Source organism: uncultured Sulfitobacter sp. (assembly GCF_947499945.1).
Lineage (GTDB): Bacteria > Pseudomonadota > Alphaproteobacteria > Rhodobacterales > Rhodobacteraceae > Sulfitobacter.
The window spans coordinates 286403-401124 of the sequence record NZ_CANMQD010000001.1; the positions used below are offsets into that span (position 1 = coordinate 286403).

The following is a 114722-nucleotide window of genomic DNA, read 5'->3' on the forward strand; positions in this document are numbered from 1 at the left end:
AAAAATTCAACAACAGCGGTGGTTTGCTCCAGCGACTGCATGCGGCCAATCGCCGCCTGCACCTTCGGGTCAAAGTCCTGAACGCCGATACTGGCGCGGTTCATCCCGTAATCGACCAACGTTCCAAGCAATTCTGGCGAGGCTTCAGTCGGGTCAATTTCGACAGAAAATTCGAAATCAGCAGAGGGCGCAAATGCGTCAAACACTGCATCGAGCAGCTTGCTCATAATACGCGGCGTCAAGATCGTGGGCGTGCCGCCCCCCAAGTGGAGCCTGCCCATCTTGGTCCCCTTGGGAATTTCCTGAATGGCTGCAGCTATTTCCAGCAAAACAATGTCGATATAGGCCTCAACAGGCCGCATCGTTTGCGTGCCTTGCGTGCGGCAGGCACAGAACCAGCACAACCGTTTGCAGAACGGAATGTGGATATAAATCGATACATCCTCCCCCTCTTCAATGCTCGACAACCAGCTCAGCTGGTGCCGGCGCCCGATCCCGTTTTCGAAATGGTTTGCCGGCGGATAACTGGTGTACCGTGGGACTTTAGCATCGAACAGGCCGTGCCGGATAAGGGGTTCTAAATTTTCCATGATATTGTTAGAGTTGAAGTTGTCGCCAACAACTTTGATTCAGATCAAAAATATGAATAAATTGAACATGAATGCAGTTCGCTGCAATGACTGCCCTATACGCCATCGTGCTGTTTGCGCACGCTGTGACGACGATGAGCTGACGCGCCTTGAGAACATGAAATCCTACAAACGCTATGATGCAGGTGAGACGATCATGTGGCGCGGTGAGCCGCTGGAGCATGTAGCCTCTATTGTGGATGGCGTTGCGAGCCTGTCCAAAACGCTTGAGGATGGACGCACGCAGATGGTCGGCCTGCTGCTGCCTTCCGACTTCATTGGACGCCCGGGCCGTAAGGAAGTCGAGTTTGATGTTGTGGCCACCACCGAAGTGACGCTTTGCCGCTTTGAGATCAAACCTTTCGAGCAGTTGGTTATGGACACGCCCCACGTTGCACAGCGCCTGATGGAACTGGCACTGGATGAATTGGACGCCGCGCGTGACTGGATGCTGCTTTTGGGCCGCAAGACCGCCCGCGAGAAGATCGCCACCTTTATCGACATGCTGGCCCAGCGCAAAATTGCGGGTAATCCAGAGTCGGATGGCACCCTCGAGATGCCGATGACCCGCGACCAGATTGCCAACTACCTCGGCCTCACCCTCGAGACTGTCTCGCGTCAGTTCAACGCGCTGAAAAAAGAAGGTGTGATTACTCTGTCAGGACGCAAACAGATCGAAGTCATTGATTTATTGGCCCTTCGCGATGCCACAGGTGACGATTCCGACGGCGGCGTACTTTCATAACTTAAAACCTCCAAACTGGCGGTTTCTTGATTCAGATCAAGGAATCACCCTCCTGTCCCCCCTAGTAAGATGGAGCGAACAGGAGCGTCTATCGGTGCTCTGAGTAATATAGGGGCATCTTATGGACTATGTGAAAATCATCCTCTTGGGGCTGATTACCGTCATTGCTGCAATTGCCAGCAGTTGGGCGCGTGATCTGGCCTATCAGGTACATGCATTGCTGATCATGGTGATCTCTTTTGTGATGTTTATCTACGTGTTGCGAAACACAGGTGAGCCTGCAAAAGCGACAATGGAACATGACGGTATTTATTTCGACGGCGTGATCCGTGCAGGCGTTATCGCCACTGCGTTTTGGGGTATCGCGGGCTTTTTGGTTGGCACATTCATTGCCTTCCAGCTCGCCTTTCCCGAGCTGAACTTTGAATGGGGCCAGCCCTTTACAAACTTCGGACGGCTTCGCCCGCTGCACACAAGTGCGGTGATTTTTGCATTCGGTGGCAACGCCCTGATCGCGACGTCGCTTTATGTGGTGCAACGCACTTCAGGCGTGCGTCTGTGGGGCGGTAACACGGCATGGTTTGTCTTTTGGGGCTACCAGTTGTTCATCGTGCTCGCGGCCACAGGCTACCTTTTGGGTTCCACACAGTCTAAAGAATACGCCGAGCCTGAGTGGTACGTCGATATCTGGCTCACCATTGTTTGGGTCACCTATCTGATCATCTACATGGGCACGATCTTCAAGCGTAAGGAAAAGCACATTTATGTGGCCAACTGGTTCTTCCTCGCCTTCATCGTCACCGTTGCCATGCTGCACGTGGTCAATAACCTGAGCATTCCTGTCAGCATCTGGGGTTCCAAATCCGTGCAAGTCTTCTCTGGCGTGCAGGATGCGATGACACAGTGGTGGTACGGCCACAACGCCGTTGGCTTCTTCCTGACTGCGGGCTTTTTGGGCATGATGTACTATTTTGTGCCAAAACAGGCGGGCCGTCCGGTCTACTCCTACAAGCTGTCGATCATCCACTTCTGGGCGCTGATCTTTCTATACATCTGGGCGGGTCCGCACCACTTGCACTACACTGCCCTGCCCGACTGGGCGGCGACCCTTGGTATGGTCATGTCGATCATCCTGTGGATGCCAAGCTGGGGTGGTATGATCAACGGTCTGATGACGCTGCAAGGCGCGTGGGACAAGTTGCGCACCGATCCGATCATGCGGATGTTTGTTCTGTCCTTGGGTTTCTACGGTATGTCCACATTCGAGGGTCCGATGATGTCGATCCGCGCTGTGAACTCGCTGTCGCATTACACTGACTGGACCATTGGTCACGTACACTCTGGCGCACTTGGCTGGAACGGTATGATCACCTTCGCCTGTATCTACTTCCTGACACCACGCCTCTGGGGCCGCGCACGTATGTATTCCATGTCGGCAATCAACTGGCACTTCTGGTTGGCCACACTTGGCATCGTCTTGTACGCCTCCTCCATGTGGGTCACAGGCATCATGGAAGGTTTGATGTGGCGCGAAGTGGACGATCAAGGCTTCCTTGTGAACTCCTTTGCCGACACCGTATCCGCCAAGTTCCCGATGTATGTGGTTCGCGGTCTGGGTGGGGTTCTTTTCCTCAGTGGCGCCTTGGTGATGGTCTGGAACATGTTCATGACCATCCGCGGGGCCACACCGGCAACAGCAGCCGTCCCCAATGCAACCGCCAACGCAACACCAGCAGAATAAGGAGCGGATCATGACAAAAAATATTGACAAAATACCTGGTCCCGCCGAAGACCCGAAAGTAAGCCAGTTGTCGGACCTCCCTCAGGAGATTCCAAACGAACTGCCCCATCAGTCAGGATTTCTCGACAAGCACGCGATACTCGAGCGCAGCCCTACCTTGCTTCTCGTTTTCTCTTTGCTGGTTGTAAGCATCGGTGGGATCGTCGAAATCGCACCCCTCTTCTGGCTGGAAAATACCATCGAGGATGTAGAGGGCATGCGCCCCTACTCCCCGCTGGAACTGGCCGGACGCGACATCTATGTCCGCGAGGGCTGCTATGTCTGTCACTCCCAGATGATCCGCCCAATGCGCGACGAAGTCGAGCGGTACGGCCACTACTCACTGGCGGCGGAATCGCAGTATGACCACCCGTTCCAGTGGGGGTCAAAACGTACAGGACCCGATCTGGCACGTGTGGGCGGGCGCTACTCTGACGCATGGCATGTTGACCACCTCATGGATCCACAATCTGTTGTTCCCGAAAGCATCATGCCAAAATATGCCTTCCTTGCAGACACCAAGATTGACGGTGAACATATCGGCGATCTTCTCTCGACGCACCGCTTTGTCGGCGTCCCCTACTCGGACGAACAGATCGAGCAGGCGAAATTCGACTTTGAAGTGCAGGCAGACCCCGATGGCGAGTATGACGGGCTTCTGGAACGCTACCCCGGTGCCGCTGTTGCCAACTTCGATGGCCGTTCCGAGCTGACCGAGATGGATGCGCTGATCTCTTACCTGCAAATGTTGGGTACATTGGTCGACTTCTCCACCTTCACCCCAGACGCAAGCCGATAGGAGGCAAAACATGGATACCTATTCCTTCTTACGGCAACTCGCCGACAGCTGGGTTATGCTTGGCATCTTCGGCTTCTTCATCGGCGCCTGCATCTGGGCCTTCCTGCCCAGTCAGGCAAGTGCCCGCGAAGACGCGAGCATGATCCCGATGCGCGACGATGTGATCGTCAAAAAATGCTCAGGCGGATGCGACGATTGTAGCCGCACGTCCAACAAACTTTCGATGAAAGGACTGTCAAATGGCTGATCGCAAGGTTGACAAAGAAACCGGCGTCGAGACCACCGGCCACAGCTGGGACGGCATCGAAGAGCTGAACAACCCCCTGCCGCGCTGGTGGCTGTGGTGTCTCTATCTGACGATGATCTGGGGCTTGGGCTATGTTATTGCCTATCCTGCATGGCCCATGGTCTCGGGCGCTACCGAGGGGGTGTTGGGATGGTCCACACGTGCAAATGTCGCCCGCGATATTGAAGAGCACGAGGCCAAAAACGCACCACTCGTCACGGCCCTTTTGGGCGCAGAGATGGATACCCTTACCGACGATGCCGACCTGAACCGCTATGCTGTTGCACGCGGTGGTGCAGTGTTCCGCGCCCAGTGTTCCCAGTGCCACGGCTCTGGTGCGGCAGGTGCGAAAGGCTATCCCAACTTGCTGGACAATGACTGGCTTTGGGGCGGCGAGATGGCGCAGATTGCCCATACAATCCGCCACGGTATCCGCAATGACACCGACGATGACGCCCGCTATTCCGAGATGCCCGCCTTTGGCGACATACTGGAGCAAGAGGAGATCGCAGCGACAGTTGAATACGTGATCTCCCTGTCGAGCCCGGACCACGACGCAGCACTGGCAACAACAGGTTCCGAACTCTTTGCCGACAACTGCTCCTCGTGTCACGGTGAAGCAGCTATGGGCGACAAGGACATCGGCGCACCCAACCTCACAGATGCCATCTGGCTCTATGGGGGCGACCGCGAGACGCTCACCTATACAATCGTCAACGCCCGCTTTGGCGTGATGCCTGCATGGGGCCAGCGTTTGTCCGAAGAAGACGTCCGCGCAGTCTCGGCATATGTCCATGGATTGGGCGGCGGCGAATAACAGCAGACAAGGCTGCTGGCCCTAACCGGCAGCCTTCAGTCCCGAAACGGCCCTGTTCGCAAACTGTGCTGTTTCGGGATTTTTTTTGACTCAGATCAATACAGCCACCTTGGTTAGCCGCTAAGGTCAGGATGCGAACAGGGAATAATCACATGACTGCCACACCACCCCCGTCCTTATACAAAGCCCAAGAACCGATTTTTCCCCGCAAAGTGACGGGCTTTTTCCGCACGTTCAAATGGTGGATCATGGCTGTCACGCTGGGCATCTACTACCTCACCCCGTGGATCCGCTGGGACCGAGGGGTGAACCTGCCCGATCAGGCTGTTCTGATCGACATGGCGAACCGCCGCTTCTATTTCTTCTGGATCGAAATCTGGAGCCACGAATTCTATTTCGTCGCGGGCCTCCTGATCATGGCGGGCCTCGGCCTGTTCCTGTTCACCTCTGCCCTAGGCCGCGTCTGGTGCGGCTACACCTGCCCCCAGACTGTCTGGACCGATCTGTTCATTCTGGTCGAGCGCTGGATTGAGGGCGACCGCAACGCACGTGTGCGTCTGTGGAAAAGCAAATGGGACCTGCACAAATGGCGCCTGCGCCTGACCAAATGGTTTGTCTGGCTCTGCATCGCAGTGGCTACAGGCGGCGCATGGGTCTTTTATTTTGCTGACGCCCCCACCCTATTGATGAACCTGCTCACGCTTGAGGCGCATCCCGCCGCCTACATCACAATGGGCATCCTGACGGCGACAACATTCCTCTTTGGCGGCTTTGCCCGTGAACAGGTTTGCATCTACGCCTGCCCATGGCCGCGCATTCAGGCCGCCATGATGGACAACGACACTATAACCGTCGCCTACCGCGAATGGCGCGGGGAGCCGCGCGGCAAAGGCAATGTACGCAAACGCGACCGCGCCGCCGCCGAAAAGGCAGCTGCGGAAGCCCAAGCCGCAGGTGGTGATCAAACTGCCCGATATGAGGGCACACCCTATCCAAACAGCCCGATCAAACTCAGCGGTGGTACCGCCACAATCAGCGCCCCCGTAGAGCAAGAGCACGGCGACTGCATCGACTGTATGGCCTGTGTGAACGTTTGCCCCATGGGCATCGACATCCGCGATGGTCAGCAGATGGAATGTATCACCTGTGCGCTCTGCATTGATGCCTGTGATGATGTCATGGACAAAATCGGCAAGCCGCGCGGCCTGATCGACTACATGGCATTGTCCGACGAAGACGCCGAGCGTTCGGGTAAAGCCCCAGCACCACTCTGGCGTCACATTCTGCGCCCGCGCACCATTCTCTACACGGTCATGTGGGCCTCCATCGGTCTGGCGCTTGTCTATGCCCTGTTCATCCGCTCCGATATCGAACTGACGGTCAGCCCCGTGCGCAACCCGACTTACGTGCTGCAATCGGATGGCTCTATCCGCAACATTTATGACGTGCGCCTGCGCAATAAATCGGGCGACGACCGCTTGTTCCATCTCAGCCTCACGAGCGAGGAAATCCTGCGGATTGAACTTGAAGGCCGCGATGGGTTGCTCTCTTTCGAAGTACCTGCCGACAGCACCGTCTTGCAGCGCGTCTATATCACGGCCCGTCCCCAAGATCCGGCGGCAACCCAAAACAGCACGCCACTGCGCCTCTGGGTCGAAGATCTGAGCACTGACATCCGCGCCAGCCAGACAACCATATTCAACGGAAAGGCCGCCCAATGACCGATGTAAAAACTGAGATAAAAGGCGAAATCAAAGGCTGGCATGTCTTTGCAGGCTTCGCCGCAGCGTTTGGCGTCATCATCGCCGTGAACCTCACTCTCGCGTTTCAGGCCGTCAAAACCTTCCCTGGCCTTGAGGTCAAAAACTCCTATGTCGCGAGCCAGACGTTCGATGTGGAGCGCAACGCGCAGCTTGCCCTGAACTGGGATGTTTCGGCCACGCTGGAAAATCACACTCTGTCACTGTTCATCCTTGAAGATGGCAAACCAATCGACGTTGAGGTCGAATCCGCAACCTTCGGACGTGCCACCAATGTCCAGTTTGATGAGACCCCCGATTTCATCTTTGATGGCCGTGCTATGCGTGCCCAAGTGGACGCAGGCACAGGAAACTGGAACTTGCGCCTGCGCTTGCGTGCAAAAGACGGCACTTTGTTCCAGCAACGCATCATCGTGCGAGACGCAAAGTGAGCGGCGCCTGCCCTGCCTGTGCAGGCGTCCCCCTCCCGCAAGATTTTGACAAAGGCGCGAACGAGACAGCGCCCAAACTGCAATACTCCCTGCCCGACATCCACTGCGCCGCATGTATTGGAAAGATCGAGCGCGGCCTGTCTGGCATCAACGGCGTCAGCAATGTCCGCGTGAACCTCTCGCTCAAGCGTTTGTCGGTCAGCGGCACCATGGACCCCGCGCGGATTGAAACCGCTCTGCGCGATCTGGGGTTTGATGCCTATCCGCTTGACCTTGAAGCGCTAAACACCGCCCGCGATACTGTCGGGCGTTCGCTGCTCACCCGCATGGCTGTCGCTGGTTTTGCCATGATGAACGTCATGCTGCTGTCGATCGCCGTGTGGTCCGGTGCCACCGATACCACTCGCGATCTGTTCCACCTCATTTCCGCCGTGATCGCCCTGCCGGTTGTTGCCTATTCCGCCCAACCGTTTTTCCAGAACGCATGGACCGCCCTTCGCGTGGGCCGCCTGAACATGGATGTGCCGATCTCCCTTGCCATTCTGCTTGCCGCTGGCATGTCGCTGTTCGAGACGCTCAATGGCGGCGATCACGCCTATTTTGACGCGGCCCTGTCGCTCACTTTCTTTCTGCTCATTGGCCGCTTTATGGATCACCGCACCCGCAGTGCCGCACGCTCCGCCGCCAAGGAGTTGACAGCACTTGAGGTCCAAACCGCCCAGCGCGTGAGGGATGGCATCACCCAAACGATCCCCGTCTCCCAACTTAGACTTGGCGATATCATCACGGTTCCCACAGGCGCACGCGTGCCTGTTGACGGGGCGCTCGTGTCCGACCATGCCCTGATGGACCGCTCTTTCCTCACGGGCGAATCCGCAGCCGTAGATGTGGCCCAAAACGCGATGCTACAAGCGGGCGAGATCAACGTCGCCGCCCCTCTCACCCTACGCGCTACTGCTGTGGGCGATGATACCACACTGCGCCGCATGGCCAGCATGGTTGAACTGGCCGAAAACAGCCGTAACAAATACACCGCTCTTGCAGACCGCGCTGCACAAATCTATGCCCCAGCCGTCCACCTTCTCGCGCTATTCGCATTTGTCGGTTGGGTCGCATATGATGGCGATATCCGCCACGCCCTCAACGTCGCAATCGCCGTGCTGATCATCACCTGCCCCTGCGCCTTGGGCCTCGCTGTTCCTGCGGTCTCCACTGCCGCCATCAGCCGCCTCTTCTCGCTGGGTTATCTGGTCAAACACGCCACAGCCCTTGAACGTCTCGCGGAAGTCACCCGCGTTGTCTTTGACAAAACCGGCACGCTCTCCACCCCTTCCGTCACCCTGCCGACGCCCTTCTCTGACGATGAACGCGCCATTGCAAAAGCACTGGCACAAGCCTCCCATCATCCGCTCTCGCGCGCTCTTGTGATTGCCACAGGCGATATCGCCCCCGCCATGGTCGAGAATATTGTTGAGACGGTTGGTCAAGGGATCGAAGGCACGCTGAACGGTGAGAAAGTAGCCCTGGGCCGTGGCGCTTGGCTCGGAGCGGATTTTGACGATCTGGGTCTGCGCATCGGTGCGGGACAAGCCCGCCAACTCGGCGCATCAGAGGCCCCCCGCGCAGGTGTCAAAACCGCGCTCAACGGGCTAAGCCAGCCTTGCGAAATCGTCACAGGCGATGCAACAGGTCCCGCCAACGCCTTCGCCGCCCAGCTTGGCCTGCCCGTGCGGGCCGATGTGCGCCCCGATGCGAAACTGGCCTACCTCAATCAACTGGCCCGTGAGGGCGAGTATGTTTTGATGGTCGGGGATGGCCTCAACGATACTGCCGCCCTTGCCGCAGCCCATGCTTCTATCGCACCGGCATCAGCGCTTGATGCCTCGCGCAGCGCGTCCGATGTTGTGATCCTCAAAGACAGCTTTGAGGACATCCCACTGCTGCTGCGCATCGCAGGCATGACCCGCCGCTTAAGCCAGGAAAACTTTGCCATCGCAGCACTCTATAATGCCATCGCCATCCCGATCGCCTTGGCAGGTTACGCCACTCCGCTGGCCGCAGCCTTGGCAATGTCAGCCTCTTCCATTACTGTCTTACTCAATGCCCAACGCATAAGGTTCTCAAAATGAACGTCCTTGTCATTCTTATCCCCGTCTCCTTGATCTTGGGCGCACTCGGGCTTGTTGCCTTCATCTGGACGGTCCGCTCGGACCAGTATGACGATGAGCAAGGCAATGCCGCGCGTATCCTGCTCGACGACGATTAACGCCTAAGCCCTGTCAGTTTAATGAAGCGTTAACCACTCCCCTTTATGTAAAGCGGATGCTCAAAACATGCGCCCTCATCCTGCCTGCCCTGATCCCCTCTTGGCGGTTTTTCCAGACGGTTGAGGCATCGCCGCGCGTCGAGTGGACACTCCTCGCCACTGCGCGGGAAACACCCTCCAAATGGCACCCACTACGCCCCTGCCCTGAGACAGTGACCCCCCTGCAAATGCTCGCACGGTTGTTCTGGAACCCTGCGAGAAACGACGCCCTTTATATCACCTCCTGCGCCGAGCGGATCGCGTTGGGCCTTTGCCCACACAGCGTGGGTGAGATCACGACCCGCATCCTGCGCGACATCACCACCCTCCCTATCCACAGCTGCACCAAACTGATGCAGTTCAGGCTAGTGTTTGTGGCCCACAACGGGACGGAACTGACGCGGGAGACGGTCTTTCTTTCCACCCCTGTCGCCACCCTCAGATGAGCTTGGAACTGGCCCAGCGCTTTACCGAAATCCTGCTCGCCCTCGCATTCTTACAACAAAGCGCCGAGCATATGAGCGGCCCCAACGCCGCCCGCGCCCTGTTTCTTACGCGTGCAGTACTCTGCCTTGCGCTTCTCACAGGTGTTTATTCTGACTGGTCCTTGGTCGCTCTCAGCATCCACAGCATTGCAGTCCTCCACCGGTATAACGGCCCCTATAATGGCGGCAGTGACCGAATGGGCCTGCTGATCCTCTATTGCCTGACGCTGTCGCACTGGCTCCCCGAAGGGCCACTGACGCAAACCGCATTCGCCTATCTGGGCGTGCAGGTGATCCTGTCCTATTTCATCTCCGGCTGGGTCAAAATCCTCAACCCCGCGTGGCGCAGCGGTGCGGCTTTGCGCGATGTCTTTGCCTTCTCGGCCTATCCCGTGGCCGAAAACCTGCGCGCCCTTGCGCCCCATCCCCGCGCCATGCGGACCGCATCATGGGCCGTCATCGGGTTCGAGGTTCTGTTCCCGCTCGCCCTGCTCAACCAGACGCTACTGATCGCGGCCCTCGCCTGCGCCGCTGCTTTCCACATCGCAAATGCCTGCCTCTTTGGCCTGAACCGCTTTGTCTGGTTCTGGCTCGCCGCATACCCGTCAATCCTCTGGCTCCAGTCGCGCCTGATCGCGCCTGCCTGATCTTCTGCTGGCCTCAGAGCAAACACCTGTGCAAAGCTGTGACAAACACCCCTGATCGCGAGAAATGCCAGATGACAAATGATCCCCTGCTCCAACCGTTCCAGCTCAAACATCTGACGCTCAAAAACCGCATTATGACCACCAGCCATGAACCCGCCTATCCCGAGGACGGCATGCCCAAAGACCGCTACCGCGCTTATCACGCGGAGCGCGCTAAGGCGGGCGTCGCCCTTGCCATGACCGCAGGCTCGGCGGCCGTGTCCCGCGACAGCCCGCCTGTGTTCAACAACATCCTCGCCTACCGCGACGAGGTGGTGCCATGGATCCAGAACCTCACCGATGCCTGCCACGAGCACGGCTGCGCCACGATGATCCAGCTGACGCATCTGGGCCGCCGCACCACTTGGAACAAGGGCGACTGGCTGCCTTCCGTCTCGTCGTCAAAACACCGCGAACCCGCCCACCGCGCCTTCCCCAAACTGATCGAAGATTGGGACATCGACCGCATCATCACCGACTTCGCCGACGCCGCCGAGCGGATGAAGGCAGGCGGCATGGACGGGATCGAACTTCAAGTTTATGGCCACCTGCTTGACCAATTCTGGTCGCCTTTGACCAATGACCTGACGGGGCCCTACGGTGCTGACACGCTGGAAAACCGTATGCGCTTCCCGCTTGATGTTCTTGCCGCCATACGCAAGCGTGTGGGCGCGGAATTCATCGTCGGCTTCCGCTATACGGCGGACGAGGCGCAAAAGGGCGGCATCACCCCCGAGGAAGGCCTGCTCATCTCCGAAAAGCTGGCAGCGACAGGCCAGCTTGATTTTCTCAACGTGATCCGTGGCCGCATCCATACCGATCCCGCCATGACTGATCTGATCCCCATTCAGGGCATGAAGGGCGCACCCCATCTCGACTTTGCGGGTGAAGTCAAGAAACGCACAGGCATGCCAACGTTCCATGCTGCCAAAATCCCCGATGTGGCAACTGCACGCCATGCAATCGAGGCTGGATTGCTGGATATGGTCGGCATGACCCGCGCCCATATGGCTGACCCCCATGTGGTGCAGAAAATCATGGAGGGGCGCGAGCATGACATCCGCCCCTGCGTAGGCGCCACCTACTGCCTTGATCGCATCTATCAGGCGGGCGATGCCCTGTGCATCCACAACGCCGCCACAGGCCGCGAACTCACCATGCCCCACACGATTGCCCCCGCCGAAACACAGCGCAAAGTTGTCATTATCGGCGCAGGCCCCGCAGGACTGGAAGCTGCCCGCATCGCGGCAGAGCGCGGCCACCGCGTCACCGTCTTTGAGGCCCAGCCCGATCCGGGTGGTCAAATCCGCCTCACAGCCCAAACCCCGCGCCGCCGCGAGATGATCTCGATCATCGACTGGCGCATGTCACAATGTGCCGCGCGCGATGTGGTGTTCCATTTCAACACATGGGCCGAAGCCGATGATATCACTTCCCTAAACCCCGACGTGGTCATCGTCGCCACGGGCGGCATCCCCAATCTTGAGCTGTTCGAAACAGGCACCGAGGCCGCCCATGTCGTCAGCGCGTGGGACATCATCGCAGGCGATGTGCGCCCCGCCCAGAATATCCTGATTTACGATGAGAGCGGCGATCACCCCGCGCTCCAAGCGGCTGAAATCGCCGCTAATTCTGGCGCAAAGGTCGAGATTATGACCCCTGATCGCACCTTCGCTCCCGACATCATGGCGATGAACCTCGTCCCCTATATGCGCAGCTTGCAGGACAAGGACGTGACCTTCACCGTCACCCGCCGCCTGCTCGGCGTGGCAAAGGACGGCAACAAACTCACCGCGACCATCGGCACCGATTACAGCGATCATACCGACCTGCGGACGTACGATCAGGTCATCGTCAACTACGGCACACTGCCGCTGGATGACCTCTATTTCGACCTAAAACCGCTCAGCAGCAATGGCGGCGCGGTGGATCAGGACGCCCTAATCGCTGGCACGCCCCAGACCCTCACCCGCAATGACGCTGGCACATACCAGCTGTTCCGCATCGGTGACGCCGTCTCGGCGCGCAACATCCACGCTGCGATCTATGATGCCCTGCGGCTGGTCAAAGATATCTAGGACGCCAGATAGTCCTGCACCATCTGCGGCAAGCGGTGCGCCCATGGGGCCGCCTTCTCCAACTCGGCACAGACCGCGATCAGTTCGGCATCCGCCCCGAACGGGGCCGCCAGATGCACACCCACAGGCAGGCCATCCGCCGTCCAATGCATCGGCACAGTCGCCGCGGGCTGTCCACTGGCGTTGAAGGTCGCGCAAAACGGCGAATATTCAAACACGCCGCCTTTGCCCACACGGTAATTCTCGTAATCATCGCGCTCATGGGTAAAGCGGCCCACCGCTGCGGGTGGCTCTGCCAATGTGGCCGACAGCAAAATGTCATAATCACCAAACGCCGCTGCCATCTCGCGCCCGTAGGCATGCACTTTGTTGACTGCCTCCAGATACTCAGCACCCGAAATCCCACGCGCAAATTCAACCCCGCTTGCTGCAACGCCCTGCACATCCCCCTGCTGCATCCCGCGCCCTTTGGATTTCAGTGTCTTTTCGATCCACAGCGCCGTGCCACAGGCCACAATCTTGGTCCATGCCCGCATCATCCCGTCATGATCTGCCGACGGACAGGCGGGAACGACGTCATGCCCCAAACCCTCAAGGATATGCGCCGTCTTATTCACCGCGTTGCGGCACTCGGGATGAATTGCACCACCCGTAAATCGCGTCTCACACACTCCTACCCGCAAGCGCCTCGGCGGCATTGTGATCGCGGCACTATAGGTCGTTTCCATCGCAGGTGCCGCATAGGGCGCGCCCAGATCAGGCCCCGCACAGGCATCCATCATCGCCGCATTATCGCGCACTGAGCGGCTGAGGAAGCCGTCAATCGCCATCCCGCCCCAACCCTCGCCAGAGGCAGGCCCGTCAGGGAACCGCGCCCGCGTTGCCTTGAAACCAAACAAACCGCAACTCGACGCGGGAATACGCACCGACCCGCCCCCATCCGAGCCATGGGCCATCGGCACAATCCCCGCCGCCACTGCGGCCCCCGCACCGCCCGACGATCCGCCACTGGTGCGCGTCACATCCCACGGGTTGCGCGTAGGCCCGCCATAAACCGCCGCCTCTGTCACAGGCCCCACGCCGCCCTCGGGGGAAGTCGTCCGCCCGAATGTCACAACCCCCGTCGCCCGCATCCTGCGGTAAATCTCGCTGTCATAGGTGTAGCGCGTGTTTTTAAGCAGGTTCGAGCCGCTATGCGTCGGGAAATCAATCGCCTCCGCGCTCAAATCCTTTATCAGAAACGGCACACCTTTGAACGGCCCCTCGGGCAGCCCGTCCTTGATCGCCTGCCGCGCGACCTCCTCTTGCATCAGCACCACTGCGTTGAGCGCAGGGTTCAGTGCCGCCACCCGCGCCAGCGCCTCATCCAACAACTCGTCAGGTGACGCCGCCCCCGTCGCCACAAGAGATGCAAGATGGGTGGCGTCAGGCGGTGTCTGTGCGATCATGGCGTGTTCCTTTAGCAAAATGCGGTGTTGCCCCAGCATAGGCACCTCACCCCGCCCGACAAAAGCACTTTCCGCGCGCCCGCTCCAAAACGCCAAAAGGCCCCGACAACTGCCAGAGCCTCTTGACCGCTATTTTTTGAGTTGTTCAGCCCTGCGCCATCAGATGCGCCCCGAACGGATTGTCGATCACCATCAGCCAGCACCCGTCCGCCTGCCTGCGCAGTACCACCACCGAAAACCCGCTCTGCTCGATTTCTGATCCGTCAGGTGCAGTCATTTTCATATCCCAAGTCGAGGAGTGCAGTGCGATGTCGCCGGTCTGGATAATCTCATGTGCTTTCACGCTGATCTGTGGCTTCATCCCGATGAAATGCCCGAACGCCCCGCGCAAAGCGTCAGTTCCTTGCGCCACCATCCCTGGCTGGCCCTGCATCGCGCCACCCTGTTCAAAAGTGGCAAGGATCGCCTCCATATCCCCTGCTGCGACTGCGGCGTTATTCGCTTCGACGACTGCGTTGATCTGTGCGTTTTCCATTGTCTGTCTTCCTTTGCCTGTTTGTTTTCCTATGACCTGTCTAACAGCCTCTAGTGACAGAAAATGGCAGGAGTGTTGAGAACTGAACAAATTATCTCATTTCCCGCTAGCCAATAGAATCATTTGCTTACCGATTGCCCGGCACCTCGTGCCATCTTGACGTTGAAAACCCCGCACGACAGTGAGACAAGACCGCCAACACGCGCCTGCGCACCAATAACCCGAGAGATTTCCCATGACCGCCAAAACCCGAATTGCCCTGTCCAGCGATCACGCCGCCATTGACCTGCGCCGCGCCATCGCCGCGCACATCACCGCCCAAGGGTATGAGGCCATCGACATCGGCCCCACCTCCCCCGAAAGCACACATTACCCCCAACACGGCGCTGCCGCTGCCAATCTGGTGGCCTCTGGCGATTGCGACCTTGGTATCATCCTTTGCGGGACAGGTCAGGGCATCATGATGGCCGCCAATAAGGTAAAAGGCATCCGCTGCGGGGTCTGCTCTGATACCTTCTCTGCACAGATGATCCGGGAGCATAACGACGCAAACATGCTGTCGCTTGGCGCACGTATTGTGGACGAGGCACAGGCTCTCCAAATCGTCGATGCCTTTCTGGGTGCCCAATTCGAAGGCGGCCGCCACGCCACTCGTGTCGATATGATCACCGCACTCGAAGCCTAGACCCCACCGCCCCTTGAACCACCCCTTGCGCCCCGCTAAACCAAAGCGCAACAACCATTGATAAGGTGCCATCCCATGCTCGACCTCACCTATGACACACCTAAAGTCCGCACCATTGCAGGGGCTAAACAGGATTGGGAGCTTGTCATCGGCATGGAGGTGCACGCGCAGGTTTCCTCCAACGCCAAACTCTTCTCCGCCGCCTCCACCAAATTTGGCGCAGAGCCGAACAGCAATGTTGCCTTTGTGGATGCTGCCATGCCCGGCATGCTGCCCACGCTGAACGAATACTGCGTCGAGCAAGCGGTGCGCACAGGCCTCGGCCTCAAGGCAAAGATCAACCTCTGGTCTGCCTTTGACCGCAAAAACTATTTCTACCCCGACCTGCCGCAAGGCTACCAGATTTCACAGCTTTACCACCCCATCGTGGGCGAAGGTGAAGTGCTGGTCGAGATGGGCGATGGCACGGCCCGCATGGTCGGCGTCGAGCGTATCCACCTTGAACAGGACGCGGGCAAATCCATCCACGACATGGACCCTAACATGTCCTTCGTCGATCTGAACCGCACAGGCGTGGCGCTCATGGAAATCGTGAGCCGCCCCGACATTCGCGGCCCCGAAGAGGCCGCAGCCTACCTCGCCAAACTGCGCCAAATCCTGCGCTACCTCGGGACGTGTAACGGCGACATGCAGTCCGGTGCCATGCGCGCCGACGTCAACGTCTCCATTTGCGCGCCGGGCCAGTACGAGAAATATGCAGCCACAGGCGACTTCTCCCACCTCGGCACCCGCTGCGAGATCAAGAACATGAACTCCATGCGCTTCATCCAACAAGCCATTGATGTAGAAGCAAAACGCCAGATCGCAATCGTTGAGGGCGGCGGTGAAGTCACCCAAGAAACACGCCTGTTTGATCCAGACAAGCAGGAAACCCGCTCCATGCGGTCCAAGGAAGAGGCACACGACTACCGCTACTTCCCAGACCCCGACCTTCTGCCACTGGAGATCGAGCAGTCGTGGGTGGACCAAATCCAAGCAACTCTGCCAGAGCTTCCAGACGCCAAAAAGGCCCGCTTCATCAACGACTTCGGCCTGTCCGACTATGACGCAAGTGTGCTGACCGCCGACCTCGACAGCTCAAGCTATTTCGAGGAAACAGCCCAAGGCCGCGACGGCAAGATGTGCGCAAACTGGGTCATCAACGAGCTGTTTGGCCGTCTCAAGAAGGACGAAAAAGACATCTCTGAGTCCCCCGTCACCCCCGCCATGCTCGGCGGGATCGTGGACCTCATCGCCAGCGACGCCATCAGCGGCAAAATCGGCAAAGACGTGTTCGAGATCACCTACACCACAGGCCGCGATCCGGCGGAGGTGGTCGAGACCGAAGGCCTCAAACAAGTCACCGACACAGGTGCCATCGAGGCCGCCGTAGACGAAATCATCGCCGCCAACCCCGATCAAGTGGCCAAAGCCCGCGAGAACCCCAAGCTGGCAGGCTGGTTCGTCGGTCAGGTGATGAAAGCCACAGGCGGCAAGGCCAACCCGAAGGCGGTGAACGATCTGGTCGCCGCCAAACTCAAAGGCTGAGATGAAAACTGGGCGTCACCATCAGTGCGCCCAGTTTTTAATAAATGAGATAATACGCAAAGCCACCGCTATGAGGTGACTTAGAACACTTCGTTCGGGCCACCGAAATCACCAGTTCCTACGGGCGCAGCCGCATCATCCCCCTCCGTTTTAACCCCACCAATTCCCACACCAAAATCAAACTCGCGGCTCTGTAAATCAAGCCCCATATCCAACCCGATATAGCTGTCATCCATCAAATACGCCGCCCCCACGGTTGGCCGCATGCTCCGCGATTTGAGCATGTAATCCAGCCCCAAAGTCGCGGCAAAACTGTCCTCGTCATCGTCCGAGAACAGGCGCACGCCCACACCCACACCCGCATCCACTTCACCCCCGCCAAAAGTCAGGCTCAGCCCGAACCCGACCGCAGGGTCCGCCGCAGCTGGCCGAACAAGCGTCAGGGCGAGTGTCAGGGCAAGGGCGGATGCAGCGGCAAGTTTTTTGGTCATGACATATTCCTCAAATCAATGCGCCCGCACGAACGGCAGGCTTTTCCGCGATCTTACACCGCCTCCGCCCCACATTAAGCCCCGCAATAACAAGACCCTTCCCTCTGTGCCCTCAAATGCACAATCAGGCCGTGCCCTACACTGCAAAGCCACGATTCCACCACCTGTTAAGGTTGTCGCGCTGGTCCTTGTCGTCGGCGCGACAGGACAACACCTCCAGCACGCTGATCACCGGCTCCTCATAGGAATGGCTGTGCCGCACGGCCTCCACCGCACGGGCAAGCACATCAGGATCGCGCGGCAGATGAAAGGACAGCACCCGCACAGGCATCTCGACCGTGCGGGTAAAATCCCACATCTCGCCATCATAATGCGGCTTGTCCCCCATGACCGAGCCCTCCAAAGGTTGGAAAAACTGCATCCCTCCGCCGCTCTCGAAGGCCACTCCCTGATAGTCACCATAGCGCAGCCCCACCGCCGCAGACACCGCTTCACGCACCCGCGCATCATCGCGCTCCGCCAGTTCCACCCGCACCATCCACGCAGGCTCAAACGCACAGGTTGTCAGCCCCGCATTGATCTGATCCACATCCATCACGCTCTCCTTCATTTGACATTTCCACTGTCCTAGCGCACCCCTACTGACAACAGACTGTCAGCAGTCAACGAGGACCCATGCCAAAATCAGACCGCTACTTCGAGATCATCCAGATGCTGCGCCACGCAAAATCACCCCTCCGTGCCGCCCAAATCGCCGAGACGCTCGAAGTCTCCCCGCGCACCATCTACCGCGACATCGCCATTCTCCAAGCCCGCCAAATCCCCATTTTGGGCGAAGCAGGTGTGGGCTATGTCATGCGCGCAGGCTACGATCTGCCCCCGCTCAACCTCGACGCAACCGAGGCAGACGCAGTCGCCCTCGGCCTCGCCATGATCATCCGCACAGGCGATCCCGAGCTTTGGCAAGCCGCCCGCCGCGCAGCACGTAAACTACACACCATCGCCCCTGGAACCCAACAGCTTGTCGCCTCCAGCTGGGGCACGCCGAGCGATCCCACCGCTCCGATTGTCCGCGATGCCATCCGCACGGAACAAGCGTTGAACATCACCTACACCGACGGCAGAACGATACAGACCACCCGCACAATTTGGCCGCTCGCGCTCATCTACTACGCCGACAACATAGTGCTGGCCGCATGGTGCACGCTGCGCCACGCCATCCGCCACTTCCGCCTTGACCGCATGCAGGCCTGCACCCCCGATGCGCATCATTTCACGGGCCACGGCGCGGCACTGCTCACCCAATGGGAAACCCATCACAAAGCGGAGGCCGTCGCCGCAGCCACTCTCTTCTAATTTAGCGAAACACAGATTGTATCCCGCCCCCGATTGCCGCACCTTGCACCCAATCAAATCGACCACACGAGGCTTCCATGAACGAATTCCGCTCCACCCCCATGCCCGTCCTGCCCGAATGGATCGACTACAACGGCCACCTCAACATGGCCTACTACTCCGTGCTGATGGATAAATGCGCGGATCAAGCCTACCCTCTGCTGGGCTTCGGCCCCGACTACCGCGACCGCACAGGCTGCACGACCTATGTGGCAGAATTCCACATCTGCTACGTGCGTGAATTGCACGAAGGGGACCGCGTCACCTCCACCTTCCACCTCATCGACTTTGACGCCAAACGCTTCCACGTCTTCCAGGAACTCTGGCACGCCGACGGCTGGCTCGCCGCCACAGGCGAAGCCCTCACCCTCCACGTCGACCAATCAGGCGGGACCCCAAAAGTCGCCCCCATGCCCGAAGACATCATGGCCAACATGGCCGCCATGAAAGCCTCCCAAGCCCACCTCCCCATCCCCGACCGCGCAGGCCGCAAAATCGGCATACCCCGCAAATAACCCCGCCGAACCCCACACCCGCCACCGTAGGGTGCGCATTCACTGCGCACGTCCTCCGTTCCGAACGCACAGGCCACAAGATCGGGGTCGTGCGAAAATAACGCGCTATCCTCCCGAATTAGTTGAACTCATTACGTCCTCCCCCTAACTCTATCACTGGGGGAGACAAACATGATCGCACGCATCCTAGACGACCAATACCTTCACACCGCCAATCTACTGGTCTGCGCTGGCACGCTGGCGACACCAGTTGGCGCACTCACCGCAGTCGGCACAGTGGTTGCAGGCGCTCTCTCACTCAAAGAAGTCGCCAAACGCATGCGCCCTGAACAAAAGGGAATGGCAGGACAAATCGCCAAACTCCTTAAAGAAAAAACCGCAGAACAAACCCACCTCAAGGGCGATACCGCAATCTCCCTTCCCGATATGGTGGCCGTTGGCATGCCAAGCGCCCAAACCATCATTGATACGAAACAACAGACCAAGCCCCTGATCGACGCAATGGTTGCCCACCTCGCCAAACTCGGCCAACCCGATTACACACTCTCGCAGAATGTCACAGCCTTCCGCGCTGTCCTGCACCCCGTCTTCGAGAAGCTGCTAAACGATGCAGCCTTCACCGCACAACTAGGCCCCCTGCGTGAGCGGATCATCCTCGAAATCCCTGATATGCTGCGCGAGATGAAAGGCGGCATTGATCGCATTGAAGACGGCATGGCCGAAATACTTGCACACCTGAAATCAACAACAGACCCCGACGCGTTGCCTTTAGCTGACCTTCAAAAATTAGCCGTCCGCTTTGGCCTGCCTGAAGATGCAGACAAGGCTACTCTCTTACCGCTCCTCCGCGACAAGGCCATCGAATACGCGGCCCTGAAATCCGAAGTCGACGCCATCCCCGAAACCATGCGCAACCTCGCCAATCTAAAAGCCGCCGCTCAAGACGCCATCGAACGCGTTGACCTCGAAGAAGTTGAAAACCTCATGGCTATGGTCCATGAAACTGAACTGGAAGAAGCCGCAAAATCATCTGAGATCCGCGCCAACACCGCCCTACTGCGCGGCAAAGTCGAAGACGCCTACCGCTACCTCTCCGCCGCCGCGGACAGCTTCGCCGCTGTTGATCCGCTTGAGCCTGCCCGCAAGCGAATAATGAAATATTCTGGAATTCTGCGAAAGCACGGGCTGCGCTACGGCGATGATGGCCTGCGCTATGCCGCAGAGCTTCTTAACCTTATACTCGATGCGGCTCTAAATACCGCAGACCCGCCGCTTTGGGCCGAAGGACAAAACATTCTCGCAAACGCCCTGCAAGAGCAAGGCATCCGCACCCTAGGAGTCGAGGGCACAGACCTGCTCACTGCGTCCGTCACCGCCTACCGCAGATCCCTTGAGGCTCGCAACCGCACCGATCATCCCCTAGAATTCGCAATGACGCTAAACAATCTTGCCAACGCTCTGAGCGAGCAAGGCATCCGCACCCAAGGGGCCGACCGCGCAGATCTGTTAGCACAGGCCGTCACTGCCTGCCGCAGCATTCTTGAGGTCATCAATCGCGTCAATCGACCTGTGGAATGGGCTATGACCCAAAACAACCTCGCCACCGCCTTGACCGATCAAGGCATCCGCACCCAGAGGTCCAAGGGCGCCGACGTGCTGGCGGAAGCCATCATCGCTTGCCGCAGCGCCCTAGAGGTCCGCACCCGCGTCGATTACCCCGAGCAATGGGCCATGACTCAAAAAAATCTTGGCAGCATATTAGCTTATCAAGGCACCCATACCAAGGGGGCCGAGGGCACGGGCCTACTGGCCCAAGCCGTCACCGCCTTCCGCAACGCTCTTGAGGTCCAAACCCGCGCTGATCATCCGGTGGACTGGGCCATGACTCAAGAAAACATCGCGATCTGCGAAAAGACGCGCGCGGATCATGACAGCTGCAACAATCCACTTCCGCACCTGACCGCCGCTTTGGAAGCTGTCGATAACGCGCTCATCATATATGATCCCGAACACATGTCCTATAACCACGCCAAAGCCACCGACCTCCGCGACGACATCCAAGCCAAAGTCGACGCCCTCCCGCCCGCCTGACCTGCTCCAAAACAACACACCCAAAACGCCTTCTTCATTTTGCTAATAAACTCATTCCACCCCCACCCCACAAAACCACCCTAAAAAAACTCCCGCACCACGCCACCCAAAAACACCACACCGTGCACAGGGGAATGAGGAGACTTCCCAAAAACCAATCCGTGAACAGTTTCACCGCCCAACGGTAAAAACCCAGTCCACGCAAGCAGTGCGCCACACGGTGTACAGGGGGTGTACGCGGGGTGTACGCATAGCACCCCCAATTTTACAAACCCTGTTCCCTTTCATCCCCCCCCGCGCTAAAACACTCCAAATCACCAAAGGTCCGCCCATGCCCCGTTACGAATACAAGGTCGTTCCCGCCCCAACCAAGGGGATCAAGGGCAAAGGCGTGCGCGGTGCAGAGGCAAAGTTTTCCTTTGCGGTTCAAGAGCTTATGAACGGCATGGCAGGCTACGGCTGGGAATACCAGCGCGCCGAGACCCTCCCCTCGGTCGAGCGGTCAGGCCTCACTGGCACCACCACCGAGTGGCGCAATGTGCTGGTCTTCCGCCGCCTGCGCGAAGGAGACGCCTCCGAGTTCCAGCCAGAGCTGCTCCCTGCCCCAATGCACAGCGATGAGGACGAGGATCAACCTCTTGAAATGCCCTTTGAAAATGAGGATGCCGACAACGATCCGCTGCCCGATAACGGCGTGGAGGACACCCAAGTCGACGCCAACATCGGCGCCTCCCTCAGCATCCTTGCCCGCGCCCGCAGCGTCACTGCGAAAACGGACGATGATGATTCGGAAAAAGACCCCGAAACAAAGTCTTAAGGCGCGATATCCAGCGACAACGCATGGATACGACCGATTAATTCAGCCCCCAGCGCACTATGCACAGCGCGATGTTTTGCCACACGGCTCAATCCCGCAAATTCGGGCGCCGTAATCGCCACATCAAAGTGCGATTGCCCCCCCTCCTGATACCCTGCATGGCCTCTGTGCGCTTCACTCACATCAGATACCACCAGCCGCGTCGTTGTGAATGCCGCCTTCAGCACGGCCTCAATCTCGTCTTTAACCAACATAAACCCTCCTGCGGGGACGATTATTTCCAATCCCCCCCTTCCCTCTGACAACCACACGTCTAGTATGATCGCCTTGAGTCGGAAAGGTATACCCATGCGAAAGAACGATCCCTTTGGTTTTGATATGTCCGTATCTTCCGCAAAGAAGAAGAACCCGCGCGGACGGCGTGGCATGTCCGGTGCGTCCGAGACATCGACGCGGGTGTGTGACCATGACGGCTGTGATGAGGCTGGTAAATATCGCGCGCCCAAAGCGCCCGATGTACTGGACGACTACTTCTGGTTCTGCCAGCAGCATGTGCGCGAATATAATACCAAGTGGAATTTCTTCCACGGAACAACCGAAGCCGAGATGAACGCGCAACTCTCAGAGGACAAGGTTTGGGACCGTCCCACCAAGCCGATGAGCGATCCCGAGGCCCGTGCTTGGGCACGTTTGGGAATTGAGGACCCGCATCAGGTTCTGGGGGCCAACGCCACGCAAAATCCGGGCAAGGGGCCGCAAGCAGGGCGTCGTCTCCCCCCGACGGAGCGTAAGGCGCTTGAGGTACTGGATGCCAAAGACAACCTGACCAAGCCAGAAATCCGTAAGATTTACAAATCCTTGATCAAGGTTCTTCATCCCGACATGAACGGTGGCGACCGCTCTCAGGAGGAGCAGCTACAGCAAGTCGTGTGGGCTTGGGATCAGCTGAAATCTAGCCGAAACTTCAAGGACTAGCGCATCAAACGTGGAGCGGTTTATGTGATTGCTCCACGCGCCCTGAGCTGCCTTGCAATTGAATGAAGCCCAACCAGGCAGAGCAACCAGATACTTAAGGCGGCAGGGCTTTCTGCGGCATCAATGATGGCTACGAACCGAGCGCGGGAAAATCGGTGAAGCCGCTGCCATCAGCAACAGTGGCTCCGAACATCATTGCGCCCACGATCGCACCGACAAAGGTCATCGCAACACTTCCAGTCAAAGCGATGAGCCATCCTGTCTGGTCAGCATTTCCAAAAGCACCACAACACAATCAACTCGCAATCGCCGCCCTCGGAACCGCTGCAATATGCAACCAGTTGTCCGGTAGATATCGCGCATTGGGGCCACCGATAAAGGCCATAGCACGCGACACAATCAGATCCGCCCCTGCCACAGCAAGAGCGAAAACAGCGCGAAATCTTTTGCACGTACCAAAATGCGCCATGATGCCTCACCTTGGCGTTCCTTGTTCCGTATCACATACAGGAAGCCATAGTTCTCCTCTTCATTAACACAGACCACACCTAGACCCACAGCTGGCATTACAGCTGGCATTATAGCCAAACCAATTTAGGCCTTTCCCTTGATCCTCCACGCGATATGTTGCATCGGAGACTGGAACGCCCCCTGCTGGGGCAGATAGATTTAGGATGAATAAACATGGCTGACGGCGGACTGGACCTCAACGCAACCCCGACCAAGGATATCTCGGTGCGCGAGGTATTTGGCATCGACTCAGACATGACCGTCAAAGGCTTTGAGGAGCGTACGGATCGTGTGCCTGACCTCGACAGCACTTATAAATTTGACGCCGACACCACACTCGCGATCCTTGCAGGATTTTCGCATAACCGTCGCGTTATGGTGCAGGGCTATCACGGAACAGGTAAATCGACGCACATTGAGCAGGTGGCAAGCCGCCTGAACTGGCCCACCGTGCGCGTAAACCTCGACAGCCACATCAGCCGGATCGATCTGATAGGTAAAGATGCTATCAAGCTGGTTGACGGCAAACAGGTCACAGCGTTCCAAGAAGGCATTCTACCTTGGGCATTGCGCACGCCGACTGCGATTGTATTCGATGAATACGATGCGGGCCGTGCGGATGTTATGTTTGTAATCCAGCGTGTTTTGGAAACCGATGGTAAGCTGACACTGCTTGACCAAAACAAGGTGATCACGCCCCACCCGTATTTCCGCATCTTTGCAACCGCAAACACCGTAGGTTTGGGCGATACTACGGGCCTCTATCATGGCACACAGCAGATCAACCAAGGTCAGATGGACCGCTGGTCGCTTGTATCTACATTGAACTACCTCAGCATTGATGCAGAAACAGCGATCGTTCTTGCCAAAAACCCGCATTTTAACACTGAGACTGGCCGTAAGATCGTCAAGCAAATGGTTACAGTTGCGGACCTCACGCGCACGGCATTCATGAACGGAGATTTGTCCACCGTGATGTCGCCGCGTACCGTGATCGCATGGGCGCAAAACTCGGAAATCTTCAATAACGTTGGCTATGCGTTCCGTCTCAGCTTCCTCAACAAATGTGACGAGTTGGAGCGCCAGACCGTGGCGGAATTCTATCAGCGCTTGTTCAACGAAGAGCTGCCCGAGAGCGCTGCCAGTGTTAGTCTCGGCTAAACCGATAAAATTAAACCAAAAAAAGGCCTCGGTGACGTACACCGAGGCCTTTACTATTTCACCGTCGTGAGAATTTAGCCGTCACGCTTTGCGTCATCCTCAATCAGCGAGCCGTCGATATCATCGACTACGTCGGCAGGCTTATATGCTTCGCTGCCTTGGTCTGCTTTCGGCGTATCCTCCATGGATTCGCCAGCAGTGTTCGCACCTGTGTCTGGCTCGACATACTCATTTGGGTCTGCGGCTACCGATTGTGCTGGGGAACCGGTTTTGATTTCTGCCAAAGCTGCCATCGGTGCGGAAGCGATCAATGCGATCAGTGCGGCGCGGGCGGTGTTTTTGCTCAGATTTGTCATGGTATTTTCCTTTAATATTATAGCTTTAGCAGATTTTCGTTTCTGCGTTTTGCCTTCTGGTAATACAACGGTGAGCCCCCAAATCTGTTCCCGCATTTTTTCATATTTTCTGCGAAAATTCCCACAACCCTCTGTTAGCAAACGCGAAAACTTCCAATTTTTTCTCTGGTTAGGACTTCCAAATTCGCTTATCCGGCCCCACCCCTCGCATTTCGCAGTAAGACTTCCCAATGATATCTTTAGTTTATCTGCTCGCGTCCTTTGACCCTGCCCTGAAAACCTGCGAAAACTTCTGTAACCATATGGGGCGAGGTCCAAATGAATAAACCAACCGACAATCCAGCAGATGCCTTCAAAAAGGCCCTCGCAGAAGCCTCCAAGGTTATGGCGAATGATCCTGACCTAACGGTGAGCTATTCCGTCGACCCCTCAGGCCTGTCGGGTGACGCAATGCGCCTGCCACAGGTGACGCGGCGCATGACGCGAGATGAAGTGATGCTGGCACGAGGCACAGCGGATGCGCTGGCGCTCAACCGCCGCTATCACAACGGGCAAACCCATGCCCGCTATGAGCCTCAGGGTGAGATGGCGCGTGATTTGTATGAAGCGATGGAGACTGCCCGCTGTGAGGCGGTTGGTGCACGCGACATGCCTGGCACCGCTGGCAACATTGACGCCAAGATCAAGCACGAGGCCCTGCGTAAGGGCTATGATCAGGCGAAATCCGCCTCCGACGTACCGCTGGCTGTGGCGGCGGGATATCTGGTGCGCCATCTGGCCACGGGGCGCGACATGCCTGCGGGTGCGGAAAACGTGATGGAGCTGTGGCGCGGCTATATCGAGGAAAACTGCGGCGGCACGTTAGACGATCTGGAAAACGCGCTTGAGGATCAGGCCGCTTTTGCCAAATTCTCGCGTCAGATCATCACCGATTTGGGTTATGCTGATCAACTGGGCGATGATCCCGATGGCACCGACGATGATCAGGAGGATCAGGCCGAAGAAGGAGCCGAGGAAGAGGACGATCCTGACAGCACAGGCAACGACGATCAGGATGAGGAGGATGCAGACGCCTCCCCTGAGCAAAGCCAGGAAGAGCAGCAAGACGCCTCCCAAGCCCAAGTGTCCATGGACGAGATGGCCGATCAGGAAATGGGGGATGAGGCCGAGATGCCTGAGGGCGAGGCCCCGATGGAGCCGCCTGCCCCGCAGCCCGTCTCGGACGCAGATCCAAATTATACTGTATATCGCACCGAAGATGACGAAGTTGTCGGCGCAGAGGAACTGGCCGAACCTGTCGAGCTTGAGCGTTTGCGTGCCTATCTTGATCAACAGCTTGAGCCGCTCAAGGGCGCAGTGAGCCGTCTGGCAAACAAACTGCAACGCCGGCTTCAGGCCCAACAGAACCGCTCGTGGGAGTTTGATCTGGAGGAAGGCACGCTGGACGCGGGCCGTCTGGCGCGGATTGTGGCAAGTCCTACAACGCCGCTCAGCTTTAAGGTCGAGAAAGACACTGAATTCCGCGATACGGTTGTGACGCTGCTTTTGGATAACTCCGGTTCCATGCGCGGGCGGCCTATTTCCATTGCGGCCATTTGTGCCGATGTTCTCGCGCGCACGCTTGAGCGGTGTAATGTGAAGGTCGAAATCCTCGGCTTTACCACCCGCGCATGGAAAGGCGGCCAAGCACGTGAGCATTGGCTCAACGATGGCCGCCCAACAGGTCCGGGTCGGCTCAACGATCTGCGCCACATCATTTATAAATCCGCTGACGCCCCATGGCGTCGGACGCGGCCCAATCTGGGGCTGATGATGAAAGAGGGTCTGCTCAAGGAGAACATCGACGGGGAGGCGCTGGAATGGGCGCACCGCCGTATGATGGCACGCTCGGAATCGCGCAAAATCCTGATGGTGATTTCTGACGGTGCCCCTGTGGATGACAGCACTTTGTCTGTGAACCCTGCGAACTTTCTGGAAAAGCACCTGCGTGATGTCATCGCGATGGTCGAAAAGAAGAAAGCAGTCGAACTGTTGGCCATCGGCATCGGGCATGACGTCACGCGCTACTATGACCGCGCTGTGACAATCACCGATGTGGAGCAGCTGGCAGGCGCAATGACGGAGCAGTTGGCATCACTCTTTGATACGGACCCACGTAAACGTGCACGTGTCATGGGCATGCGCCGCGTTAGCTGATCCTACGGGATTTGAATTTACAGTGCACATGAAGAAGGGGAATTTCTGTGTTTCAATCGTTTGAGGTAACAGCACGTCCCGAACAAGGGCCACCCCGCCTTAAAGCCCTGCGCGAGCAAATGACCGCAGCGCAGCTGGATGGTTTTGTGATTCCCCGCGCCGATGCCCATCAGGGAGAATATGTCGCCGCCCGCGATGCGCGGCTGGCATGGCTCACCGGGTTTACCGGTTCTGCAGGATTTTGCGTTGCATTGCGCGAAGTTGCAGGCGTCTTCATCGACGGCCGCTACCGCACGCAAGTCAAAGCGCAAGTGGCGGATGTCTACACGCCCGTTCCATGGCCCGAAGTGTCGATGGCGACGTGGTTGCGTGAGCAACTGCCCCAAGGTGGGCGCGTAGGTTTTGATCCGTGGTTGCACACAGTTGACCAGATTGAGCAGGCCGAAAAGACGCTAATAGGCAGCAATGTCGAGCTGGTGCAATGCGCCAATCTGGTTGATGCGATTTGGACGGAGCAGCCCTCTGCGCCAATGGAGCCTGCCAAAGCGCACCCCGTCGAATTTGCTGGCGAGACCCACCTCGACAAGCGCACGCGTCTTGCCCAGACTCTCGTGGAAGCAGGTGAGCAGGCCGCTGTGATCACCCTGCCCGACAGCATCTGTTGGCTACTTAACATCCGTGGCGCGGATATCGAACGTAATCCTGTGGTACACGGATTTGCCGTTCTGCATGCAGACGGCAGCGTTGACCTCTTCTCGGAACCGTCAAAATACGCAACTTTGCAGGACCACCTGGGCGACCAGATCAACCTCTATCCGCCAAGCGGGTTCCTGATTGGGTTGGCCGAACTTGATGGCCCGGTGCGCATTGATCCGTCTACAGTGCCACAAATTGTGGCTGATACGCTGGGCGACAGAGCGACGCGCGGAGCCGAGCCTTGCGCGCTGCCTAAAGCCTGCAAAAACGCCGCCGAAATTGAAGGCACAGCACAAGCACACCTGCGCGATGGTGCCGCCATGGTAGAAATGCTGAGCTGGCTGGATGCACAAGCTCCGGGAAGCCTGACCGAGACGCAAGTAGTGAGCCAGCTCGAGACCACGCGGCGCCGCGACAACGCATTGCAGGACATCAGCTTCGAGACGATTGCAGGAACAGGCCCGAACGGGGCGATCATGCACTACCGCGTGACCGAGGAAACCGACAGTGTACTGGAAGACGGTCATTTGATCGTGCTCGATAGTGGCGGTCAGTACCTCGACGGCACCACCGATATTACCCGCACAATTGCCATTGGCACACCGCCACTTGAGGCGGCGCAGGCATTCACCCGCGTCCTTGCAGGGATGATTGCGATGAGCCGCCTGCGCTGGCCTAAAGGGCTTGCTGGCGCCCATATTGAGGCCATCGGGCGGATGCCGCTCTGGCTTGCGGGTCAGGATTTTGATCACGGGCTTGGCCATGGTGTCGGTGCGTATCTGAGTGTCCATGAAGGCCCCCAGCGCCTTAGCCGCGTGAGCCATGTCCCCTTGGAACCAGGGATGATCCTGAGCAACGAGCCGGGCTATTACCGCGAGGGTGCCTTTGGCATCCGCTTGGAGAATCTGCTGGTGGTGCAAGAGGCACCTGCTCTGCCATCAGCTGATGCACACCGCGAAATGCTGGATTGGCGCACGCTCGCCTTTGCGCCGATAGACCGTCGCCTGATCATTGCGGATATGTTGGACCCTGCAGCGCGCGCATGGCTCAACGCCTATCACGCTGAAGTCGCCGCAAAAATCGGACCGCGGGTTACACCGCAGGTAAAAGAATGGTTAAATACCGCAACAGCCCCGATCTAGGGGGCATGACATTGGGGGCAAAGAATGGTTGATCATATCACAATCCGAAAAGCAGCAGGCACATGGTCCGTGCGTGCAGGCGGTGCTGTTTTGGGTGAAAGCGCCGATGCGCTTGAGCTGGTTGAAGGGGACTATCCCCCTGTTATCTATTTCCCGCGCAGCGATATTGCGATGGCGTTTCTTGATCCAAGCGACAAGACTTCGCATTGCCCGCACAAGGGAGATGCGCGGTACTTCAGCGTGGTTACCAAAAGCAGGACACTGGAGAATGTTGTCTGGTCCTATGAGGAGCCAAAAGAGGCAGCCGCAGGGGTCAAAGACTATCTCGCGTTTCACAATGTCGATGAAGTAACAGTCGAGCAAATCTAGCGCTCGCCCGTCAGGAGTGTTCCTCAGCCGCAGTGGCCGCCAGTGCGCGGTTATACGCCTTGAGTGCATCCACATGAAATAGCGCCCCAAGGAGTTCAGGCGGTGCGGCATCTGCCGAAAGCGTCACTACAGGCAGGAACAACGCACCCGTTTTCTCGAAAATCGGAATGGCGGTTTCCAGCGTTGCAGCCCCGTCAATATACAGGCCCTCTCCAATCATCTCCCAACAGCGCTCGTCGTCAGCCGCACGGGGATGATCGGCAGTGCGCATCGTCTTTACTGCAGTGAACATCGCAAGCAGATAGGCCTGCGGTCCTGCCGCAAGGTGAATGCCTCTGCGCTCGATCTGGGTCAGAAAAAAGCTGCGATCGACGAGGTTAGAGGACAGCGCCGTCGACATGCTCACCGCGACCATCACGGCAAGGCCCGTCTGCCAGTCGCCCGTAAGCTCGAACACAATGAGCGTGGTTGAAATTGGCGCACCAAGCACGGCAGCCGCCACAGCCCCCATACCCGCCAGTGCATAAAGCGAGGTCGAGCCAGAGACATTAGGAAAGATCCCCGTAGCAATCAGACCAAAAGCCAAACCCACGAGTGCGCCGACCATAAGCGAGGGTGAAAAGATCCCACCGCCCATGCGACCACCCAACGTAATCGCCACAGCAAGCACCTTAAGCACAGCAAAAACAGTGACTTCATGCAGGGCCAACTCACCCGTCAGGGCAAGCGAGGTCGTCTCGTATCCGACGCCAATAATATGCGGAAACCAAAGTGCAATCACCCCCAGCAGCAACCCCGCCACCATTGGACGGAAATAGCGCGGCAATTTGGTGCGTGATTGGATATGGTTGCCAATATCATCCGCCCAAAACACCGCCCGCATAAGCACAACAGCGACGAGGCCACAGGTGAGACCCAGCAGCAGAAAAGCGGGTAATTCCACGTAGAATTGCAGCTCCGTCACGGTAGGCAGTTTGAATTCGGTCACGCCACCAAACTCAATGCGATTGATGACAGTACCTGCAACGCTGGCAATCACGATGGGTGCAAAAGCGTGGACAGCAAAATGGCGCAGCACGACTTCGAGCGCAAAAAGTGCGCCTGCGATGGGGGCGTTAAAACTGGCCGAAACGGCGGCAGCAACGGCACAGCCCAACAGGTCGCGCCCGGTGATCCCGTCCGCATTGATGCGTCGGTTCACCCATGTCGAGATCACGGCGGCCAAATGCACCACTGGCCCTTCGCGCCCGGATGACCCGCCCGTGCCGAGTGTCACCATAGATGCCAGCGCAGAGGCAAGACCCGCGCGCGTCTCGACACGACCGTCGTGCAAGGCCGCCCCCTCGATAACATCCGCAACCGAGCGCACACGCGCATCGCGGGTAAAATGATGTAGGATCAGCCCAGAGACCAGCCCACCAAACGTTGGGATCAAAACAACCCAGTACCAGTCCAAGCCGCTGATAAAGCTGTGCAAATGCTGTACATCATCAGTGCCATAAAGCGTTTCCTGAAGCAGATAGATCCCCTTGCGGAAAAACAAAGCTGCAAATCCCGCCGCAATCCCGATAAGCAAAGCGATGAACCAGAATGTCACCTTCCCTGGCCCTTTGTGGCGCAGGACACGCCACCCGTCACGGCAGTTTGTCACGGCCATGGTCACCTGTTGTGACAGAAAGGACTTGGAAGGCTCGGTCATTTGGGCCTCAGGATATGGTTAACAGGCAGAGTGTTGCCCCAGCGGAAACCATATCGCGGGACCATATTCAACCCGTCAGAGCCCTAGCAACGCGCGGGCAGCTTCGCGTGCAGCCTGTGTAACCGTATCGCCGGACACCATGCGGGCCACTTCGTCAACCCGCTCATCGGAATTTAGCGGCACAACATTGGTGGTTGTCATACCTTTTGTTACCGACTTCTCAACGCGCCAGTGATGCGCCCCAAGGGCCGCAACCTGAGGTGAGTGTGTCACGACCAGCACCTGCCCCTCCGCTGCAATCGCGGCGAGACGGCGACCCACGGCATCCGCAGTAGCCCCTCCCACGCCACGGTCAATCTCGTCAAAGATAAGCGTAAGGCCGGACTGGCCTTGGGTCAGACAAACTTTGAGCGCCAAGAGGAAGCGGCTTAGTTCGCCGCCTGACGCAATCTTGTTCAGTGGCCCTGCAGGAGCGCCGGGGTTTGTGGCGACGGTAAATGATACTTCGTCTCGGCCCTCTGGCCCCTCAGTCTCGGGCATGATCTGCGTCGCAAAAACTGCACGTTCCATCTTGAGGGGGGCAAGCTCGGCGCTGACGGCTTTGTCCAGCTTTGCCGCTGCTTTCATACGCGCTTGTGTCAAGGCGGTTGCGGCAGCATCGTAAGTGGCCTCAGCCGCCTTCACATCTGCACGCAGCTGGGCCTGATGGGCATCGCCTGCATCCAGCGCATCCAGTTTCGCGCGTAGCGTGTCGGCAAACCCCGCCAATTCATCGGGCTGTACGTCATGCTTGCGGGCAAGGCCGCGAATAGCAAATAACCGCTCCTCAGTATCCTCAAGGTCGCTCGCGTCAAACGACATCGATTCAATCGCACGGACAACACCGTCCATCGCACCATCGAGTTCAACCATCGCACGGTTCAACGCCGCCATAGGCTCTTCGAGCATCCCATCCGCACGCGCTGCCGCGCCGTCGAGCCAACGAAAAGCGTCGGCCATCTGCGCCTCTGCACCGCTTTGGCCCATCGCCTCATAAGCGTTTACCACGTCACCACGAATTTTCTCTGCCGATTGCATCATACGGCGCTTGGTGTCGAGGATCGCTTCCTCCCCTTCTTCAGGGGCTAACTTGTCCAACTCCGCCACGGCATAGCGCAGGAATTCTTCCTCGGCACGTATCTCTTCTTGAGCCTTCGCGGCGGCGGCCTCAACCTTGCGCGTGCGTGCCATCTCGGACCACGCGCTACGGACTTTGGCACGCGCGGCGTCCAAAACGCCAAAGCTGTCAAGGATAGTGCGGTGGCCACGCGGGTTGAGCAATCCACGATCATCATGCTGGCCATGCAACTCGACCAATGTCTCGCTTAGCTGACGCAGCACCTCGCCCGAGCAGCGTCGGTCATTTACCCAAGCGGTTTTGCGCCCCTCTGCTGTATTGATGCGCCGCAGGATCAATTCGTCGGTGACAGGCAGGCCCGCTTCGGCCAATACCGCACGCGCCGGATGCCCCTCAGCCAGATCAAACCATGCGGTCACTTCCCCCTGCGCTGCCCCTTGCCGCACAAGATCGGCACGGCCCCGCCACCCCAGCACAAAGCCAAGACTGTCGAGCAGGATCGACTTCCCCGCGCCTGTCTCACCAGTGAGCACATTGAGGCCCGACTGGAAACTGAGTTCCAGCCGCTCAATGATCAGCATGTCAGATATATCAAGTCCGCGCAGCATTAGGGGCGTTCCGTCAAAGTGGTGCAGGTGTGCACGCTAGATCCAGTCGCCTTTCAGCGTCTGACGGTAGATGGCAGACAGCCAGTTGTTTCCAAAAGATTTCATCTCAAGTCCACGACCTGTCAGTAATTTGTAGCTGTCTTCATACCACTCGGTAGAGCGGTAGTTATAGCCCAAGATCGCACCCGCTGTTTGTGCCTCATCCGTCAGTCCGAGGCTCAGATAGGCCTCAACCAAACGGTGCAGTGCTTCGGCAGTGTGGGTTGTTGTCTGAAACTCCTCAACAACCACGCGGAAGCGGTTGATTGATGCGGTATAATGGTCCCGCTTAAGGTAGTAGCGGCCAATTTCCATCTCTTTACCCGCGAGATGGTCAAACGCCAAATCGAACTTGAGAATAGAGGCTCGTGCATATTCGCTATCAGGATACCGCTCAATCACGGCCCGCAATGCTTGCAAGGCCTGAAAGGTCAGACCCTGGTCGCGGCCCACATCGTCGATTTGGTCATAATAGCTCAGCGCAAGAAGATATGCGGCATAACCTGCATCATCATCATCGGGGTAAAAATCGATAAACCGCTGCGCAGCAGAGCGGCTGTTGGGGTAGTCGGCATCCTGATGATAGGCAAACGCCTGCATGATCAAGGCACGTTTGGCCCATTCGGAATAGGGGTATAGGCGCTCAATCTCAGCAAAGTAAAACGCGCCCTCGGAAGGACGCTTGCGGTTCAGCTCGAACTCGCCGCGCTCGAAAATCTGCTCGGGGGTATATGTCTCAAGCGGAATTTCCTGTGGATTGAAGAAGTTACTGGTGAAGCGTCCCGTATTCTGGTTGCCACCACCGCATGCGCTCAGGGTCGCTACAGCCACAAGCGTGACGGAAAGACGTCTTGCAGACCTTCCAAATCCCATCCTAGGCTATCCTTATTCTCTTACCGCTGTATTCTTTTTCAGGGCTTTAGCCCCTGTTGTCCATGGTGTTAGCACAATAATTAGCGGTGCAAAACGCCCATTTATCACTTTATAAAAAAGCCCAAGGCTTTCACCTCAGGCTTGGTCGTGTCTTTCGGCGTCAAACGAGCTTAGGCAACCGCAGGAATTTCATCCCAAACAAGCCCATGCCCCGGCAAACGCGCAGCCATTGCACCATCACACTGCACCAAACGCACAGCGCCCGGCGTCGCAAACAAGGCTCGCAGCAGCGTGTTGGTCAATGAGTGACCTGCACGGATTCCTGTGTAATGGCCAATCAGCGGAGCCCCCGCCAAAGCCAAATCACCCAATGCATCCAACATCTTATGGCGCACAGGCTCGTCCGCGTGGCGCAAACCTCCCGGGCTGAGAACAATGTCACCATCAAACACGACCGCGTTTTCACCAGCGGCACCACCAAGGGCCAGACCGTTGGCCTGCATTGTATCTACATCTGCCTGACGACAGAATGTACGGCTGTCGCACAACTCACGGGCAAAAGAGCCATTATTCATGATCAACGACTTTTGCTGGTGGCCAATTGCCGCATCAGTAAAATCGATCTCGAAATCAATGCGCAGCGTGTCGGAGGGCGCAATCGTGGCAGAGGCATCGCCATCCCGCACAGTCACTTCCTTCAGCACTTCAAACGCCATAACGGGAGCCGCCTGCATCTGCACACCACCCTGCCCCATAATGCCGCGCACAAACGGTGCGGCGGATCCATCAAGAATTGGCACTTCTGGTCCGTCAATCTCAACCAGAGCGTTGTGAATACCGCACCCTGCGAGGGCTGCCATCAAATGCTCGACAGTAGAAATCTGCAGACCACTTTTATTCTCAAGCTTGGTGCACAGGGGAGAACGGTTGACCGCATCCCAACGCGCCGGAATCATACGATCACCAACTTGAACATCTGTACGTTTAAACCAAATGCCATGACCGATGGGCGCAGGCAAAACTGTTGCCGTTGCAGGTTTGCCTGAATGCAGGCCTTTACCCACAAAGCTGATCGCCATTTTAACAGTGTTCTGCACGATGCCGTCCTCGGTTCTTGTTCAAGTATGTACTTGATTAACTCCTATCTACGCATCCCGTTGCATTGCTTCAAATCAATCATTGCAACCAACTGAAACATGCCTGAAACAAACCAGCGCATTGCCGCTGCCCAATCCCTAATACTCTGTTTTAGAATAGAAAAAGGCCACCCGAAGGCGGCCTTTAACATCACTAAATGACGTATTTTAGTTAGCTTGACGGCGCAAGAACGCTGGAATTTCGATGCGTTCCTGCTCTGGATCTGCTTCCTGACGCGGCTGGGGTGCTGCTGCACTCTGTTGGCGCTGCACTGGTGGCTGCTGGCGCGCAGGCTGGCTTGGGGCTGCGGCACGGGGTTGCGCCTCACCTTCGGAACCCGTCATCCGGTTGATCAACGAATTGATGCCAAAGCGCGGACGCTCACCTTGCTGCGTTGGTGCAGGAGCAGCAGCTTGCTGTGGCTGTGGGGCCGGCGCAGCGGCAGCTGGACGCTCAACAGGCTGCGCACGTTGGGCGGCGGCACGAAGGCGTGCCATGGCTTCGGGTGATGGCGTGCCCGGTGTGGGCGCACGTGGCGCGATAAACGCTTCAGGCTCTGCTTCAAGCGCTTCAGGCTGGGCTTCATAGGCCGCAGGCTCTGGCGTATAGGCAGGTGCAGGAACGTCATCTTGTGCCTGTTCGATTGGCTCGTAACGGCGGCCTGCAAACATATCGCGTGTGTTATCTACACGGGCTGGCTGCTGGGGCGCCTCGTCGAAAAAGCTTGGTGTCTGTGGCTCTTCCTGCGCGGGTGCTGCGGCAGCAACAGGTGCGGCAGCGGCGATTGGCGCTGCGCGTACTGGCTCCTGACGGTGCTCCGTCACCTGTGCAGCTTCAATCGTTTCATTACTCAAAGGGCGCGACATAGACCGACGTGGCACAGGCATATCCGTGTTCACATCCAGTGCATCGATACCCGTTGCAACAACGCTCACGCGCATAAATCCACCAAGGCTCTCGTCCAGTGTGGAACCGACGATGATGTTCGCTTCTGGGTCGACTTCTTCGCGGATGCGGTTGGCCGCTTCGTCCAGTTCGAACAATGTCAGATCTGCACCACCTGTGATGTTGATCAGAACTCCTTTTGCGCCACGCAGGGAAATCTCGTCAAGCAGCGGGTTGGCAATCGCCGCTTCTGCTGCCTGAATTGCGCGATCTTCACCTTCAGCCTCGCCTGTACCCATCATGGCTTTGCCCATTTCGTCCATAACGGCGCGAACGTCAGCAAAGTCGAGGTTGATCAGGCCAGGACGGACCATAAGGTCTGTTACGCCCTTAACACCTTGGTACAAAACATCATCGGCCATGGAGAAGGCATCGGTGAATGTCGTCTTCTCATTGGCAAGACGGAACAGGTTCTGGTTTGGAATGATAATCAGCGTATCGACGACTTTTTGCAGCGCCTCAACGCCTTCTTCCGCCTGACGCATGCGCTTAGCGCCCTCAAACTGAAACGGCTTGGTGACAACACCAACAGTCAGAACACCCAACTCACGTGCGGCTTGCGCGATGATTGGTGCTGCACCGGTCCCCGTGCCACCACCCATGCCGGCAGTGATAAAGCACATGTGAGCACCCGCGAGGTGATCAACGATTTGTTCGATTGATTCTTCGGCAGCAGCAGCACCGACGGTCGCGCGTGCACCTGCACCCAGACCTTCAGTTACTTTGATCCCCAACTGTACGCGGTTCTCCGCTTTCGCTTGCTGGAGCGCCTGAGCGTCTGTGTTGGCCACGACGAAATCAACGCCATCAAGGTTCTTGTCGATCATGTTATTGACCGCATTGCCCCCTGCACCGCCAACACCGAATACGGTGATGCGTGGCTTGAGGTCTTCCTGTCCGGGCATCGAAAGGTTCAAAGTCATCTTGGTTCCGCCTGTTTCCTAGCCCGCACCACGCGGGTCATTTTTGTCCCAAATTTACCTGACATTAAACACCATGGCATCTGGCGTCACGTAAAAAAGGGTATTTTGGCGCTAAATATAGGCAATTTTTCGCCACAATTCACCGCATTTCGTTTTGAGCGCCCCATATAGGGGTCACCAGTTGTCTTTAAACCATTTCACTGCACGCTTGAGCGAACGGTTCGGGTAGCGATCGGCGGGTATATCAAAGTCCCACCATTCATCCTGTGGATGTGCCGCAAAGAGCGCGAGGCCCACCGCAGAGGAAAACCCGGGGCCTGTGGCCGCTTGTGGCAAACCATGCACGCGCAAAGGCCGACCAAGGCGCACTTGCTGGCCCAAAATTTTGCTGGCCAGCCCATCAAGGCCTGGAATCTGGCTACCGCCGCCTGTCAGAACAATTTGCTGGCTAGGCAAATGGTCAAACCCTGCGGCATCGAGACGTGCACGCACTTCCTCGAAAATCTCTTCCACGCGCGGACGCATGATGCCGATCAGCTCGGCACGGCTGGCCGTGCGACGATCGTGCTCGTAATCGCCCGTCTCGCCGCCGATCTCGATCATCTCGCGGTCATCCATGCCTGTTGCATGTACCCCGCCATAGAATGTCTTGATCCGTTCGGCGTTTGCCATCGGCACTTGGAGCCCCAGCGAAATGTCAGAGGTGACATGGTCGCCGCCCATGCGAATGCTGTCGGCATAGATCATGTGTTTCTTGATGAAGATTGACACTCCAGTCGCTCCGCCGCCCAGATCAATACAGGCCGCACCCAACTCCTGCTCATCCTCGACCAGTGCCGCGATGCCCGAGACATAGGCAGAGGACGCAATCCCCGCCAGCTCCAGATCACAGCGTTTGATGCAATAGGCGAGGTGCTGCACAGCCTGCGCATCTACGGTCAGCATGTGCATATCAACGCTCAACTCATTGCCAAGCTGGCCACGCGGATCGATCAGACCGCTGCGGTGGTCGAGCGCAAAATTCACAGGCTGCGCGTGCAGGACTTCGCGTCCTTCGCCGTATTCCGGCACATCACATGACGACAGTACACGCGCCACGTCTTCCTCGGTCACAACCTGATCCTCAAGGGTCACTTGCGCATCAAGCCCATAGCTGCGCGGCTCTGCCCCTGCGAAACAGGCGATAACGTGATCCACACGGATACCCGCCATCTTTTGTGCCGCCTGCAATGCAGTGCGAATGGCCCGCTCTGTCTCGGCCATGGCAGTCACCTCGCCAAAGCGCACGCCGCGCGAACGGGTCGTCGCCGCACCGATCACACGGAAACCGGACTGCCCTGCAAGCGAGCCGAACTCACCCTCGTCCTCAATACGCGACGAGCCGTCGAAACGCAGCACAAGTGCCGCAATTTTCGAGCTGCCTACATCAAGGATTGCAACCACACCGCGCTGCATCGCGACTTTTCGCATTTGCCGCATGGTGCGTTGGCTGTGATAGAGATCATTCATTTGTTCTTTGCCCTAAAAGCTGCCTGTTGGGCCATCCGTTCTTCGGCGGCCTCTTTTGTCATTTGCACTGTTGGTCGGCGTGCCAGCCGCATGTCCACTCGCGCGACATCGCGGGTGAGAATATCTTGTGCTCCCTCAAGAGCGATCACCCGCTCCAAAGCGCGCATCGGCTCCTCGGTCGGCAGCAGGATACGCTGGTCGCGGTCAAGCACAACGTCCCAACGCCGCTCACCCATGCGGACCAATCCGCGCAACCGCTCCCCCAGCGGGGCAGCTGCCTGTATCAACGCAAGTGCCTCTGGCACATGTTTGTCTGCCCCCTCTCCCGCGATCATGGGTAGATCGGGTCGCGCATGGCGGCTGGTAGCAGCGGCCACATAGATGCCGTTCTCGTCCACCAACGCGAGGCCGGTCTCATTGCGCCAGAGCGCTACAGCCTGACGCTGCTCCACATCAATTTGCAGAACACCCCCCGGTCGAATGCGCAGGGATGCGGATTTAACGGCAGAGATCTCTGACACGGTCGCACGCATCGCATCAAGGTCCAGATCAAAGCTGGAGATCGGGAAATCAATCGGCAGGCTCTCGCGGATATACGTGGCAAGTTCGTCCTTGGCTCCGTCAACCGCCATCAGGTTTACCATAAACTCCGGGCGCGTCTCGATGCTGGCGCGGGTCTCGGCTACGGCCTGTTCAATTGCGCCACGGCGGCCTTCGTCGGCCAGATACCATGTGCCTGCGGCCAGTGTTATGCAAAACGGCACACCCGCACGCAAGGCAAGTCGGATGCCCGGTGTCAGCATAAGCCGCTGCAAACGCCATGCCCAACGCGACGGTGCAGGATCGGCACGCCCAACTTGGGGCTTTTTGCGCATCAACGCCCGCATGACGCATCCTCCACCATCCATGCACACAACTCAGGAAAGCTCATGCCAGTGGCTTGCGCCTGCTCGGGGGTGAGCGAGGTGCTGGTCATGCCAGGCTGGGTATTTGTCTCGAGCAGGATCAGGCCGTCCGCGCCGCGTGTCTCGTCCCAGCGAAAATCAGTACGGCTCAGCCCGCGACACCCAAGGGCGTTATGCGCACGCAGGGCATAGTCGAGGCAAAGGTCGAAGATCTCTTTAGGGATATCCGCAGGCACAATATGGGACGATCCGCCCTCTTTATACTTGGCATCATAGTCGTACCAACCTGTGGTCACGATATCAGTGACGGTCAGCGCACGTTTTCCCACCACAGTTGTCGTCAGCTCACGCCCCGGCGCAAATGCCTCGACCATAACCATTTCCGGCATGCTCTCGTCCAATTGCGGGGGACCGTTGTTTGCATCGGCCACCAGATAGACACCAACGGATGAGCCTTCATTGTTGGGCTTAACCACGTAAGGCGGGGTCATCACATGACCGCCGCGCACCCGCTCGGCTGGCACGATTATACTGTCAACAACGGGCAAACGGGCGGCGCGAAAAATCTCTTTGCACCGCTGCTTGTCCATCGCGACAGCCGAAGCCAACACGCCGGAATGGGAATAAGGGATATGCAACCACTCAAGGATACCCTGAACACAGCCGTCCTCACCCCAGCGGCCATGCAAACAATTCAGCACCGCATCAGGCTTCATGTCCGTCAGAACGGTACAAAGGTCGGGGCCAGCATCGACCTCAACCACATCATATTTGCCATGTTCCCGCAGTGCAGCCGCGCATGCGCGTCCTGAATCAAGAGAGACCTCGCGCTCTGCCGAGGGTCCACCCATAATTACCGCAACTGTGGGGCTTGTCCTGCTCGACATACCCGTGTGCCTTCAATGTCCCGAGCCTTTTGGCTCTTATTGTTATTATCTTGGCCTTTTTGGCCATTCTTAGAGTTTTGCCGCCACTTTTTGTGGTCGATACACCGCAAATTCGACGCTTATTCTTCGCCTATTCGCATTATTTCCCATTGTAGCGTGATACCACTGGAATCGTAAACCTTTTTTCGCACTTCTTCGCCCAATCCCTCAAGATCGGCAGCAGTCGCACCACCTGTGTTGATCAGGAAGTTGGCGTGTTTGGGCGACATCTGGGCGCCACCGCGTGTGGCCCCTTTCATTCCTGCATCCTGGATGACTTTCCACGCCTTAAGGTCATGCACATCATCGGCCTGTCCTGTTGAGCTGAAACCCGCCGGATTGCGGAACGTGGAGCCTGCACTGCGGTCTTTAGTCGGTTGTGTCGCGTCACGTTTAGCCAGTTGGTCTGCCATCCGAGCGTGAAGCGACGCAGGCTCACCTTTTGGCGGGGCAAAAGTGGCGCTGATCATCACAGCGCCCTCAGCCAAAACGCTTTGACGGTATTCGAATTGAAGATCATCTGCGGTGAGGGTGATAACCTCCCCTGCCCGCGTAACGGCCTGTGCATGCACAAAGTGATCTGCGGTATAGGTGCCGTAACATCCCGCGTTCATGCGCACTGCGCCGCCAATGCTGCCCGGGATGGTACGTAGGAATGTGAGGTCAAGCCCCGCATCCGCAGCTTTACGCGCAACATGTGCATCAAGTGCAGCCGCCCCTGCGGTGACTTCTCCACCTTTAATCTCGATCCCGTTGAAGCCGCGCCCCAGACGGATCACCACAGCGCGCAATCCCCCATCGCGCACAATGAGGTTAGAGCCGACGCCCATGGCGAAGACATCTACTTGCGCTGGCAGATCCCGCAGAAAGCTCTGCAAGTCCTCCAGATCGGCAGGTTGGAAAAAATAATCGGCAGGACCGCCCACACGCAGCCACGTGAGATCGGCCAGCACGCGCTGCTCGGTCAGCTTGCCGCGCGGTGTGGGAAGGTCAGTCATGTGTGTTCACTTTGCTCTCGCGAAAGGCCTGAACAAGACGGCCAATCAGAAAACCCGTCCCCACAGCCGAGATCGCATAGAACACTGCTGCAGCATGGGCCATCAACGCGGGGCGCGATAGCGGCTTTGCATCGAGGCCAAAGACCATCCAAAACGTATTGAGCACCATACCAATTGCCACAACGATCAACACAAGACCAAAGCGCCTTTGATATCCTGCGTAAGCGCAGAATAGCATCCAGATCGCCAATCCCGGCACAAGAACATACAGCATCATCGCTCTACTCCGCAGGTGTGTTGCGGCCCGCGCGGCGCAGCCAGCGGCCCAGATAGATCACGGGCCAGCGCAGCACCGAGCAGCCCCCCGCCAGCACCAGCAGGCCAACCCATGGTCCATGCTGCACGACCACATAACCCACAATCGGGATGCCCACAGCCACTAGTATATAAGCATTACGCCAGTGGTGATCACGACTTGGCGTCATGGCTAGGACATTGGCGATCAGCGCCCAAAGGCACGCGAGGGTCAGCGAGAGTGTGATCATTCTGGTATCTCCGGATTCTCACCGCGCAGACGCGCCGCGATATAGCGCAGGGGATTGCGGAACATGGACACAAAGGCGACGGAGGCCAACAGCGCATAGATCCAACCGAACTGCATTCCTGCCATGATGATCAGCACAGGGGCCGCCAGCAGGAGGATGAGGGCGGGAAAATACTGTCGGCGCACAGGAAGCATCGCAACACCCGCAGACGCAAAAACCCAACCGATGGAAAGCCAGACAACCGTCACGCAGCAGCACCTTTCAGCGCACGCAACGCGTCAGGCAATTCGTTGACCCAAGTGCTGATTGTTCCCGCGCCAAGGCAGATGACCATGTCGCCGGTACGCGCCTGCTCTGCCACGAGGCGGGCAATGTCTTCTGGTCCATCAATGCGGCGTGCGTGGCGGTGGCCGTGCTGGATCAACCCTGCAACAAGTGCATCACGATCCGCCCCTTCGATGGGCGCTTCGCCCGCGGCGTAAACTTCGGTGATCCCTACAACATCGCTGTCGTTGAAACAGGCGCAAAACTCGTCAAAGTGGTGGCTGAGGCGGGAATAGCGGTGCGGCTGGTGAATGGCGATTACGCGGCCTTTGGTCGATTGGCGTGCCGCTTTGAGAGCGGCGGCAATCTCGACGGGGTGGTGGGCATAGTCGTCAATAATCGTGACACCGTCCACAACGCCCACTTTTGTAAAGCGGCGATTGACCCCGCCGAACCCTTCAAGAGCCGTTCGGATTTCAGCGCCTTTCATCCCCAGATGCCGCGCCACTGCGACAGCCGCAAGTGCATTAGAGACGTTATGATCACCCGGCATAGGCAAAGCGCACCCTTCAATCACAATATCTTCGTTCTGGAGATGCACATCAAAATGCGCGATACCATCTTTATAATGTAGGCCAACTGCGCGGACGTCCGCTTGTGCATTGAACCCGTAAGTGATCACACGGCGGTCCGTGATCTTGCCCACAAGGCTTTGCACCTCTGGGTGATCGGTACAACAGATCGCAGCACCATAGAACGGGATGTTAGACGTAAAATCGAGGAATCCCTGACGCAGGTTTTCGATCGTACCCCAATGCTCCATATGCTCGGGGTCGATGTTGGTTACGATGGCGATTGTAGCGGGCAAACGGTTGAACGTACCGTCACTCTCGTCTGCTTCCACAACCATCCACTCACCCTCGCCCTTACGCGCGTTCGAGCCGTAGGCGTGGATTATGCCACCATTCACAACAGTCGGGTCAAAACCGCCCCCGTCGAGCAGCGCCGCAACCATCGTCGTGGTTGTTGTCTTACCGTGCGTGCCAGCAACCGCGATATTGGATTTAAGGCGCATCAACTCGGCCAGCATTTCAGCGCGGCGCACAATGGGCAGGCCTTGGGTGCGGGCGGCGTCCAGCTCCGGATTGCCTGGCTTGATCGCCGAGGAAATCACCACAACCTGCGCATTCTCGATATTCTCGGCACGTTGACCTTCAAACACAGTCGCACCCAATTCGACAAGACGGTCGGTGATTGGCGTTGCTTTGAGGTCGGACCCTTGGACAGTATAGCCGTGATTGAGCAAAACTTCGGCAATGCCGGACATGCCGATGCCGCCAATGCCAACGAAATGAAGGGCGCCCACATCACCGGGCAGTTTGGTTGCAGCGTTCATGTCGCAGGTTCCTTTGTCGTGAGATCGGTAATCATATCGGCCAACGTTTCTGCTGCCTCGGGCTTGCCCAATTTGAGCGCACTGATCGCCATCTTGGTGGCAGCAGGTCCATCCGACAGGATCACATGTATTATCTGGGTGAGATTTTCGGGGTTTGCCACATCCTCACGGATCATCACGGCGGCTTCAGCCTCTACCATGCCTTTTGCATTGGCAGCCTGATGGTCCCCTGCGGCAGAGGGAAAGGGAATGAGGATAGCGGGACGCCCAATCACTGTGAGATCGGCAATTGTAGATGCACCAGAGCGGCTGATCACAAGTTGGGCTTCGGACATGCGACGCGGCACATCGTGAAAAAAGGGCTGCACGTCGGCATTAATGCCATTCTCGGCGTAGTATTCGGCGACACGGGTGCCATCCTCCTCGCGGGCCTGGTGGCTCACGCGGATGTTACGCAGCATGTCCATCGGCAGCGCTGCAATCGCAGGAGGGATCACATCGCTTAGAATGCGCGCGCCCTGAGAGCCGCCCATCACCAGCAGGTCCATTGGATAATCACCCGGCGCAATATATCCCGCCCCCGCACGCTCCAGCACGGAGCCGCGCACAGGGTTGCCGACATGCACGCCCTCGACGCCTTCGGGCAATGTTGTGGGCCATGTTCCGCAGGCGACGCAGTCAACGCGCGGCGCAAAAATTTCGTTTACGCGGCCTAGCACACCATTTTGTTCATGGATCATCCGTGGCAGGCGCAGCATCCATGCCGCCCCCAGCGCAGGGATCGACGGATAACCGCCAAAGCCGATTACAACGTCGGGACGGTCGCGCAGCATCCTGAAGGCCGCGCTTAACGTGCCACCCGCAATGCGAAACGGCACCATCACCTTAGCCAACGGACCACCACGGGAAAACGTAGCGCTTGCAATCTGCTCAATCTCGACCGCGTCGGGAAAAGCAGCCGTATAACGGGCACCACGGGCATCTGTACTCAGCTTTACGCGCCATCCACGCGCCAGCATAACTTCGGCAAGGGCTTGGGCTGGAAACATATGGCCGCCCGTGCCACCTGCGGCAATTACAAGAAGAGGAAGCTTACTCACGTTCGGCCCCGCGACAGCAATGCGCTGATTTCACCTTGTGGGCGCGAGCGTGTAAAGGCGAGAAGCATCCCAAGCGCAATACCAGATGCGATGACGGAAGAGCCGCCATAGCTCACAAATGGCAGGGTCATGCCCTTTGCAGGCAAAAGGCGCACGGCCACGCCCATGTTAATCATCGCCTGAACACCGAACATGCAGGCCAGCCCGGTCCCCGCAAGGCGAATAAACGGATCACGTTCACGAACCAATCGCAGCAGCGAGCGCACGACGACAGATGTATAGAGCGCAATAATACAGAGCACGAGGATCAGACCATATTCCTCAGCCGCGACTGCAATGATAAAATCGGTATGCGCATCGGGGAGTGACCATTTCACTTCGCCCTCGCCCACGCCGACACCAAACAGGCCGCCCTCGCGGATTGCGTTGGTGGCATAGCCAAGCTGGGTTGTTGGATCGACATCGACACTGAGAAAGCCGTCGATACGTCGGGCAAAATGCTCGGAGTTGGCATAGGCAACTGTACCCGCCACAACGACAAGCCCTGCCATACCGACCAACAGCACAATGGGCGCGCCGGCGACAAAATACATGACACCCCAGCCGAACAGTACCAGACATGCCTGACCAAAATCGGGCTGAAGGGCCAGCATCAGAACAATCGAAATACACAGACCGAACGACCACGCTTTGCCCGGTGGTCCGTTAATCTCAAGACTGGCTGCCATCATCCATGCAGCAACTACCACAAATCCGGGCTTGAGAAATTCGGACGGCTGGATCGAGGCAAAGCCGAGACTGTACCAGCGCGTGGCCCCTTTGCCAAAATCTGTGCCGAAAACGGGCAACAACGCCAAGGCGACAAATGCACCGATAAACCCGATAACCGCCAAACGCCGTACAAGGACGGGCGACATCATAGAAGTCAGCAGCATCGCAATCATCGCCAAACCGCCAAAAAATGCCTGACGCTGGACATAGTGGAACGGCTCAAACCCGTTCTTTTCCGCAAGCGGAGGGGAAGCTGCAAGACCCAGCAACATACCGACTGCAAAAAGCATCAGAATGCAGGAGAGTGCCCACCTGTCGAGGGTGCGCCACCACTTGGGGAGGATCGGTTCGCCGTCCCGCACGGGAACTGCGCCAAAGACCATTTCTGTCATGGGTACGTGCCTTACACTGCCTGTCTCGCCCCCTTTGCGGGGGTCTAGAGTTCAGTATAACGCGAAACTCGCGGCGCGGCTAGAGACTTTGCGTCCTTTATTGGGCTGCCCCTTATCCCTCATGCGTGCCGCGAATGGGGTAATCGTTGCCACGGATGAATTTGATCCCGTTTGCTATGCCTTGCAGGTCAGGCCGCGCAAAGGGGGCATTGGACACATCCACGATCTGGATTGCACCTTCGCTGTTGATCACAAACAGGCCCGGCTCGGGGAACGGACGGTCGGTTTCGGCGGGGCTGCGTGGATTTGAGATATAAAGGCCAAGGCCACGCATCTGATCAACACTCAGCCCACAGCCCATGGCAAGTGTCAGCGCTTTTTCATCCGCGAAGGCCTGCGCCTTCTCGGCAGGATCGCCCGAAACTGCAACCACATCGACGCCTAATTCGTTATAAGCCGCCTCCAGCTCTTGCAGCTTTGCCAGATAGTTTTTGCACAGCGGACAATGCAGGCCGCGGTAAACGACCACCAACTGCCAATCATGCCCACCGCGCGGTGCACCAAGGGTAATAGTCCCACCCCCAAGCAGTTCAACTTCGGTTTTTGGGAAAGTGCTTCCAGCGTCGAGTGCGGCCATTTCATATCTCCTAAGGGGTTGGGCTTGACCGTACCGAGAATATGCCGCACCACAAGGGGAGCTCACGAATGCTTGACCGCCCCTGCACGATGAGGCACCTCACCCCCATGGAATTTGAAACAGCAATCGTTGGCGCAGGCGCCGCAGGAATGATGTGTGCCGCTCATCTGGACGGGCGCACCCTCATCGTAGACCACACGAAAGCGGCGGGGGAAAAAATTCGTATTTCTGGTGGCGGGCGGTGCAATTTCACCAATCTTTATACCGACCCCGATGCCTTCATCTGCGCTAATCCCCATTTCGCCAAATCCGCGCTGGCCCGGTACACCCAATGGGATTTCATCGCATTGGTCGAGGAGCATGGCATCGCGTGGCACGAGAAAACGCTGGGCCAGCTCTTTTGCGACAACAGTGCCAAAGACATCATCGCCATGCTGCGCGATCTCATGGCAGCACGGGGGGCAGAACTGCGGCTGAACAGCTCTGTGAGTGATGTGCAAAAGGTGGGCGATCACTTCACCTTCAGTCTGCACACTCCTGACGGGACGCATCAGGTCAGAGCCCAGAACCTCGTCATCGCCACGGGCGGCAAGTCCATCCCCAAGATGGGCGCAACAGGTTGGGCCTATGATATCGCGCGTCAGTTCGACCTGCCAGTCACGGACATCCGCCCCGCATTGGTGCCGTTCACCTTTGCCGATGGTCGCTTTGCCGAAATATCTGGCGTAGCGGTCCCTTCGCGCGTGCATACGGGCGGTCCTGTGTTCGAGGAGGCGATGCTCTTCACGCATCGCGGCCTGTCTGGTCCGGCGATCCTGCAAGCGTCGTCATACTGGACCGAAGGGAATTCTGTAACCGTGGATATCGCTCCGCCCGATATGTATGAAGCGCTGCGCGCCCAGCGTCAGGAAGCGGGTCGGCGCAACTTCACCACCGAGCTGTCGCGCCACCTGCCTTCACGTTTGGTCGAGCATTTGTCAGGGATATTCGATCTGAGCGGCAATCTGGCCGATTGGTCCGATGCACGCCTCAGTGCCCTGATCGACGGGCTGCGCCGGTGGGAGCTACTGCCCAACGGCACCGAAGGCTACCGCACGGCCGAAGTGACTGTGGGCGGCGTGGACACCGACGCACTCAACTCCCGCACAATGGCGTCGAAAGAGCACCCGAACCTGTACTTTATCGGCGAAGCTGTTGACGTCACAGGTTGGCTCGGCGGATACAACTTCCAATGGGCGTGGTCCTCTGCCATGGCCGCAGCCGAGGCATTGAACGCCCGCTAGTCAAGGTGCGCTTTTACCAGCTGTATAAAATCATCGCCGCGCTTCTCGAAGCTGTCGTATTGATCGAAACTCGCCGCCGCAGGGGCAAGCAGGACAACATCGCCCTCCTCCGCTTCGGCAATGGCACGGGCAACGGCCACGTCCATCGTACCACAAACTTCGGCCTCAACGCTCAACTGCATGGCAAAACCCGCCGCCTCGCGCCCGATAACATAAGCTTTGCGCACTGTCTCGGACGCAGCAGTCAGACCGCCAAGCCCGCCCTCTTTTTCCAGCCCGCCGCAAATCCAGCGAATGTTCTTGAAAGCCGCCAGCGCCTTGGCTGCTGAATCCACATTGGTCGCTTTGCTATCATTCACAAAACGCACACCGCCCTTTTCACCAATCGTCTGGCTCCGGTGGGGCAAGCCGCCAAAGCTGTGGAAAGCCGCCTCGATCACGCGTGGCGCAATCGACAATGCGCGACAGGCCGCATAGGCGCTGCACGCGTTCTGGTGGTTATGCGATCCCGGAAGGCCAGCAACGCCGCGCAGGTCAATCGATGCTGCCTGCTTTCCATTGCGGTACTCCGACAGAAATCCTTTGCGCGCAAAGACGTTCCAGCCTGGTCCAGCGAGCTTGCGGTCGACACTTACGCGGATCACTCGGTCATCGACGGCCCCCTCGCTGAGTTGGCCTGCAAGAAATGCACCTTCCTGCTCGTCCACGCCAACAACTGCGCGGTCAGGTCCACCTTCGGCAAACAAGCGGCGCTTGGCCGCAAAATACCCGCCCATACCTGCGTGACGGTCCAGATGATCGGGGCTGAGGTTCGTGAAAACGGCTACGTCAGGCGTCAAGCTACGTGCGAGATCGGTCTGATAGCTGGATAGCTCAAGCACCACGACGCCGCCATCTGGCGCAGGCTCGATGTCCAAGACCCCCCGCCCGATGTTGCCAGCAAGCTGGGAGTTGCGCCCTGCATGCTCAAGAATGTGATGGATCAACGCTGATGTCGTGGATTTTCCATTCGATCCTGTCACCGCGATCACGCGGGGGGCGATGTCAAACATGTTCCACTCGGAGGTGGCAAAGCTCTGAAAGAACAGACCGATGTCGTTGTCTACAGGCACCCCTGCCTCCAGCGCCGCCGCCACGACGGGGTTCGGTGCGGGATAGAGGTGCGGAATGCCGGGGCTGACGATCAGCCGTGCGATACCATCAAACGCACCATTTCTAGACAACTCAAGACATTCGAAACCTTCAGCTTCGGCCGCCGCGCGTGCCTTGAAGTTATCGTCCCAGCACACAGGCTCCGCTCCGCCCGCCTTGAGCGCACGTGCCGCAGATAGACCCGAACGTCCCAGCCCCAAAACGGCGACCCGTAATCCTTGCATGCCTTGAACTGGTATCATTTCAATCGTCCTTCTTATGCGTGGAATTATTTGGGTAGAATAGACGAGAAACTGAAGCGTCAAACAGTTTTAGACAGAGCATTCAACAAAGCCACAGCACGTTCCGCATCCGCCGCAGGGACAAACGCATGATCGTGGTGAAACCCTGCCACCATATTACAGGCAATCCCCTCATCCGCGAGAACAGTCGCAACTGCTGCCGTGAGGCCAACGCCATCAAGCGCGGAGTGAACAGAAAGCGTTATCCGCTTCATCGGTAAATCAGATAGCAAACCTTTGGCATGTGCCATTTCGTCTGTCAGAATGAGGGACAGCCCCTCGTCTTCGCGAAAACTGGCAAGCGCGTACGGGATCAATGCCTCAGGCCCCATGCAAAAGTGATAGAGCGTACTGTCCAAGACAGGCGCCATTCCAGAGATCATCGCAGCCGTATCTTTGACCGGAGAAGACATTAACGCACCTTCAGCGTTGCAAGGCCGATTAGTGCGAGGATCAGCGAGATAATCCAGAAGCGGATCACGATCTGGGGCTCGGCCCATCCCTTCTTCTCATAGTGGTGGTGAATAGGTGCCATCAGGAACACGCGTTTCCCTGTACGTTTAAAATAGAGCACCTGAATAATCACGCTCAGCGCCTCAACCACAAACAGACCGCCGACAATACCCAGTACCAACTCGTGTTTGGTCGCGACCGCGATCGCACCAAGGGCACCACCAAGCGCCAATGAGCCCGTATCGCCCATAAATACCGCCGCAGGCGGCGCATTATACCACAAAAAGCCGAGGCCACCGCCAAAGATGCCCGCAGTAAAAATTAGAATTTCCCCTGTACCTGCCACGTAATGCACGTCAAGGTAGTCGGTGAAGTCCACTCGACCCACCGCATAGGCGATCACGCCCAGCGTGCCGGCGGCAATCATCACAGGCATAATCGCCAATCCGTCAAGACCATCAGTCAGGTTCACCGCATTGGCCGATCCCACAATAACGATCATCGCAAAAGGCACAAAGAGGTAGCCGAGATTCACAAGGGTATCTTTGAACACAGGTAACGCCAGCTGATATTGTAGGTTTTCAGGGTGATATTGTGCCGCCCAATAGGCAGCGATGCCTGCAATGGCAAAGCCGAGGAAGAGGCGGAGTCTGGAGGATACCCCTGCCACCGTCTGCTTGCTTACTTTGGCATAATCGTCGGCAAAGCCGATCGCAGCAAAGCTCATCGTGACGAAAAGTACCATCCAGATGAACGGATTATCCAGACGCGCCCAAAGCAACGTGGAAGTCAGCAGTGCGCCAACGATTAGCAATCCACCCATGGTTGGCGTGCCCGCTTTGGCAAAATGGCCTTCTGGGCCGTCATCGCGGATCGGCTGGCCCTTCCCTTGGGTGCGGCGCAGCATGTTGATCAGCGGTTTACCAAAGATAAAGCCGAAGATGAGCGCCGTCATAAACGCCCCACCCGCGCGAAAGGTGATGTAGCGAAAGAGGTTAAAGAAATCACCGCCATCCGACAGCAGGGTCAACCAATAGAGCATACATCGTCCTTACTAAATCAACGGCACAAAGACCCACATCTTGTAGGCGTACGCACCGCTCCCCCTGTATGGGGGGATCACACGTCCGTTACCCGATGGCCCATTTTTCGTATGGCGTCAACGATCAGACCCAATTTCATGCTCAAAGATCCCTTGGCAAGAACCACGTCACCTGCATCTATCTTGTGACGTAGGCCTTCGCACATCTCCTGCGAAGTCTCTGTCCAATCGCCGCGCTGGTGCTCGGGCAGCAAATCGTAAAGCGCACGCATCAGCGGGCCGACGCAGTGGATCACATCAAGATTCTGGGTCGCTTCAAGATGGGCGATGCCTGCATGCAGTGCTACAGCATCCTCGCCCAACTCCTTCATATCGCCCAGAAACGCGATCCTACGCCCCTTGCCTATGCGACCCACACCGTCGGCTGTCGTGGCACCTGCCAGCACTTCCAACGAGGCGGCAACAGAGGTCGGGTTGGCGTTATAGCTGTCATCAATAAGCGACAAACGCTCTTGCGCTTCAACGGGATCAAGCTGGATCACTTCGCGCTGGCCGCGCCCTTTATACGGTGTCCAGCGGCCCAGCACGGCAATCGCTTGTGCCAGATCGGCACCAATCGCCTGCACAATTGCCAGCGCGCCAAGGCCGTTCATCGCAAAATGCCGCCCCGGCGTGGCGAGCTTGAACAGGATCGGCTTGTCGTCAAATTCGGCTTGCACAATCGTTGTGTCGCCCTGAATGGTCAGTTCTTTGAGCCTCCAGTCAAATCCGTGCTCACCAAATGCGATGCCGTGCAGACGTTTATCGTGGGTTTTGGCTGCGAGAATCGCGGAAGTCTCAACATCCGCATTATAGACTGCAGGTGCACCAATCGGCAGGCTATCAAAAATACTCGCCTTTTCCAGCGCGATGCCGGTAATATTCTCGAATGCCTCCAGATGCGCCGCCGCCACTGTGGTAATCAGTGCCGCGTGCGGTCGCGCCAGCATGGTCAGCGGCAGGATTTCACCTGGATGGTTCATGCCCATCTCGATGATCGCATATTCGGTATCCGCTGGCATCCGCGCCAGCGTCAGCGGCACGCCCCAGTGATTGTTGTAGCTGGCAATCGACGCATGGGTTCGGCCCTGGTTGGCCAGCATCGCCAGCAGCATTTCCTTGGTTGATGTTTTGCCCACCGAGCCTGTGATGCCGATCACTTTTGCTTGCGTCCGCTCCCGCGCCGCAGCGCCCAAAGCTTCCAGGCCCTTGAGGACATCGGCAACAATCAACAGCGGCGCATCTGCCGCAACACCTTCGGGGATGCGCGAGACCAATGCGGCCCCTGCCCCTTTTTCCAGCGCCATAGCGACAAACTCATGCCCGTCGCGCACGTCCTTGAGCGCAACGAACAGATCACCCGCTTCAATCGTGCGGGTATCAATGGAAATGCCGTTTACCGCCCAATCGCCCTGCGCACGCCCACCTGTAGCTGCCGCCGCCTCTGCTGCTGTCCACAAGCTCATGCCAATCTCCCGTCCAAGGCTGCGACTGCAACACTTGCCTGCTCAACATCATCAAAGGGCAACACATCGTCGCCAATCGTCTGGCCCGTCTCATGCCCCTTACCCGCGATGAGCAGCGCATCACCAGGCTCCAGCATATCAATCCCGCGCAGGATCGCTTCGGCGCGGTCGCCCACTTCGGTCGCGTCAGGACAGCCGCCCATAACAGCCGTGCGGATCGTGGCGGGGTCCTCAGAGCGGGGGTTATCATCAGTCACAAAAACCATGTCAGCGTTGCGTGCAGCAGCTGCCCCCATCAACGGGCGTTTACCTGCGTCACGGTCCCCGCCTGCCCCCACAATCGCGATCAAGCGGCCCATGACGTGAGGGCGCATCGCGGCCAATGCAGTCGCCACCGCATCAGGCGTATGAGCATAATCCACAAACACCGCAGCGCCATTGTCACGGGTCGCAGCAAGCTGCATGCGCCCCCGCACAGTGGTCAGGTGCGGGATGGTGTCAAAGACATCTGCCGCATCCGCGCCGCACGCAATCACAAGCGCGGCTGCAAGTAATACATTGTCCGCTTGAAACCCGCCAATCAGGTTGAGGCGCTTTTGGTATGTCTTGCCGTCCCACTCAAACCGCAAGTCCTGCCCTGTTGCATCAAAACGTTGAGCGGTCAGGTGGAGATCACCGCCATCACGGCCCACAGTCAGCACTTTGCAGCCCCGCGCCGTAGCAATCGCGGCCAGCTCGATGCCGCGTGGGTCGTCGATGTTAATAACGGCCGTGCCGTCCTCTGGCAGGATACGCGCAAAAAGTGCAGCTTTTGCATCGAAATAGGCTTCGAAAGTATGGTGGTAGTCAAGGTGATCTTGGGTGAAGTTCGTAAATCCTGCGGCCTTGAGCGTAACACCGTCAAGGCGGCGCTGGTCAAGACCATGGGACGATGCCTCCATAGCAGCATGGGTGATGCCATTCTGCGCGGCCTGCGCCAAAGTGCGGTGTAATGTAATCGGTTCTGGCGTGGTATGGGCCAGCGGCGCAGACCATGCGCCCTCAACGCCAGTCGTGCCAAGGTTCACGGCGGCCAATCCCATCTCGATCCAGATTTGACGCACGAATGTACTGACCGAGGTTTTCCCGTTGGTCCCCGTCACGGCAATCATCGTTTGCGGCTGGGCCCCAAACCATAGGGCTGCAGTACGCGCCAAGGCCTCGCGCGGCTCCTCCGATATCACAAGAGCGGCCCCCGCATCCCGCACCGCATCCCCACACAGCTGCGCACCCGTTGCATCGGTCAGAATCGCAACTGCGCCTTGGTCCAGCGCTTTTTCAACAAACGCAGCCCCATGGACCACCGTGCCAGGCATGGCCGCAAAGAGCACGCCGTCAGACACACGGCGGCTGTCCACTTCAATGCCAGACAAGTCAGGGTTTTGTCCCCCTACGGCCATCAGCCCCAAAGAGTTCAACGAGATACACGGTGGGATCGACATATATGGGCCTGCGGGCTTAGTTGCTGCTGGTGAGCGTTATACCAGCGACGCCTGCGGGTTCAATGGTTGGCCGCATCCCTAACAAAGGGGCCACACGGCGGATCATCTCGGCGGCTACAGGCACAGCCGTCCAACCCGCGGTGCGGCGCGGTTTGTCACCCGAGGTCATCACCGGCTCATCCAGTGTGACGATCAAAACATAGCGCGGGTTCTCCGCCGGAAACATAGAGGCAAAAGTGTTGATATTTTTGTCTTTATAATAACCACCACCCGCACGAAGCTTCTCGGAGGTGCCCGTCTTTCCTGCCACGAAATATCCCGGCACTTCCGCAAACGAGGCCGTACCATCATCACCTGCAACCACATCACGCAACATCCGGCGCGCCGCGGCCGCCACTTCGGGACGCATCACGCGGTCACCCAATTTGGGGCCAGTTTGCTTGAGCAGGGTCGGCTTTACAACGCGGCCCCCGTTGGCAATCACGGCATAGCCTGCGGCCAGATGCATCGCCGTGGTCGAGATGCCGTGACCATAAGAGATCGTCACCGCAGACAGGTCGGTGTACCGCGCAGGCACAAGCGGCGTGCTGCCCGATGCTTCGATAATCTCGAAGGGTGACTTCTCAAAAAGACCAAGTTTGCGCAGAAATTCCTGCTGGCGCTCTTTTCCGATCATCAGGGCCAAGCGGCCCGTGCCACGGTTCGAGGACTTTTCGATAATCTGGCTGACGCTTATTGTGCCGTAATTCTTATTGCCAAATTCACCGATGCGGTGCCCGCCGACTTTCATCGGCCCTTTGGTGTCGATCAGCGTGTTTGCATTCACCAGACCGAGCTCCATCGCCTGAGCGGCGGCAAAAATCTTGAAGGTCGAGCCAAGCTCGTAGACGCCTTGAACCGAACGATTAAACAGCGGGCTGTCGGATGCATCGCCCTCTACAGCCGGGCGCGGGCGCTTATTTGGGTCAAAGCTGGGCAAGGACGCGACGCTAATCACTTCGCCTGTGTGAACGTCCATCAAGATGGACGTTGCCCCTTTGGCGTTCATCATCTTCATCCCGCCCTCAAGCACCCGCTCGGAGGCCGCCTGAACAGACAGATCAAGGCTTAGCTCAAGTGGTTTGCCGGCATTGGCAGGGTCGCTGAGATAGTCGTTAAAATACTTCTCCGCCCCTGCAACTCCTATCACCTCGGCGGCGCTCACTCCTTCACGACCAAAGCTGGACCCGCCCATGATATGCGCGGCAAGTTTGCCATTGGGATAAAGGCGCATATCACGCGGCGCAAAGAGCAGTCCCGGATCGCCGATGTCATGCACGGCCTGCATTTGCTCGGGGCTGATTTTCTTTTTCACCCATAGGAACTTACGCTTGCCGGTGAAATCCTTGATCAGACGTTTCTCATTCAGATCGGGAAAGATTTTTGCCAGCTTCTTGGCCGCTGCCTCGCGGTCAATCATATGAGGCGGCTGTGCATACAGCGCATGTGTGTCGAGGTTGGTTGCAAGGATGCGGCCATTGCGGTCCACGATATCCGCACGTGTATTGGCGATAACTGAGCCTGGTGCATGGGCGCGCGGCTCTACCGGATCGGAGACTGCCAAAAGCCCCATCCGCGCGCCCACAACGGCAAAGGCACAGAAGAAGCACACCCCAAGGACCAAAAGTCGGCTTTCGGCGCGGCTGCGGTCTCGGTCGCGCATCTGCTCATGCCGCAGACGGCGGTTTTGACTCTCGATGGCGTCGGGGTTCTCCCCCTTGGCGCGGGCCTCAAGAATACGGGCAAGCGGGCGCAGGGGCGTGCGGATCATAGGTCATTCTCCGAATTCATCGTAGAGACATCAACGGGATTGGTGATCGGCAACAAGGGCGGCACGGGGTACTGCACCTCGTCCACTTGCCCGAATTGATCAGGATGCAACGGCAAAAGCTGCAACCGCTCAAAGTTCAACTCTGCCAGATCCCGCAGACGGTCGGGGCGGTTCTGGAAGGCCCACTCCGCGCGCAAAATCGCCAGCCGCGCATGGGTATCGCGGATTTCGGCATGCAATCTATCGGTCTGGTTCAGCACGGCTTGGGTCGCATAATTCTCGCGGTAAGCCCAAAAGGCCAGCCCGATCACACACAAGGAGGTCAATACATAAATCACAGATCTCATTGTTTCTTTTCCCTCATCATGGGCATGCCAATGGCCTTTGCCTCAATCGTTCCGGCAGGTGCATCCGTGCGGGTCGCGACCCGCAGTTTGGCACTGCGCGAACGCGGATTATCTTCCAACTCTTGATCGTCTGGCCCGATGGCCTTGCGCGATTTGATGGTAAACTGTGGTGCGTCCCGCTCGACCTCGGGGGCGAAACGGTTGGCATTACCCCCTGCCCCTGCACGCGCGGTGAGGAAGCGTTTGACCATTCGGTCCTCGACAGAATGGAACGTCACAACCGCGAGCTGACCGCCCGGTTTCAGCGCACGCTCGGCGGCCATAAGACCCTCCCACAGCTCGCCGTATTCGTTGTTAACGGCAATGCGCAGCGCTTGGAACGTGCGTGTGGCGGGATGGCTCTGGCCCGGCTTGGCCCGGGGCAAACAGCTCTCGACCAGCCGCGACAACTTGGAGGTCCGCACAATCGGGGCCTCTTCTCGCGCGCGCACCAGCAGGTTGGCGATGCGGCGGCTGGCGCGTTCTTCGCCGTAAAGGAAGATGATGTTGGCCAGTTCTTCCTCAGATGCCTCATTCACCAGATCAGCAGCAGAAGGGCCGTCTTGGGACATGCGCATGTCCAGCGGACCGTCGCGCATAAACGAAAAGCCGCGCTCGGCCAGATCAAGCTGCATGGAGGAGACGCCAAGATCGAGGACAATGCCATCCAGCTGTTGGCCGTATTCATCCATCTTGGAGAAAACGCCGCGTTGCATAATGATGCGCTCGCCGTACTCTCCTGCCCATGGCTTTGCCATCTCATGCGCCATCGGGTCACGGTCTACCGCGATCACACTTTCCGCACCTGCATCAAGCAAGCCGCGCGTATAACCGCCAGCCCCGAACGTACCGTCAAGCCAGCGACCGGACACAGGAGCAACCGCCGCCAAAAGCGGACGCAACAAAACGGGGATATGGGGGGAGGTCTCGGTGGCAGCCATAACCTGTTACGCTCCCGGCGTTCCGTCCAGGAACTCCATCGGATCGAAGTCCTCTGGTAGCTCGTCAAGCCATGCTTCCTGCTTGGCACGCTCTTGGGTGTCGTATGTCTCGGGGTTCCAGATCTGGAAAGTGTCGCCCATCCCGATAAAGAAGGCCTCTTTGTCCAGATCAATTTTGCCGCGCAGCTTGGCGGGAAGCACCAAACGTCCTGTTTCATCGACAGTCGTTGGAAAAGACTGCCCATGAAACAGGGCTTGGAGCATCTTACGCTGCATGGAACCACGCGGGAGGGCGTCAATCTTGGCGTCAACCTCTTCAATAGCGGCCATGGTGTAGCATTCAAGGTATGCACGACGATGATCGCCGTAAACAATCACAAGCTCAGGGGCCTCACCAGATTTCCAGTTGGGGTCAGAGGCCTCCAACACGCGCCGAAAAGAGGCGGGTATAGATACCCTCCCCTTCGTGTCGACCTTGTGTTGGCTTTCGCCTCTGAACCTTCGGCTCACTGTCTTGTCCCTTTAATGCGCGTCTTGCGCCTTGTCGTCCTGCCTGCGCACTCTTTGGTGCAAATCGGGGCTCCTACGTTCGCGGGAGCTAAAAATAAAAAGGGCGGATTGATCTGCTGCCACTGATCAACCCGCCGCTTTATTCCCACCTTGGTGGGGAAGTCCGACTGCGCGCGCCACCTGGGGGGATGTCTGCTCGCCCGCGCGCCGGATCTCTTGGTCTGATGAAAGCGAAGGCCTGTATGAAACCTGCTAGAGTTTATTTTTGTGTGGGGTCGTTTGGTGCCCCGTAGTCTCGTTCTCATCCGATGAATAAGGGATACGATGGGAAATCATGGGCGTCTACAATTAATTTAAACTTTAGACACTGTATGTTGTTTTCTGCAGGTTTAAAAAACAACATTTAGCGGTCATTTCAGTCAATCTGATAGCACAAATTGTGAAGGAAGGACCAACGACAACTAGATATAGACAAACTCAACTCGGGCAAAATTTTCCCACAATTTCCCAGAAAACTTTCACTCACTGACTTATCCACAAGAAATATTCCCCCTTTGTTCCCTTGTAAATACAAATTCCGATCCCGAATCGCACCTGCTTATGTCAAATCACTACCTTTGAGGTACTCGCCCTTTTTCTAGAAACTCTAATTTCCCATCTTTTCCCATAGAAGATGCTGAAAAACGCGAGGTGGCCTATTTACACCACCCTCACCGACCTTAGGGTGGATCATCTTGTGGATTAGGCCCTCACCCGTCACACAAAGAAACATGCACTCGTTGACAGGTTTCCAAATATGACCGCCCTCAGCCTCTTGCGACATGCGCTTGAATTACTCACCCACCATCCCTTGAAAACACTCAGGGTGATTAGCCCTGCCGTAGCACTCATGATCGGTGTGAGCATTATTGCAGTGCTGACGACACCAGAAATCTCGCTGGGCGTCGCGGGTGATGATGCCCCGATGAGTGTGCCAACAAACTGGCTCTTGCTGGCGGGCATGACATTTAGCTACGCGATGATGGCGATCCTTTGGCACCGGCATACGCTTGGCGGTGCTGGTATATCGCACCCGATCTCCATTCCGCTGATCCTGAGTTATCTTTTGCGTGTCGCACAACTGACATTGATTCAGCTGTCGGTCAGCCTTGCACTGATCATACCTCTCATAATTTCGAGCCAGAACAGCGCTAGCGACGGCCCTGCATTCCATTCTGTGATGCTTACAACCTTCGCCACCCAGCTGTTGCTGGTCTGGTTATCACTCAGGCTAAGTCTGATACTCCCCGCAGCAGCGATCGGCCAGCCGATCAAACTGATGATGAGCTGGAAGCACACGCAACTGCTGAACCATCCCTTGTGGCGCATTGCAGCACTGCTTGCCCTGATCAATACTGGCCTGACAGGATTGGCAGGCTTATTCGACCTGAAGGCGACCTATCACTTGATGGTCTTTGAGCTGCCTATCTATATCTTTGAAGGTCTGCTCATTTTCAGCATCCTCACCACGCTCTATAAACTACAGGTTCAAAAACTTCCGATTGACGGCACCTAGGCCATGCCACCCTTTATGAGCCCTTCGGCAAGACGCGCATAGGATTGCGCCATAGGTCCATCCCCGATGGCAACGGGCGTGCCATTATCCCCAGCAAGCCGTGTTTCAAGATCAATCGGCAAAGTTCCCAAAAGCGGCACACCCATAGACTGCGCCTCAGCAGCGACACCGCCCTGCCCAAATATCTCGTGCTCGGCGCCGCAGTCCGGACAGACGAACATCGACATGTTTTCAATCAGGCCTAGAACGGGCGTTTTGAGCTTTGCGAACATGTCCAGCGCCTTGCGGGCATCAATCAGGGCAACATCCTGCGGGGTGCTGACGACAATGGCTCCTGTCAGCTCGGACTTGGTGCATAGTGTCAGCTGCACATCGCCTGTGCCGGGCGGCAGATCAACCAGCAGAACATCCAGCTCGCCCCACTCTACCTGTCCCAACATCTGCTGCAACGCGCCCATAAGCATTGGGCCTCGCCAGATCGTCGCCTTCCCCTCCTCCATCATGAACCCGATGGACATCAACGTGACGCCATGGGCCTTCAAAGGAATAATGGTTTTGCCATCAGGACTGGCAGGGCGCTTGTTCACGCCCATCATACGCGGAATGCTGGGACCATAGATATCGGCATCCAACAGACCGACCTTGCGCCCCTGCTTGGCTAGCGCCACAGCGAGGTTCGTGCTCACAGTGGACTTGCCGACACCACCCTTGCCTGAGCCGATAGCGATAATGCGCTGTACGCCACTCGGCTTGGTTGGGCCGTCTTGCGGCTTTGGGTGGCCACCAATCTTCAGGCTGGGCGGCGCAGCAGGCTTGGCCGCAGGACCGTGCGCCGTTAGGGCCACTGTAGCCTGTGTCACATCAGGCAAGTCCTTGACGATCTTCTCTGCCGCATCGCGCAATGGACCCATCGCTTTGGCAACCTCGGCACTAGGCGCCTCTATAACAAAGCGCACCACGCTCCCCTCAACGGTGAGGGCGCGCACCAGATCATGAGCGATTAAGCTGCGCCCGTCCGGCAAATTAATCCGCTCAAGTGCGGCAATCACATCATCTTTGGTCAGGGCCATGGTGCTTCTCCTATTGCTCTGGTCTGACATCGCAGATTGAGCAAAAACCACAAGACCGCAGCGCTGCGTTATATTAACGCCCAGAGGGAAGGCGCCGCGGCCTAAAAATAGGGCAGAGATACTTATGCACATGCTGCATGGCAGAAATGCAAAAGAAATCGTTGTGCAAGTGCAGCAAAAATTGCTATCTCTAATCTCGAAAACAATCCTCCCGATGGTTTTCTTAAATACCGAAAGGACCTTCACCTCCTCCCGAAGGCCCCCTTTCATCTTTAGGCGGCGATATCTCCTCCCAGATATCGTCGCCCTTTTTTTGCCTTCTCCCCAGCGCCGCCATGCTCACAGTTTCGTGAGGCACTCTTGAATTATTATGAATGATTAACAGTACCTTGCCGTAGCGTCGCATATGCAGAAACCGCATAGCTGCATTGCAGCATTACTTCTTGTCTGCCCATCGATAATCCCTATTTATCGTTCACAACAAGAAGCAGATGATATGAAAGAGTTAACATGACATACTTCACAGACACAAACGCAACAGCATCCACACAGCCTAGCCGCATCGCAGCATTTTTTGACGCAATCGCGCTCAAAATGCGCCAGCGCAAGGCATACCGCCAGACGTACAACGAGCTGTGCACAATGACTGCACGTGATCTGGCTGACCTCGGCATGAGCCGCGCAGACTTCCGCCGCATGTCCACAGAAGCGGCTGAACTGGTCCGCTAAACCCGAATTCCCTGCGGTTCGGTCCTCCCACTGGACCGCAGGCGAATATACAGCGCGGCAGAGTCTCGCCTCCCCGATGACCCCACGCTGTAAAAGCTGCGTCTCTCGTTCCTCCCGATTGAGGGATGCACTTTATAAGACGGCGTCCCCGCCTCCCCGGGGGCGCCGTTTTACTTTACCGCTACCGCTTCAAGCAGATCACCCGGCTGGCATTCCAGGACATCACAGATGCGCGCAAGGGTCTCGAAACGCACGCCTTTGACTTTACCTGACTTCAGCAAGCTCAGGTTCTGTTCCGTAATGCCGATCGCCTCAGCCAGATCCTTGCCCTTCATCTTGCGCTGCGCGAGGACCACATCGAGCCTGACAACGATTTCCATCAGATAAATTCCTCGTTTTCGCGGGCAATCTGGATCGCCTCTCGCATAACAAGGCCCAAAAACAGAAATGCCAGTCCGCAAAATGCCAATCCTACATCGCCACTACTGTACCAGAACCGCAGCGGCAACGGACCATCCGCATTATGCCACGAGCGTACCATCGGGCTAAGCGCCCCGGCAAGAAGCGCCAAGGCGGAGGATGAGAAGATCATGATCCCCATTGCCGACAGCCTGCGCGAGATGCGGGTATCAAAGACAATGCCCTGTCGCAAAAGAATCAAAGCCCAGAAACCCGCCACGTACCCCAGAAAACCAAGGACCACAGGCACGGCCCACATTGTAAAGAAGACGATCCGCGTGGTCATAGCAATCTGTGCGTCAGGGTCCACCCAGCGATCATTGCGGGTCCACTTGCCGGGATCAAGAAATGACACCTCAAGGTTCCAAGCCAGCGCATGATAAGGATAATAGAGCATCATCGGCAGCATCACGATCATCGCAATCGTGGCAAGGCGGCGTATACGGTGCATGTTGTTTCCTTATTTATTATTGTATTACGATAATTATTATTGCTTTTAGGATCAAAGCATACCTTAATACAGATATCCACCTCATAGGAGAACATTTGTGAAAACCATACTTCTTGCTTCTGCGCTTACCGTTTCGAGCGTTGCTGCCGCTGCCACAATTGGCCTGCTGGCGAGCGCCCAACCGCTTGCCGCTGAACCTGTGAATTTCGGACAGGGCACCCAAATCGGGCGGGTCGGTACTTTGCCAGCCCTGCCGCCAGAACTACGTGGCCTCTACAGCCAGTTTCGCCGCGAAGCACGGTACTTTGCCGCTTTTGCAGTGCATTTTGAAAAGGCCGAAGGCTTCTACATCCAGAACTTTCACGACGCGGCCAGTGTCCGTGCAGCCGCGTTGGAAGGCTGCAAACAGTATGCGCAGGCTGAAGGCTGTGTGATCTATGCTGTTGCCATGCCAGAATCGCTTCCTGTCGATCATTCCCGTGCAACAGGGCTGAGTGAATGGGCCGCCGATGACTTCACCACGGTCTATAAAGAAAAACAAAAACCAGGAACATACGGAGCTTTTGCGGTTTCAGGGGCCAGTCACCATGGATACGCCCATGGATATAAGACCGCAGCAGAAGCGGCTAATACAGCCATCGCCTACTGTAAAATCGGCGTGGTAAAGGACATGGCGGAATTAGGGCCAGAAGCCCGCAAGTATGCACGCGCACGCGGCTGGCAGAACTGCAAAGTTATTGAGTCCCGCTTCACTCCCGAAAACCAGTCATGATGACTGCTTGCGATTGTCCGCCCTAGAACGGCACATCATCTGCGGCGCTCAAAAAGCGGGCGACGACTTTCTTGTCGCCCGCTTTTTCAAAGGAAACTTCCAGTTTGTCCCCCTCAATCCCGATGATCACACCATAGCCGAACTTCTGGTGGAACACCCGCTCCCCCATCATAAAGCTGCTGCTTGCAGTCATATCGATAGTAATGTTCTTGGCCTCCGCAGGCTGGCTCATTCCCCGTGTGCCTGCGCGTGACTGCAAGCGCCGCCAGCCGGGCGAATTATAGACATTCGCCTCTGCCGCCGCTTCGTGCAGGGTGCTTTTCGGCATAGCAGCCCCAAAGCTGCCGCCATATAGACCCGGCGGGGTGAGAACTTCCACATGCTGCTCTGGCAACTCGTCGATAAACCGTGAGGGCAGCGCGTTCTGCCACTGCCCAAAGACAAAGCGGTTGGCGGCAAAGGAAATTGTACAAATTTCCTCCGCGCGAGTGATGCCCACATAGGCAAGCCGCCGCTCTTCTTCCAAGCCCTTCTGCCCGCTCTCGTCCATGGAGCGTTGGGAGGGGAATAGGCCATCCTCCCATCCCGGCAGGAACACAGCAGGAAATTCCAGCCCCTTGGCCGCGTGTAGGGTCATAATGCTGACCTTCTCGCCCTCATTTTCCTTTTCATTGTCCATGATCAGGCTGACATGCTCCAAGAACCCTTGCAGGTTTTCGAATTGCTCCAACGCTTTGACCAGTTCTTTGACGTTCTCGAGCCGCCCCGGCGCTTCTGGCGTTTTATCGTTCTGCCACATGGTGGTGTAGCCGCTCTCGTCAAGAATGATCTCGGCCAGCTCCACATGGCTGATCTCTGGTGGTGCAAATTCCATGCGAAGGGGACCGCCATTGTCCAACACCGACTCGTCATTGGCCTCAATGCGCGGACCGTGCAGCTTGGACGACCAACGGTCGATACCCTCGATCAGGATACGCAATTCTGCCGCACCCTTCCCCCCGATCCCTTTCTCGTCGAGCAATATTCGAGCACCCTCAATTAGATTGGTGCCATTGGCCCGCGCCGCGCCTTGGATTTTCTGCATCGCCACTTTGCCAAGCCCGCGTTTGGGGGTGTTGGCAATCCGCTCAAACGCAAGATCATCGTCAGGCGACGTCACGACGCGGAAGTAGGCCATCGCATCGCGAATCTCGAGCCGTTCATAAAATCTGGGGCCGCCAATCACGCGGTAAGGCAGGCCGATGGTTAAAAAACGGTCCTCAAACGCACGCATCTGGTGTGATGCCCGCACTAGAATCGCCATGTGATCAAGGCTGAATTTCCGCAAACCGCGTGTACCGCGCTGCATGGATTCAATCTCGTCGCCGATCCAGCGTGCTTCTTCTTCCCCGTCCCAATGGCCAATCAGGCGCAGCTTTTCGCCTTCTTGCGCATCGGTCCACAGCGTCTTCCCCAAACGCCCTTCGTTACCCGCAATCACGCCAGAGGCAGCGGCAAGGATGTGCGGGGTCGAGCGGTAATTCTGCTCAAGCCGCACCACATGGCTGCCTGGAAAATCCTTCTCGAACCGCAGGATGTTGCCCACCTCGGCCCCGCGCCAGCCATAAATCGACTGGTCATCATCGCCCACGCAGCAGATATTCTTGTGTCCCGCCGCGAGCAGTCGCAGCCAGAGGTATTGGGCAACGTTGGTATCCTGATATTCGTCGACCAGAATAAATTTGAACCAACGCTGGTACTGCTTGAGCAGATCATCGTGGGTCTGGAAAATCGTGACCATGTGCAAAAGAAGATCACCGAAATCACAACAGTTCAGCTCCTTGAGCCGCGTCTGATAGGCCGCATAAATCTTGGGCCCGAGGTGATTATACGCCCCCGCATCGGCGGCAGGTATCTTGTCGGGCGTCAGAGCGCGGTTCTTCCAATCGTCAATGATCCCCGCGAGCATCCGAGCAGGCCAGCGCTTGTCGTCAATACTCTCCGCTGCCACCAGTTGTTTGAGCAGGCGCAGCTGGTCGTCCGTGTCCAGAATGGTGAAGTTGGATTTCAACCCCGCCAATTCAGCATGACGGCGCAGCAGTTTGACACAGATCGCATGGAAGGTACCAAGCCACGGCATCCCCTCAACAGGCTGGCCCAACATGCTGCCCACGCGGTTCTTCATCTCCCGCGCGGCCTTGTTGGTGAAAGTCACTGCCAAAATCTCGTTCGGGCGCGCGCGGCCCGTGTTCATGAGGTGCACAATCCGCGCCGTGAGCGCACGCGTCTTGCCCGTCCCTGCCCCGGCAAGCATCAGAACAGGGCCATCCATCGTCTCCACCGCCTCACGCTGTGCGGGATTCAGCCCGTCAAGATAAGGCTGCGGCCGCGCAGCCATCGCACGCGCGGACAAGGAAGCGCCCTCAAAGGCGGCATTTTCATCGAAATCATTCATGGCTGGAAAATTAGCGCAAACCATGAGGAAACAAAAGGGACGTTCGCACAATGTTCCCCCATTCAGGCATTTTCACCACCTATGCGCCCAAATCTGGCCCAAAACCAAAGCGAGAGTGAAGCATTGCCGTTTGAAGGACTGCTATGGAATTCCTGCTAATTTGGGCCCTAAAGCTTTTTCTGCCTGCCCTGGCCATAGGCGGGCTGTATCTCTGGGCGGATCGGACAAACACATCCCCTCGTGCGCTGAACGATGCCAAACAACGGCAATTTATTGCTGTGAACACCGCTATTTACGGTTTGCTTGTCGTGATTTTGGGGTCAATTGCACTTTTTGTAGATGGGCTGGTCTATCGCTACCGGCATTTCTACTCTGACGGCAACGTCGTAGCAGGGGCAACAATCGCCGTCTTTTTTGGCCTTTGCGCGATTGTGTTGTCTCAATACTTGGGGCGCAGTTACCGTGTGCATTGGGATGATCACGCGATTGAAGGACCTTCGGCCTACCGCCTGCCGCCTTTTGGCGCAAAGCGGTTGCGTTTGACCTACCAGCAAATCGACGGCATCGGCGTGGATTGGGCCGAACAGCTTTGTTTGTACCGCAGTGACGGACGCGCGGTAAAATTCAGCCATTTCTATCGCGGACACGACGCCCTGATGAAGCAATTGGAACGCAAACGCCCGGATCTGCTTGTCGAGGAGGACGATTGGGTAGAACCATAAGATTGCACGATAGGGCACTATAACCCCGCTTTTACATCAGGGTCGGGTTTGATAGCGTTTTTTCATGGATTTGCATTCAAAATACCCCGCCCTGTCAGACCTGCGCGCCCGCGCGCAAAAACGAATACCCAAATTTGTCTGGGAATACCTCGACAGCGGTACGGGCGACGAGATGACAAAAGCACGCAACCGCGCAGGGTTGGACCGCATCGGTATGATGCCCTCCATCCTTGACGGTGAGTTTACACCAGACCTGAGCACGACTTTTTTGGGCGCTGACCTGCCCCTGCCCTTTGGCATTGCGCCCATCGGCATGTCGGGCTTGATGTGGCCGGACGCAGAGGGCCACTTGGCCCGTGCTGGTGCACGCGCAAACATCCCTTATAGCATATCCACCGTGGCCACCCAAAGCCCTGAAGATATCGCCCCACATCTGGGGCAGCATGCATGGTTCCAGATGTACCCCCCGCGTAATGCCGACATTAGGCGCGATATGCTGGCGCGGGCAAAGGCCGCAGGGTTCTCCACGCTGATCCTCACCGTCGATGTGCCAGTCGCAAGCCGCCGCGAACGGCAGGTTCGCTCGGGCCTCACCAATCCACCCCGCCTCACACCACGCCTGTTGGCCCAAGTGGCGATGCGCCCTGCATGGGCCATGGGAATGGCGCAGCGCGGCATGCCCCATATGCGCGGCCTCGACAAATACGCCAATGCAGCCACCAACGGCCTGTCGCCCACGGCGCATGTTGGCTATCTGCTGCGCACCGCTCCTGACTGGGACTATGTCAAATTTCTACGCGCAGAATGGGATGGTAATTTTCTCGTCAAGGGCGTGCTGCGCCCTGACGATGCCGTCCGCTTGGAGGGCATGGGCGTTGATGGTATCTGGATTTCGAACCATGCGGGCCGCCAGTTTGATGGCGCACCTGCCGCCATTGAAGCCCTGCCCGCCATCCGCGCCGCAACCAGACTTCCCCTGATATTTGACAGCGGAATTGAAGGCGGTTTGGACATTTTGCGAGCGCTGGCTTTGGGTGCTGACTTTGTGATGCTAGGCCGGGCATTTCACTTCGCGCTTGGAGCTTTGGGTCCGCAGGGCGTTGACCACCTGATTGATATTCTGGCAAAGGATATGGCGGCAAACATGGGCCAGATCGGCGCCCGCAGCCTGCTGGAACTGCCACCGCCGATAGCCGTTTAGTGAATGAAGTCCAGCCTATTGCGCACGTAACTTCAAGTCACCAAGGATGAACTGGAACTTTGTATCACCGGGGGGAAATGTCTCTCCGTTGGCTCCAACACTGTTCACAACATAACCGTCGCCAGCGCGGTAATAAGTGCCACAGACAGCCCCGCCAAATTCGTTGATCATGTCGCGCGTTCCCCCAAGCAAACTGGCCGACATGGGATCACGACCAGTTATAGTGACATCGGGCGCCCGTACGCAAACCCTATCCCCTTGCAGCATGCTGCGCGATACAACTTCGATGTTTTGGATACTTGTACTACCTGGAATTTTGAGTGCAGCAATTTCATTTGATACCATCGTATTACCCTCGATTGTTGAGGTGATGATTGAAGCGCAACTGTTCGTGGCAGCCTCATAATCAACGCAAGCGCGTTTGTTCGGATGCGCGGCGAGAATGTTACGTATGTTGAGCTGCTCGCCCTTGGGTAAGTTCTTTACCGCAAAAGGATCAGGTGTCGCGACACAGCCTCCTACAATCGCCGCAAAAGCGCCCACGCCCATAATTTTCGCCAGTTGCCCCATAGTTTCTTCTCCTGCTGCTCGGTTCTTTTCTTTAATAACGGCACTGCCCTGTTGCAAAAGCAATGAAAAATCAGGGGTAATCCCATGGGTTGAAGCATTTTGTCGCCCAATAGCATCAAAAGATCTACCGCTGTCGCGCTGCGAAAAGGTAAAACTAGCCCTCTACCCAATGACACGCATTGCGACACCGAGTAACTTCCGCCTACAAATTGGGGAGACCCCACTGGGAAAGGCCTGCCAAATGACTGACTTCCACAAAATCCTCATCGCCAACCGTGGCGAGATCGCCATTCGCATCATGCGAGCCGCCAACGAGATGGGTAAAACTACCGTTGCTGTCTTTGCAGAGGAGGACAAGCTGGGGCTGCACCGCTTTAAGGCGGACGAAGCCTACCGCATCGGCAAGGATCTGGGACCAGTCGCTGCGTATCTCAGCATCGACGAGATGATCCGCGTGGCCAAGGCCTGCGGTGCGGACGCGATCCACCCGGGATATGGCCTGCTCTCCGAGAACCCCGATTTCGTAGATGCATGTGCGCAGAACGGTATCACATTTATTGGCCCCAAGGCCGAGACAATGCGTGCCCTGGGAGACAAGGCCAGCGCACGCCGTGTAGCCATGGCCGCTGATGTACCTGTGATCCCTGCGACAGAAGTCTTGGGTGATGACATGGATGCCATCAAAAAGGAGGCCGCCGCAGTCGGATACCCCTTGATGCTCAAGGCGTCATGGGGCGGTGGTGGACGCGGGATGCGCCCGATCTACAACGAGGAAGAGCTGGAAGAAAAGGTCCGCGAAGGCCGCCGTGAGGCAGAGGCTGCCTTTGGCAATGGCGAGGGTTATCTGGAAAAGATGATCATGAAGGCGCGCCACGTCGAGGTGCAAATCCTTGGCGACAGTCACGGTGATATCTATCACCTTTATGAGCGCGACTGCTCCGTCCAGCGCCGCAACCAAAAGGTCGTGGAACGCGCGCCCGCCCCCTACCTGACCGAAGAACAACGCGCCCATGTCTGCGAGTTGGGTCGTAAAATCTGTGCCCATGTAAATTATGAATGCGCAGGCACAGTTGAATTCCTGATGGATATGGAGACGGATGAGTTTTACTTCATCGAAGTGAATCCACGCGTGCAGGTCGAGCATACAGTAACCGAGGAAGTCACTGGCATCGACATCGTGCAGGCGCAAATCCTGATCGCTGAGGGCAAGACCATTGCCGAGGCCACAGGCAAAGCATCGCAGGCCGATATTCAGCTTCAGGGTCACGCGCTGCAAACACGGATCACCACCGAGGACCCGCTCAATAATTTCATTCCAGACTATGGCCGCATCACGGCCTTCCGTGAGGCCACAGGCATGGGCATTCGTCTGGATGGCGGCACGGCCTATTCTGGCGGCGTGATCACGCGCTACTACGACTCTCTACTGGTCAAAGTGACCGCCAAAGCGCAAACGCCAGAGCAGGCAATCGCCCGCATGGACCGCGCCCTGCGCGAGTTCCGCATTCGCGGCGTCAGCACTAACATCGCCTTTGTCGAGAACTTGCTTAAGCATCCGACTTTCCTCGACAATACCTACCACACCAAATTTATCGATGAGACGCCGGAGTTGTTCCAGTTCGCAGCCCGTCAGGACCGCGGCACAAAAGTGCTTACTTATATTGCCGATATCTCCGTCAACGGACACCCCGAGACAAAGGACAAGCCCCTGCCCCCAGCAACCAGCCGCGCCCCCGAGCCACCAGCATCCCGCGCCGAGCCGATGATGGGCACGCGCAATCTGCTGGAGCAAAAAGGCCCGCAGGCCGTGGCCGACTGGATGGGACAGCAACGGCAGCTTTTGATTACCGACACCACCATGCGCGACGGACACCAGTCCCTGCTCGCCACCCGGATGCGCAGCCATGACATGATCAAAGTGGCGCCTGCCTATGCCGCCAATCTGCCCACGCTCTTTTCGGTCGAGTGTTGGGGGGGGGCGACTTTCGATGTTGCATACCGTTTCTTGCAGGAATGTCCGTGGCAACGCCTGCGCGACATTCGTGAGCGGATGCCGAATATCATGACCCAAATGCTGCTCCGCGCCTCCAACGGCGTGGGCTATACCAACTATCCCGACAATGTGGTGCAGCATTTTGTGAAAACTGCCGCTAGTTCCGGGGTCGACGTGTTCCGCGTGTTCGACAGCCTCAACTGGGTTGAGAACATGCGCGTCGCGATGGATGCGGTACAAGACGCGGGCAAGATCTGCGAAGGTACTATCTGCTACACAGGCGATATTTTTGACCCCGACCGCGCAAAGTATGACCTGAAATACTATGTCGCCATGGGCAAAGAGCTTAAAGCCGCTGGCGCCCATGTGCTGGGCCTCAAGGACATGGCGGGTTTGCTCAAGCCTGCCCAAGCACGCATTCTGGTGCGTGCGCTCAAATCCGAAGTTGGTTTGCCGCTTCACTTCCACACCCATGACACGGCAGGTATCGCAACTGCCACCATCCTCGCCGCCTCAGAGGCGGGTGTGGACGCGGTTGATTGCGCCATGGATGCATTCTCGGGCAACACGTCACAAGCGACGCTCGGCTCGGTCGTGGAAGCATTACGCCACACCGACCGCGACACTGGGCTGGACATGACTGCCGTGCGCGAAATCTCGGACTATTGGGAAGAGGTGCGCCACCAGTACCGTGCGTTTGAGACGGGCATGCAGGCACCCTCCTCCGAGGTCTACCTGCACGAGATGCCCGGCGGCCAATTCACCAATCTCAAGGCGCAGGCCTCCTCCCTTGGCCTTGATGACCGCTGGCCCGAAGTGGCCCGCACCTACCGCGATGTGAACCAGATGTTCGGCGACATTGTAAAAGTCACGCCTTCGTCCAAAGTTGTGGGCGACATGGCCCTGATGATGGTCTCCCAAGGGCTGACCCGCGCACAGGTCGAAGATCCTGCGACTGATGTTTCATTCCCCGACAGTGTGATTGACATGATGCGCGGAAATCTCGGCCAACCTCCCGGTGGCTTTCCTGCGGGCATCGTAAGTAAGGTTCTCAAAGGTGAGAAACCCAACACCGACCGCCCCGGTGCGCATCTGAAGCCTGTCGATCTGGATGCGGTCCGGAAAGAATTGTCCAAACAGCTTGACGGTATGGTAATCGACGACGAGGATCTGGCTGGTTACCTCATGTACCCCAAGGTCTATACCGACTACATGGCCCGTCATGCGATCTATGGTCCCGTGCGCACTCTGCCCACGCCCACGTTCTTTTACGGGATGGAGCCAAGCGACGAGATCACCGCCGAGATTGATCCCGGCAAGACGCTGGAAATCCGCCTTCAAGCAATTGGTGACACCAACGAGGATGGCGAGGTGAAGGTTTTCTTTGAGCTGAACGGCCAGCCGCGTGTGATCCGCGTGCCAAACCGTCTGGTCAAAGCAACAACCGCACAGCGTCCCAAAGCAGAAACCGGCAATCCGAACCACATCGGCGCACCGATGCCCGGTGTTGTGGCCTCTGTCGGCGCTGTGGTGGGCCAAAAAGTCAAAGCGGGCGATCTGCTGCTCACCATCGAGGCCATGAAAATGGAAACAGGCCTGCACGCAGAGCGTGACGCGGTGGTCAAAGCAGTGCATGTCACAGCAGGCGGTCAAATCGACGCCAAGGACCTTTTGGTAGAATTGGAATAAATGATGATGTTGAGTATTACGCCGCTGTACGCGGGCCTCCTGACGATTGTCTTCCTCGCGCTCAGCGTGGCGGTGATCAAGCAGCGGGTGGCTGTGGACAAGGCAGGCGATGGATCAGATGAGACTGCGCTGAACAAATCCATGCGCGTGCAGGCAAATTTCGTCGAGTATGTTCCCCTCGGCGTGATCTTAATGCTCTGCGCGGAGCTGCAAGGAGCCCCAAATCTGGCAGTCCATGCCATGGGTGCAACCTTGCTCATCGGCAGGATCTGCCACGGCATCGGCATGTCCCAAACACCGCAAATCACCGCCCTGCGCGCATCAGGATTTCTGCTGACCGCACTCATGCTCGTGCTCTCTTCGTTAGCGGTTTTGGGCCATGCTCTATTCTAAAGCAAAGTTTTTGCAAAAGAGGTCAATTTACCTCTTGCGGCATGTGGCACAGGGGGCTAAATCACCCTCACTAACTGATGCGGGCGTAGCTCAGGGGTAGAGCATAACCTTGCCAAGGTTAGGGTCGGGCGTTCGAATCGCCTCGCCCGCTCCAGTTAGACCACCCTACCCCGGTGGTAAACGGTAAGGTCGCCTTAGGGCGGCCTTTCGTCGTTTGAGGCCCAGCATCGGGATATCACCCAGACTGTGCTGGCGGCTTTTGCCGCAAATCGGTTATGTTATGCTCATCATCTTCCCCATATGCTAAGCATTTGGTCAAAAGGCAAACTCACCATGCGCAGCACTGGCCGCTCTCCCCCTACACTCGACGATGTTGCCGCGAGAGCCGGTGTCTCGACTGCGACTGTATCGCGCTGCCTCAACACGCCCGAACGCGTCTCCGACAGCACCCGCACGCGTGTGCTCAAAGCGGTTGAAACGCTGGGATATACCCCTAATTTTGGCGCCCGCGTTATGGCCGCACAGCGCACTTTCACCATCGGTGCGATCATTCCAACCATGGAAAACGCGATCTTTGCGCGCGGCTTGCAGGCCTTTCAGGAGGAACTGCATCGACATGGCTATACCCTGCTGGTGTCCAGCACGTCCTATGATCCGAAAATCGAGGAAAAGCAGATTCGCGCCCTTGTGGCGCGGGGTGCCGACGGGCTGTTGCTCATAGGGTATGACCGTGATCCGGCGATCTATACCTATCTTGAACGTCAGGCTGTGCCGACCCTGATTGCATGGGCCTTCGCTCCAGAGATACCACTTCCCGCCATCGGGTTTGATAACCGCGCCGCCATGCGCAGGCTGGCGCAGGAAGTCATCGACCACGGCCACAAACGCATCGGCGTCATCTCTGCGCTGAGCAAAGGAAACGACCGCGCGGCAGAGCGGCTGCTGGGTGTCAGAGACGCGCTCGGTGCGAATGGCCTGCCGCCCGAGTGTCTGACCATCATCGAAACACCTTACGGTATTGAAACGGGTGAGCAGGCGATGATCCAACTCATGCAAGGCACTGCCCCGCCCAGCGCCGTGATGTGCGGTAATGACGTGTTGGCGGCGGGTGCCTTGCGCGGCGCGCGGGCCATGGGCCTCGACGTGCCACGCGATGTGTCGGTGACGGGATTTGACGACATCGAAATGGCCCGCATCGTCACACCAGCGCTAACCACCATGCAGGTCCCGCACCGCGAGATGGGCACAAAAGCGGCCACCGCCCTGATCGCCCTTGTCGACGGCGCGCAGAGCATGGGCGCTCAAAAACTTGATGTAACGCTTGAACACCGCGCCTCTCTGGGGCCTGCCAAACAAAGCTGAAGCCTTCAAGCACTTCCGCCACTTTAGGGCCGTGACATTGCATGCTGTTTTGGTCAGGCTCATTCATGGACCATAAGCGGAGCACCTCACTATGAATATTCTCGTCGCAGGCGCTGGGATCGTCGGCATTTCGACTGCCATCTGGCTGCAACGTGCAGGCCACAGCGTCACAGTTGTCGACCGCGCAGGCCCTGCTTCTGGCACCAGTCACGGCAACGCAGGTGTTTTGGCCGCTGGAGCGGTTGTCCCTGTGACCACTCCAGGGCTGGCACGCAAAGCACCTGCCATGCTTATGGACCGCGATGCGCCCTTGTTCCTGCGCTGGTCCTACCTACCGCGCCTGCTGCCGTTCTTGCGCAGATACCTGGCTTACGGCACCGATGCCCATGTGGATCACTACGGCAAATCCATGTCTGCCCTGCTCCATGACACTGTCGAGCAGCATCAAGCGCTGGCTGCTGATACGCCTGCCGCACGGTTCATCACGACGGATGACTATTGTTTCGGCTATGCCACCCGCGCCGATTTTGACGCCGACAGCTATGGCTGGGGCAAGCGTGATGCGCAGGGGGTGCAATACGAGGTGGTGAGCGGTGCACAATACGCCGCTTATGATCCGATCTTTGGCGATGCTTTTAAGACAGTCGTGCGATGCAAGAACCATGGCCGCATCAGCGATCCGGGTGCCTATGTAAAGGCACTTGCCGAGCACTTTGTCTCGGAAGGAGGCACGCTCCAGATCACTTCGATCAACGATATTGAGATGGAGGAAGGTGCCGTGAGCGCGCTGATTACCGACGATGGTCCCCTCACCGCTGACAGAATCGTCTTTGCAATGGGCCCATGGTCGCGCGAGATCGCCCATAAGTTGGGCGTCAAAGTCCCTTTCGAGAGCGAGCGGGGATATCATATCGAGCTTACCAATCCCTCCACAATGCCCCGTGCGCCTATGATGGTCGCCTCGGGCAAGTTCGTGCTGACCCCGATGGAGGGCCGCTTGCGGGCTGCGGGCGTCATCGAATTTGGCGGGCTGGATGCACCCGCATCGCGTGCACCCCTTGATATGCTACGCCGTCAGGTGAAAAAGCTGTTGCCCGACCTGCAATACGACGACGTTGTTGAATGGATGGGCCATCGCCCCGCCCCTGCGGACAGCCTGCCGCTGATTGGCGCTAATGATGCCAGCGGCCGCAGCTACAGCGCCTTTGGTCACCAGCATGTCGGATTGACAGGCGGCCCGAAAACGGGTCGGATGATTGCGGAGTTAATTAATGGCCGCGCCCCCAATATGGATATGCGCGCCTTTGATCCCTCAAAATATCGAAGCTAAAGGCCGTTAGAGCCTCAACCAACCGGGAGACAATCCATGAATACGTTTACGAAACTGGCCTGCACCGCAGCCGCAACAGCGCTGATCGCAGGCGCTGCATTGGCCGATGGTCATGCGCAAAAGTGGGACATGCCAATGGCCTATGCGGCCACCAACTTCCACTCCGAACAAGGCGTCGTTTTCGCTGATAAAGTGCGCGAATATACCAATGGTGCCATCGACATCACCGTCCATCCCGGTGGCTCGTTGTTTGGCGGTGGTGACATCAAACGTGCTGTGCAGACGGGTCAGGTCAACATCGGTGAGCGCTTCATGTCCGCCCACGCGAATGAGGCCCCTCTGCTGGGGTGGGACAACCTGCCCTTCCTCGCCACTACCTATGCTGATAACGCAAAACTCTGGGAAGCGGCAAAAGGGCCGGTGAACGCACAGCTGGCGGATCTTAACATGGTGACGCTCTATTCCTGCGCATGGCCGGGTCAGGGTTTCTATTTCGCCAAGGAAGTAGGCTCCTCCGCAGACACCCAAGGGGTGAAATTCCGCTCCTATAACTCTGCGACCGCAACCTTTGCCGAAGAACTGGGTATGATCCCTGTCCAGATTGAAGCGGCAGAACTGGCGCAGGCATTGGCAACTGGCGTTGCCTCCTCGTTCATCTCGTCAGGCTCCACTGGGTATGACCAAAAGGTCTGGGAGCACCTGAGCCACTATTACAAAGTCAACGCATGGCTGCCGCGCAACTACGTCGTCGCGAACAAGCAGGCGTGGGAAGCACTGGACGATGAGACCCGCGCAGGTGTGATGAAAGCCGCAGACGAGACTGCCGCCGCCTGTAACGCCAAATCCGAAGAGCTGGCCGATTTCTACTTTGCCGAGCTTGAAAAGAACGGCATGACTGTCACGGACGCCTCGCCCGAGTTTTTGGCCGAGCTGGAAGTGATTGGTGCCAAGATGACAGCCGAATGGCTGGAGACTGCTGGTGCTGATGGCCAAGCGATCATCGACGCTTACAAAGCAATGAAGTAAGCACTTGTGCGCCCTGCCAAATGGCGGGGCGCATCTTTTCACCTAAGGAATTCAAGACATGCGCGACTGGTCGCCAGTGCTGGGCCTGCCTTTATGGGTATGGCTCTTTGTCCTGCCTCTGCTCTTCGGAGTGCTCTGCTTTTTCGCAAAAGAACCTTTGGAACGGCGCATGCGCCCTCTTTGGCGTTTCCTTGATGGCGTCTATTTCGCCTCGGGCGCCATCGCCGCGTTTTTCATGTGTACGATCCTGCTGCTGATTGTCGCGCAGATGGTAGCCCGCTGGACAGGTGTCGCCCTCCCCGGCACAACCGAATTTGCAGGCTATGCCATGGCTGCCACCTCATTCTTTGCACTGTCCCATGCCCTCACCCGCGGCGCGCATATCCGCGTGTCGATTGTGCTGAACTGGAACCGCTTCACCTCTCGCTGGCTTGATATCTTCGCCGTGACTGGTGCTGCGATCATCGCCACCTACTTCGCACGCTATGCAGTCAAGACCACCCAATTCTCCGAAATGCTGAATGACCGCACTCAAGGGCAGGACAAAATCCCCGAATGGGTTGTCACCTTTCTGTCCCTGCCTAAGACGCCGATTGGCGAATGGGGCAGCGCCATGGGCAATGCCTCGTCCGAACTGGTCTTTACCCCCGTTTGGATACCGCAGCTTGCCATGTCAGCAGGTGCGATCCTGCTAGCAATCGCACTCTGGGACACGTTGTACCGCACGATAATCACGGGCAAGAACCCCATCGTTTCAGAGGCCGTAGAATGATCGAGACCTATGCAACTATCGTCTTTCTCTGCGTCCTATTCGGGCTTCTCGCTTCGTCTATCTGGATCGGTCTGGCACTCATGGGGGTCGCTTGGGTAGGGCTTGAGCTGTTCACCACCCGTCCCGCAGGCGATGCGATGATCACGACCATCTGGACCAGTTCCAGCAGTTGGACCCTTACCGCCCTGCCGCTCTTTATCTGGATGGGTGAAATCCTCTACCGCACGCGATTATCCCAAGACATGTTTCGCGGGTTGGCCCCGTGGATGCGCTGGCTGCCCGGTGGATTGCTGCACACCAATATCGCGGGCTGCACGATCTTTGCCGCAGTCTCAGGGTCCTCCGCCGCAACGCTGACCACTGTGGGCAAGATGAGCATCCCCGAACTGCGTAAACGCGGCTACCCTGAATATATGATCATCGGCACACTCGCGGGTGCGGCCACCCTCGGCCTGATGATCCCGCCATCCCTCACCCTTATCGTTTATGGCGTCTCCATCAACGAGAGCATAATTAAACTCTTCATGGCTGGCATCATCCCCGGTCTGGTCCTCGCGGCGTTATTTATGAGTTATATCGCCGTCTGGCACTTTGTCCGCCCCGGTGAGCGCCCCCCGCCAGAACCGTCTATGTCATTCGGAAAAATGCTCGCCGAGAGCCGTTTTCTCGTGCCTGTTCTATTGCTCGTCTTTGCGGTCATCGGCTCGATGTACTTCGGCTGGGCCACCGCGACCGAAGCCGCCGCCGTAGGCGTTCTCGGCTCGCTCACGCTGGCACTCTTCCAAGGGTCGCTGAGCTTCAATACCTTTCTCGAAAGCCTTATGGGCGCCACACGCACTTCCGCAATGATCGCATTAATCCTGATGGGAGCGGCCTTCCTGTCACTGTCCATGGGCTTTACCGGACTGCCCCGCGCGCTGGCCGCGTGGATCGACGAGTTGAACCTATCGCCCATCGTGCTGATCGCAGCACTCACGGTGTTCTATATCATCCTTGGCATGTTCCTTGACGGGATTTCCTCGGTTGTCCTGACGATGGCGATCGTCGAGCCAATGATCCGCCAAGCGGGGATCGACGTGATCTGGTTCGGTATCTTTATCGTTGTAGTGGTCGAGATGGCACAGGTTACACCACCTATCGGTTTTAACCTCTTCGTGCTCCAAGGCATGACCAGACACGAGATTTCGTATATATCGAAGGTCGCCCTGCCAATGGTCGGCTTGATGCTTCTGATGGTCATTATTCTGGTGATCTTCCCCGAACTCGCCACATGGCTGCCCGACAAAATCAGCGCAAACCAAGTCCGACAATAGCACTATGATCCCGCGCGTCACTGTCCTGCAACTCGACACCCACTTCCCCCGTATCGCGGGAGATATCGGCAATGCTGAAACCTATGCGCGCCCGCCCCAAATAATCCGCATCGCAGGCGCTTTCGTGCAACAGATCGTAACGGGCAACCCGCAGAATATTGAGATGGCATTGTTCGAAGAGGCTTTGAGCCATGCGGAGGGCGATATAATCGTAACCTCCTGTGGATTTCTGTCTTACTGGCAAGCGCATCTTGCCGCCCTCACGGACCGCCCGTTTATCAGCTCGGCGCTTACAGCGCTGGATCACTTGAGCGCAACCTATACCCCCGAAGAATTGCGCATCCTGACCTTCGATCAAGCGTCTTTGGGCGCTGCACATCTGGGCAAGTATCCCGAGTACCTAAACAGCATCCTAGGCCTGCTTCCTGCGCACCATCTGCGCCAAGTGATCAGCCAGAACCTCAGCGCCCTCGACCCTGATAAAGCAGGAGCCGAGATCACGGCATTATTGACCGAAACCCAGACAAAAGCGCACCGCCATATCCTGCTGGAATGTACAAATCTGCCGCCCTACCGCGCGGCTATAACTTCCGCGACAGGCCTGCCTGTCACCGATATCCTAACCTGTATTGAGGCGGCTTGCGCAGGTGCCATAGCTCCCGAGTTCAGTTGATCGGGAACCGTTTGAGGCAAATGGGCGCGTTGCGCTGATAGTCGCGCAGCGTCTCGTCCACATCGCGGCGATCCCGCATTGCTTCCATGGCACGCTTCTTCTCGGTCCAGTTACCACTCACATGCCGCTCGAGGATCAGAACGGAAATTCCAATAAGCACATCCTTTTCAGAATCGCCCATCAGTCCCGCACCATTGAGCGTCACCCCCGTCATCGCCATCATATTGGCGCATCGGATTGCCGCGACCTCGTCCCCTTCATATATCCTCTGACCTGCAGCGACATCCGTGGAAACAAGCGCAAGCATCAGGACCAGCCCCCGCATCAAAACGCTTTGAAGGTCATAGTGGTAAGCGAGCGTTCAATGCCGTCAATGTCGAGCAAGTTGTCGTTAATATAAACGCCCACATCCTGCCCGCTGGGGATATACAGTTTCATCATCAGGTCATAGTCACCAGAGGTGGAATACAGCTCAGAATGGATCTCACGCAGGGTGATCGCCTCGGCCACCTTATAGGTCGTTCCCGGACGGCATCTGATCTGGATAAAAACACATGTACTCACGGGGCGGCCTCTCTTGCTCTGCTGTGGCCCCCAAGCTGGCATGAAGCCCCAACAGCCGCAATCCCTCATCGCCCCTTGGCGCGCCGTGTCGCGGTGTTATAAGGACACAAACGCGTCAACGGAGGCTCCCATGCGCACGGCCAAAATCACCCGCACCACCGCCGAGACGAATATCAGCGTCGAGATTAACCTCGATGGCACAGGTATTTACGACAACAAAACGGGCGTGGGCTTTTTCGACCACATGCTGGATCAGTTGTCGCGCCACGCGCTCATCGACATGACCATTCGTTGTGAGGGTGATCTGCACATCGACGATCACCACACCGTCGAGGATGTAGGCATCGCATTAGGCCAAGCGTTGACTCAAGCCGTTGGCGATAAACGCGGCATCGTGCGCTACGGCTCTTGCCTACTGCCGATGGATGACGCGCTGGTGCGTGCCGCCCTTGATCTGTCGGCCCGTCCCTTCCTTGTTTGGAACGTTGATCTGCCGACAGCCAAGATTGGCACATTCGACACCGAGCTTGTGCGCGAATTCTTCCAGGCCTTCGCCACACACGGCGGCATCACATTGCACGTCGACCAGTTGCACGGCCTGAATTCCCACCACATCGCCGAGGCGGCATTCAAAGCAGTGGCCCGCGCCCTGCGCGACGCGCTGGAAAGTGACCCGCGCAAATCAGATGCGATCCCGTCGACAAAAGGCATGTTGTAAATGCTTACCGCGATTATCGACTATGAAAGCGGCAACCTGCACTCTGCGCACAAAGCGTTCGAGCGTATGGCGCGTGAAGCGGACGCAGGTGAAGTTACCGTGACAGCCGATCCAGACGTGATCGCAAGCGCCGACCGCATTGTGCTGCCCGGTGACGGTGCCTTCCCCGCCTGCATGGCCGCCCTTAAGGGCAAAAGCGGAATCTTTGCCGCTATGATCGAGGCTGTTGAGGAAAAGGGGCGCCCTTTCCTTGGCATCTGCGTCGGCATGCAACTTATGGCGACATGGGGCCGTGAGTATGAGGACACACGCGGCCTCGACTGGGTCGGCGGGGAAGTCACCAAGATCAGTCCGACGGACAAGACTTTAAAAGTCCCACACATGGGATGGAACGATCTGATCCTCGACGCGCCACACGCGGTATTTGACGGGATAAAGACGGGCGATCACACCTATTTTGTGCACAGCTATCATATGGCCGTCACTGATCCTGCCCAACGCCTCGCCCATGTGGACTACGCAAGCGATGTAACGGCGGTAATTGGCCGCGATAACATGGTCGGCATGCAGTTCCACCCCGAGAAAAGCCAAGCAACCGGCCTGCGCATGATCACCAATTTTCTAACATGGAAGCCCTAGCGCACGCGCCGCCAGACGACATTGCTACATTGATCGCCACTACAGTTCTCGAAGCGCATCAGGTTGCCATCCACCTGCATCCGCGCCCGCAGCATACGGTTGCTCGTTGGCTCCCAGATATCCCCTGAAAACATGCCCTGATCATCGGGCAAAAGATCAATCAAAACCCGCTGACCAACAGCACGCGACGGCGCATCTTATCCGCGGCGGTCCTTAACCCGCTCCACCTGTCCACAAAGCGCAGCACCGCAAGGCCGCGTGCGCACATGCAACACAATGCCTCTGGAGTCAGGGTTACTTTGCCACAGCCCGATCGGCACATCCGCCCGTCCTGTCCCCACAGTTGCAACCACCGCTAAAACAGCGATGCCTAAGAAATTCCACATGTCAAAAATCCTGACGCCACAACCTCGTGCCGCAGCAGCACGAGACAAGCGCAGATTTACGTTACACCCGCACCTGTCTATTTTGTTATGTTATTTTTGCATGGCTCGAACCAGCCAAGGCAAAATCGCCTTAGCCTTAGTTAACGCGGCTCCACGTCTGCTTTTTACAGATCGGCCCGACACAGCCGGACACTTTGAGCGTATTTCCCGAAAGCGCCATTTTAGAGCTATAAGTCTTGCCCGTGGATGGCTGCCAGACTTTACCCTTTTTATACGCACCGCCCCCCGCAGGCGTCATATCCCAAACCAGCTTCTTGCCGAGATTCTTGGACTTATACTCACCCGAGGCATTAAATGTCCGCGCTATGGTTCCGCACAGCTTTGCGCCGCATTGGCTCACCTTCACATAGGCATAGGCGCCATCATCTACTTGCGTCTTCCATGTCCCCTCTACAGGGTCAGCCCAAGCTGCCCCCGCAAAGGCCATCGCAGCTACAGCTGCCGCCAAAATTATTCTCATACTGGTTCCTCCCTAGAACTGGGACACAGCATGGCGCTTTGCCCCCCGTTTAAGCAAGCCTAACCTAAGGTCGCGTTGCACCGCCCGCGATTCCGTGCAAAACGGAGCCACCGCAGCCAAAAGGACAGCCCGCCATGATCCTCTATCCCGCAATCGATCTTAAAGACGGTCAAGCAGTGCGCCTTGTTCACGGTGACATGGACCGGTCAACCGTGTTTAACGATGATCCTGCCGCTCAAGCGCAGGCGTTTGTGGATGCAGGATGCACATGGCTGCATCTGGTTGATCTTAATGGCGCATTTGCAGGCACACCCGTGAACGCCGCCCCAGTTGAGGCGATCCTAAAGCAGTGCAAAGTCCCCGCACAACTCGGCGGTGGTATCCGCGACATGGCGACGATTGAAGCATGGCTGGACAAAGGTCTCGCACGCGTGATCCTTGGCACCGTGGCCGTGGAAAATCCCGATCTGGTCCGCGAAGCCGCCCGTGCCTTCCCAAACCAAGTTGCCGTGGGCATCGACGCCCGCAATGGCCGTGTGGCCACCAAAGGTTGGGCGACAGAAACAGACGTGATGGTTACTGACCTTGCTAAGTCATTCGAAGACGCAGGCGTGGCAGCAATCATCTATACCGACATCCTGCGCGACGGTGCCATGGGCGGCCCGAACATCGACGCGACAGCCGCCCTCGCCCGTGCCGTGAACATCCCCGTCATCGCATCAGGCGGCGTGTCCTCACTGGCAGATCTCCAAGCGCTTAAAGCCACAGGCGTGATTGAAGGCGCAATTTCAGGCCGCGCGCTTTATGATGGGGCGATTGATCTAGAGGCCGCGCTCAAAGCCCTTTCGGAGTGACATATCCGGAAGACCACGAACTACTGCTTATCGTTTTTTGTAGGCTCTATGGTCCAGTAATATTGATTGGCTTAGTTCTTCTTTATTGGTCCCGAAACAGCCGAACCGCACGTTTGTCTGTAGTCTTAAAACGCAGCGCTATATTTTTGCTAATTTCATTAGGCATCGTCGTAGTACTTAACCTAGTGGTGCTATCGACCTGCAGTGACCCTGACGCCGCATATAGCCGCTGCCTTTACATACCCGATTATTTCGGCCGCAATATGGTTCCTATAGGTATATTTAGTTATTTTGCTGCAGTCTTATACATTACGGCGCTTTTTATTGTGGGTGCCATCATAGAATTCCTCGTGTGGCTTAATCGCCCTTCCCCCTCCTCCACTCCTTAAGTAGAAGACTAATATGCTCAAAACCCGCATCATCCCCTGTCTCGATGTCGCCGATGGCCGTGTGGTCAAAGGTGTAAATTTTGTTGGCCTGCGCGATGCGGGTGATCCTGTAGATGCCGCCATCGCCTATGATGCTGCTGGCGCGGACGAGCTGTGCTTTCTTGATATTCACGCCACCCATGAGAACCGCGGCACCATGTTCGATCTGGTGCGCCGCACGGCGGAGCATTGCTATATCCCCCTCACCGTAGGCGGCGGTGTTCGCACCCCCGCAGATGTACGCGCCTTGCTGCTGGCGGGCGCTGACAAGGTGAGTTTCAACTCTGCCGCCGTCGCGAATCCCGATGTTGTCGCCGCAGCCGCCGATCAATTCGGCAGTCAGTGCATTGTTGCAGCCATAGACGCAAAAACCGTCTCGCCGGGAAAATGGGAAATCTTCACCCATGGAGGGCGTAAATCCACAGGCATCGACGCTGTCGAATTCGCTATTACCATGATGGAAAAAGGCGCAGGTGAAATCCTGCTCACCTCCATGGACCGCGACGGCACGAAACAGGGCTTCAACCTGCCCCTCACCCGCGCCATCTCGGATGCTGTCACCATGCCGGTCATCGCATCAGGCGGTGTCGGCAATCTCGACCATCTCGTGGATGGCGTGACCAAAGGCGGCGCATCAGCCGTACTTGCCGCGTCGATTTTCCACTTCGGCGAATATACAATCAAAGAGGCCAAGCAACACATGGCCGCCGCTGGTATCCCGATGAGGCTAACATGACACTTGATGACCTCTATGCCACCATCCTCGCCCGCAAAGACGCAGACCCAAGCTCAAGCTGGACCGCGCAACTGCTGGCAAAAGGGCCAGAGAAATGTGCCGAGAAATTCGGCGAGGAGGCAATCGAGGCAATTATCGAAGCTGTTAAAGGCGACAAAGCTGCGCTAACGTCAGAGGCCGCTGACGTCCTCTATCATCTGCTGATTATGCTCGCCGCCCGCGATGTGCCTTTCACGGATGTAATGGAGATTCTCGCCAAACGCCAATCAATCTCAGGCATCGCCGAGAAAGCCTCCCGCTAAACCCTCTTCATTTTGTCAATTAAACTGACTGCTGGAAAATTGAAGCGCATTAAAGCTTGCTGGAAATCACACCCGTCGCAAAGCCGCCCATGCGCAGCTCCCCGAACAAGCGCTGGTATTCGATTTTTGGGCAACGGTTTTGCACCACATCAACGCCCCGCGCCTTCGCCAGTTCAGCCGCTTGCGCATGTTCCACACCGATCTGCATCCAGATTGTGCCAAGCTGGGGGAATTGCTCCAATGCCTCTTCCGCAATCGCAGGCACAGCCTCCGAACGGCGAAAAATATCGACCATGTCCACCTGCCCTTCAATCTCGGACAAGGACGCCACAACTGTAGCACCGAACAGCGTCTGCCCGGCTAGTCCCGGATTCACCGGCACAATGTCATAACCGCGCAGCCCCAGATAACGCGCCACAAAATAGCTGGGGCGCACAGGGTTGCCCGATACACCTACAATTGCCACACGTTTGGTACGGGTCAGGATATTCTTGAGAAAGGAGTCAGTGTAATTCATCGCGATAGTCTAGCGACTGATCAGACAGAAAAAAACCTCCCGAACGTTGTCGGGAGGTTAAAAGTGGGAACAGGGACAAAACACGGTCCGGATGTTCCAAACCGAACCGTCTATGAAATAAATAAGCGCGCTCTGAAGAAATAAAAGAGCTGCGAAGCTGGAAACAGCAACACCCTGAAAACTGGGCGGTAACCCGCCGATCAATCAAAGATATCTTCAACCAGATCAAAGGCTTCCTCAGCCAGTTTGCGCAAGAAACCCTTACGCTTTTTACTCTTTTTCGCAGGTTTTGGAGATTTCACATAGGCTGGTTTCGCTTGTTTCACCACGCGGGGCTGATGCGTGATCGCAGGCTTCGACACAGGTGCTGCCACTGGCAACATCTTGAGATTTCGCAGGGGTGCGCCACATGCCCCACAAGTCAGCGTATGCTGACCGGCCCGCGCGCGTAGCATCGCTTTGGTTCCGCAGTGGCAACAGGTCGCGATTTTGGTCGGATAGCCGATAGCCGCTCTCCTCAGGAATGCTCTCTGGTGGCATATAAGCCGATCGCGGCAGCATTTGAGACATTGAGCGAGCCAAATCCGCCTCCTGCGTCAATCCGTACCAGAGCATCCACAGTCTCGCGCGTCTTCTCACGCAGGCCAGGCCCTTCAGCCCCCATGACCAGCGCCACAGCACGGTCGCGCTTGCCCGCCACAGCTGCCTCGATGGTGAGCTCCGCCTCACCGTCCAGCCCCAGCACAAGATACCCCATATCCTGCAACTCTTTGATACCATCGGCAAGATTGCGGATGCGCAAATAGGGCTGACGCTCCAGCGCACCAGAGGCAGATTTGGCCAACGCCCCTGTCTCGGGCGCGGAATGATGTTTGGTTCCAATCACAGCAGAAGCACCCAAAACTTCCGCCGAGCGCAGGATCGCACCCACGTTGTGCGGATCGGTCACACGGTCAAGCAGGATCACTCGCGGCGCTTCGGCCCCAATGCATACATCCGCCATACGCCCCCAATCCAGCGGCTTGACCTCCAGCACGACACCCTGATGCACCGAATTGGCATCAATTGGAGGGCGGAATTTGCGCGGGTCCACTACTTCGGGCTCAATCCCTGCGGCAGCGACGGCATCTTCGAGTTTGGCCAGCGCATTTGGCGTCACCATCATCGAAATCTTGACGCGGTTGGGGTTCATCAACGCATCGCGCACAGCATGCAAACCGAACAGCCACAGCGTCTCACGCGCGTCTGCCTTTTTACCTTGCTCTTTTTCGACAACCCACTTTGGTTTTTTCATGATCTTCCACCTACATTGCGCGCTTGTCCCCTCCTCTATCCCTTTGCGCCCAGCAGGCCAAGCCTCGCGCGACATATCACCCACACCGAGCGCAAAGAGAGTATTTTCAGCACTTGGATAAATCATGCCAAACCGAGGGATTTAATGGTTGACCCGCCCCAGAGCCGCAGATAATCACAGCGCCAGTGGGCGACAGGCCGCAAGGTGTGGCAGGGGACTGTAACTCCCTCGCGGAGACGCACGCCTGGTTCGATTCCAGGGTCGCCCACCACTTCACATCATGCCAACCACCACGTATTTCATTGTTCATAGAATAATGAACATGGATTGCCGCACAACGTCGGTTCCATGCATTGGTCCTGTCTAGATTCTGAACATCAGACCTCGAAATTAATTCTCTTTTTTAGGTCAATACCCAACTAATTCAATGCTTTGGGCAGTTGATCAATTCCCTAAGCACATGAGGACAGTGGATCTCGGATTTTTTGCCTTTCTCGTCTCTGACGGTCATCTATTCTCCCCCAAGCTGATCGCGTTGCATCTTCCGCCAATCCAAAAAATTCCGCCAATCCAAAAAACGGAAAAGATTGCTAAGTAGACTTGGACCCCCAAGAGGGTCGGAGCATGCAATCTATAAAGAAAGCGTTGATGTTTTGGGGTTCCGACGCTGCCAACCAGTACCGCACGATCGCCTAAATGGCAGATTATGGTGATAACTAACGATTTCGGAACTTCCAAAATGGATACAGTGGGCTGGTTTGACAGAACAAGTAGCCTCCCAAGAAAGTTTGTGAAACCACTCCCCGTTTGATGGGCCCCTCTACTTCCGCACTGGCTCTCGCTGTTGGCGAAGTGAGTAGGTTCCAAATTGGCAGTTCAGGTATTGGATTGCTGATTTCAAACCACAACCCGGCGGCACGCAAAGGGAGTAGATAGGTGGATTTTTCCACATAAAAATACGCCTATCCAATGCAGAGAGAAACTGTTTCTTTTTAATAAATACAGATAACCGCCTTTTAAACCTTGTTTGACAGAGCCCTAAATAGAGTTCTTTCTAGTGACAGCCCTTACTCTGGAAATTTCTTTTTTGATCCGTTCAGCGCTTATCATCGCAAGTATTTTCCATATCATCATGTTCTGCGTGGGCCGCAGATATTACGGTTATTGAAGCAAATCTAATTGGCCGATCCCGAGGGCTCTATTACGACCAGATCATCAGGCTTCAAGTCAGCCGTACGATCGACGCGGGTGATGATGAGAAGTTATGCAACATATTGGCTTCCACTGTTCAAAACTACCATCCGAACGTTCTCAGCAGCCTCACTGCCTCTCTTATAGTCTTGGAGGGTCCTTTTCCGCAGGTCTTGGATTGCATGCGCCAAGTCTTGCTATTTCGGGGGAAGCCTCATTCCCATTAGCATGCTAGATGAGTCCTATGCTCTTGCGTCAGCCGCCCTTTGAGACCTCATAGAGAAGAGCGATACGTTCGAAATAGAAACAACCCTGTTGCAAAAAATCGCATCAATGCCACCTGAAAAAATGTATGAAATCGTTATATGAATGATTTCGAACGTTGAAAAATCGACATTATTCTCGATAGTTTACGCTGGTATCCAGACAACAATAATGTCGCGCGGATTTGCTCCAACGTCTTCGAATGGAACATGAGGGCCAGCGTAAGAAATATCGAAGGATTTGACAGGAAGGGCTTTCAACAAAAACTGTCCCAAAACATCCGATGAACAACATTCGAGGGTGGTCGCAAGGTTGAATATATTTATGTCCAGACTCTAGAGTATAAATATAACGAATATTGCATCCTTTAGGTCTGTGCTGGGGCGTTGGGCGTTTCAATTGGCGTACATTCCACAATATCTTCGCCAGAAAGTGCAATTCCCGCGGCTCCCAGCGTGCCAATCGCACCAGATGGCAGCACGTTTGACGAGTATATTGTGTATTCTAGAGCCGAGCTTAGTTGTCTCAAAGCTTTGAAGCTTGAAAGCGCGATATCTCCTGTGCGGTTACCTCAAAAGCCCTGCGGTTAGAGTTAATAGACCGAATTAAGAATGAAACCAAAGGCGACGCAGGCTCGAGCATAGAGCCCGCGTAGAATGAAAAATCGATCCCACTGCACCTGAAGCGAGCATAAGTGTGCCCCTAGAGAACACCATTACCATTCGCCGCACAGAAGCAGCGCAAAGGCGGGAGTGGTGGCGGGACATCTTGCAAATCTTTGCAAACATTATGGTTCCTATCGCGATTATTGTGGCCGCTTTCGGCTTGTATTTGGACGATGTGCAACGTGGTCAGGACGCCGCAAGTCGCCAGATAGAGCTGCTGAATTCAGAAGGTTTGAGCGCGTCACAAGTCACGCTGTCCAACCTTTGGCATGGGCAGGATATGAGCGTGCTCGAGAACGCAGTGCCAAAACGTTTGGTCGTTGAATTCGTCACCCGAAGGATCGAAGCAAGCAAGATTGATCGAAACGAAATCACATCCGCGATCGTGTCGATTGCCTCATATTTCGACCGTGTTGAAACTGTGTTGCGTCAGATCGTTGCGATGAGGAAGAGTTTGTATCCCAGATCGGTGAATACGGCCGCGACTTTCACTGATTTTACACGAGCCAGATAGATGCGCTGCGCAACCAAAGGTTTTTCATGTACCTTGGTGCTGGACTGCGAGACTTTGCCGAGCGTTCGGGCGTATGCGGATGACAGTGATAGGCGATATAAGAGAGTGTTCATGACATTGAAATCGAGTGTGTGGGCGTCGGGAATCAATGGCCTGATGGTATTGTCTACTTAGGCAGCAGAGTTTGAGATCAAAAAGGCTGAAACCCAGACGCAATAAGGTGTGTCTATTGTTGTCAATATGACCGAGCCAGTGCTCGAAGGGGACAAGGACAGGTTAGAAGCTGCTGTTCAATCGGTGGATTGGGACATTAACTGGCAAGAGAAATTCCTCAGGATGAACTCACATGGCGGTTCACTCAGTGCAAGCATTGAATTGGCTGAGTATATTTACGCAACTGGATTTCAAACATATGTTGGAAAAAACGACAGCTGTTTGTCAGCTTGTGCGATTGCATTCATGCACGAAGCACAACTGGACGGCGATGACACAAGAAATATCAGTAGAGTAATACGCCATGATGCCGTTATCGGCTTTCATGCAGCTTATGCTTTTCCAAAAATTAAAAATTCCCAACAGCGTGCGCGACGCACTTTTGCCCTTGGCTGAGCGGGGTGCGCGGCAGGCGGGTTCTGATCTTGTTCGCCTGAGCGTTGCTGGCAGGATTCCTACTGATCTGATTCAGAAATTGTTGATTGTGGAACAAGAAGACTTCCTTCTTGTTGATAGTGTCGATCGTGTTGGCCGCTGGGGAATTCAGATAGAGAGCGCCAAGCGTTTGGAAGATTTGAATCATACAAGACTTGGCGACTACTGCACCAATCGAATGCTTTGGGAGGAAAAGCTCGCCTACGAAGATCGGCACGCATATTATGCCTTCAAGTTGATCACCATGCCTGATGGCTTTGGAACCGACATGATGCACTTCCACTGTTTTGTCTCTCTTTAGGAGAGTACGGCCACCAACGAAGTGTACGCAATCGAACGAGATCGTGGGACGACATATGCTTGGAAGGCGATGTCGGCAAACGTATCACTCAGCACTCTTGGCCCCGACGAGGTAGTTGGCGCATCTGGCCCAACGTGGTCGCAGCGATTTCCTGTTATAAACGACACGGGTGTTGTCGACTACGACGCCATCAGAGAAGTCAGCGGGCCTTGCAGGGACGGGTTATTCTAGACTGGAGGATGGTATGGTAAAGACAGATCAGTGGATCACAACGACTTTGAAAAGAGTAGCGCAACTGTAGCAACCTGCGGCGGTGGTTTTGGGCCCATGTCCATTGAATGTGCGGCAGGATCATCAAGCTTGGTTTTCCGTTTTGCTTACGGCCCTTCACAAGTTGCAAACAAAAATGGCCTTGTGTTCGTCGATGTTGACGGCCAAATCAGCACATTCAATGGTCAAAACGGGGACGTTTATGGCCACGAACAGGTGTATGTCGACCTTCCCAAAGGCCATGCTATTCTAGACGCGCTGAAAGCAGGCTCCTCATTGAAACTCATTGGGGATGGCCCAAATCAATTAATCCATCTGAGTGAATCGCGTCAAGCGATTGAAGCAATGGAAATTTCGTGCAAGTGAGCGGCACGCTCATTGCGCACAATGGAATTCTCCCAAACGGACGCACCCCTCTAAAACACAACTCGAATGCCACCCCACCTGAAAGAGGATACCGTCACTTCGAGGCCAAAAACTTATGATGACTCTTGCATCACCGAATTAGACAGCAAGGAGCGGTGCGACCTGAATTTGCCCTGAAGGTCCGCGAAATATGTCCGCTTTAATCCCATACATCGCGTGCAAGCTTTGGGCAGTGAGAACTTCTTCTGCGAGACCTGAGGCAATGACATAGCCATCCTTGAGGCCGATCATGCGGTCCGAAAATTGTGCTGCAAGTGTGAGGTCATGCATGGCGATTGCCACACAAGCACCACTGGCACGGGCGTAGGCACGAACATGCTCCAAAACGAGCAATTGATGACGCAAATCAAGCGCCGCTGTCGGCTCGTCGAGCAGCAAGACCTTAGGTTTACGAAACAGCGCTTGAGCGAGGTAAACCAATTGCCGCTGGCCGCCGCTAATTTCGTTCAATGTGCGTTTTTGCAGGTCCAGAAGGCCAAACGCGGCGAGCGCTGCTGTCGCATCTTCAACCAAGGAGAGCGGCAGGCGCAGGCCGAGTTTTCCGAGGCGACCAAGAAGGACAACTTCCAGCACGCAAAGCGATGAGGCTGCATCAGTATCTTGAGGCATATAAGCGATAAGACTGTGTTGTTCGGACCGGATTAAAAGGTGCTCTGCGAGGGTGAGCTCCCCTTCCATGGGGGACAGGCCTGCCATTGCCCGCAATAGCGTTGACTTGCCAGCACCATTGCAACCGATCAAGGCCGTCACCTGCCCCGCTATGAATTTTTCGCTGAAATCTCGGATTACAGGCTTTTTGCCATACGACACGATGAGATGGTTTGTCTGTAGGCTCACCAGTGCCTCCTTTGGCCGCGAAGAATGAGGAAGAATAGGAACGGCACCCCGATGAGGGCAGTGACGATGCCAATTGGGATCACGCCACCGGGGGAGATCAACTTGGAGACCACAGAGGCCCCCGTCATTGTGATTGCCCCAGTGAGCGCAGCCATTGGCAATAGGATGCGCTGATCCTCGCCCACCAGCATGCGGGCGATATGGGGCGCTACAAGACCGACAAAGCCTATGGTGCCAACAAAGGCGACGCCACTCGCTGTGAGCAGTGCGACGATGGCAAAAAGCTTGATGCGGAGCGCTTTTACATTGACACCAACGGATGCGGCACGCGCGTCGCCCATGCGCAAGGCTGTCAACTGCCATAGGTTGGGAAGCACCAGCAGGCTGCACATCGCAAAGCAAACTGCAACGATAGGAACGTTGTTCCAACTGGCTTTCAGCAGAGAGCCGAACAGCCAGAACACGATGGATTGGAGAACCTCAGGCGAGGCCAGATACTGCACCATAGATTGGGCGGACTGGAACATAAAAAGCGTGGCAATCCCTGCAAGCACCATAATTTCGGGACTCATCCCGCGTATACTTGCAAAAGCAAAGACCAGCCCTGCGGCCAAGGCACACATCACAAAAGCCGCCAAAGGGACGCTCAGCCAGGGCACAAGAGGCAGCGTCACCCCGGTCAGAATGGCGAAGGCAGCGCCAAACCCCGCTGCTGCTGAAAAGCCCAAAGTGTAAGGGCTGGCCAATGGGTTCCCAAGGATCGTTTGCATGTGAACACCGGCGGTTCCAAGCGACATACCAACAAGAATTGCCATTAATGTCATCGGGAGGCGGATGTCATACACGATTATCTGCACCATTGCGCTGGCGTGGCTTGGCGCAAACAGTGCGCCAAGCACCTCTCCGACGGTGAGGAACGCGGGCCCAATTAGGATATCCGCGACCACAAGCATTGCTAGCGTAGCCACGGTTACGACGAGCCAGATGATCCGCCGTACCATCAACCCTGCATATATCTCCGTTGAAGGGGCCGCTTGCGCCGCCCCATCTGTTACCGTTCCGGTCACGCAGACAGAGAACCCTGAAGGCTTAGGTTTCATGGCAGCTGTGTCATGTAAGTGCCTTTAAACTCTACAGGCATATAGAGCTTAAAGAACCGCTCCAGTGACGCCTGCGGGTCAACGTCGACAAAGGCATCGGGATAAAGCCCTTTGGCCACAAACTGTAGAAATGCGTAGTCATAAAGGGTGCGGTTGCCACCGTGATAGATGCCAAAAACCTTGCCATTTTTAACCGCATCAAGACTGCCCCAACCCGGTCGACCAAGATAGGCAGTCATGCGTTCATGCGTTACCGCGCTGTCCACGTTCGGCCCCATGATCACGGCTTCATCGCGGCCAGACCAGCCAGAGCCTGCCAGTAAAATCGCCTGAGGATTCTGCGCCAAAACATATTCCGGGCTGAGCTTACCCCAATTGCTGATTTGACCATCGGCAATATTGATCGCACCTAGTTGATTGATCACGCTGCCCCATTGAGTACCTGAGTAGGAGTTGTCGACAGTGTCTTTGCCTTTGCGGGCCAACTCAACATAGACTTTGGGCGCGTCCCCTTTTGGCAAAGCTGCGATGTGTTTTTCAATTGTGGCAATTTGAGCGGCATATTCATCAGCCAGCGTTTTAGCGCGTTCTTCGGCACCCATAATCTGGCCCAAAATCTGTGTTGATTGAACATGCTTTTCGACGGTCTGGGCGTTGTAATCCAAGACGACGACGGGAATACCTGCGGCTTCAATGCGGTCTGCAACCTCGCCGAGCGCAGAGTATTGCCACGCTGCAAGAATTGCGAGGTCCGGCTTGGCAGCGACAACCGCTTCAAGGGAGAAGGTGCCTGAACCAACTTCACCAACGTCGGCAAGCTCCTCCAGACGCGGAATGGCCGCCGCATAGGTCTTCCACTGGAGATTGCGCCAACCGGCCCAAGTATCTTTGGAAATTGCGACGACGCGCTCGAATGCATCCGGCCCTGCCACGGCAAGGAAATCTTCGTAGTAGAAGCCCAGCAGGATGCGCTGCGGATCTTCGGGTATTTTAACTGTGCGGTCGAGTGTGTCCGTAATGGTGATGTTTTCTGCCCATGCAGGCAAGGCGAATAAGGCCGCAAAAGCCGCCGCAGCAACGCCACGGAAGAGTGTGTTTAACATAGGGTTTCCTTTGGTTCACAGATCGTTTTCGCACAACTCAAAAAGAGCGGCGCGGATGTTCGGTCAGGTTTTGTGAAAACTCAAAGGGTCGGAGGTGCCCGACTTTGAAAATCTGCGACAAGGCGCATGGGACAAACCATGGGCGCCAATACAGGGAGCAGTCGCTTATGGTTTCGGTCAAAGGGGTACCAGGCAACATTGTGGCGCGTGGCCGCATCAACCATGACGCCAAAGGACTGACACCAATCGCACCCGCTCCCCATGGCTTGCTCAATTGGCTCACCTGTTTCAGGATCAATAGCAATCATCTGAATGCCGAAGGGGGAGCAAATTTCGACTTGCATCGCGTTGGCAGGCGATCCGAGTATAATCCCAGACATGCTGAACTGAATAAACAGCCATGCCACCGCTGGAAGAAGCATCCAGCCTTTATGTCGGTTCGATTTCTTCAATGTTACTCGCGAAATTGGTCCATCGAGTGTTATTTGCAGGTTGCCGCCTAAAAATTCAACGCCATTCTTGGACACTCTGCAGGATGTGGACCAAACGCATGTCACGGATAGCAGGAGAATATCTGTTCTCGAACACGAGGGGCCGCTACTCGTTCATGCCCCGCCTCCAACATGGTTCTGTGGGAATTCGCTGCCGTCAAACCACAAGTTCAAGGCAGAACGCCAGCTTCATCAAAGAGCAGATTCAGCCCAACTACCATGCGTGCCCCATATTTCGTTGAACCCTCGCTGTTGCCCGCGCGCGGATCAATCGGTAAATACGGCTAATCTCTTTGGCACACCGCTGCTGCAATAGTGTTTTCGTTCGGCGCTAACTTTGCGCGTTTTTGAGCTGTTTGAGTGGCGCAGCAAGGTCAGCGCAAAAGGTGCCTGCCAAAACCGTTTGCCTCTTGCGGAATCCCGCGCATAACCCGCTTTCACAGTCGCACATCACTTGGTAGCTCATTGATATTCAGCCCCTAGGCCGCTACCAAGCGCCGCAAACCCGCGTTCGACGGGCACCGAATAATACCATTAGAGGCCCATCATGCATTTTTTTCAATTCGCCCTCCCAGCCCTTATCCTTTTGGCAGGGTGCAACAGCACATCCGCGCCGACAATGCCTACCGCTCCCGCCGAAGTGTCAGCAAAAGTCACAACAGTTTGTGCACTCTATGAACGCGCCTACGTTGAGACGAAGGCAGCCCTTTTACCCGCTCCCTTGGACATCGTAATCGGGTGCCCGGGCCGTACCAGCCTCAAGTCCCAGATGAGCCGGCTCGAAAATGCCGCTGCCTTTCGCCGCGCCGCTGCCGCGCCCCTTCCCGCCGCTGCGAGCAAGAGCGACGTTGGCAAACGGCTATTCCAGCGCATGATCTCACGCGGGGTACCTGTGGAAGTAGCGACACGGATGACCTCGACGCCCGAATTTTCTAGGGCATTGGCCGCACGTACTTAAAGCGGCGCTCAGCCCCCTACCCCTCTTAGACAGAAAAGGCCCCCACTCCACTGCAGGAACGGGGGCCTTCGTATTTACATTGGAATAAAGACTTAAATGATCAGATCGTCATCTTCGGCGTCGACTTCCTTGATCGCCTCAACCAGCTTGTCATTGGACACTGGCTGAAGAACAGGGATGCCTGCGATATACTCAACGTCATACTGGTCGCCTTTGCCATCATCGGCATTCTCTTCATCAGAGTTCGGGATGAACGTCAGATCGTCAACAGCACCAGAACCGACAAGATTGACCTGCATCGTGGAGACGTTATCTGCGTTGATGATCACCTCTTGCTGGCTGTTGTCGCCAGAGGCAGGGATATCGATCGTGTTGATCAGACTGCCATCGGCATCGAACAGGTCAATTGTGCCGCCTGTCTCTTCAATGTCGAGCATGTTAATGCTGACCACCTCGGAGGGCACTTCAAAATCAAGAGTCATGGTGCCGCCGTGGGCGTTATCATCGGCATCCGAGCTGTCGTTATCCTCGGAAATGATGAGTGCATTGCCGCGGTCATCATACTCCAGATCGTGATCACCACCCGTCGGGTTGTTGGTGTCAAAGATCATGGCATCATTCTGGCTGTTTTCGTCATCGCCAGCACGCTGTGCGGAAACGGTAACACCTTCAAACTGACCATCCACAACATCGCCAGAGGCAAGACCTTCAAAGCCAACTGTGATCGCATCGCCTGAAGGTGCGTCTACAACTGCGGCAGAAGTCTCGGTCACGGTGAGATTGTCAAAGAACACGCGCTCGTCGCCAGCGGAGATATCAGACACGATACGGAACTCAACGTTTCCGTTGATGTCGTCCAGCGCACCACCGGAATAGGTCAGCGTGCTGCCGCTCTCGGTGATCTCGTTGCCAGTATTGCTGCCCACAAGCGCTGTGCCTGCATGGTTGACGACAAAGTTGTCGAGAGTCTGCCAAAAGCCATCTTCGGCACGGACCTGAAGCAAGAGTTTGTCGGCATACTGACCGGAGGCTTCGAACTTGCTGGCATCATCTACCCGCGCGTCAAAGCTCAGCTCGACATCGCCGTCTGCCTGAACTGCTGCGGTTTTAAGAATACCGTCATTGTGGCCATCTGTGACCAACTCGTCACCGCGAACATCCCAACCGCCGTCACGGGCGATTGCCGCGCTGTCATCTGGATCGTGGATGTCATCAAAATCTTCGGACAGCAAAACAGTTTCCACCGCCTGCACTTCGCCGTCCACTTCTTCGGACGCTGTGACAGAGATGTTGTCGAGCTTGATCCACTCGTCTGATGCCGTCACATCGGAGTCAAAGCGGAACTGAACAGTGTCTTCTGCGGTATCGAGGACACCACCTTCATAGAAGAGATTGCCTGCGGAGTTGCCAAAGGTCTGGCCTGTCTCGGAACCAACCATAGCCGTGCCAGCATCATTGACCTGAAATTCGTCCAGCAGGACCCAAGGACCGCCATCGATGCTCACTTCAACGCGCAGGCTGTCTGCCATGCTCCCAGAATTCTCGAACAGGTGTGTGTTGTGCACGTTTGCATCAAAGCTCAGCGTCGCGGGACCATCGGTGCTCACAGTTTTCAGCTCCACGACACCTTCATTGTGGCTGTTGGTAACCAGTTTGTCCCATGACACATTCCAGTCGGTGTGACCGTCGATGATGTCGGACTCGCTTGGGCTGTTGATATCGTTGAAGTTGTCGAACAAAACTTCCTTGGAAACCAGAACCGGGTCAGCGTTTGGCGCGTCGCCCGTTGTCAAAACCTGACCGCTCACGCCATCGTCGCTGTCTACAACAGCGGTAAAGCTGCTTACGTCCAGATCGGAAATACTCAGCGGCTGGCCGTTGGCGGAGAACAAGGTGAAGTTTGCGTTGGCAACCTGACCGTCTGTTGTGTTGTCGGTTGTGCCGAACTGGATACCGATGTCGTAACCGTCGGCAACCTGCGCACCATTCTGCAATGTATCAATCGCGTTGGCAGCGGCCTGAATACCTGTGACAGGCGAAAAGATGCTGCCGTCGTTGGCTTCTGGTGAGAAGTTAATGTTGTCGATCGTGCTGTCGTCGGACAAATTGAAGAACAGACCATCAAGGTCGGCAGGGGACACTTGGTCGGCATTTACAACCTGAATAAACAGTGTGCCAGAATCTGTCTCGGAGATGCGGACAGTCACGATAGGGTCGCACCCCAGCGTCGCGGTAACAGTGTTTTGTGAGCTCATGGCAGTGATTTCCCAGTCGTAATGAACGTTACGGCCAAGCCTTAATCATGTCTTTAGGATCGCCGAGAGGGGAAAACACTATCATGGCACTCATGCGACACAATCGCCTTGGTTTCGCCCGATTGATCGCTTTTTAGCGGCTAGAGTGTTTCGCTTTGAGCAACAATCGCTTGAAAACAAACATTTTGTTTTTTTGGAAATTGAACACTGCCCGATTGGTAGCGAATCGCCAAACGTCCCGATCTTTGTTGCTTTTGGAACTTCCGCTGTCCTCATTTGAACTACCGTTGGCGCAGAAAACGTCTCTTCCAAAACGCTACCTGCACCCTATAATGCAGGAAAAAAAGCGCATCTTGCCGCACGTAAGAGCAAAAAGGACAGAGCATGGCACCCAAATCCACAGCGGCAAAACCCTACAACGTTGTTGTTGTGGGCCAGAATGGAAGGCTGTCATACGAGGCCGTGATTTTTGTCGCTTCGCTCCGCACCATGAGCCCTGATTTCAAAGGCCGCGTATTGGTTGCGGAGCCCCAAGTAGGTCCGTTGTGGGAAAAAGACCCCACCATCCGAAACCAGCAAGTCCGCGACGCTCTGACGGAGATGGGCGCAGAGATCATTCCCTTCGAGAACAAGCACTTTGGTGAGAAATATCCTTTCGGTAATAAAATCGAAATGCTGAGCGCTCTGCCTAAGGGCGAACCTTTTGTCTTCTTCGACACCGACACATTGATTACTGGCGATCTGAACGCAGTTCCCTTTGACTTTGACCGCCCCAGCGCCTCGCTCCGCCGCGAAGGGACATGGCCCCATCCCCAACTTTACGGTCCCGGCTATACGGGTTTGTGGAAATCGCTTTATGATAAATTCGGATTGGATTTTGAGTCCTCTCTGGATTTGAGCCAACCTGACGAATACTGGCGCCGCTACCTCTATTTCAATGCTGGTTTTTTCTTTTACAAATGCCCCCACGAGTTTGGCGCAAAATTCCTCGAATACGCCCTCGCCATTCGCGACACACCGCCTGTCGAGCTTTGTGCGCAAGTGTTTGACCCTTGGCTGGATCAGATCGCCCTGCCCCTCGTCATTCACGCCCTTGGCGGTGGACGCGACACCCTGCCCGATGGGCTGCTTGATGGCGCTGTAACTTGCCATTACCGCCTTCTGCCCCTGCTCTATGCCCGCGAAAGCGATCACGCGGTCGCTGTGCTGGAGCATGTGACAGCCCCCAATAAAGTCAAAAAGGTGCTCAAGAATTACGATCCTATCAAGCGCATGATTTATCAGGGCCGCGGCGTCAAAGCGCGCGCACTCTTTGATCAGAAAAATATGCCCCGCAAGGAGCAAGCGATCCGCAACCGTCTCAAATCAAACGGTTACTGGATGCGGTAACGATGACGCAGGAGGCAAAACGGCTCGGCTGGGTAGTCTGCGCCAACATCTCCGATCATCTGCGCAGCGGCCGTGAAAAAGGCCGCTTTTATCAAGGCACCCGTAAGTTCTCTGCCGGTACAAAAGTCTATCTGGGGGTGCCCTTCTGGGGCATGGGCGGCATTAACCTGCGGGTGGCGGGCCTGCACCGTATGTCGCGCAGTTGGACCACAAGCATCATCTCAAGCAGCGTTCTGGTCAACATCCGTCCCTATGGCATCTATTCTCCCCGGAAATGGGAAACCATTACTGACAATTACGCCACTCCCTTTGATGCAAAGGAAGATGCCCTCCATTTCATGGAGTATATTATCGACGCCTCCTACCGCGAGCGGCCGGAAAAGATACAACCTGTCACAGTCGAGAGGCCTTGGGGCTATTTCCAGACGGCACCCTACCGTCCTGCTCCATCTGCCCCGTCGAGGGGTGACATTGGCCTCATTACCCGCTCCGCTCAATACGCAAATAAAGTCCATATGGGCCACACACTGTGGCTTGGCACACACCATTCCTACATCAGCTACCTCAAGCAAACTACTGATATCGTGAAGAAAATAGATCCAGATCCAAGCGTTTTTTCAGCCGCTTGGTTACACGGAACGCTTACACGAACGGGGACTGGGTACAGGGAATTGGAAACACGTTTCGGCATGCGGGCTGCGGGACTTGTGCGCGAACTGACCTACCCCGAACAGTCCGATGGCAAGCCGCCGATGCAGGCTCAATTTAACTGCGCAAGTCTGAAGACTAATGCCGCTAGCCTGATTGATGCGGCAACACTCATCGTGACAACGCGCGAAATGCGCACCGACCCGCCAAATTGGCCGCGCGAGGGCACGCAGGCTTATCTAAACAACGCCACAAAAATCATCAAAAAGCTCGGCGTGGGAAGTACGCTGCGCCTGATGTTCGAAGAAGAGAAATTGGCGACGGGGCGTTTCTGGAAAACACTCCCGCCGCCACTCCCCGATTAAGGCTTAGGCCTCAGCCGCTACAGGCTTCTCAAGCAGCGTATAGGTCGCGATAACCGCATCCTGCACTTGTGCGCGTACCACACGGCCCTGCTCGTTACGCTTGCCGCGTGCGCCAACTGATTTCTTAATCACACGGCCGATTTGCTGGTTCAAGGAAACACGCGCACGGCTGGATTTGCCATCTTCGTCCATTTCCCCAAGTGCGGTTTCATATTGTGCTTTGAAGTTCGCATCTTTTTGCGCTTCTTTTACGACGGTTAAGATAAAATTCTCGTCGAACTTCCCTGCTTCATCGAGCTTTTTAGCCAATGCAACCGTGTGGTCAATCACGTGACGCTTCGCGGCAAGGCGCAGTGCCAGCGCGTCGTCCTTGGGTGCGGTGGCAATTACGTGGGTCTCGACCAGCTTTTGCATGTAGTGGGTCATATTCATGCCAGCGGCTTTTGCCTGTGCATCCATAAACTTGCGAACAGGCAATTCGAGCATGAACGTCACTGTAGAAGCCTTTTCAAGCTTCTCGAGGCGACGTGCACGGCCTCCTACTTTCTTATCGACCTTTGCCACTTTTGGGGCTTTGGCGGATTTTGTCTTTGTGATTTTTTCAATCTTTGTCATTTTTGTCTCCTACCTCAAAACATACTTGTAGTGTATGCGATGCAAGCCTACCCGTCAACATACTTGTTGTGTATGAATCGCGAGTGTGACCAAAACACAATTCCCCCCGAGTGCGATTTTTGGAACACCCATTCCAGCTAGCACCCCTAACTCGCGCAGATGTTCCTGACACGTGGCATGCCCTTGTCGCCTCTCCTGCAATCACGTAATCGTGCGCCTGAATTCAATGGGAGAAACGAATGTCACACGGCTTTGATACACTACAAATTCACGCAGGCGCACGCCCTGATCCGGCCACTGGCGCACGTCAGACGCCGATCTACCAGACAACAGGTTATGTGTTCCGCGATGCTGACCACGCCGCCGCACTCTTCAACCTGCAAGAAGTGGGCTTCATCTACTCCCGCCTGACCAACCCGACGGTTGCCGTGCTACAAGAGCGTATTGCGACCCTCGAAGGTGGTGTTGGCGCTGTGTGTTGTTCCTCTGGTCATGCAGCCCAGATCATGGCGCTGTTCCCGCTGATGTCACCCGGCAAAAACGTTGTTGCATCCACACGCCTTTATGGCGGCACAGTCACGCAATTTTCCCACACAATCAAACGCTTCGGCTGGGAAGTTAAATTTGTAGACTTCGATGATCTCGACGCTGTGAAAGCTGCGATTGACGACAACACCCGCGCGGTATTCGGCGAAGCCATCGCCAACCCGGGCGGCTATATTATGGACGTCCGTGCCATTGCCGACATCGCGGATGCAGCACAGCTCCCGCTCATCATCGACAACACGACCGCCACGCCGTACCTGTGCCGCCCGATCGAGCATGGTGCGACACTGGTCGTGCACTCCACCACCAAATACCTCACAGGCAACGGGACTGTTACAGGCGGCTGCATCGTGGACAGCGGCAATTTTGACTGGTCCGCCACCGATAAATTCCCATCGCTCAGTGCGCCTGAGCCTGCCTATCACGGCCTCAAATTCCACGAGACATTCGGCAATCTGGCTTTCACCTTCTTCGGCATCGCCGTCGGGCTGCGCGATCTGGGCATGACCATGAACCCCCAAGCGGCGCATTACACGCTGATGGGCACCGAGACGCTGAGCCTGCGGATGGACCGTCATGTCTCCAACGCAGAAAAGATCGCCGCTTGGCTCGAAGCGGATGACCGCATCGACTACGTCACCTATGCAGGCCTCGAATCATCCCCTTACTACGAGCGCAGCAAAACCGTCTGCCCCAAGGGCGCTGGTGGCCTCTTCACCTTTGCAGTCAAAGGCGGATACGACGCCTGCGTCAAGCTGGTGAACGCATTGGAAGTCTTTAGCCACGTGGCAAACCTCGGCGACACGCGCTCTCTCATCATCCATTCCGCCTCAACCACCCACCGTCAGTTGACGCCTGAGCAGCAGGATGCCGCAGGCGCCGGAGCCAGTGTAGTACGCGTTTCCATCGGTACCGAGGACGCAAATGACCTGATCGCCGATCTGGATCAGGCGCTGACACAGGCCACAGCGTAACCAAACAGCACCCGTGCGCGATCCCTTTCGCGCACGGGCCATCCGCGATGCTTCGCCGAAAACCGTGCGCGGACCTTTTCTTGGGACCCACACTGCGTTAATCTGTAGTGATACGAAGTTGTTGGTTAACCAAGCCCATGTTAAAGGCCGCCCATGAAGCCTAATTTTGCACTCTCATTGTCTTTCGAAGGCATCAAACTGTTGCACCGCGCAGCAGGCGGTTGGCGTGAGGTCGGCGAAGTGCCGGTCACCGCCGCTGATCTTGGCGGGGAGTTGGCCATGCTGCGCAAGACCGCGGCCAGCCTTGAACCTGCGGGTGTGCGTACAAAGCTGCTTATTCCCGCAAGCCAGATTAAGTATCTCACGATTGATACTCCCGGCTTGTCCGAGGCAGCACGCCGCAAGGAAGCTGAAACAGCGCTGCACGATGCGACCCCCTATGAGGTGTCCGAGCTTGCCTACGACATCAGCGTAGAAGGCCCCAAAACACACGTAGCCGCCGTCGCGCGCGAGACTTTGGCTGAGGCAGAAGCCTTCGCAACCGAGCACCGCTTTCATCCCGTCAGTTTTGTCGCTGTGCCGGATGAGGCGCCCTATTTGGGCGAGCCGTTCTTTGGAATGACATCAGAGGCAGCAAAGCTGCTTGAAGCCGGTGAAACGGTAGAGCCTGATGGCATCGCTGTGGTCGTGGTTGGCGCAATTACGCCCGAGTTTGTACCGCCGCGCACAAAGCCCGAGTCCGAGCCCGAAAGTACACCAGCGCCCGCACCTGATCCCGTGCATGAGCCAAAGTCCGGAACTGAAACTGAGGCGAAAACCGAACAGCCAACAACCAAAGAAGAACCCGGCCTTGAAGAAGCAAAGGCGGAGCTTGCCCCCGTTGAAACAGCGCCCACACCAAAGGCTGCGCCAACGCCCGTACCAGAAAATGATCCGGCCCCGTCTAACGCAGCAAAGCCTATTGTAGGGCCGCCAGCGGACAAGACCGAAGAAGCAAAGCAAGCGGAAGCCCCTATAGACACGCAAGCTGTCCCAGAAAAGCCTGCGGCGGCCAAACCAGCGCAGAGCGGTGCGACACCCGACTCTGTCCCATCCGCACCGCTACCTACCGAAGAAAAGCCCGAAGCCAGCACTCCGCCGTCCCAACCAGAGCTGGAATTTGCACCTGCACCGGCGCCAAAAGCCCTGCCTGCGGCTGAGAAACCATCCGCTAAGGAACCTTCAGCACAGCCAGTAAAGCCAGCGCCAGAAGTTGAACAACCTGCTGTTGAAGCGCCTGAAGTAGTACCGCCTGTTTCATCAAAGGCACCAACGCCTGTTGCTGCTCCTGCTGCACCTCTAGAGAAAGCTGAAAATGCGCCAGACGCCGCGCGTGCGGCTTTACTTGCTGCTGCTGCCGCTTCTGGTCCGACGCAGCAGGCTTCTCGATCATCAGACGCGGCATCACGCCCGCTCACAGCAAATGCCCCCATTGCTGCCGCTCCCCCACCCGATACTGCGGCCACAACTGGGTTTGCCAGCCGCCGCAATGCCCCACCGTCGAACCCCGCTGCCAAACCCGTCGGCGGCGCCCAACGCATTGCAGTGCGCACGCCAACACCAGACAGCAGCTCACTGACAAAACCAGCCGCCGTCGTGGCATCAACGGCTGCTGCCGCTGCGCCTGTTGCTGCGGCAGCTCGTTCAATCGGGGGATTTCTGAGCCGCCGTAAACCACGCACAGGGCCCGCCGCACCACTGCCCGCACCCACAAGCGCTGCACCCGCTGTTGGCACCGAAGCAGAGCGGATGACTGTATTTGGGGCCCGCAACGGCCAAGTCGGCGGCAAGCCGCGCTTTCTCGGCCTGATTATGACAGTGATTTTGCTCGTCTTTCTAGCTGGTGTAGCCGCGTGGGCCGCAGTTTTTCTTGACGATGGCATCGCAAGCCTGATCAAAAAGGATAAGACCCGCGCGACTGCCTCTGCGCCTGAAAACCAGATAAACCCCGAGGTTATTCGGACCCCCGACGGCATTGATCCCGCCCAAACCGACACCACCGCAGATGTGCAGATTGCAGCGCTCGATCCTGTACTCTCGGCTGAAGAGACTGCTGTGGTTGATGCCGCGCAAAACCCTCGCCCAGATCCGCAGGTCCCTGTAATCACCGAGGCAGAGGCCGCAGCACGCTATGCTGTGACCGGCATTTGGCCCCTTGCACCTACGACACCGCTGTCTGACCCTGACACCGTCGACGCGCCCGTTTACCGCAGTGGTATCGACCCTGTCAGTGGTGCCGCCGATGCCTTCGCCCTCCCAGCACCGCAAGAGATCGATACAGGCGTGCAATTGGCCGCTGCCATTTCGCCACCGCCCTTCGGTCAGCGCACTGCAAAGGATGCAGCAGGCCTCATCATTCCCACCCCCACCGGCGTCGTCACGCCCGAAGGTTACACGCTCTTCTCGGCCAGCCCTCCACTGAAACCACCCGCCACTCTGGCCCGTTTCGCAGCCCAGCCCACTGTCACTGCACCCCAAGCGACTTCGGCACTTGCCGCGCTGCGCCCACAGAACCGCCCTCTCGGCCTGTCCGAACGTTCGGAGCGTGCGCAGCTTGGTGGTGTAAGCCGAGGTGAGTTGGCCGCCTTCCGCCCCGCACTTCGCCCTCGCTCCATTCAAGAACGTGCAAAGGAAGCTGACGAAGACGCCCTAAAAGCGGCCGAACAAGATGAAGCCCGCGCAAAAGCCGCTGCTGAATCAGCCGCTGCGGCCGCGGCTGCCGCACTTTTGGTCCCAACAACTCCAACAGCACCCGCTGCGGCTCCGACACCTGCACCGATCGTTGCCACACGCTTTGCCACAGCGCAGTCCAAGCGGCCCGATACCCGCCCGCGCAATTTCTCCCGCATTGTGAAACGCGCCCAACGCGCAGCGCCCAAGCAAGAAACGCGTGTTGCCGCAGCAGCATCCGTAGCGCCGCGTACTGTCAAGCCCAGCTTGCCCTCAAAGGCCTCCGTTGCGCGTAGTGCGACAGTTAAAAATGCTATCAACCTGCGCAAGGTCAATCTGATCGGAATCTACGGCAAACCGTCCAGCCGCCGCGCGCTGGTCCGGCTAGGTAATGGCCGCTATCAAAAAGTAAAAGTGGGTGACCGTATCGACGGAGGCCGCGTTGCATCTATCAGCAACTCTGAATTGCGCTATTCAAAAAGTGGCCGCAACGTTGTGCTGAAGATGCCTTAACCTGCTGCGTCCAGAAAAAGATACTTAGGACTTCAGAATAAAAGAAATGCGCGGGGCATCGCCCCGCGCTCGTTCATATCAACCATAATTTTCCTGTGCTTAAGTCGCACTTAGCTCGCCGCTATCGATCTGCTCTTGCTCAATGCTCTCGAACAGCGCCTTGAAGTTGCCCTCACCAAACCCGTCGTCGCCTTTGCGCTCGATAAACTCAAAAAAGATCGGGCCGATCACCGTTTTTGAGAAAATCTGGAGCAAGATGCGCGTTTCGGGACCTTCTTGACCGTCAACTTCCACAACCCCCTCACCGTCGATCAGGATACCGTGCTTTTTCATCCGCTCGATCGGCTCGGCGTGGCCAACAACCCGCGTTTTGCTCAACTCGTAGTATGCTTCTGGTGGCGGTGGCATAAACTTCAAACCGTTTTCGGCAATCGCATCCGTGGCGTCATATATGTTGCGGGCGCCCACAGCGATGTGCTGTATCCCTTCCCCGTTGTACTTCTTGAGATATGCTACAATCTGCCCTGTTTCGCCACGGTCTTCATTGAGCGGGATGCGGATGCGCCCACACGGCGAGGTCAACGCACGGCTGAACAGCCCCGTGAACTTCCCTGCAATATCAAAGAACCGGATTTCGCGAAAATTGAACAAATCTCCGTAGAATTTGAACCACTTGTCCATGTTTCCCTTAAATACATTGTGGGTGAGATGATCGAGATAATAAAACCCGACCCCCTCAGGCTTGGACTGCGCAATCCAATCGTATTCCCAGTTATAGGGCGAAGTATCGTAATACTGGTCGACAAAATACAACAGTGACCCGCCAATCCCCATAATCGCAGGCACATCCAGCACCTTGCCATCGCCAGTATATTCCTCGGCACCTTGTGCTACCGCATGGGCCAGCGCCTTTTGCGCATCCACCACACGCCACCCCATCGAGGGCGCACAAGGCCCATGGATCTCCACAAATTTCGCGGCAAAGCTACCCGCATCATAGTTCAGCACATAGGTAATATCACCCTGCTGCCACAGTTCGATCGACTTGGTTTTGTGATTGGCGACATGTGCATAGCCCATCTTGCGAAACACCTCCCGCAGTTCGTCGGGGTTAGGTGACGCATACTCGACGAATTCGAACCCGTCGGTGCCGGCAGGGTTTTCAGGCGTAATCGTGGATTTTGGTGCATCGTGCGGGAACGGACCCATGGCGTACCTCCTGTTTGGCGCTATTTGTGCAAGTATACCGCCATAAACATACAAAATTTGCGCATAATGCAGCACGAATATGGATACTTCCGCGAAGAAGCCGCATACTAATAGGCAAAAGCGCGAAAGAGACGCATCATGCTAGACGACACCGACAAACAACTGCTCGACGCCTTGCAAGAGGATGCGCACCTGACTGCCCATCAATTAGCCGAGACGCTCAATCTTTCCCCCTCCCAAATCGGGCGCCGGCGACAAAAGCTCGAAGCAGAAGGCGTGATCCGCAAATACACCGCCCAACTTGAGCCGCGCAAATTAGGATTGGCCGTGCAAGGTTTCGTTCAGGTCCATCTTGGCACCCATGGCCCCGAGCATTCCATGAGTTTTGCGCGCCTTGTTGCCAATCGTGCCGAGATTGTGAGCGCTTGGACCATGACAGGGGATGCGGATTATTTACTGCGGGTCTATTGTGAAGATCTACCCGCCCTCAACAGGCTGATTCACGAAGTGCTGCTGCCGCACAAGGCTGTGGCTCGCGTTCACAGTCAAATCGTCATGGACCAGCTTAAACGCGACGGCCCGCTACCTACCTAAAAAGGACGTCCATGGAAGGTTTTCTGTTTCAAGCCACGATCTATCTCGCTGCCGCTGTGATTGCGGTACCCATCGCGGCACGTCTTGGGCTCGGCTCTGTGCTGGGCTATCTCGCCGCGGGTATTTTGATCGGCCCCGTTCTGGGCCTTGTCGGTGCCGAGACCAAGGATCTCCAGCATTTTGCCGAATTCGGCGTGGTGATGATGCTGTTCCTGATCGGGCTAGAGCTTGAGCCAAAAGCGCTGTGGGACATGCGTCATAAATTGCTGGGCCTAGGCGGGCTACAGGTCGGGCTAAGCACTTTGGCAATCATGGGCATCGCCATGCTCTATGACCAACCTTGGGGCGTATCGCTTGCCATTGGCCTGACGCTCTCGCTCAGCTCCACCGCGATTGTGCTTCAAACGCTGACGGAAAAAGGATTGATGCAAACGGCAGGTGGACGGTCGGTCTTTTCGGTCCTTCTCGCACAAGATATCGCTGTCATCCCCATGCTGGCCTTCTTGCCACTCATCGCGGTCACACTGCCCACCGCAATGGTCTCCCCTGATGGCTCCATCACCGTTGATACGGCAAAAGACGCAGGTCACGGCGCGGGACACGGTGATTCCCCTGCGGATGCAGCATTCACCTTTATCGACAGCTTACCTGCGTGGGGTGTGACCCTTGTTACAATTGGCGCTATTGCTGGCATCATTATTATGGGCGTATTTTTTACGCGACCCGTGTTTCGCTATATTCACTCCGCCAAACTGCGCGAAATGTATACCGCACTGGCCCTGCTGATTGTAGTCGGTATCTCGTTCACCATGATGCTCGTAGGTCTGTCCCCTGCCCTTGGTGCATTCCTCGCTGGCGTTGTGCTTGCGAGCTCCGAATTCCGCCATGAGCTTGAAACTGACCTTGAACCATTCAAGGGTCTGCTGCTGGGGCTGTTCTTTATCACCGTTGGCGCAGGCATAAACTTTGAGCTTCTAGCCTCTGATTTTGTCATTATCATCGGCATGGCGCTGTTGGTCATTATGGTCAAAGGGCTGATCCTCTTCATCCTTGGCCGCATGTTCAAACTGCGTGGACGCGATCAATGGCTCTTTGCCCTCGGGCTGGCCCAGGCAGGCGAATTCGGCTTTGTCCTCGTGAGCTTTTCTGTCGCGACAGGCGTCATGCCAGACGGTGTTGCCGAGACGCTGCTGCTGGTCATTGCGCTCACAATGCTAATCACGCCGCTGCTGTTTATTCTGCACGACATCATCTCGAAACGAAGCGTCGACGCCCATACCCGCCCGCCAGATGACGAGATTGACGAAGAGGGTCCCGTTATCATCGCGGGCATCGGCCGCTTCGGACAAGTTGTAAATCGCCTTGTCCAAGCGTCAGGGTTCGAGACTGTTGTATTGGATCACAATCCCGAAACCATCGCTGTCATGCGCCGCTTTGGCTTCAAGGCGTTTCTGGGCGACCCCACCCGCGCCGATGTCCTGCGCAAGGCAGGGCTGGCCGATGCGCGTGTGTTGGTTGTGGCCCTCGACAACCGCAAATCAGCCCGTGCGCTAGTGGCCTATGCCCGCGCCCAGCGGCCCGACTTGCACATCATCGCCCGCGCCCATGACCGAACCGATGTTTACCATCTCTATCAGGCAGGGGCGAATGACATCGTCCGCGAAATGTTCGACAGCTCCCTGCGTGCAGGGCGTTACGCGCTCGAAAACCTCGGCCTGTCCGAATATGAGGCGGCGGAGGCACAGCGCATCTTCTATCACCATGACCGTATGTCTGTGCGCGAACTGGCAAGCCTCTGGCGCCCTGATGTGGCACCGGGCGACAATGCCGAATACGTAAAACGCGCCAAAGAGCTTGAGAAAGATCTGGAAACGGCATTCCTCAACCGCGCCGACGAAGACGACGAGAAACGCGCCTAGCCTGTGCTAACACCTGCTTCGGTAAAGGTGGCCATGCCGCTGTGACACTCGAGGGCTGCTTTGACGATGGAGATCGCCAACGCCCCGCCGGAAGCCTCGCCCAACCGCAGGCCAAGCGACAGCAGTGGCTCCTTGCCCAAGGACTCAAGCAAGCGGCCATGCGCGCCCTCGGAGCTCAAATGCCCCGCCACACAGTGGTCCAACGCCCCTTTGCGCGTATGCTCAAGACACATCGCCGCCGCCGTACAGATGAACCCGTCAAGGATCACAGGGATGCGCAGGCTGCGCGCCCGTGCAATGGCTCCCACCATCGCAGCCAACTCACGGCCGCCCAAACGGCGCAGCGTCTCAAGGCCGTCACCCTGCCCTTTGTGCAGCGTCAGACCTTCGGAGACCACTCGTGTTTTATTAACAAGCCCTGCATCATCCACACCTGTCCCACGCCCCGTCCAGTCAGCGGCATCACCGCCGAGCAGCGCCGCAGCAAGGGCCGCCGCTGGTGTTGTATTGCCAATGCCCATCTCACCCACCACCAGCAGGTCTGAATCCCCGCCCACAGCGTTCCAGCCTGCGTTTAAGGCGGCTACAACATCCACTTCCGACATGGCGGGCCCTTTGGTGAAGTCGCCTGTCGGGCGGTCAAGCTCAAGCGCATGAACGTCCAGATGCGCACCTGCCGCGCGCGCCAACTGGTTGATCGCGGCACCACCATGTTGAAAATTCATCACCATCTGCTCGGTCACTTCAGACGGAAAGGCCGAGACGCCCTGCGCCGCAACACCGTGATTAGCAGCAAATACAATGATCTGCGGGGATGTGATCTTGGGCTGCGGGTTCCCGCGCCAGCCTGAGTACCACTGCGCAATATATTCCAAACGGCCCAACGCACCGGGGGGTTTGGTCAGTTGGCTGTTGCGCTCTGCCGCGCCCTCACGCGCCGCCATATCCAAATCCGGCAGTGCCACGAGGGCGGTACGGAACTCGTCCAGATCAAAAAACTCTACCATCGTGATAACCCTCATTGCCAGACTGTCTCTGCCTGTTTACCCAATGAGGCGCAGCTCACAAGCGTTGAAAAGGCACGTTCATGGATAAAAGCGACCCCCTTCGCCAGCTTTGGCTGGCCGCCGTGCTGCTAACGCGTCTGCCACTGCCCCATCTGCCACAGAATGCCTTTTCTCAAGGGCCGCATGCGGTCTGGGCCTATCCGCTGGTCGGCGTCCTTGTGGGCACTCTGGGTGCGGTTGCGGGACAGATTTCCCTCTGGCTCGGCCTGCCCGAATTCGGCGCAGCATCCCTTGCCCTTGGCGTAATGCTGCTGGTGACAGGAGCCATGCACGAAGACGGTCTGGCCGATACATTTGACGGGCTCTGGGGCAGCTTCACGCCCGAGCGGCGCTTGGAAATCATGCGAGACAGCCAGATCGGCACCTATGGCGTGCTCGCACTGATCGTCACATCCATGGCCAAGATCAGCGCACTGGCCGCGCTGTTGGGGGACACAGGACTGACAGTGATCGCAGCAGCCGCCCTGTCCCGCGCCATGATGCCTGCGCTTATGCACACCCTGCCCCATGCCCGCAGCGACGGCCTGTCACACAGCGTTGGACGCCCGCCGCTTAAAGCCACTCTTCTCGGGCTGGGCATTGCCGTTGCCGTCACACTCGCCTGTCTCGGCATCACGGCAATGGCGGCAGTCATAGCCGCAGTGGTCTGCACCTTTGCCATGGCGCTACTGGCAGAACGCAAAATCGGCGGCCAAACAGGAGACGTACTTGGTGCTGCGCAAAACCTGTCCGAAACGGCAATCCTGCTAATCTGCGCCGCTCTTCTCTGACATAGAAAAACCGCGCCTGACCTGTGTCAGACGCGGCTTCATACCATTCGTCGCCTTGAGCCTTAGGCCGCTGGTGCGATACGGCTCTGCAGGACATCGCCAATCTGCTTGGCTGCGCCCAACTCGTCACCACTTGAAACTGCCGCAACTTCACGGGTCAACCGCTCAAGGGCTGCTTCATACAACTGGCGCTCGGAGTAGGACTGCTCACGTTGGTCATCCGTGCGGTGCAAGTCACGCACCACTTCAGCAATCGCGATCAGATCGCCGGAGTTGATCTTTTGCTCGTATTCCTGTGCACGGCGCGACCACATGGCCCGCTTTACCTTTGCTTTGCCTTTGAGCGTCTTCATCGCCTTTTCGATCACATCAGGCGAGCTGAGCGCGCGCATGCCAATTTCAGTCGCTTTATGGGTCGGCACCCGCAGGGTCATCTTGTCTTTCTCAAATGCGATCACAAATAGCTCAAGGGTGATCCCTGCAACTTCCTGCTCTTCAACCGAGACGATCTGGCCTACGCCATGCGCAGGGTAGACAACAAACTCATTGGGGCGGAAATCAAGTTTTTTCGATTTGGTCATACTCTTCAAGCTCCTAAAACTGCCCTACATCTTAGAAGTAAGGCACAGCAAACACGACCCGCCTCAGGCAAATCGCCCGCGGAATCCGTGTTCAAGATTGGGTGGTCAGATGCGCCGTGACAGGGCGGCGTCTTTGTGTGTGAAATAGCGTATCATTAAATCCATTATACCACAAAAAAGCCCCCCCTTAAAGGGAGGGCGAAACCTAACAAATTATGGCGATGCGGCACGATGCGCCCGGATCACGCGAATCGCGTGAAAGATCTCAGCCCCCCTCGCCAGGGTTCTCTGAAAACAGATCGATCTTACCTTCTTTGCCATCCATTTCCTCTGCCGTCGGCAGCGGATCTTTCTTTGTGATGATGACAGGCCAGAGGATCGAATACTTGCGATTGAACTCGACCCATTTTTCCATGTCCGGCTCGGTGTCGGGGCGGATGGCGTCGGCAGGACACTCAGGCTCACACACACCACAGTCGATGCACTCGTCAGGGTGGATCACCAGCATGTTCTCCCCCTCATAGAAACAATCCACAGGGCAAACCTCGACACAGTCGGTGTACTTGCAGGCGATACAGGCGTCGTTCACGATATAGGTCATAGGGAGATGTCTCTGTCAGATTTGGTTGACACGTAGCTAGAACAGCAGCGCCGATCATTCAAGATGGCGTGCCTTAGAAAGATCAAGCTGGCGGCGGTCCCGCTTGGTCGGGCGGCCTTTGCCGTCAAAGGCTGGATTTGCCGTTATCAGGTCCTTTGGCGCGCGCTCGGGCGGGGAGAGGTCTGTATATAGGGCCTGTGCCTCAGGAGCGGGCCCGCGCCGCTCCCCCAAAGCGTCGATTTGGATCACGCGAATATGATCGTCTTTGGGGAAGGTCAGCACGTCACCGGGCGTAATTGTCGCACTGCGCTTGTAGGCCAGCATGCCGTTGATACGCACGTTGCCTCCGCCGACGATACTCGCCGCCAGAGTGCGTGTTTTAAAGAACCGCGCGTACCACAGCCATTTGTCCAGGCGCAGTTTCTCCGCAGGTTGATCGCTCACTTGTCGTTCTTGAGGCCCATAAGAGCGGCCGCAAACGGGTTGTCAGGATCAATTTTCTTCTCGGGCTTTGGCGGACGGGCCGAAAAGTTCTGGCTCTTGTTACCTTTGTCCCCATCACGCTGACCTTTTTTGCCACGCGGGTTGGGCTTGCCCTTGCCTTTGGGACGATCACCACCCGCAGGCTGTTGCCGACGTGCAGGACGCGCCCATGTGAAGGTATAAAATGTTTCCATCTCCACAGGAGCAATCGCTGCGTCTGCAGCCTCACCGATCGGCGTTTCAGTCTCGGAGACTTCTGCGATCGGGGCTTCTTCGGTCGGCACCGCCGCTTCGTCGGTCACAGCACCCGCAACAGGTGTTTCACCCGCATCCATCACGGGCGTATCCGCAGGCACTTCAGTCGCAGGCGGCACCACTTCCATCACGGCCTTCACCTTCGGACGCTCGCCTGCTTCGGCTTTGTAACCCAAGCCGCGCATGAGATCAGCAAACTGTTCCAGCGTTGTGCCAGAGATCGACAGCATATCGGCCTTCGCCTCAAACCCGCCGCGCGAATCTTCGCCGCGCAGCATATCCGCCAGACGCTCCAACATATCAATGCGGATCGCGCGTGTACCTGCATTTCTGTAGCCCGACATAGTGTCCGACCCAGTCGGTGCGCTGGCATCCACAGGAATCGTTACCAAACCCGGAGGGGGCGATTCGGGGAACTCGGAGAGGCCCTTGGTCAGCGACCACAGCACCAGACGCAGGCGCGTCGGCGCAGGCTTCAAGAGCAGTGGCATGAAGATCGTGAACTGGCCAAACCGTATGCCATGCTTGCGCAGCGCCCCTCGTGCGTCCTGATCCAGTGACTTCACTTCCTCGGCCAGATCGGCACGCGGCAGCACGCCAAAACCCTCGACCATGCGGAAAGCAAAGCCACGGGCAAGACCCGTCAACGCCTCGTCATTCTTCAGTGCGACGAGCGGTTCAAAAAGGCTCGCAACCTTGCGATCGATGAAGTGTTGAAGGCGGCGCTGAACCTTTTGCGCCACGTCCGGACCTGCCACATCGTCCACAAATACTTCGACTTGCGGCTTGAGACCGTCAGATCCCGCAACAAGCTTACCCACCGCAGAGCTGCCCCACATCAGGCCACCCTGCTCGGTGAAATCAATCTCTGTATCGGGCGCATTGTAAAAACGATCCGCACGCAAATGGAACTGCGGGGCCAGCGCTTGGAGCGCCGCCGTCTTGATCGTTTTATTTTCTGCCGTGCCGGCCCCTTTGTCAGCGCGGAAACGGAAACCGTCCAGCTTGCCTACAAATTCGCCTTCAACGGTTACTTCACCAGTCTCGTTATTTACTTCGGCCACCATGGCTTCCTTCTGTCCTAGCCGCCGCAACAAAACTGATGTCCGCCGGTCTACAAATCTTTGGGTCAGGCGTTCGTGTAACGCATCTGACAGTCTGTCTTCTACGACACGCGCCTCCCCGCGCCAATGGGTTTCGTCATTTGTCCAACCTTTGCGCTGGGTCACATATGTCCACGTGCGGATAAACGCCAATCGCTTGGACAACGCATCGATGTCCCCATCGGTTCGGTCGATGCGCTTTATTTGTCGTGCGAGCCAGTCGTCGGGAATGCTGCCGCGCTGGTGCAGGTGGTTGTAAATATGCTCCAACAGATTGGCATGCTCTGCATGACTGATGGACCGAAAATCAGGGATGCGGCACACATCCCAAAGCAATTTAACCGAAGGTCCGTCTGTGCAGCGCGCAGCAATCTCCGCATCCTCACCCAAATATTTTAGCACCCGCAGGTCATCCGCTTCGCGTGCTTTGACCAGCCGCTCGTGATCTGGCCCCACTTCCAGCGACTTCACCAGCGCCGCGATGGTGCCAAACTGCAAATGCGGGTTACGCCAGTTGATCTTGTTCTGCGGGGTAAAGCGGTGATCCATTATCGCCTGCGCCACCCCTTCATCCAATGGATGCACATCGCCTGTGACGCCAAAGGTGCCGTTCTTCATTCCCCGCCCTGCACGTCCTGCGATCTGGGCCAACTCATTGGGGGCAAGGGGCCGCATGCGCCGCCCGTCAAACTTGGTCAAGCTGCTGAAGGCCACATGGTCCACGTCGAGGTTGAGGCCCATCCCGATGGCATCCGTTGCCACCAGATAATCAACCTCGCCATTTTGATACATATCAACCTGCGCATTGCGCGTGCGCGGGCTGAGCGAGCCCATAACAACGGCTGCACCGCCTTTCTGGCGGCGGATCAATTCGGCGATAGCGTATACATTTTCAACTGAAAATCCAACAATCGCACTGCGCGGGCGCATTCGGCTAATCTTTTTTTGCCCTGAATAGGTTAGTTCCGACATCCGCTCACGGCGCACGAACTGCGCTTCCGGCACCAGCTCTGCAATCGTGCCCCGCATGGTGTCGGACCCCATAAACAGCGTCTCGTGCAGGCCGCGCGAGCGCAACAAACGGTCTGTAAACACGTGCCCTCGCTCAGGATCGGCACAAAGCTGTATCTCGTCGATGGCCACAAAATCCGCCCCCATGCCGTCAGGCATCGCTTCCACGGTACAGACCCAATACTGCGTGCGCGGTGGCACAATCCGCTCTTCGCCCGTTACAAGCGCTACAACAGACGGCCCGCGTGCCGCAACGATGCGGTCGTACACTTCACGCGCCAAAAGACGCAGCGGCAGGCCAATAATCCCCGTCCGGTGCCCCAGCATCCGCTCAATCGCGTAGGTCGTTTTTCCGGTGTTGGTGGGGCCTAAAACGGCCACAACCCTGCCTTGCGTATTCACCGCAATTTCCTAACTTGGATTAGAGTGTACGCCCGATGCCTTCGGATTTCAGCTGCTCAAGCGCCTTTTCGGCGTTCTCGTGATGCGGGTTCAGTGCCAAAACACGGCGATAAAGTTCTGCGGCGCGGCGACTGTCGCCCAATTCCTCAAACAACACGCCAAGGCCGAAAATAGCGTTAAAATTATCAGGATTCAGCGCAAGAGCCGTCTCAAGATCATCCAGCGCGGGACCATACAGATCAGCACGGTAATAAGCAGTGGCCCTTGCATGGAACCCCTCGGCAAAATCCGGCGCGTGGTCTGTGAGAGCTGTCAAATGGTCAATCGCAACCGAAAACTCCCCTACCGCCAGCGCATCGCGCCCACGCTTGAGAAGCAGGTCCATCGCGGCAGAGCCCGACTTGGACCATTCCCGCTGGATGTTCCGCTCGGCCGCTTTCGCCTGTTCGGGCGGGGCGGTGCGCAAGGCTTCCAACAGCTCCGCAACCTGCGGGCTTTGCTCGGCATTTGCGGGGCCGCACAGCAACACAAGCACGCCAAGTGCCGTAACGGTATGTTTGAGGTTGACGATGTATCTGACCATAACAAAGGTGAATGTAACAGGTGGGGGGCTGAATTCCAGTGATGTCCGCCACCATTTGCCAAAAAAGGGCTAAATATAATGAGCGACATGATTAACGAAGCTGTAAAAGTACTGACTGCAAAGATGGATGGCGTTGAAATCGGCGGCACAGTCAAGTTCGAGATCGAAGGCGAAGGATGCGTTATGGTTAACGATACCGACGTCCACGCAGGCGACGAGGAAGCGGATGTGACGCTCACCGCCGATCCTGAAACATTCCAAGGCATCATGAGTGGTGACACAAACCCGACATCTGCCTTTATGACTGGTAAACTCAAAGTAGACGGTGACATGGGCATGGCGATGAAACTCGCTTCTGCACTGGCGTAACCGACACAAACCGATGACCCTTACGCCTGCGCCTTTGTTCACCGATATCCACCCCGGACCTGATCCGGCGCAGGCCTATTGGGCCGAGACATCTGACGGAAAACGGATACGGCTGGGCGTGTG

The 114722-nt window shown here is 56.8% G+C and carries 113 protein-coding genes and 2 tRNA genes (2 of these 115 running past the window's edge); 58 read left to right on the forward strand and 57 right to left on the reverse strand.

What is annotated here, in order from left to right; translation table 11 throughout:
• On the reverse strand, positions 1 to 590 hold the 5' end (the start) of the coding sequence (hemN, locus tag Q0775_RS01410; RefSeq protein ID WP_298857440.1) for an oxygen-independent coproporphyrinogen III oxidase. The gene continues 766 nt to the left of window position 1, outside the view; 590 of the gene's 1356 nt are visible here — the first part of the coding sequence; its start codon is at positions 588 to 590; its stop codon lies beyond the left edge, outside the window.
• Between the two features lie 52 nt (positions 591 to 642).
• Between hemN and fnrL the strand changes: the two genes are divergently transcribed.
• The 12 genes from fnrL to Q0775_RS01470 all read left to right on the forward strand — a co-directional run bounded on the left by fnrL (position 643) and on the right by Q0775_RS01470 (position 12801).
• Positions 643 to 1374 (forward strand): transcriptional regulator FnrL, encoded by a 732-nt coding sequence (gene fnrL, locus Q0775_RS01415; protein ID WP_298857442.1) that lies wholly within the window; start codon positions 643 to 645, stop codon positions 1372 to 1374.
• A gap of 121 nt (positions 1375 to 1495) precedes the next feature.
• Positions 1496 to 3115 carry a cytochrome-c oxidase, cbb3-type subunit I gene (ccoN, locus tag Q0775_RS01420; protein ID WP_298857444.1) on the forward strand — a complete coding sequence of 540 codons (1620 nt, stop codon included), beginning with the start codon at positions 1496 to 1498 and terminating at the stop codon, positions 3113 to 3115.
• A gap of 10 nt (positions 3116 to 3125) precedes the next feature.
• Positions 3126 to 3953, forward strand: a complete 828-nt coding sequence (ccoO, locus tag Q0775_RS01425; RefSeq protein ID WP_298857445.1) for a cytochrome-c oxidase, cbb3-type subunit II — start codon at positions 3126 to 3128, stop codon at positions 3951 to 3953.
• 10 nt (positions 3954 to 3963) lie between these two features.
• Complete coding sequence (locus Q0775_RS01430) at positions 3964 to 4200, forward strand: cbb3-type cytochrome c oxidase subunit 3 (protein WP_298857448.1); 237 nt, start codon at positions 3964 to 3966, stop codon at positions 4198 to 4200.
• A complete protein-coding gene (ccoP, locus tag Q0775_RS01435; RefSeq protein ID WP_298857450.1) occupies positions 4193 to 5056 on the forward strand; it encodes a cytochrome-c oxidase, cbb3-type subunit III in 864 nt (287 codons plus the stop codon). Before Q0775_RS01430 ends, ccoP begins: the two co-directional genes overlap by 8 nt.
• 152 nt (positions 5057 to 5208) lie before the next feature.
• Complete coding sequence (locus tag Q0775_RS01440) at positions 5209 to 6777, forward strand: cytochrome c oxidase accessory protein CcoG (protein ID WP_298857452.1); 1569 nt, start codon at positions 5209 to 5211, stop codon at positions 6775 to 6777.
• Positions 6774 to 7247, forward strand: coding sequence for a FixH family protein (locus tag Q0775_RS01445; protein WP_298857454.1), 474 nt, complete (start codon positions 6774 to 6776; stop codon positions 7245 to 7247). Before Q0775_RS01440 ends, Q0775_RS01445 begins: the two co-directional genes overlap by 4 nt.
• Entirely contained in the window at positions 7244 to 9376 is a 2133-nt protein-coding gene (locus Q0775_RS01450; RefSeq protein WP_298857456.1) for a heavy metal translocating P-type ATPase, read from the forward strand. The genes Q0775_RS01445 and Q0775_RS01450 overlap by 4 nt, the downstream gene beginning before the upstream one ends.
• Positions 9373 to 9513, forward strand: a complete 141-nt coding sequence (gene ccoS / locus Q0775_RS01455) for a cbb3-type cytochrome oxidase assembly protein CcoS (protein WP_298857458.1) — start codon at positions 9373 to 9375, stop codon at positions 9511 to 9513. The genes Q0775_RS01450 and ccoS overlap by 4 nt, the downstream gene beginning before the upstream one ends.
• 56 nt (positions 9514 to 9569) lie before the next feature.
• Positions 9570 to 9998, forward strand: a complete 429-nt coding sequence (locus tag Q0775_RS01460) for a hypothetical protein (RefSeq protein ID WP_298857460.1) — start codon at positions 9570 to 9572, stop codon at positions 9996 to 9998.
• Positions 9995 to 10684, forward strand: a complete 690-nt coding sequence (locus Q0775_RS01465) for an HTTM domain-containing protein (protein ID WP_298857462.1) — start codon at positions 9995 to 9997, stop codon at positions 10682 to 10684. The genes Q0775_RS01460 and Q0775_RS01465 overlap by 4 nt, the downstream gene beginning before the upstream one ends.
• 71 nt (positions 10685 to 10755) lie before the next feature.
• Positions 10756 to 12801 carry an NADH:flavin oxidoreductase gene (locus tag Q0775_RS01470; protein WP_298857464.1) on the forward strand — a complete coding sequence of 682 codons (2046 nt, stop codon included), beginning with the start codon at positions 10756 to 10758 and terminating at the stop codon, positions 12799 to 12801.
• Here the strand turns inward: Q0775_RS01470 and Q0775_RS01475 are convergent.
• Both Q0775_RS01475 and Q0775_RS01480 read right to left on the reverse strand, forming a co-directional pair.
• Complete coding sequence (locus Q0775_RS01475) at positions 12798 to 14249, reverse strand: amidase (protein WP_298857466.1); 1452 nt, start codon at positions 14247 to 14249, stop codon at positions 12798 to 12800. The two genes, Q0775_RS01470 and Q0775_RS01475, sit on opposite strands and share 4 nt — an antisense overlap.
• A 145-nt stretch (positions 14250 to 14394) precedes the next feature.
• Positions 14395 to 14784 (reverse strand): SgcJ/EcaC family oxidoreductase, encoded by a 390-nt coding sequence (locus Q0775_RS01480; protein WP_298857468.1) that lies wholly within the window; start codon positions 14782 to 14784, stop codon positions 14395 to 14397.
• A 235-nt stretch (positions 14785 to 15019) separates the two neighbouring features.
• Between Q0775_RS01480 and rpiB the strand changes: the two genes are divergently transcribed.
• Positions 15020 to 15469, forward strand: coding sequence for a ribose 5-phosphate isomerase B (rpiB, locus tag Q0775_RS01485; protein WP_298857469.1), 450 nt, complete (start codon positions 15020 to 15022; stop codon positions 15467 to 15469).
• A gap of 75 nt (positions 15470 to 15544) precedes the next feature.
• Positions 15545 to 17056: an Asp-tRNA(Asn)/Glu-tRNA(Gln) amidotransferase subunit GatB gene (gene gatB, locus Q0775_RS01490; RefSeq protein WP_298857471.1), complete on the forward strand. Its 1512-nt coding sequence runs from the start codon at positions 15545 to 15547 to the stop codon at positions 17054 to 17056.
• Positions 17057 to 17136: 80 nt separating this feature from the next.
• Here the strand turns inward: gatB and Q0775_RS01495 are convergent, their stop codons facing one another.
• Together Q0775_RS01495 and Q0775_RS01500 are read right to left on the reverse strand one after the other, a co-directional pair.
• Positions 17137 to 17547, reverse strand: coding sequence for a hypothetical protein (locus Q0775_RS01495; RefSeq protein ID WP_298857473.1), 411 nt, complete (start codon positions 17545 to 17547; stop codon positions 17137 to 17139).
• Between the two features lie 136 nt (positions 17548 to 17683).
• Positions 17684 to 18157 (reverse strand): hypothetical protein, encoded by a 474-nt coding sequence (locus Q0775_RS01500; RefSeq protein WP_298857475.1) that lies wholly within the window; start codon positions 18155 to 18157, stop codon positions 17684 to 17686.
• Positions 18158 to 18222: 65 nt separating this feature from the next.
• Here Q0775_RS01500 and Q0775_RS01505 point away from each other — a divergent pair, with 65 nt between their 5' ends.
• The 4 genes from Q0775_RS01505 to Q0775_RS01520 all read left to right on the forward strand — a co-directional run bounded on the left by Q0775_RS01505 (position 18223) and on the right by Q0775_RS01520 (position 22365).
• A complete protein-coding gene (locus Q0775_RS01505) occupies positions 18223 to 18903 on the forward strand; it encodes a YafY family protein (protein ID WP_298857477.1) in 681 nt (226 codons plus the stop codon).
• A gap of 77 nt (positions 18904 to 18980) precedes the next feature.
• The gene (locus tag Q0775_RS01510; protein ID WP_298857479.1) at positions 18981 to 19457 is read left to right on the forward strand and encodes a thioesterase family protein; all 477 of its coding nucleotides are present in this window, start codon (positions 18981 to 18983) and stop codon (positions 19455 to 19457) included.
• Positions 19458 to 19628: 171 nt separating this feature from the next.
• Positions 19629 to 21548 carry a hypothetical protein gene (locus tag Q0775_RS01515; protein WP_298857481.1) on the forward strand — a complete coding sequence of 640 codons (1920 nt, stop codon included), beginning with the start codon at positions 19629 to 19631 and terminating at the stop codon, positions 21546 to 21548.
• A 331-nt stretch (positions 21549 to 21879) separates the two neighbouring features.
• A complete protein-coding gene (locus Q0775_RS01520; RefSeq protein WP_298857483.1) occupies positions 21880 to 22365 on the forward strand; it encodes a hypothetical protein in 486 nt (161 codons plus the stop codon).
• On the opposite strand, the gene Q0775_RS01525 is transcribed toward Q0775_RS01520, so the two are convergent.
• Positions 22362 to 22619, reverse strand: coding sequence for a BolA family protein (locus Q0775_RS01525; RefSeq protein WP_298857485.1), 258 nt, complete (start codon positions 22617 to 22619; stop codon positions 22362 to 22364). The genes Q0775_RS01520 and Q0775_RS01525 overlap by 4 nt on opposite strands.
• 94 nt (positions 22620 to 22713) lie before the next feature.
• Between Q0775_RS01525 and Q0775_RS01530 the strand changes: the two genes are divergently transcribed.
• Complete coding sequence (locus Q0775_RS01530; RefSeq protein ID WP_298857487.1) at positions 22714 to 23340, forward strand: J domain-containing protein; 627 nt, start codon at positions 22714 to 22716, stop codon at positions 23338 to 23340.
• A gap of 684 nt (positions 23341 to 24024) precedes the next feature.
• Positions 24025 to 25011: a cobaltochelatase subunit CobS gene (gene cobS, locus Q0775_RS01535; RefSeq protein ID WP_298857489.1), complete on the forward strand. Its 987-nt coding sequence runs from the start codon at positions 24025 to 24027 to the stop codon at positions 25009 to 25011.
• A 74-nt stretch (positions 25012 to 25085) separates the two neighbouring features.
• Here the strand turns inward: cobS (Q0775_RS01535) and Q0775_RS01540 are convergent, their stop codons facing one another.
• Positions 25086 to 25367 (reverse strand): hypothetical protein, encoded by a 282-nt coding sequence (locus Q0775_RS01540; protein ID WP_298857491.1) that lies wholly within the window; start codon positions 25365 to 25367, stop codon positions 25086 to 25088.
• A 318-nt stretch (positions 25368 to 25685) separates the two neighbouring features.
• Here Q0775_RS01540 and cobT (Q0775_RS01545) point away from each other — a divergent pair, with 318 nt between their 5' ends.
• From cobT (Q0775_RS01545) to Q0775_RS01555, 3 genes are read left to right on the forward strand one after another with little or no spacing between them, the layout of a single operon-like run.
• Positions 25686 to 27563 (forward strand): cobaltochelatase subunit CobT, encoded by a 1878-nt coding sequence (cobT, locus tag Q0775_RS01545; protein WP_298857496.1) that lies wholly within the window; start codon positions 25686 to 25688, stop codon positions 27561 to 27563.
• Positions 27564 to 27610: 47 nt separating this feature from the next.
• On the forward strand, positions 27611 to 29401 hold the full coding sequence (locus tag Q0775_RS01550; RefSeq protein WP_298857498.1) for an aminopeptidase P family protein: 1791 nt from the start codon (positions 27611 to 27613) through the stop codon (positions 29399 to 29401).
• Between the two features lie 24 nt (positions 29402 to 29425).
• A complete protein-coding gene (locus Q0775_RS01555) occupies positions 29426 to 29770 on the forward strand; it encodes a DUF427 domain-containing protein (RefSeq protein WP_298857499.1) in 345 nt (114 codons plus the stop codon).
• 10 nt (positions 29771 to 29780) lie between these two features.
• Here Q0775_RS01555 and Q0775_RS01560 read toward each other — a convergent pair whose 3' ends face one another.
• From Q0775_RS01560 to Q0775_RS01635, 16 genes are all read right to left on the reverse strand, one after another.
• The gene (locus Q0775_RS01560; protein ID WP_298857501.1) at positions 29781 to 31469 is read right to left on the reverse strand and encodes a chloride channel protein; all 1689 of its coding nucleotides are present in this window, start codon (positions 31467 to 31469) and stop codon (positions 29781 to 29783) included.
• A 75-nt stretch (positions 31470 to 31544) separates the two neighbouring features.
• Positions 31545 to 33194 carry a DNA repair protein RecN gene (gene recN / locus Q0775_RS01565; RefSeq protein ID WP_298857504.1) on the reverse strand — a complete coding sequence of 550 codons (1650 nt, stop codon included), beginning with the start codon at positions 33192 to 33194 and terminating at the stop codon, positions 31545 to 31547.
• A gap of 36 nt (positions 33195 to 33230) precedes the next feature.
• Positions 33231 to 34106 (reverse strand): outer membrane protein assembly factor BamD, encoded by an 876-nt coding sequence (locus Q0775_RS01570; RefSeq protein WP_298857506.1) that lies wholly within the window; start codon positions 34104 to 34106, stop codon positions 33231 to 33233.
• A 170-nt stretch (positions 34107 to 34276) separates the two neighbouring features.
• The gene (gene lpxC, locus Q0775_RS01575; protein ID WP_298857508.1) at positions 34277 to 35203 is read right to left on the reverse strand and encodes a UDP-3-O-acyl-N-acetylglucosamine deacetylase; all 927 of its coding nucleotides are present in this window, start codon (positions 35201 to 35203) and stop codon (positions 34277 to 34279) included.
• A gap of 207 nt (positions 35204 to 35410) precedes the next feature.
• On the reverse strand, positions 35411 to 37111 hold the full coding sequence (gene ftsZ / locus Q0775_RS01580; protein WP_298857510.1) for a cell division protein FtsZ: 1701 nt from the start codon (positions 37109 to 37111) through the stop codon (positions 35411 to 35413).
• Positions 37112 to 37285: 174 nt separating this feature from the next.
• The gene (ftsA, locus tag Q0775_RS01585; RefSeq protein ID WP_298857512.1) at positions 37286 to 38620 is read right to left on the reverse strand and encodes a cell division protein FtsA; all 1335 of its coding nucleotides are present in this window, start codon (positions 38618 to 38620) and stop codon (positions 37286 to 37288) included.
• Positions 38617 to 39507: a cell division protein FtsQ/DivIB gene (locus tag Q0775_RS01590; protein ID WP_366862921.1), complete on the reverse strand. Its 891-nt coding sequence runs from the start codon at positions 39505 to 39507 to the stop codon at positions 38617 to 38619. The genes ftsA and Q0775_RS01590 overlap by 4 nt, the downstream gene beginning before the upstream one ends.
• Positions 39495 to 40376 carry a D-alanine--D-alanine ligase gene (locus Q0775_RS01595; protein WP_298859896.1) on the reverse strand — a complete coding sequence of 294 codons (882 nt, stop codon included), beginning with the start codon at positions 40374 to 40376 and terminating at the stop codon, positions 39495 to 39497. The genes Q0775_RS01590 and Q0775_RS01595 overlap by 13 nt, the downstream gene beginning before the upstream one ends.
• A 155-nt stretch (positions 40377 to 40531) precedes the next feature.
• Complete coding sequence (gene murB, locus Q0775_RS01600; RefSeq protein ID WP_298857514.1) at positions 40532 to 41449, reverse strand: UDP-N-acetylmuramate dehydrogenase; 918 nt, start codon at positions 41447 to 41449, stop codon at positions 40532 to 40534.
• Positions 41442 to 41726, reverse strand: coding sequence for a hypothetical protein (locus tag Q0775_RS01605; protein WP_298857516.1), 285 nt, complete (start codon positions 41724 to 41726; stop codon positions 41442 to 41444). Before Q0775_RS01605 ends, murB begins: the two co-directional genes overlap by 8 nt.
• Positions 41727 to 41730: 4 nt before the next feature.
• A complete protein-coding gene (locus Q0775_RS01610) occupies positions 41731 to 41991 on the reverse strand; it encodes a DUF2484 family protein (RefSeq protein WP_298859898.1) in 261 nt (86 codons plus the stop codon).
• Complete coding sequence (locus Q0775_RS01615; RefSeq protein ID WP_298857518.1) at positions 41991 to 42242, reverse strand: DUF2484 family protein; 252 nt, start codon at positions 42240 to 42242, stop codon at positions 41991 to 41993. Before Q0775_RS01615 ends, Q0775_RS01610 begins: the two co-directional genes overlap by 1 nt.
• Positions 42239 to 43654, reverse strand: coding sequence for a UDP-N-acetylmuramate--L-alanine ligase (gene murC, locus Q0775_RS01620; RefSeq protein WP_298857520.1), 1416 nt, complete (start codon positions 43652 to 43654; stop codon positions 42239 to 42241). Before murC ends, Q0775_RS01615 begins: the two co-directional genes overlap by 4 nt.
• The gene (murG, locus tag Q0775_RS01625) at positions 43651 to 44754 is read right to left on the reverse strand and encodes an undecaprenyldiphospho-muramoylpentapeptide beta-N-acetylglucosaminyltransferase (protein WP_298857522.1); all 1104 of its coding nucleotides are present in this window, start codon (positions 44752 to 44754) and stop codon (positions 43651 to 43653) included. The genes murC and murG overlap by 4 nt, the downstream gene beginning before the upstream one ends.
• Positions 44751 to 45917 carry a putative lipid II flippase FtsW gene (ftsW, locus tag Q0775_RS01630; protein ID WP_298857525.1) on the reverse strand — a complete coding sequence of 389 codons (1167 nt, stop codon included), beginning with the start codon at positions 45915 to 45917 and terminating at the stop codon, positions 44751 to 44753. Before ftsW ends, murG begins: the two co-directional genes overlap by 4 nt.
• Before the next feature lie 112 nt (positions 45918 to 46029).
• Positions 46030 to 46554 (reverse strand): peroxiredoxin-like family protein, encoded by a 525-nt coding sequence (locus tag Q0775_RS01635; RefSeq protein ID WP_298857527.1) that lies wholly within the window; start codon positions 46552 to 46554, stop codon positions 46030 to 46032.
• A 107-nt stretch (positions 46555 to 46661) separates the two neighbouring features.
• Between Q0775_RS01635 and Q0775_RS01640 the strand changes: the two genes are divergently transcribed.
• The gene (locus tag Q0775_RS01640; protein WP_298859900.1) at positions 46662 to 47837 is read left to right on the forward strand and encodes an aminoacetone oxidase family FAD-binding enzyme; all 1176 of its coding nucleotides are present in this window, start codon (positions 46662 to 46664) and stop codon (positions 47835 to 47837) included.
• Here the strand turns inward: Q0775_RS01640 and murD are convergent.
• The 9 genes from murD to mraZ all read right to left on the reverse strand — a co-directional run bounded on the left by murD (position 47834) and on the right by mraZ (position 57398).
• Positions 47834 to 49231, reverse strand: coding sequence for a UDP-N-acetylmuramoyl-L-alanine--D-glutamate ligase (gene murD / locus Q0775_RS01645; protein WP_298857529.1), 1398 nt, complete (start codon positions 49229 to 49231; stop codon positions 47834 to 47836). The two genes, Q0775_RS01640 and murD, sit on opposite strands and share 4 nt — an antisense overlap.
• Before the next feature lie 59 nt (positions 49232 to 49290).
• Positions 49291 to 49683 carry an ACT domain-containing protein gene (locus tag Q0775_RS01650; RefSeq protein WP_298857531.1) on the reverse strand — a complete coding sequence of 131 codons (393 nt, stop codon included), beginning with the start codon at positions 49681 to 49683 and terminating at the stop codon, positions 49291 to 49293.
• A complete protein-coding gene (gene mraY, locus Q0775_RS01655; protein WP_298857533.1) occupies positions 49683 to 50765 on the reverse strand; it encodes a phospho-N-acetylmuramoyl-pentapeptide-transferase in 1083 nt (360 codons plus the stop codon). Before mraY ends, Q0775_RS01650 begins: the two co-directional genes overlap by 1 nt.
• Before the next feature lie 77 nt (positions 50766 to 50842).
• On the reverse strand, positions 50843 to 52270 hold the full coding sequence (murF, locus tag Q0775_RS01660) for a UDP-N-acetylmuramoyl-tripeptide--D-alanyl-D-alanine ligase (protein ID WP_298857536.1): 1428 nt from the start codon (positions 52268 to 52270) through the stop codon (positions 50843 to 50845).
• Positions 52267 to 53751 carry a UDP-N-acetylmuramoyl-L-alanyl-D-glutamate--2,6-diaminopimelate ligase gene (locus tag Q0775_RS01665; protein ID WP_298857538.1) on the reverse strand — a complete coding sequence of 495 codons (1485 nt, stop codon included), beginning with the start codon at positions 53749 to 53751 and terminating at the stop codon, positions 52267 to 52269. The genes murF and Q0775_RS01665 overlap by 4 nt, the downstream gene beginning before the upstream one ends.
• 16 nt (positions 53752 to 53767) lie before the next feature.
• A complete protein-coding gene (locus Q0775_RS01670; RefSeq protein ID WP_298857540.1) occupies positions 53768 to 55561 on the reverse strand; it encodes a penicillin-binding protein 2 in 1794 nt (597 codons plus the stop codon).
• Positions 55558 to 55908: a cell division protein FtsL gene (locus Q0775_RS01675; protein ID WP_298857542.1), complete on the reverse strand. Its 351-nt coding sequence runs from the start codon at positions 55906 to 55908 to the stop codon at positions 55558 to 55560. The genes Q0775_RS01670 and Q0775_RS01675 overlap by 4 nt, the downstream gene beginning before the upstream one ends.
• On the reverse strand, positions 55905 to 56888 hold the full coding sequence (gene rsmH, locus Q0775_RS01680) for a 16S rRNA (cytosine(1402)-N(4))-methyltransferase RsmH (RefSeq protein WP_298857544.1): 984 nt from the start codon (positions 56886 to 56888) through the stop codon (positions 55905 to 55907). Before rsmH ends, Q0775_RS01675 begins: the two co-directional genes overlap by 4 nt.
• Before the next feature lie 6 nt (positions 56889 to 56894).
• Entirely contained in the window at positions 56895 to 57398 is a 504-nt protein-coding gene (gene mraZ / locus Q0775_RS01685; RefSeq protein ID WP_298857546.1) for a division/cell wall cluster transcriptional repressor MraZ, read from the reverse strand.
• 796 nt (positions 57399 to 58194) lie between these two features.
• On the opposite strand from mraZ, the gene Q0775_RS01690 reads away from it, so the two are divergent.
• Positions 58195 to 58953, forward strand: coding sequence for a hypothetical protein (locus tag Q0775_RS01690; RefSeq protein ID WP_298857548.1), 759 nt, complete (start codon positions 58195 to 58197; stop codon positions 58951 to 58953).
• Here the strand turns inward: Q0775_RS01690 and Q0775_RS01695 are convergent.
• Positions 58950 to 60023, reverse strand: a complete 1074-nt coding sequence (locus Q0775_RS01695) for an Mrp/NBP35 family ATP-binding protein (protein WP_298857549.1) — start codon at positions 60021 to 60023, stop codon at positions 58950 to 58952. The two genes, Q0775_RS01690 and Q0775_RS01695, sit on opposite strands and share 4 nt — an antisense overlap.
• A gap of 510 nt (positions 60024 to 60533) precedes the next feature.
• On the opposite strand from Q0775_RS01695, the gene Q0775_RS01700 reads away from it, so the two are divergent.
• The gene (locus Q0775_RS01700; RefSeq protein WP_298857550.1) at positions 60534 to 60752 is read left to right on the forward strand and encodes a DUF1127 domain-containing protein; all 219 of its coding nucleotides are present in this window, start codon (positions 60534 to 60536) and stop codon (positions 60750 to 60752) included.
• A 170-nt stretch (positions 60753 to 60922) separates the two neighbouring features.
• Here Q0775_RS01700 and Q0775_RS01705 read toward each other — a convergent pair whose 3' ends face one another.
• Both Q0775_RS01705 and Q0775_RS01710 read right to left on the reverse strand, forming a co-directional pair.
• Positions 60923 to 61132 (reverse strand): helix-turn-helix transcriptional regulator, encoded by a 210-nt coding sequence (locus Q0775_RS01705; RefSeq protein ID WP_298857552.1) that lies wholly within the window; start codon positions 61130 to 61132, stop codon positions 60923 to 60925.
• Positions 61132 to 61662: a DUF2975 domain-containing protein gene (locus tag Q0775_RS01710; RefSeq protein ID WP_298857554.1), complete on the reverse strand. Its 531-nt coding sequence runs from the start codon at positions 61660 to 61662 to the stop codon at positions 61132 to 61134. The genes Q0775_RS01705 and Q0775_RS01710 overlap by 1 nt, the downstream gene beginning before the upstream one ends.
• Before the next feature lie 97 nt (positions 61663 to 61759).
• Here Q0775_RS01710 and Q0775_RS01715 point away from each other — a divergent pair, with 97 nt between their 5' ends.
• A complete protein-coding gene (locus Q0775_RS01715) occupies positions 61760 to 62434 on the forward strand; it encodes a hypothetical protein (protein ID WP_298857556.1) in 675 nt (224 codons plus the stop codon).
• A 22-nt stretch (positions 62435 to 62456) separates the two neighbouring features.
• On the opposite strand, the gene Q0775_RS01720 is transcribed toward Q0775_RS01715, so the two are convergent.
• Positions 62457 to 64868, reverse strand: coding sequence for an ATP-dependent helicase (locus Q0775_RS01720; RefSeq protein WP_298857558.1), 2412 nt, complete (start codon positions 64866 to 64868; stop codon positions 62457 to 62459).
• A 143-nt stretch (positions 64869 to 65011) separates the two neighbouring features.
• Between Q0775_RS01720 and Q0775_RS01725 the strand changes: the two genes are divergently transcribed.
• Complete coding sequence (locus Q0775_RS01725; protein WP_298857561.1) at positions 65012 to 65590, forward strand: hypothetical protein; 579 nt, start codon at positions 65012 to 65014, stop codon at positions 65588 to 65590.
• Between the two features lie 64 nt (positions 65591 to 65654).
• Positions 65655 to 66791 carry an alpha-hydroxy acid oxidase gene (locus Q0775_RS01730; RefSeq protein WP_298857564.1) on the forward strand — a complete coding sequence of 379 codons (1137 nt, stop codon included), beginning with the start codon at positions 65655 to 65657 and terminating at the stop codon, positions 66789 to 66791.
• Positions 66792 to 66806: 15 nt separating this feature from the next.
• On the opposite strand, the gene Q0775_RS01735 is transcribed toward Q0775_RS01730, so the two are convergent.
• Positions 66807 to 67361: a hypothetical protein gene (locus Q0775_RS01735; protein WP_298857566.1), complete on the reverse strand. Its 555-nt coding sequence runs from the start codon at positions 67359 to 67361 to the stop codon at positions 66807 to 66809.
• A gap of 241 nt (positions 67362 to 67602) precedes the next feature.
• Here Q0775_RS01735 and Q0775_RS01740 point away from each other — a divergent pair, with 241 nt between their 5' ends.
• The 9 genes from Q0775_RS01740 to Q0775_RS01780 all read left to right on the forward strand — a co-directional run bounded on the left by Q0775_RS01740 (position 67603) and on the right by Q0775_RS01780 (position 77912).
• Positions 67603 to 71043 carry a pyruvate carboxylase gene (locus Q0775_RS01740; RefSeq protein ID WP_298857569.1) on the forward strand — a complete coding sequence of 1147 codons (3441 nt, stop codon included), beginning with the start codon at positions 67603 to 67605 and terminating at the stop codon, positions 71041 to 71043.
• Entirely contained in the window at positions 71044 to 71436 is a 393-nt protein-coding gene (locus Q0775_RS01745; protein WP_298857571.1) for an MAPEG family protein, read from the forward strand.
• Between the two features lie 79 nt (positions 71437 to 71515).
• A tRNA-Gly gene (locus Q0775_RS01750) sits at positions 71516 to 71590 on the forward strand.
• Between the two features lie 179 nt (positions 71591 to 71769).
• Entirely contained in the window at positions 71770 to 72798 is a 1029-nt protein-coding gene (locus tag Q0775_RS01755; protein WP_298857574.1) for a LacI family DNA-binding transcriptional regulator, read from the forward strand.
• Positions 72799 to 72889: 91 nt separating this feature from the next.
• Positions 72890 to 74128, forward strand: coding sequence for an FAD-dependent oxidoreductase (locus Q0775_RS01760; RefSeq protein WP_298857576.1), 1239 nt, complete (start codon positions 72890 to 72892; stop codon positions 74126 to 74128).
• A 36-nt stretch (positions 74129 to 74164) separates the two neighbouring features.
• Entirely contained in the window at positions 74165 to 75154 is a 990-nt protein-coding gene (locus tag Q0775_RS01765; protein WP_298857581.1) for a TRAP transporter substrate-binding protein, read from the forward strand.
• Positions 75155 to 75212: 58 nt separating this feature from the next.
• Positions 75213 to 75926 (forward strand): TRAP transporter small permease subunit, encoded by a 714-nt coding sequence (locus Q0775_RS01770; RefSeq protein ID WP_298857583.1) that lies wholly within the window; start codon positions 75213 to 75215, stop codon positions 75924 to 75926.
• Positions 75923 to 77239, forward strand: a complete 1317-nt coding sequence (locus Q0775_RS01775) for a TRAP transporter large permease subunit (protein WP_298857585.1) — start codon at positions 75923 to 75925, stop codon at positions 77237 to 77239. Before Q0775_RS01770 ends, Q0775_RS01775 begins: the two co-directional genes overlap by 4 nt.
• A gap of 4 nt (positions 77240 to 77243) precedes the next feature.
• The gene (locus Q0775_RS01780; protein WP_298857587.1) at positions 77244 to 77912 is read left to right on the forward strand and encodes a hypothetical protein; all 669 of its coding nucleotides are present in this window, start codon (positions 77244 to 77246) and stop codon (positions 77910 to 77912) included.
• Here Q0775_RS01780 and Q0775_RS01785 read toward each other — a convergent pair.
• Positions 77905 to 78219 (reverse strand): hypothetical protein, encoded by a 315-nt coding sequence (locus tag Q0775_RS01785; protein ID WP_298857589.1) that lies wholly within the window; start codon positions 78217 to 78219, stop codon positions 77905 to 77907. The genes Q0775_RS01780 and Q0775_RS01785 overlap by 8 nt on opposite strands.
• A 17-nt stretch (positions 78220 to 78236) precedes the next feature.
• A complete protein-coding gene (locus tag Q0775_RS01790; protein WP_298857591.1) occupies positions 78237 to 78476 on the reverse strand; it encodes an Lrp/AsnC ligand binding domain-containing protein in 240 nt (79 codons plus the stop codon).
• 130 nt (positions 78477 to 78606) lie between these two features.
• On the opposite strand from Q0775_RS01790, the gene hisB reads away from it, so the two are divergent.
• A complete protein-coding gene (gene hisB, locus Q0775_RS01795) occupies positions 78607 to 79194 on the forward strand; it encodes an imidazoleglycerol-phosphate dehydratase HisB (RefSeq protein ID WP_298857593.1) in 588 nt (195 codons plus the stop codon).
• Positions 79195 to 79833: an imidazole glycerol phosphate synthase subunit HisH gene (gene hisH / locus Q0775_RS01800; RefSeq protein ID WP_298857595.1), complete on the forward strand. Its 639-nt coding sequence runs from the start codon at positions 79195 to 79197 to the stop codon at positions 79831 to 79833.
• Here the strand turns inward: hisH and Q0775_RS01805 are convergent.
• The 3 genes from Q0775_RS01805 to Q0775_RS01815 form a co-directional block, all read right to left on the reverse strand.
• Positions 79830 to 79997 carry a hypothetical protein gene (locus Q0775_RS01805; RefSeq protein ID WP_298857597.1) on the reverse strand — a complete coding sequence of 56 codons (168 nt, stop codon included), beginning with the start codon at positions 79995 to 79997 and terminating at the stop codon, positions 79830 to 79832. The genes hisH and Q0775_RS01805 overlap by 4 nt on opposite strands.
• Positions 79998 to 80030: 33 nt before the next feature.
• A complete protein-coding gene (locus Q0775_RS01810; RefSeq protein WP_298857600.1) occupies positions 80031 to 80219 on the reverse strand; it encodes a hypothetical protein in 189 nt (62 codons plus the stop codon).
• Positions 80220 to 80355: 136 nt separating this feature from the next.
• A complete protein-coding gene (locus tag Q0775_RS01815; RefSeq protein ID WP_298857602.1) occupies positions 80356 to 80739 on the reverse strand; it encodes a DUF2147 domain-containing protein in 384 nt (127 codons plus the stop codon).
• Positions 80740 to 80873: 134 nt separating this feature from the next.
• Between Q0775_RS01815 and hisA the strand changes: the two genes are divergently transcribed.
• The 3 genes from hisA to Q0775_RS01830 all read left to right on the forward strand — a co-directional run bounded on the left by hisA (position 80874) and on the right by Q0775_RS01830 (position 83059).
• Positions 80874 to 81593: a 1-(5-phosphoribosyl)-5-[(5-phosphoribosylamino)methylideneamino]imidazole-4-carboxamide isomerase gene (hisA, locus tag Q0775_RS01820; protein WP_298857604.1), complete on the forward strand. Its 720-nt coding sequence runs from the start codon at positions 80874 to 80876 to the stop codon at positions 81591 to 81593.
• A 402-nt stretch (positions 81594 to 81995) separates the two neighbouring features.
• Positions 81996 to 82757, forward strand: a complete 762-nt coding sequence (gene hisF / locus Q0775_RS01825) for an imidazole glycerol phosphate synthase subunit HisF (RefSeq protein WP_298857606.1) — start codon at positions 81996 to 81998, stop codon at positions 82755 to 82757.
• Positions 82754 to 83059, forward strand: a complete 306-nt coding sequence (locus Q0775_RS01830) for a phosphoribosyl-ATP diphosphatase (RefSeq protein WP_298857608.1) — start codon at positions 82754 to 82756, stop codon at positions 83057 to 83059. Before hisF ends, Q0775_RS01830 begins: the two co-directional genes overlap by 4 nt.
• Positions 83060 to 83108: 49 nt before the next feature.
• Here the strand turns inward: Q0775_RS01830 and Q0775_RS01835 are convergent, their stop codons facing one another.
• The 3 genes from Q0775_RS01835 to rlmB form a co-directional block, all read right to left on the reverse strand.
• The gene (locus Q0775_RS01835; RefSeq protein ID WP_298857610.1) at positions 83109 to 83576 is read right to left on the reverse strand and encodes a CoA-binding protein; all 468 of its coding nucleotides are present in this window, start codon (positions 83574 to 83576) and stop codon (positions 83109 to 83111) included.
• A 200-nt stretch (positions 83577 to 83776) separates the two neighbouring features.
• On the reverse strand, positions 83777 to 84031 hold the full coding sequence (locus Q0775_RS01840; RefSeq protein WP_298857612.1) for a hypothetical protein: 255 nt from the start codon (positions 84029 to 84031) through the stop codon (positions 83777 to 83779).
• 62 nt (positions 84032 to 84093) lie between these two features.
• The gene (rlmB, locus tag Q0775_RS01845; protein WP_298857613.1) at positions 84094 to 84870 is read right to left on the reverse strand and encodes a 23S rRNA (guanosine(2251)-2'-O)-methyltransferase RlmB; all 777 of its coding nucleotides are present in this window, start codon (positions 84868 to 84870) and stop codon (positions 84094 to 84096) included.
• 187 nt (positions 84871 to 85057) lie between these two features.
• Here rlmB and Q0775_RS01850 point away from each other — a divergent pair.
• From Q0775_RS01850 to Q0775_RS01870, 5 genes are all read left to right on the forward strand, one after another.
• Positions 85058 to 85141 (forward strand) — tRNA-Tyr (locus tag Q0775_RS01850).
• 1952 nt (positions 85142 to 87093) lie between these two features.
• Entirely contained in the window at positions 87094 to 87504 is a 411-nt protein-coding gene (locus Q0775_RS01855; protein WP_298857614.1) for a hypothetical protein, read from the forward strand.
• Positions 87505 to 87726: 222 nt separating this feature from the next.
• Positions 87727 to 88113, forward strand: a complete 387-nt coding sequence (locus Q0775_RS01860) for a hypothetical protein (protein WP_298857615.1) — start codon at positions 87727 to 87729, stop codon at positions 88111 to 88113.
• Complete coding sequence (locus Q0775_RS01865) at positions 88043 to 88453, forward strand: hypothetical protein (protein ID WP_298857616.1); 411 nt, start codon at positions 88043 to 88045, stop codon at positions 88451 to 88453. The genes Q0775_RS01860 and Q0775_RS01865 overlap by 71 nt, the downstream gene beginning before the upstream one ends.
• A gap of 261 nt (positions 88454 to 88714) precedes the next feature.
• Positions 88715 to 89089, forward strand: a complete 375-nt coding sequence (locus Q0775_RS01870) for a hypothetical protein (RefSeq protein ID WP_298857617.1) — start codon at positions 88715 to 88717, stop codon at positions 89087 to 89089.
• 138 nt (positions 89090 to 89227) lie between these two features.
• Here the strand turns inward: Q0775_RS01870 and Q0775_RS01875 are convergent, their stop codons facing one another.
• The 3 genes from Q0775_RS01875 to Q0775_RS01885 are packed head-to-tail and all read right to left on the reverse strand — an operon-like array spanning position 89228 to position 92189.
• Complete coding sequence (locus Q0775_RS01875; RefSeq protein ID WP_298857618.1) at positions 89228 to 89986, reverse strand: ABC transporter ATP-binding protein; 759 nt, start codon at positions 89984 to 89986, stop codon at positions 89228 to 89230.
• Complete coding sequence (locus tag Q0775_RS01880) at positions 89983 to 91086, reverse strand: iron ABC transporter permease (RefSeq protein ID WP_298857619.1); 1104 nt, start codon at positions 91084 to 91086, stop codon at positions 89983 to 89985. The genes Q0775_RS01875 and Q0775_RS01880 overlap by 4 nt, the downstream gene beginning before the upstream one ends.
• Complete coding sequence (locus Q0775_RS01885; protein WP_298857620.1) at positions 91083 to 92189, reverse strand: ABC transporter substrate-binding protein; 1107 nt, start codon at positions 92187 to 92189, stop codon at positions 91083 to 91085. The genes Q0775_RS01880 and Q0775_RS01885 overlap by 4 nt, the downstream gene beginning before the upstream one ends.
• Before the next feature lie 1038 nt (positions 92190 to 93227).
• Here Q0775_RS01885 and Q0775_RS01890 point away from each other — a divergent pair.
• A complete protein-coding gene (locus Q0775_RS01890; RefSeq protein ID WP_298857621.1) occupies positions 93228 to 93638 on the forward strand; it encodes a hypothetical protein in 411 nt (136 codons plus the stop codon).
• 92 nt (positions 93639 to 93730) lie between these two features.
• Here the strand turns inward: Q0775_RS01890 and Q0775_RS01895 are convergent, their stop codons facing one another.
• Positions 93731 to 95893 carry a hypothetical protein gene (locus Q0775_RS01895; protein ID WP_298857622.1) on the reverse strand — a complete coding sequence of 721 codons (2163 nt, stop codon included), beginning with the start codon at positions 95891 to 95893 and terminating at the stop codon, positions 93731 to 93733.
• A 384-nt stretch (positions 95894 to 96277) separates the two neighbouring features.
• Here Q0775_RS01895 and Q0775_RS01900 point away from each other — a divergent pair, with 384 nt between their 5' ends.
• Together Q0775_RS01900 and Q0775_RS01905 are read left to right on the forward strand one after the other, a co-directional pair.
• Positions 96278 to 97282 carry a hypothetical protein gene (locus Q0775_RS01900; protein ID WP_298857623.1) on the forward strand — a complete coding sequence of 335 codons (1005 nt, stop codon included), beginning with the start codon at positions 96278 to 96280 and terminating at the stop codon, positions 97280 to 97282.
• 2 nt (positions 97283 to 97284) lie between these two features.
• Positions 97285 to 98295 carry a hypothetical protein gene (locus Q0775_RS01905; protein WP_298857624.1) on the forward strand — a complete coding sequence of 337 codons (1011 nt, stop codon included), beginning with the start codon at positions 97285 to 97287 and terminating at the stop codon, positions 98293 to 98295.
• A 3-nt stretch (positions 98296 to 98298) separates the two neighbouring features.
• Here the strand turns inward: Q0775_RS01905 and Q0775_RS01910 are convergent, their stop codons facing one another.
• Positions 98299 to 98910, reverse strand: coding sequence for a hypothetical protein (locus Q0775_RS01910; RefSeq protein ID WP_298857626.1), 612 nt, complete (start codon positions 98908 to 98910; stop codon positions 98299 to 98301).
• 239 nt (positions 98911 to 99149) lie between these two features.
• Here Q0775_RS01910 and Q0775_RS01915 point away from each other — a divergent pair, with 239 nt between their 5' ends.
• Positions 99150 to 100430 carry an O-acetylhomoserine aminocarboxypropyltransferase/cysteine synthase family protein gene (locus Q0775_RS01915; RefSeq protein ID WP_298857627.1) on the forward strand — a complete coding sequence of 427 codons (1281 nt, stop codon included), beginning with the start codon at positions 99150 to 99152 and terminating at the stop codon, positions 100428 to 100430.
• A 153-nt stretch (positions 100431 to 100583) separates the two neighbouring features.
• Positions 100584 to 103652, forward strand: coding sequence for a hypothetical protein (locus Q0775_RS01920; RefSeq protein WP_298857628.1), 3069 nt, complete (start codon positions 100584 to 100586; stop codon positions 103650 to 103652).
• A 99-nt stretch (positions 103653 to 103751) separates the two neighbouring features.
• Here Q0775_RS01920 and hppD read toward each other — a convergent pair whose 3' ends face one another.
• Entirely contained in the window at positions 103752 to 104861 is a 1110-nt protein-coding gene (gene hppD, locus Q0775_RS01925; RefSeq protein ID WP_298857629.1) for a 4-hydroxyphenylpyruvate dioxygenase, read from the reverse strand.
• A 138-nt stretch (positions 104862 to 104999) separates the two neighbouring features.
• On the opposite strand from hppD, the gene Q0775_RS01930 reads away from it, so the two are divergent.
• Complete coding sequence (locus Q0775_RS01930) at positions 105000 to 105455, forward strand: Lrp/AsnC family transcriptional regulator (RefSeq protein ID WP_298857631.1); 456 nt, start codon at positions 105000 to 105002, stop codon at positions 105453 to 105455.
• Between the two features lie 11 nt (positions 105456 to 105466).
• A complete protein-coding gene (locus Q0775_RS01935; protein ID WP_298857633.1) occupies positions 105467 to 107374 on the forward strand; it encodes a cation:proton antiporter in 1908 nt (635 codons plus the stop codon).
• Here Q0775_RS01935 and cobT (Q0775_RS01940) read toward each other — a convergent pair.
• A complete protein-coding gene (cobT, locus tag Q0775_RS01940) occupies positions 107371 to 108381 on the reverse strand; it encodes a nicotinate-nucleotide--dimethylbenzimidazole phosphoribosyltransferase (RefSeq protein WP_298857635.1) in 1011 nt (336 codons plus the stop codon). The genes Q0775_RS01935 and cobT (Q0775_RS01940) overlap by 4 nt on opposite strands.
• A gap of 80 nt (positions 108382 to 108461) precedes the next feature.
• On the opposite strand from cobT (Q0775_RS01940), the gene cobS (Q0775_RS01945) reads away from it, so the two are divergent.
• Entirely contained in the window at positions 108462 to 109211 is a 750-nt protein-coding gene (gene cobS / locus Q0775_RS01945; RefSeq protein WP_298857637.1) for an adenosylcobinamide-GDP ribazoletransferase, read from the forward strand.
• Positions 109212 to 109273: 62 nt separating this feature from the next.
• Here the strand turns inward: cobS (Q0775_RS01945) and Q0775_RS01950 are convergent, their stop codons facing one another.
• The 5 genes from Q0775_RS01950 to Q0775_RS01970 all read right to left on the reverse strand — a co-directional run bounded on the left by Q0775_RS01950 (position 109274) and on the right by Q0775_RS01970 (position 114230).
• Positions 109274 to 109792, reverse strand: coding sequence for a CarD family transcriptional regulator (locus Q0775_RS01950; RefSeq protein ID WP_298857638.1), 519 nt, complete (start codon positions 109790 to 109792; stop codon positions 109274 to 109276).
• A gap of 265 nt (positions 109793 to 110057) precedes the next feature.
• Entirely contained in the window at positions 110058 to 110393 is a 336-nt protein-coding gene (fdxA, locus tag Q0775_RS01955) for a ferredoxin FdxA (RefSeq protein WP_298857640.1), read from the reverse strand.
• Positions 110394 to 110447: 54 nt separating this feature from the next.
• Positions 110448 to 110837: an RNA-binding S4 domain-containing protein gene (locus tag Q0775_RS01960; RefSeq protein ID WP_298857642.1), complete on the reverse strand. Its 390-nt coding sequence runs from the start codon at positions 110835 to 110837 to the stop codon at positions 110448 to 110450.
• Complete coding sequence (locus Q0775_RS01965) at positions 110834 to 113626, reverse strand: helicase-related protein (protein WP_298859902.1); 2793 nt, start codon at positions 113624 to 113626, stop codon at positions 110834 to 110836. Before Q0775_RS01965 ends, Q0775_RS01960 begins: the two co-directional genes overlap by 4 nt.
• A gap of 40 nt (positions 113627 to 113666) precedes the next feature.
• Entirely contained in the window at positions 113667 to 114230 is a 564-nt protein-coding gene (locus Q0775_RS01970) for a tetratricopeptide repeat protein (protein WP_298857643.1), read from the reverse strand.
• A 78-nt stretch (positions 114231 to 114308) separates the two neighbouring features.
• On the opposite strand from Q0775_RS01970, the gene Q0775_RS01975 reads away from it, so the two are divergent.
• Both Q0775_RS01975 and Q0775_RS01980 read left to right on the forward strand, forming a co-directional pair.
• Positions 114309 to 114599, forward strand: coding sequence for an SCP2 sterol-binding domain-containing protein (locus Q0775_RS01975; protein ID WP_298857644.1), 291 nt, complete (start codon positions 114309 to 114311; stop codon positions 114597 to 114599).
• A 13-nt stretch (positions 114600 to 114612) separates the two neighbouring features.
• On the forward strand, positions 114613 to 114722 hold the beginning of the coding sequence (locus tag Q0775_RS01980; RefSeq protein WP_298857646.1) for an alpha/beta hydrolase. 838 nt of this gene lie beyond the right edge of the window; only the first 110 of its 948 coding nucleotides appear in the window; the start codon lies at positions 114613 to 114615; the stop codon falls past the right edge of the window.

Bases quoted from the DNA above. Each gene is read 5' to 3' on its own strand.
- fnrL (WP_298857442.1), top strand. From the start codon at position 643: ATGAATAAATTGAACATGAATGCAGTTCGCTGCAATGACTGCCCTATA.
- ccoN (WP_298857444.1), top strand. From the start codon at position 1,496: ATGGACTATGTGAAAATCATCCTCTTGGGGCTGATTACCGTCATTGCT.
- ccoO (WP_298857445.1), top strand. From the start codon at position 3,126: ATGACAAAAAATATTGACAAAATACCTGGTCCCGCCGAAGACCCGAAA.
- Q0775_RS01430 (WP_298857448.1), top strand. From the start codon at position 3,964: ATGGATACCTATTCCTTCTTACGGCAACTCGCCGACAGCTGGGTTATG.
- ccoP (WP_298857450.1), top strand. From the start codon at position 4,193: ATGGCTGATCGCAAGGTTGACAAAGAAACCGGCGTCGAGACCACCGGC.
- Q0775_RS01440 (WP_298857452.1), top strand. From the start codon at position 5,209: ATGACTGCCACACCACCCCCGTCCTTATACAAAGCCCAAGAACCGATT.
- Q0775_RS01445 (WP_298857454.1), top strand. From the start codon at position 6,774: ATGACCGATGTAAAAACTGAGATAAAAGGCGAAATCAAAGGCTGGCAT.
- ccoS (WP_298857458.1), top strand. From the start codon at position 9,373: ATGAACGTCCTTGTCATTCTTATCCCCGTCTCCTTGATCTTGGGCGCA.
- Q0775_RS01460 (WP_298857460.1), top strand. From the start codon at position 9,570: ATGCTCAAAACATGCGCCCTCATCCTGCCTGCCCTGATCCCCTCTTGG.
- Q0775_RS01465 (WP_298857462.1), top strand. From the start codon at position 9,995: ATGAGCTTGGAACTGGCCCAGCGCTTTACCGAAATCCTGCTCGCCCTC.
- Q0775_RS01470 (WP_298857464.1), top strand. From the start codon at position 10,756: ATGACAAATGATCCCCTGCTCCAACCGTTCCAGCTCAAACATCTGACG.
- Q0775_RS01475 (WP_298857466.1), bottom strand. From the start codon at position 14,249: ATGATCGCACAGACACCGCCTGACGCCACCCATCTTGCATCTCTTGTG.
- Q0775_RS01480 (WP_298857468.1), bottom strand. From the start codon at position 14,784: ATGGAAAACGCACAGATCAACGCAGTCGTCGAAGCGAATAACGCCGCA.
- rpiB (WP_298857469.1), top strand. From the start codon at position 15,020: ATGACCGCCAAAACCCGAATTGCCCTGTCCAGCGATCACGCCGCCATT.
- gatB (WP_298857471.1), top strand. From the start codon at position 15,545: ATGCTCGACCTCACCTATGACACACCTAAAGTCCGCACCATTGCAGGG.
- Q0775_RS01495 (WP_298857473.1), bottom strand. From the start codon at position 17,547: ATGACCAAAAAACTTGCCGCTGCATCCGCCCTTGCCCTGACACTCGCC.
- Q0775_RS01500 (WP_298857475.1), bottom strand. From the start codon at position 18,157: ATGAAGGAGAGCGTGATGGATGTGGATCAGATCAATGCGGGGCTGACA.
- Q0775_RS01505 (WP_298857477.1), top strand. From the start codon at position 18,223: ATGCCAAAATCAGACCGCTACTTCGAGATCATCCAGATGCTGCGCCAC.
- Q0775_RS01510 (WP_298857479.1), top strand. From the start codon at position 18,981: ATGAACGAATTCCGCTCCACCCCCATGCCCGTCCTGCCCGAATGGATC.
- Q0775_RS01515 (WP_298857481.1), top strand. From the start codon at position 19,629: ATGATCGCACGCATCCTAGACGACCAATACCTTCACACCGCCAATCTA.
- Q0775_RS01520 (WP_298857483.1), top strand. From the start codon at position 21,880: ATGCCCCGTTACGAATACAAGGTCGTTCCCGCCCCAACCAAGGGGATC.
- Q0775_RS01525 (WP_298857485.1), bottom strand. From the start codon at position 22,619: ATGTTGGTTAAAGACGAGATTGAGGCCGTGCTGAAGGCGGCATTCACA.
- Q0775_RS01530 (WP_298857487.1), top strand. From the start codon at position 22,714: ATGCGAAAGAACGATCCCTTTGGTTTTGATATGTCCGTATCTTCCGCA.
- cobS (WP_298857489.1), top strand. From the start codon at position 24,025: ATGGCTGACGGCGGACTGGACCTCAACGCAACCCCGACCAAGGATATC.
- Q0775_RS01540 (WP_298857491.1), bottom strand. From the start codon at position 25,367: ATGACAAATCTGAGCAAAAACACCGCCCGCGCCGCACTGATCGCATTG.
- cobT (WP_298857496.1), top strand. From the start codon at position 25,686: ATGAATAAACCAACCGACAATCCAGCAGATGCCTTCAAAAAGGCCCTC.
- Q0775_RS01555 (WP_298857499.1), top strand. From the start codon at position 29,426: ATGGTTGATCATATCACAATCCGAAAAGCAGCAGGCACATGGTCCGTG.
- Q0775_RS01560 (WP_298857501.1), bottom strand. From the start codon at position 31,469: ATGACCGAGCCTTCCAAGTCCTTTCTGTCACAACAGGTGACCATGGCC.
- recN (WP_298857504.1), bottom strand. From the start codon at position 33,194: ATGCTGCGCGGACTTGATATATCTGACATGCTGATCATTGAGCGGCTG.
- Q0775_RS01570 (WP_298857506.1), bottom strand. From the start codon at position 34,106: ATGGGATTTGGAAGGTCTGCAAGACGTCTTTCCGTCACGCTTGTGGCT.
- ftsZ (WP_298857510.1), bottom strand. From the start codon at position 37,111: ATGACTTTGAACCTTTCGATGCCCGGACAGGAAGACCTCAAGCCACGC.
- ftsA (WP_298857512.1), bottom strand. From the start codon at position 38,620: ATGAATGATCTCTATCACAGCCAACGCACCATGCGGCAAATGCGAAAA.
- Q0775_RS01590 (WP_366862921.1), bottom strand. From the start codon at position 39,507: ATGCGGGCGTTGATGCGCAAAAAGCCCCAAGTTGGGCGTGCCGATCCT.
- Q0775_RS01595 (WP_298859896.1), bottom strand. From the start codon at position 40,376: ATGGGTGGACCCTCGGCAGAGCGCGAGGTCTCTCTTGATTCAGGACGC.
- murB (WP_298857514.1), bottom strand. From the start codon at position 41,449: ATGACTGACCTTCCCACACCGCGCGGCAAGCTGACCGAGCAGCGCGTG.
- Q0775_RS01605 (WP_298857516.1), bottom strand. From the start codon at position 41,726: ATGATGCTGTATGTTCTTGTGCCGGGATTGGCGATCTGGATGCTATTC.
- murC (WP_298857520.1), bottom strand. From the start codon at position 43,654: ATGAACGCTGCAACCAAACTGCCCGGTGATGTGGGCGCCCTTCATTTC.
- ftsW (WP_298857525.1), bottom strand. From the start codon at position 45,917: ATGACAGAAATGGTCTTTGGCGCAGTTCCCGTGCGGGACGGCGAACCG.
- Q0775_RS01635 (WP_298857527.1), bottom strand. From the start codon at position 46,554: ATGGCCGCACTCGACGCTGGAAGCACTTTCCCAAAAACCGAAGTTGAA.
- Q0775_RS01640 (WP_298859900.1), top strand. From the start codon at position 46,662: ATGGAATTTGAAACAGCAATCGTTGGCGCAGGCGCCGCAGGAATGATG.
- murD (WP_298857529.1), bottom strand. From the start codon at position 49,231: ATGATACCAGTTCAAGGCATGCAAGGATTACGGGTCGCCGTTTTGGGG.
- Q0775_RS01650 (WP_298857531.1), bottom strand. From the start codon at position 49,683: ATGTCTTCTCCGGTCAAAGATACGGCTGCGATGATCTCTGGAATGGCG.
- mraY (WP_298857533.1), bottom strand. From the start codon at position 50,765: ATGCTCTATTGGTTGACCCTGCTGTCGGATGGCGGTGATTTCTTTAAC.
- murF (WP_298857536.1), bottom strand. From the start codon at position 52,270: ATGAGCTTGTGGACAGCAGCAGAGGCGGCGGCAGCTACAGGTGGGCGT.
- Q0775_RS01665 (WP_298857538.1), bottom strand. From the start codon at position 53,751: ATGTCGATCCCACCGTGTATCTCGTTGAACTCTTTGGGGCTGATGGCC.
- Q0775_RS01670 (WP_298857540.1), bottom strand. From the start codon at position 55,561: ATGATCCGCACGCCCCTGCGCCCGCTTGCCCGTATTCTTGAGGCCCGC.
- Q0775_RS01675 (WP_298857542.1), bottom strand. From the start codon at position 55,908: ATGAGATCTGTGATTTATGTATTGACCTCCTTGTGTGTGATCGGGCTG.
- rsmH (WP_298857544.1), bottom strand. From the start codon at position 56,888: ATGGCTGCCACCGAGACCTCCCCCCATATCCCCGTTTTGTTGCGTCCG.
- Q0775_RS01690 (WP_298857548.1), top strand. From the start codon at position 58,195: ATGACCGCCCTCAGCCTCTTGCGACATGCGCTTGAATTACTCACCCAC.
- Q0775_RS01695 (WP_298857549.1), bottom strand. From the start codon at position 60,023: ATGGCCCTGACCAAAGATGATGTGATTGCCGCACTTGAGCGGATTAAT.
- Q0775_RS01700 (WP_298857550.1), top strand. From the start codon at position 60,534: ATGACATACTTCACAGACACAAACGCAACAGCATCCACACAGCCTAGC.
- Q0775_RS01705 (WP_298857552.1), bottom strand. From the start codon at position 61,132: ATGGAAATCGTTGTCAGGCTCGATGTGGTCCTCGCGCAGCGCAAGATG.
- Q0775_RS01710 (WP_298857554.1), bottom strand. From the start codon at position 61,662: ATGCACCGTATACGCCGCCTTGCCACGATTGCGATGATCGTGATGCTG.
- Q0775_RS01720 (WP_298857558.1), bottom strand. From the start codon at position 64,868: ATGAATGATTTCGATGAAAATGCCGCCTTTGAGGGCGCTTCCTTGTCC.
- Q0775_RS01725 (WP_298857561.1), top strand. From the start codon at position 65,012: ATGGAATTCCTGCTAATTTGGGCCCTAAAGCTTTTTCTGCCTGCCCTG.
- Q0775_RS01730 (WP_298857564.1), top strand. From the start codon at position 65,655: ATGGATTTGCATTCAAAATACCCCGCCCTGTCAGACCTGCGCGCCCGC.
- Q0775_RS01735 (WP_298857566.1), bottom strand. From the start codon at position 67,361: ATGGGGCAACTGGCGAAAATTATGGGCGTGGGCGCTTTTGCGGCGATT.
- Q0775_RS01740 (WP_298857569.1), top strand. From the start codon at position 67,603: ATGACTGACTTCCACAAAATCCTCATCGCCAACCGTGGCGAGATCGCC.
- Q0775_RS01745 (WP_298857571.1), top strand. From the start codon at position 71,044: ATGATGATGTTGAGTATTACGCCGCTGTACGCGGGCCTCCTGACGATT.
- Q0775_RS01755 (WP_298857574.1), top strand. From the start codon at position 71,770: ATGCGCAGCACTGGCCGCTCTCCCCCTACACTCGACGATGTTGCCGCG.
- Q0775_RS01760 (WP_298857576.1), top strand. From the start codon at position 72,890: ATGAATATTCTCGTCGCAGGCGCTGGGATCGTCGGCATTTCGACTGCC.
- Q0775_RS01765 (WP_298857581.1), top strand. From the start codon at position 74,165: ATGAATACGTTTACGAAACTGGCCTGCACCGCAGCCGCAACAGCGCTG.
- Q0775_RS01770 (WP_298857583.1), top strand. From the start codon at position 75,213: ATGCGCGACTGGTCGCCAGTGCTGGGCCTGCCTTTATGGGTATGGCTC.
- Q0775_RS01775 (WP_298857585.1), top strand. From the start codon at position 75,923: ATGATCGAGACCTATGCAACTATCGTCTTTCTCTGCGTCCTATTCGGG.
- Q0775_RS01780 (WP_298857587.1), top strand. From the start codon at position 77,244: ATGATCCCGCGCGTCACTGTCCTGCAACTCGACACCCACTTCCCCCGT.
- Q0775_RS01785 (WP_298857589.1), bottom strand. From the start codon at position 78,219: ATGCTTGCGCTTGTTTCCACGGATGTCGCTGCAGGTCAGAGGATATAT.
- hisB (WP_298857593.1), top strand. From the start codon at position 78,607: ATGCGCACGGCCAAAATCACCCGCACCACCGCCGAGACGAATATCAGC.
- hisH (WP_298857595.1), top strand. From the start codon at position 79,195: ATGCTTACCGCGATTATCGACTATGAAAGCGGCAACCTGCACTCTGCG.
- Q0775_RS01810 (WP_298857600.1), bottom strand. From the start codon at position 80,219: ATGTGGAATTTCTTAGGCATCGCTGTTTTAGCGGTGGTTGCAACTGTG.
- Q0775_RS01815 (WP_298857602.1), bottom strand. From the start codon at position 80,739: ATGAGAATAATTTTGGCGGCAGCTGTAGCTGCGATGGCCTTTGCGGGG.
- hisA (WP_298857604.1), top strand. From the start codon at position 80,874: ATGATCCTCTATCCCGCAATCGATCTTAAAGACGGTCAAGCAGTGCGC.
- hisF (WP_298857606.1), top strand. From the start codon at position 81,996: ATGCTCAAAACCCGCATCATCCCCTGTCTCGATGTCGCCGATGGCCGT.
- Q0775_RS01830 (WP_298857608.1), top strand. From the start codon at position 82,754: ATGACACTTGATGACCTCTATGCCACCATCCTCGCCCGCAAAGACGCA.
- Q0775_RS01835 (WP_298857610.1), bottom strand. From the start codon at position 83,576: ATGAATTACACTGACTCCTTTCTCAAGAATATCCTGACCCGTACCAAA.
- Q0775_RS01840 (WP_298857612.1), bottom strand. From the start codon at position 84,031: ATGCTACGCGCGCGGGCCGGTCAGCATACGCTGACTTGTGGGGCATGT.
- rlmB (WP_298857613.1), bottom strand. From the start codon at position 84,870: ATGAAAAAACCAAAGTGGGTTGTCGAAAAAGAGCAAGGTAAAAAGGCA.
- Q0775_RS01865 (WP_298857616.1), top strand. From the start codon at position 88,043: ATGCAGCTTATGCTTTTCCAAAAATTAAAAATTCCCAACAGCGTGCGC.
- Q0775_RS01880 (WP_298857619.1), bottom strand. From the start codon at position 91,086: ATGAAACCTAAGCCTTCAGGGTTCTCTGTCTGCGTGACCGGAACGGTA.
- Q0775_RS01885 (WP_298857620.1), bottom strand. From the start codon at position 92,189: ATGTTAAACACACTCTTCCGTGGCGTTGCTGCGGCGGCTTTTGCGGCC.
- Q0775_RS01890 (WP_298857621.1), top strand. From the start codon at position 93,228: ATGCATTTTTTTCAATTCGCCCTCCCAGCCCTTATCCTTTTGGCAGGG.
- Q0775_RS01895 (WP_298857622.1), bottom strand. From the start codon at position 95,893: ATGAGCTCACAAAACACTGTTACCGCGACGCTGGGGTGCGACCCTATC.
- Q0775_RS01900 (WP_298857623.1), top strand. From the start codon at position 96,278: ATGGCACCCAAATCCACAGCGGCAAAACCCTACAACGTTGTTGTTGTG.
- Q0775_RS01905 (WP_298857624.1), top strand. From the start codon at position 97,285: ATGACGCAGGAGGCAAAACGGCTCGGCTGGGTAGTCTGCGCCAACATC.
- Q0775_RS01910 (WP_298857626.1), bottom strand. From the start codon at position 98,910: ATGACAAAGATTGAAAAAATCACAAAGACAAAATCCGCCAAAGCCCCA.
- Q0775_RS01915 (WP_298857627.1), top strand. From the start codon at position 99,150: ATGTCACACGGCTTTGATACACTACAAATTCACGCAGGCGCACGCCCT.
- Q0775_RS01920 (WP_298857628.1), top strand. From the start codon at position 100,584: ATGAAGCCTAATTTTGCACTCTCATTGTCTTTCGAAGGCATCAAACTG.
- hppD (WP_298857629.1), bottom strand. From the start codon at position 104,861: ATGGGTCCGTTCCCGCACGATGCACCAAAATCCACGATTACGCCTGAA.
- Q0775_RS01930 (WP_298857631.1), top strand. From the start codon at position 105,000: ATGCTAGACGACACCGACAAACAACTGCTCGACGCCTTGCAAGAGGAT.
- Q0775_RS01935 (WP_298857633.1), top strand. From the start codon at position 105,467: ATGGAAGGTTTTCTGTTTCAAGCCACGATCTATCTCGCTGCCGCTGTG.
- cobT (WP_298857635.1), bottom strand. From the start codon at position 108,381: ATGGTAGAGTTTTTTGATCTGGACGAGTTCCGTACCGCCCTCGTGGCA.
- cobS (WP_298857637.1), top strand. From the start codon at position 108,462: ATGGATAAAAGCGACCCCCTTCGCCAGCTTTGGCTGGCCGCCGTGCTG.
- Q0775_RS01950 (WP_298857638.1), bottom strand. From the start codon at position 109,792: ATGACCAAATCGAAAAAACTTGATTTCCGCCCCAATGAGTTTGTTGTC.
- fdxA (WP_298857640.1), bottom strand. From the start codon at position 110,393: ATGACCTATATCGTGAACGACGCCTGTATCGCCTGCAAGTACACCGAC.
- Q0775_RS01970 (WP_298857643.1), bottom strand. From the start codon at position 114,230: ATGGTCAGATACATCGTCAACCTCAAACATACCGTTACGGCACTTGGC.
- Q0775_RS01975 (WP_298857644.1), top strand. From the start codon at position 114,309: ATGAGCGACATGATTAACGAAGCTGTAAAAGTACTGACTGCAAAGATG.